Below are 115343 nucleotides of genomic sequence, written 5' to 3' on the forward strand. Positions count from 1 at the left end.
GACGGCGACGTGGGGCGTTCCAGCGCTCTCTGAATCCGACCACACGCGGCCTCGAATGAGCGGGATCTTCATCGTCGAAAAGTAGCCGGCGCTGATCCGTTGGAGAAGCGGTGCTCCGCCGCGTGTGATGTCCTGTCCGGGAACTTCGACCACCGACTGTTGACCCGACTCGGGTGGCATCCCGCTGTTCGAGGCGAGCGCGATCGATTCGACTTGCGTACGAGCGGACGCACCTCCTCCGGAAACCGTCGCGGCGCTTCCTTGGCGAACTGGTCGAAGAGCGGCTGAAGGCGCTGTTCGGCCATGCGTGGAGTGACACCCCGTTTGAGACGGGCCTGGACCGGCCAAGCCCGGGCGCCGACAGATGCAAGGGTCGGATCGAACGTCAGATCAAGAGGTACGAGAATCTCCGGACCAGTGGCAAAGGATTGACGTGGCAGCACCCCAATCACGGTGTAAGACTCGCGGTTCAAGTAGAGCGTCTGCCCCAGTGCCTGAGGCCGCGCGCCGAAGTGTCGCTGCCAGAACCGAAAGGTGAGCACGACGACCCTCCGGGCCTGCTCGCCCGCCGGCCCGTCCGCCTCGCTGAAGACTCGTCCGAGCAGGGGTCTTCGATCAGCGCGGTGTTGTCGAGCGCTGGCGCGCCTGCCGGCGTGCTTCGTCCGGTGGTCCGTCAGGCCATCGCGCGCGTCCGGCCGCGGCCGGTCATCGATCAACGAAGCAACGTTGCTACTCGTCCTCCGATTCCCTCCGTTCCCTCCGTTCCTCCGTGTGAGATCCGTTCCCTCCGTCCCCCTCCGTTAACTCCGCTGGCGCCAGCCTGGCGCTTCCACTCCTTCTCCAGGTCAGCCGCGGTGACGTTGAACACCAGCAGCGCCTGATCGAACGGCGTGCCGTTGCTGACGTACTGCAGGAAGACCGGGAAGTTGGCGCCGAGGCGCTGCGACAGGATCCTGGCGCCCACGTAGCTCTGCGCGTACGCGAGCGCCGCTTCGTCGCCGTCGGAGGTCCTGAACGCGGCGTCGAGGCTGGCGAGCGGAATCAACTCCCCTGCCGCGCGCAGCCGCGCCGTCAGCCACGTCCGGTCGCCGCCCTCCAGCAGCGTCGCCAGGCCTTCGTTCAGCCAGCCCGGCACCCGCGGAAACATCTGCTGCACCAGCGCGTGCACGTACTCGTGCGTGACGATGCGATCGAGCTCGGCGGGGTTCTTCAACGCGCCCAGCACCGGGATCCGGATCCGGCCATCGTAGGCGGCGGCCGCCCACGACGGCGACTTGGTGATGTCGCGGAACTGCTGCCGCGTGTAGAGGATCGCGGTCACCGTATCGGACGGGTACGTGTTCAGCGTGCGGCCGATGCGCGCATAGGCGGCCTCGAGCGTGTTCGAGACCCGCGTCGCGATCGCCTGCTGCTCGGGCCCCTCGAACATGACTGTGAAGCGCGCGGTCGGCCTGGCGGCGAAGGTGTCGTGCAGCGCCGCTTCCTTCTTCCACTCCTCGAGCTGCTGGTAGATCGCCCGGCTGCCGGGCGCGAGCTTGACGACTTTCTCGTACGACTTGATCGCGAGGTCGAGATCGCCCTGGCTGTAGGCGATCTGTCCCAGCATGTAGTGGGCCTGCACGTACTCCGGCTCGATCTGCACGGCCTTCTTCAGGTAGTTGATCGCCTGGTCGGGGCGTCCCGTCAGATGCGCCGCCATGCCGGCGCCGGTGAGCGCGCGCACGTCGTTGGGATCCGCGGCGAGAACGGCGCGGAAGGCGGATGCCGCCTTCTCGCCGTCTCCGCGCTGGATCGCTTCCCATCCCGCCCGGGCGGGATCCGTCTGTGTCACCTGCGGCGCGCCGGCCAGCAGCGCCAGGAGAAGCAAGGATGTCGGCATGCGCGCGAGCCGGGCAAGCGGCGTGCCCGCGGAACGACCGCGGGATGGCTGACGGACGCCGCCGCCGCCGTTACGGAATCGTCGCCGCGGCCCCGGTCTCGTAATCGGCATGGCGGCGCGTGTTATCGTGGGATCGCCTGCCCGCTGGAGGGTCCCATGGTCGTGAAAGCCGCGCTCGCCTGTCTCGTCGCCGTCGCCCCGTTTCTACCGGCGCAGGAAGAGCGCCCGAAAGTGCCGAAGGACTCGGTGATGGTCGTGATCACCGGCTGCATCAAGGGCCGCGTGATCCGCGCCGCCGACGTCCGTCAGACCGACACCACCTCCGGCGTCAACATCCGCAGCACGACATTCAGGCTGGCCGGCAAGAAAGACGTGATGAACGTCGTCAAGGAGCAGGACGGGCAGCGCGCCGAGGTCACCGGCCTGATCAAGAAGTCGGCGCTGATCGAGCCGGGGATGAAGTTCAAGGGCGGACGCGTCGTGATCGGCGGCGGGACGAGCGCCGGCACGACATCCTCGCTGCCGAGCCCGGCCGAGAACGTTCTCGTGCTCGACGCACTCGCCGTGCAGGGCCTCGGCACCAGCTGCGCGTACTGAGCCCCTGGCCTCGCATTCCGGCAGCGGTGCTACACTGCCGCCGCTCAGGAGGGCCCGTGACGTCATGTCTTGCTGTCATGCTGCTGGTCGCGCAAGCCACGAGCTATCAGGCCGCGTCCCCGCCGCCGCGCGACGTCGTCACGCAGAAGGGCACCGCAACGGTCAAAGGGAAGGTCGTGACCGCCGACACCGGAAAGCCGCTCCGCCGCGTGCAGGTGTCGCTGTCCTCGCCTGACCTCACCGAATCCCGATCGATGAGCACGACCGCGCAGGGGCTGTTCGAATTCAAGGACCTGCCCGCGGGCCGGTACAACCTGACCGCGTCGCGCCCCGGTTTTCTTCAGGTGCAATACGGCCAGCGGCGGGTCGGCGAAGCGGGACGGCCGCTGCAGATTGCCGACGGGCAGCAGATCACCGATCTCAGTCTCGCCCTGCCGCGGACCGGATCGATCGCCGGCCGGATCACGGACGAGGTCGGCGAGCCGCTGGCGAACGTGAGCGTGTTTCCAGCCCACTGGCGCTACTTCCGCGGCCGCAAGCGGCTGGTCCGCGCCCCGGGAGGCGCCAGCTTCAATCGCACCGACGAAACCGGCCAGTACCGGATCACCGGACTCGAACCCGGTGACTACTTCGTGATGGCCACGACGCGGGACACGTGGACGGTCGACGAGAACCCGAAGGAGCGCATCGGGTTCAATACGACCTACGCCGCCGGTACGGCGAACCCCGCCGATGCGCAGCCGGTCAAGGTCGTCTCCGGTCAGGAAGCGATCGCGCCCGACTTCGCGATGGTGCCCGGGCGCGTCGCCTCGATCTCCGGCACGGCCAGCGCGTCATCGGGGGCGCCGCTCGCGGGCGAGTCGGTCGAGGTCTCGCAGGAGTTCATGAGCCCTTCGGGCGGCTCGACGTTCGGCATGCCCGGCACCAAGATCGGCGCGGATGGCAGCTTCACCATCAAGTCGCTGGCGCCCGGCGAGTATCGCCTCACCGTGCGCAGGCCGGGCGACAAGGAACGAGGCCTGGAAGGGGCCACCACGATCGTCGCGCTCAGCGGGGAGGACGTGTCCGGCGTGCTGCTCGTCACCGGAGCCGGCGGCACGATCTCGGGTCGAGTGGTCGCCGACAGCGGGGCGCCGCTGCCCGCTCCGGATCAGCGGATGCGCGTCAATACGCGGCCGGTCGACGCCGCCACCACGTTCACCGCGTTCAATGCGGACAACGGGCGCGTCAAGGACGACTGGACGTTTGAAGTCAAGGACGTCATCGGCCGGCATTCGCTGTCGGTCACGTCGCTGCCGGCCGGGTGGGCCGTGCGATCGATCGACTATTTCGGCAAGGACCTGGCGGACACCTCGATCGACGTGGCGAGCGGGCAGCACATCGAAGGTGTGACCATCGTGCTCTCGAAGACGCTGCCGACGATCGCCGGGACGCTGCTCGACCAGGCGAATCGCCCGGCCGACGGATCGGTGCTGATGTTTCCCGAGGACGCGGACAAGTGGGAGGAGAATTCGCGGTTGATCCGGACGGCACGTCCCGACGCGGCCGGCGTGTTCGAATTCCGCCACGTGGTCCCCGGGGAATATCTCGCGGTGCCGCTCGAGTACGTCCGGCCGGGCGACTGGTCGGATCCGGATTTTCTCCGCGGGCTGAAGGAACAGGCGACGCGGGTCCGCGTGGATGCGGCCGGCGTCACCGGATTGTCCCTGGTGCTGAAGCGCCCGCAGCACTGACGTACCACCCGATCGGCCGATCGCCCGATCACCTTCAGCCGCGCTGCATCGAGTTGAGGAAATCTTTTCTCTCCGAGGGGCTTCGCCCCTCGGACTCCCCTGCACGCTCGTTCGCTCGCGGCACCCACTGACGCGTGAGGGCGCCGCTCGGCTCACTCGCGTGGCTCGCGTCGCTGCGCTCCGCTCGCCTAAGCGCGCTGCATCGAGTTGAGGAAATCGGCGTTCGACTTCGCCTTCCCCATCTTGTCGAGCAGCAGTTCCATGCCCTCGGTCGCCGACAGCGGCGACAGCACCTTTCGCAGCACCCAGACGCGATTGAGATCCTCGCGCGGCATCAGCAATTCTTCCTTGCGGGTGCCGCTCTTCTGCAGATCGATCGCCGGGAACACGCGCTTGTCGGACAGCTTGCGATCCAGATGGATCTCCATGTTGCCCGTGCCCTTGAACTCCTCGAAGATCACGTCGTCCATGCGCGAGCCGGTGTCGATCAGCGCGGTGGCGATGATGGTGAGCGAGCCCCCCTCCTCCACCTTGCGCGCCGCGCCGAAGAACCGCTTCGGTTTCTGCAGCGCGTTCGAGTCGAGGCCGCCCGACAGGACCTTGCCCGACGAGGGGATGACGGCGTTGTAGGCGCGCGCGAGCCGGGTGATCGAGTCGAGCAGGATGAGGACGTCCTTCTTGTGCTCGACGAGCCGCTTGGCCTTTTCGATCACCATCTCCGCCACCTGCACGTGGCGCTGTGCCGGCTCGTCGAACGTCGAGGCGATGACCTCGCCGTTCACCGAGCGCTGCATGTCGGTGACTTCTTCCGGCCGCTCGTCGATCAGCAGGACGATGAGGTACACCTCGGGGTGGTTCTTCGCGACCGACTGCGCGATGTTCTGCAGCAGCATCGTCTTGCCGGTGCGCGGCGGCGCGACGATCAGCCCGCGCTGGCCGCGGCCGATCGGCGTCATCAGGTCCATGACGCGGCCCGAGAGGTTGTCGGACGCCGTCTCGAGGGTGAACTTCTCCTGCGGATAGAGCGGCGTCAGGTTCTCGAAGAACAGCTTGTCGCGGACGTGCTCGGGGGCCTCGAAGTTGACCGCCTCGACCTTGATCAGCGCGAAATAGCGCTCACCCTCCTTCGGCGATCGGATCTGCCCCGAGACGGTGTCCCCGGTCTGCAGGTCGAACTTGCGGATCTGCGACGGCGAGACGTAGATGTCGTCGGGACCGGGCAGGTAGTTGTAGTCGGGCGCGCGGAGGAAGCCGAAGCCGTCGGGCAGGACCTCGAGCACGCCTTCCGAGAAGATGAAGCCGCTCTTCTCGGTCTGCGCTTTGAGGATCTGGAAGATCAGATCCTGCTTGCGCATGCCGGTGGCTCCCTGGACGTTGAGGTCCTTGGCGATCTGCGTCAGCTCCTGGATGCTCTTGTCCTTCAGATCCGCGAGATTCAGGCGCTCCTGCCGCGGCGGCGCGGGTGGCGGCGAGGCGGCGGCGGGCGCCGTCTGGGCCCTGGGAGCGGCCGGCGGCGGCGCGGCCGCCGGTGCGGGCGCCGGCGGCGGATCGGCGGCTACCGGATCGGCGGCTCCGGGATCGGCGGCGGGCGGATCGGCCACGGCCGGCGCCTCCGGCGGCGCCGCGGCGGCGGAGGCTTCCGGCGCGGGTCGCGGCCGGGCGCGCCGCGGAGCATCGGCGGCGGAGTCCTTGCGTTTCTGATTCGGCATTGGGTATCGCGTGGAATTGAACGGAACGGTTGGTGGGCGGGACGCAGTATAGACAGTCCCTAGAACATCCGCAACCGCCTTGTGCCCGGGAGGAACGGCGCCGACGCGATCTGGCCGTCGAATGCCGCCCCCCAGCGCCCCGGGATCGCCGTGCCGCACTGCGGACAGCGCCCCTCGGGCGTCAGGTGGTATGCGCGAATCAGATAGCCGTACCGCTCGACCAGCAGCGCGGCGCAGTGGTGGCAGCGGGTGTTCTCCAGGTCGCCGACGCGGCCCGGGATGTTGCCGGCATAGACGTAGCGCAGCCCCGCCTCGCGGGCGATCGCCGCCGCGTTCATCAGCATCTCCGGCGTGGTGTTCTCCGGGTCGCTCATCCGGTAGTCCTTGTGGAACGCGGTGACGTGCCACGGGATGTCGGGGGAAACGGAGGCGATGAACGCCGTCAGCCGGCGCAGTTCGTCGGGATCGTCGTTGAAGCCGGGAATCAGCAGCGTGACAATCTCGAGCCAGATCCCGAGCGCGTGCAGGCGGCGGATCGTGAACAGGATCGGATCGATCCGTCCGCCCAGCTGGCGGTAATGGCGATCGTCGAAGCTCTTGAGATCCACTTTGTAGAGATCGATCCACGGCCGCAGGTAGTTGAGCACCCGCTCCGTGCCGTTGCCGTTCGACACGAAGGCGGTCATCAGCCCGGCGGCGCGCGCCTGCTTGAAGATCGCCACCGCCCACTCGCTGGTGATGAGCGGCTCGTTGTAGGTCGAGACGACCACGCGCGCGCCGAGCCGCTGCGCATCGGCGACGAGCGCCTCGGGCGCCGCGTCGACGGGCGGCGACACCGCACTGGGATCGCGCAGCGCCTGCGACGTGACCCAGTTCTGGCAGTACGAGCAGTGCAGATCGCAGCCGAGCATCCCGAAGCTGTAGGCGAGCGCCCCGGGATGCGCGTGGAAGAACGGCTTCTTCTCGATCGGATCGCACTGCACGCCGCCGACGTACCCCCATGGCACGTGCAGCCGCCCGTCCCGGACGAAGCGCACCTTGCACACCCCGACCGCCCCCTCGGGGATCGGGCACTCGTGCCCGCACGAGTAGCAGCGGATCCGCCCCTTGGTGAGCGGCTCGATCAGCTCGGGGGCCGCTTCCGTAGTGCGCGCCTCGAGAACGTCGGCGAGAGTCGCCATAAAGTATTTCTCTACCGGCTACCGGCTACCGGCTACCGGCTGCCGGTTACCGGCTGCCGGCCGTTTCGACGCCATCCAGACCAGCGCACCCGCCGCCGCCATGGCTCCGGCGCCGGCGAGCACGGCGGGCAGCGGATCGGGCGGCAGCATCACCACGCCGGTCTCGTCGGCGACCGCCGCCTGCCTGGCATAGCGGCCGAACGCCGGCCGCTCCAGCCGATCGAAATTGTCGGCGAGGACCGTCAATTCGTCGCGCAGGTCGCGGCCGCTCGACGGCTGGCCGTGGCCCGACACGATGAGGTCCGGCGCCAGGCGGACCAGCGCGCGGAACGACTCGCGCGCGCGATCCCAGTCCTGAGTGTAATAGGCCGGCGGCCCGTGCAGCTCGCGGCGCTGCGTCAGGACCGCCGCCATCGACTCTTGTTTGGTCGTCGTGAGCGCGTCCGCGGCGAGGAGCGTCCTGTCGAGATCGCGGAAGAGCGAGACGTGGCCCGGCGTGTGGCCGGGGGTGTGAACCCAGCGCCATCCCGGCGCGTCGGGGACGCTGCCGTCGGACGGCAGCTCGTGTACCCGGCCGCCGAGATCGATCGGGCCGCGCGGATACAGCCGCGACAGGAGCGCCATCGCACCGCGGCCGACGAGGGGATCCGGCGGTGGATACGGCGACCGTCCCGTGAGGTACGGCAGTTCCAGCGCATGCGCGAATATCGGTACGTCCCAGTCCGCCAACAGCTCGGCTTCATTCAAGGCGCCAACGTGATCGAAGTGCCCGTGCGTGAGGACGATGGCGGATGGGCGTGTGCCGGGGCCGAACCGCGCCTCGGCGGCCGCGCGGATGGCAGCGCCGTATCCTTGCAGCCCCGCGTCGACCAGGATCCAGCGCGAGCGATCGCCGAGCGCGGCGATGTTGACGAACGCGCAGCGCATGAACGCCACGCCAGGTGCGACCTCGGTGAATCGAGCCATCCTGCGCCTCCTTGGAGCCTGACCGTGTCGGCCCTGACGTGCGAGAATCGATCCATGAAGACCGTCGCCGTGATCGGCGCCTCATCCAATCGCGACAAGTTCGGCAACAAGGCGCTGCGCGCCTTCGCGCAGCGCGGCTATATCGTGATTCCGATCAATCCCGTGGAAACCGAAGTCGAAGGCTACCGCGCGTTTCCCTCCGTGCTCGACGTTCCGGGCGACATCGATCTCGCGACGGTGTACGTGCCGCCGCCGGTCGGCGTTCGCGTCATGGATGACCTGGCGAAGAAGGGGATCGCGGAGGTCTGGCTCAACCCGGGAGCGGACGGGCGCGCGGTGATCGAGAGAGCGCAGTCCCTCGGCTTGAAGACGGTGCGCCAGTGTTCGATCATCGCCATCGGCGAGAGCCCCGCCCACTACTGACCCAGCGCTGCCGAATGCCGGCTCAAACGATCATTCGGCGCGGAGCGCGGCGATCGGATCTACCCTGCCGGCTCGTCGGGCCGGGGCCCATGCGGCGACCATGCCGGCCAGCAGCACGATTGCGCTCGCCGCGGCGAACGACGGCGGATCGAGCGGCACGACGCCGAACAACAGGCTGCCCAGAACGCGGCCGCCCCAGATGGCGAGCGCGATACCGGCGGCGAGGCCGGAGGCGAGCGGCACCGCGGCCTGCCTGAGGACGTGCCGGTTGACGCGCTCACGGGTGGCACCCAGCGCGAGCCTGATGCCGTATTCCCGCGTGCGCTCGGTCACCACCGCGGTCATCACGCCGAAGACGCCGACGATCGACAGCGCGAGCGTGAGCAGCCCGAACGCGCCGACGACAATCGCGTTGAACCGGTACGGCGCCAGCTCGCGATCGAAGTCCTCGTCCAGCGACCCGAGCACGAGGCGTGCGTCCGGCGGCGCGGACAGCGCGCGCCGCAGCGCGCCGCGGGTCGCCGGCGACTCGTCCGCATCAATGACCAGCGAGGCAACCGAGAAGCGCGCGGGGTCGAACGGCACGTACATCGCGGGAATCGCCGCGCGGCGCGCCGATCGCCGTGCGTCACCGACGACTCCGATCACCGTCCGCGCCGGTTGCCGCGGCGCGTGCACCACCCGGCCGAGGCACGCGGTCGCATTGCCGCACATCGTCCGTGCCGCCGTCTCGTTGAGCACGCCAACGGGCGACCCCGTCGCGCTCTCTTCATCGGTGAAGTCGCGGCCGGCGAGCAACGGGATGCCGATTGCCGCGAAATAGCCGGAGGACACGCTGTAGACACCGCCGCCGTCTTCCACTCGCCGATCGGACAGCGGCGCGTCGGGTGCGACGCCGGAGAACGGCGCCGCGAGCGCCGCGCCGGCCGCGCGGACCCCTGGTATCGCCCGGATCTCATTCAGCCGGGCGCGATAGAACGCGGCGCGCGCCGCCGTGTCCGCGCGAAGGGCGCCGCCGCGACGGACGACGTGCGCCGGCAGATCGAAGCTCACGACCATCCGGCGCGTGTCGAAGCCGAGATCCTGCGTCAACAGTGCGAGGAGGCTGCGCGCCACCAGGCCGGCGCCGACGAGCAGCGCCACGCAGATCGCGGCCTGGATCGCGACCAGCAGTCCCCTGCCGCGGCGCGGCGGGTCCCGCTGCAGCCGCGCGAGGCGAAGCCCGTCCCCGCGATCCGCACGCGAGAGGCGGAGCGCCGGCAGCACGCTGAACGCCGCGGCGGCCAGCATGGCGGTGACGATTGCGAAGCCCAGCGCCCGCACGTCGAACGCCGGATCGGCGACGCGCGCCAGCGCTGGTGGAAGTCGATCGGCCAGCACGCGGAAGCCCAGGTAGGCGCCGGCCAGGCCGGCCGCGGTCCCAAGCGCGGCAATGCAGAGTGCTTCGACGAGCAGCAGCCGGATCAACCGCCCGCGAGTGCCGCCGAGCGCGGCGCGGACCGCGAGTTCCCGGCCGCGCGCGGTTCCGCGCGCCAGCATCAGGTTCGCGAGATTGACGCACGCGACGATCAGCACGATCGCGGCCGACGACAGCAGCAGCCACAGCACCGCATCCTGCCGGGCCGCCATCTCCTCGCGCACGGGCACGAGACGCAACGCCGTCTTGCCGGGGACCAGTTCTTCCCCATGGACGCCGCTCAGCTGCGCCTCGGCGGCGGCCGCAGTGACGCCCGTGCGCAGGCGGACCAGCGGTGTAAACGGCGCCATCGTCCCCCCCGCCGGCGCGTCTGGCATCAGCGTCACGCCGTCGGGCGCGTTCACCAGCGGCAGGCGAAGACGCGGCGGCAGCACCCCGACGACGTGAAAGCTCTGATCCGGAAGCGCACTCGCATCCATCGTCCTGACCGCGGCAGGCAGGACGCGACCGACGACCGACGGATCGCCGCCGAAGTGACGCATCCAGGCGCGATGCGACAGCAGCACCGCGCGCGTCCCTGAGTCTTCGGCAGCGAACGAACGCCCGAGCAGCGGCCGGACGGGGGCCAGGCCGAGATAGTCGCGCGAGACCGGCGTCAGCGACAGGAGGTCGAGTCCGCTGCTCCCGCGGATGTAGATGCGGGTGTCGCGCGGCTCGGCGGGCCCGATGCGATCGAAAAGTCCGCTGGCGCGCGCCGCGTCGACGGCCGACACCGGCAGGAATCCGAATGTCTGCCTGGTCTGGATGTCGGCGATGCGCAGGACGAACAAACGATCGGCGTCGGCAAACGGCAGCGGCCGGAAGAGCACCGAGTCGGCGATGCTGAACACCGCGGTGTTGGCGCCGACGCCGAGGGCAACGGTGAGCACGGCCACCGCCGCGTAGCTGCGATGGCGGTTCAGGAGTCGCAGCGCGAAGCGCAGGTCCTGGAGCATGGCATCGGGCTCATTCGGGAAACTTCTTGATCTCCAGCCGGGTGACCTGGACGTTCAGTCCCGGCCCCAGTCGCACGCCGGCGATTCCGTCCGGGCCAACCTTACCACGCGGCATCTGGTGCACTTCCTTGTCGCCGATCAGGAAATGCACGGCGTCCTGCATCGCGCGGATCTCCAGCGTGTTGGTCGGCTTCACGCCCTTCGGCTCCCGCATCGCGGTGGCGACCCGCCAGTCGACGACGACGGTGTCCTTGCCGCCGTTCCTCGAGACGATCTGATACATGCCATCCTGGCGGACGAGGAATGCGGTGTAGCGGCAGGTGTCCTTGTCCAGGTCGGTCCCGGACACGAAGAGGCCGTACGGCTGCGGCGCGGGCAGCGTCTTCTGCTGGGTGAACGCGGCGATCACCGTGTAGTCTTTTTCCGCCTTCACATCCGGTTTGTAGTAAATGCCGCCAGGTCCGCCGGCGAACACGATCGCGTCCTTCTCCATCTGGACCGTGCCGGTGTCCTTCGTGTTCGGGTCGTCCAGCCGTGCCTTCCAGCCGTCCGGGAGGCGGCTCACGGGGTTTGCGGCATCCTTCGGCGGAGCGACGGATTTCGGCGCCTGATCGGCCGACGGCGAGGAGCACGCCAGGGTGCCGGCGGCCACGAGCACTGCGAGGATCGATCTCATGTGTCTCTCCTGGCTGTGCTCCATTGCAACGAGCCGTCCAGCTCTCCGCAACCAGCCCGGCTATTCGGCGCGCAGCGCCAGCATGGGATCCACGCGCGCGGCTCGCCGCGCCGGGATGAGCACGGCAGCTGCGGCGGCGACCACCAGAATCGCCACCGATCCTGCGATCGTCGACGGATCGTCGGGAGCCAGCTCGAAGACGAGGGAGCGCAACACGCCGCGGAGCGCCAGGAGACCACCGAGGCCGGCAAGCGTCGCTGCGGCGAGCACCGCGGCTGTGCGGCCGCCGATGGACGCCAGCAGCCGCCGGCCGTCCGCGCCGAGCGCCACGCGGATGCCCATCTCGCGCGTGCGCCGGCTCACCCCGTAGGCGACGACGCCGTACACGCCCACCGCGCTGAGCAGCAGCGCCGAAACAGAGAACGCCGCGTACAAGAAGGCGTTGAACCGGCGCTCCGCCAGCGAACGCTGCACCAGGTCGTCGAGCGTGCGGATCTGGTCGACGACCGCGGCAGGCTCGAGGGCGTGAATCGCGCTGGTCACCGCGGGCGCGAGCGCCATCGGCTGATCGCCGCGGGCGAGCAGCGTGACGCCGCCATCCCCGCTGAAGGGGAGATAGAAGATCGAGAGCGGCTCCGAATCGAGGCCGCGATCCCGTACGTCAGCGGCGACGCCGATGATGCGGTACCGCCGCGCCGGCGCGCTGCCCGCCGCGGGCCTGGCGAATGACACGACGTCGCGGCCGAGCGGATTGACGTCGGCGAATCGACCGACACGGGTGGAGGCGATCGCGATCGGCTCGTCGCCCGTCATCTCGCGCGGAAAGGCCGTCCCCGCCACCAGCGGAATACCCATGACCCGGAAGTAGTCCGCGGTGACGCGCACTTCCGTCACGTTGTTTCCGCGGGTGTACAGTCTCGTCGACGCCACGCCTTCGACGCTGAGACTGGACTCGTAGTGCCCGCCGGACATCAACACGTTGTTGGTGAGCGCGGCGCCCTGTACGCCCGGCACGCCCTGCACGGCATCCAGTACGTTGCGGTAGAACACCGACCGCTCGGCGACGGCGGTTCGGGAGAGCCTCGCGGGGGGCGTGATCTGAAGCGTCAGCACACGCGGGGTGTCGAGGCCCGGATCGACGCGCAGCACGTTGGCGAAGGAGCGCAGCACCAGTGCACCCGCACCGACCAGCATCACGGCGAGCGTGACCTCGCCGAAGACCAGTGCGTCGTGGGTCCAGCCCGGACGGCCGGTCGCGCCCGCGCCGGCCTTTTTGATCGCGGCGGCGAATTCCGCGCGCGACTGCCTCAGCGCCGGCAGCAGGCCGAAGACCACGCCGACTGCGAGAGATAACAGGATCGCGAACACGGCGATGCGTCCATCCATCTCCGGGAGACGGACCGTGGCGAACCGCGGAGGCAGCCGCGCCAGCAGAAGGCCGAACGCCGCCCTGGCCAGCAGGAACCCGAGCGCACCGCCGACGAGCGAGATCGTCACCGCCTCGACGAGAACGAGCCGCGCCAGCCTGGCGCGGGTCGCTCCGATCGCGGTGCGGATGGCCAGTTCCCGCGCGCGCTCGGCGCCGCGGGCGAGCAGCATGTTGGCGACGTTCACGCAGCCGACCAGCAGCACGGCGATCGCCGCCACGAGCAGCAGCGCCGCCGCACTGCGCGTGCCCTTGCCGACCATGGCCGACGCCAGGGGCAGCATTCGTACGCCGTCGAAGGCCCCGGGCCTCGCGTTCGTCGGCCGGTAGCGCGGACGCACGGCCTGCTGGGCGGCGTCCAGTCGCGCCTGTGCATCCGCCGGCGACACGCCTCGCGCCAGCCTTCCGATGGCGCGATACCCGCGGATGTTGTGATCCACCCGCTGGGCCGCCGGGACGATCAAGGGACGCAGGATGTCGACCCGCTGCGCGTTGGACGAGACCGTCGACACGGGAAAGAGGAAGTCCGCGGGCAGGACGCCGACGATCTCGGCCGGGCTGCCGTCCACATCGACGTGTCTGCCGATGACAGCCGGATCGGCGCCGAAATCGGTGCGCCACATCCCTGATGAGATCAAGACGACTGCCCGGGCTCCCTCGCGGCAGTCATCGGCAGCGAAGGCTCGACCCAGCGCCGGCTGAACCGCGAGCGTCGGAAGGAAGTGCTCGTCGACCGGCGCTGCCAGGAGGCGGCGCGGTTCGGCCCCTCCGCTCAGGACGACGAGCGTGGTGTGGCGAGCGGCGCCCAGGCTGGCGAACACACCGGTGTCGCGCCACGCCAGGTAGTCGCCCACCGCTCCGGACACGCGGCTCGCGGTATCCCCCTTGTTGGCGCCGACGATCTCGTACAACTCGTCCGGCTGGGCGTACGGCAGCGGCCGGTACAACAGGTTATCGGCCACGCTGAACATCGTCGTCGTCAGCGCGACTCCGAGCGCGACGGTCAGGATGGCGACTGCGGCGAACGCGCGCTGCCGCGCGAAGGAACGAAGCACGAAGCGTACGTCCTGCAGCATCGGACCTCCTGCACTTCAGACGCCCGTCAGGCGATCTCGGCTTACTGCTCGTAGGTCGTCGTGGTCTTCCCCTGCAGCCACTTGTCCATCCAGCCGACGATGTGCTGGAGGCGCTCGATGCGGTGCCATGGCTCGCCCGAGCGTGAGAGCTCGTGCGTTTCGCGCGGAAACCGGACCATCACCGTCGGGATGCGGCGGTACTTCAGGGCGCGGAACATCTGCTCGCCGCCCTCGCCCGGCGGCGTGCGATAGTCCAGATCTCCGAGGATCAGCATCAGCGGCGTCGTGACCTTTCCGACGTGCGTAATTGGCGAGCGCGCGTGGAAGTCGTCGGGATCCTCCCATGGCGCCTTGCGGAACCAGGTGGGCTGGAACAGCGTGAAGTCGGCGGTGAACCAGAAGCCGTACCAGTCCGCGATGTCGCGCTGCGACACGGCCGCCCTGAACCGTGGAGTCTGCGTGATGGTCCAGTTGGTCAGCAGCCCGCCGCCGCTGCCGCCGGTGACCCCGAGGCGATTGGCGTCGACGTAGCCGCGCTTCAGCACTTCGTCGACGCCGGCCATCAGATCCTTGTAGTCGTCCCCCGGATAGCGGTGCTGGATCAGGTTGCCGAACTCCTGGCCGTAGGTGGTGCTGCCCCGCGGGTTCGTGAACAGCACGACGTAGCCTTTCGCCGCCATCCACTGGAACTCGTGGGTGTAGACGTTGCCGTAGGCGCTGTGCGGGCCGCCGTGGATCTGCAGGATCAACGGGTACTTGCGCGACGGATCGAAGTCCGGCGGCTTGAGGATCCAGCCCTGGATCCTGCGCCCGTCGAAGCTGGAATACCAGATCTCCTCCGGCTCGCTCTGGGCGATCGACGAGAACAGCGTCTCGTTCACGTGCGTGATCAGTGCGGGCTGCTGCGGCGCCGCCCCGTTCTTGACGATCGCGAGATCGCCGATATTCGTCTGCGTCGAGATCGTCGCGGCGATCGACGCGCCGTCGCGCGAGGCGGTGTAGGCGACGACGTCGTGGGCTCCGGCCGTCACTGGCTCGATCCTGCCGGTGGCGACGGTCACGCGCTGCAGGTTCGAGCTGCCGTGCTCCCCTGCCGTCACGATCACCGTTCCGCCGTCCCGGCTCCAGACGATCGGCTTCGGCTGCTCGCCGCGCGGCGCCGCCTGGTCTCCGCCGATGCCGCCGTTGACGTCGAAGTCGTACGCGGCAGTGAGATTCTTCGGCGCGCCGCTGCCGCCGACGTCGGCGATCCACAGGTCGGGTTGGCTGTACGACCGCACCGGTTCGCCGCGGAAGCTGCCGACGAATGCCACCCTCTTCCCGTCCGGCGAGAGCGCGAACGTGCCGATGCCGCCGTCGATGCTCGCGACCCGCGCGATGTCTCCGCCGGCGGCGGGGACGCGGTAGAGATCGGAATCGGGCAGGTTGTAATACGACTCGGCCACGCGGTCCGAGACGAAATAGATGTGCGCGCCGTCGGGCGACCACTGCGGGCCGCGCTCGTCGAACGCGCCCGTGGTGATCTGCTTCGGCGACGGCTTCTCCCCCGCGGCGCTGAACGCGACCGTCCAGATGTGCGACCGCCGATCGGGATCGGTGTAGGCCGGATTGCCGTTCGCGCGATACACCGCGCTGGACACCACCTTGACGTCGGACTTCCGCTCCGGCTTCGCCGCCGGATCCGGCTTCTTCAGATCGTCGGCGGTGGTGGTGCTCGAGAAGGCAATCGTGCGCCCGTCGGGCGACCACACCGGCGCGCTCGCGCCGCGCGGCAGCGCGGTGAGCGGCCGCGCCTCGCCGCCGTTCATCGGCAGCACGTGGATCTGCGGCATGTCCTTCTCGTCCGGCCGGACGAACGCGAGCCATGTCCCATCCGGCGCCCACCGCGGCGAGGCGTCCCGGGTGCCGCTCGTCAGCCGCGCCGGCGGACTTCCGCCCGCCGCCGGAACGACGTAGATCGCCGACTCGTACTTGTTGTCCTTCTCGTTGACCACGACCTGCACGAAGGCCACGGTTCCGCCGTCGGGGGCGATCTGCGGGTCGGCGATCCAGGTGAACTTGAACAGGTCGTGCTCGGTGATGGGTCGCTTCTGCCGGGCGGGCGCCGTTGCCGAGCCAAGCGCCACGGCCAATGCGACGGCCAGCGCCGTCCGCGTACTGCTAATCATGCCGGGATACTAACAGCGGGGACGGCCAGCCGCACGCCCGACCTGACGGTCGGGCTTACTGGGGGAAGATCTTTCCGGGATTCAGGATACCGTGCGGATCGAAGGCGCGCTTCACGGCCTTCATCGCCTCGATCGTCGCGGCGTCCAGCTCCAGGCTCAGGTACTTGGCCTTGGCGAAGCCGATGCCGTGCTCGCCGCTGATCGAGCCCTCCAGCGCCACCACGCCCTGGAAGAGCGCCCGCTCCGCCTCGTGCGCGCGGCGCATCTCGTCCGCATCGCCCGGCGTGACCATGATGTTGACGTGAATGTTGCCGTCCCCGGCGTGGCCGAAGCACGGGATGCGGAGGCGGTAATCGCGCTTCAGCCGCTCGACCAGTTCGAACAGCTGCGGGATGCGCCCCTTGGGAACCACCACGTCGTGATTGAACTTGATCGGCGTGATCGTCTTCAGCGCCGGCGACAGCTCGCGGCGGACGCGCCAGATCTCCTGCCGCTCCGCTTCGTCGCGGGCACGGAGCACTTCGGTGGCCCCCGCGGCGCGGCAGGCCTGCTCGCACCGCGCCGCTTCCTCGACGACGGACTCCGCCAGTCCGTCGACTTCGAGCAGCAGCAGCGCGCCGGTGCCCGCGGGCGCCAGCGCGCGGACGCCCAGGTAGGCCGCCACCGCTTCGAGCGAATCGCCGTCGATCAGCTCCACCGCCGCGGGAACCACCCGCGCCCTGATGACGTGGTTCACCGCCTGCGTCGCCTCGCCGATCGTGGCGAACGTCGCCCGCAGCGTGGACTGCACCGGCGGCTTCGGCACCAGCCGCAGGACGATCCGGGTGATCACCGCGAGCGTGCCCTCCGATCCGACCAGCAGGTGCGTGAGGTCGTAGCCCACCACGTTCTTCACCACCTTGCCGCCCGTCTCGATGATCGCGCCGCCGGGCAGCACCGCCTGCAGGCCGAGCACGTAGTGCTTGGTCGTGCCGTACTTGAACGCGCGCGGCCCGCCGGCGCATTCGGCGACGTTGCCGCCGATCGCCGAGATGCGCAGCGACGCCGGGTCCGGCGGATAGAACAGGCCGACGCGCTCCACGGCGTCCTGGATCGTGCCGGTCACGGCGTTCGGCTCGACGACGGCGATCAGGTTCTCTTCGTCGATCTCGAGGATGCGGTTCATCCGCTCGAGCGAGAGGACGACACCGCCGTGCAGCGGAACGGCGCCGCCGGTGTATCCGGTGCCGCCGCCGCGCGGGACGATCGGCAGCCGGTGCGCGGAACAGAGCGCGAGGATCGCGGACACGTGGTCGGCGCCGTCAGGAAGGACGACGACGTCGGCCGGGTGGCCGCGCTTCATTCCGTCGGCGCCGTAGGCTTCCAGCGCCGCCGCATCGGTTCGCACGTGCTCGGCGCCGACGATGGCGCGCAGCGCCTCGAGGATGTCAGACGGAAGTGGCACGAGCGCCTGCGCGCGCGGCGAGGAACTCCAGGATGCGCTCGGTTCCCCGCTCGAGCTCCTTCATCGACGTCGCGTAGGAAATGCGCAGGAATCCCGGCGCGTCGAATGCCTCGCCGGGCGTCAGCGCGACGCGCGCCTCGTTCAGCAGCGCGGTCGCCAGTTCGGCGGAGGTGCGGAGGCCGTCGGGCGAGAGAAATTCCGACACGTCCGGGAACAGGTAGAAGGCGCCGGACGGCTTGACCAGCCGGATGCGCGGCTCCACCGAGAGCCACTGGCACAACTGATCGCGCCGGCGGCGGTACTCGTCGAGCATCTGGGTGATGCAGTCCTGCGGTCCGCGCAGCGCGGCTTCCACCGCCTTCTGCGTGATCGAGCAGACGTTGGAGGTCGAATGACTCTGAATCGCGTTGCAGGCGTTGACCAGCGGCTGCGGCCCGACCGCCCAGCCGCAGCGCCAGCCGGTCATCGCGTACACCTTGGACGCCGAACCGCACAGCACCGATCGATCGCGGTTGTGGGCCGCCAGCACGCCGATCAGATTGTGCGGCACCGGTTCGTAGATCAGCTTGTCGTAGCAGAGATCGAGCAGGATCCAGATGCCGCGGGTGTTCGCTTCGCGCGCGATGGCGGTCAGCGACGCTTCGTCGATCAGCGCGCCGGTGGGGTTGGCCGGCGAGTTGATGATGATGCCGCGCGTCCGCGGCGTGATCGCCGCCAGGAACATGTCGGCGGTGAGCCGGAACCCGGTCTCGGGCTGCGACCGCACGATCACCGGCGTGGCCTCCGCCAGCTTGATCTGCTCCACCAGCGTCGGCCAGCCGGGCATGTGGGTGATCACTTCGTCGCCGGGGCCGAACAGCGCCAGCACGCTGTTGAAGAGCGCCTGCTTGCCGCCGGCCGAGCAGATCACCTCGGCCGAGGTGTAGTCCACGCCGTTGTCGGCGCGGTAGCGCTCGACGATCGCGCGCTTCAGATCCTCGGTGCCGGCGTTGGCGGTGTACTTGGTGAAGTTGGCGTCGATGGCGCGGTGCGCCGCCGCCGCGATGTGGGCGGGCGTCGGAAAGTCCGGCTCGCCGGCGCCGAAGTCGATCACGTCGACGCCCTGCGCCTTCAGTTTGATGGCGTCCGCCGCCACCTTCATCGTCGGCGACACGGCGATCCGGCCGCTGCGTGCGGAGAGTTGCATTCGTCAGGCCCTCAGGGTTTCGCGGCCGCGCTTCTTCCGGCGCAGCCGATCTTCGACCAGCGTCGGCACCAGGCCGGTGACGGAGCCGCCCAGGGCGACGACTTCCTTGACCAGCCGCGAGCTCACGTAGCTGTACTTTTCCGCCGGCATCATGAACACGGTCTCGACGTCGGGGTTGAGATGGCGGTTCATCAGCGCCATCTGCATCTCGTATTCGAAGTCCGAGATGGCGCGCAGGCCGCGCACGATCACGCCGGCCCGCTTGCGCCGAGCGTACTCCACCAGCAGCCCGTCGAACGTGTCCACTTCGACATTGGGATACCCGGCGAACACCTCGCGCGCGATCTCGACCCGCTCGGCCACGGTGAAGAGCGGCGCCTTCTCCACGTTCAGCAGGATGCCGACGACGATCCGATCGAAGATCCGCGAGCCGCGCTGGATGATGTCCACGTGGCCGTTGGTGAGCGGATCGAACGAGCCGGGATAGATGGCGAGCTGCTCAGCGTTCATAGAAGGACAACGCGCTGTCGCCGGCGGTCACGGTTCTCGTCCGGCGCAGCCCGGCGTGCGCGTCGGGTGGCGCGTGGCGCGCCGCGTGCTCGACCACGACCCGCGTGTGCGCGGCGGCGAGCGCGGCGGCGCCGTCGAGCGCCTCCCGGGCGGCGCCATGCGCGTACGGCGGATCGAGGATGATCAAATCGAATACCTGGCCGTCGAGTCGCGTCACCGCGTCCGCCAAGCCTGCGCGGATGATAACAGGTTTCCCCGCCGCGCCGATGCCCAACGCCTCGAGATTCGCCGCGATCAACTTCACCGCCCGCGGGTCGCGCTCGACGAACGTGACGCTCGCGGCGCCGCGGCTGAGCGCTTCGATCCCGATCGCGCCGGTGCCGGCGTAGCCGTCCAGCACGCGCGCCCCCGGCAGTGACGGCCCGAGAATATTGAAGAGCGTCTCGCGCAGCCGGTCCGACGTCGGCCGCAGCCCGTCCCAGGCGGGGGACTTGAGCAGGCGTCCGCGATACCGGCCGGCGACAACTCGCACCGGCCAATTCTGCCACGCGCCTGACCCGGTCTCGTCTGCCCGCTGAGACGGGCGGCGCCGCCGCTGAACGGAGTCAGCCGATCCCCACCAGGCCGAATCGCTGCTCCCAACTGGTGTTCACCAGGGCCGTCAGCGCGTCCGCCTGCTCGACGTCGTCCAGCGCGGCGACCGCTTCGCGGCGGGCTTCCTCCATGAGCGCGTGGTCGCGCAGCAGATCGCCGACGCGCAGCGTCGGCAGGCCGGACTGGCGGGTGCCGAAGAAATCACCCGGCCCGCGCAGCTGGAGATCGCGCTCGGCGATCTCGAAGCCGTCGGTGGTCTCCGTCAGCGCCTTGAGGCGCTCGCGCCCCTGGTCGGTGAGGCCGAACTGGTGCAGCAGGATGCAGTACGACTTGTGCGCGCCGCGGCCGACGCGGCCGCGCAGCTGGTGCAGCTGCGAGAGCCCGAACCGTTCGGCGTGCTCGATCACCATCACCGTGGCGTTGGGCACGTCGACGCCGACTTCGACGACCGTCGTCGACACCAGGATGTCGAACTCGCCGCGCACGAACGCGCCCATGACGCGGTCCTTCCCGTCCTGCTTCAGCCGGCCGTGCAGCAGCGCCAGGCGGAAGTCGGGGAACACGTCCTGCTGCAGGTGATCCGCCATCTCGGTCGCCGCCTTCAGATCCACCTTGGCGGACTCTTCCACCAGCGGATAGATGATGTAGGCTTGGCGCCCCTGCTCGATCTGCTGCCGCACGAACGCGTACACGTCGTCGCGCCGCGATTCCGGACGCGCCGTGGTGAGGATCGGCTGCCGCCCCGGCGGCATCTCGCGCATGACCGAGACGTCGAGGTCGCCGTAGGTGGTGAGCGCCAGGGTTCGCGGGATCGGCGTCGCCGTCATGACGAGCACGTCGGGGTGCAGCCCTTTCGCGCGCAGCGTCGCGCGCTGCAGGACGCCGAAGCGGTGCTGCTCGTCGATGATCGCGAGACCCAGCTCGCGGAAGGCGACGTCTTCCTGGACCAGGGCGTGCGTGCCGATCGCCATGTGCATCGATCCGCCGGCCAGCTCGGCGAGCATCTCGCGGCGCCGCCGGGCGGGAGTGGCGCCGGTCAGCAGCGCGAGGCGGAACCGCGACGATTCGAGCAGACGGCGAATGTTGAAGAAATGCTGCTCGGCGAGAATCTCGGTGGGCGCCATGAAGGCGACCTGGAGCGCGTTCTCCATCGCGACGAGCGAGGCCATCAGCGCGACGATGGTCTTGCCCGACCCGACGTCTCCCTGGAGCAGGCGATTCATCGGCTGCGGCCGCTGCATGTCGGCGACGATCTCGCGGATGGCGGTCTTCTGATCGCCGGTCAGCCTGAACGGCAGCACCTGGCGCACGGCGTCGCGCACCTTGTCGGTCACGATCACCGGGCGCGCCTTGCGCTCGCTGTCGGCGCGGCGGCGGCGCAGCACGATCCCGAGCTGGAACAGGAAGAACTCCTCGAAGATCAACCGGCGGTGCGCGGGCGAGCGGAAGGCATTGAGCTCCTGCACCGAGGCGTCGGCCGGCGGAAAGTGCACCTGCTCGAGGGCGTCGCGGCGATCGATGAGCTGCTGACGGCGGCGCACGACCGCGGGCAGCGGATCGGGCAGCGCCGGGGGCAGGGACTGCAGCGCCTGATGCACCAGCGCCCGCTGCATCTTCGCGGTGAGCTGACCGGTCTTCTCATAGATGGGCACGATCCGCCCGGTATGGACGGTCGTCGCCTCGCCGGCGGCGTCCTCCTCCTCGCCGGCGCCGCCGAGGACCTCGTACTGCGGACTCTGCATCTGCAGGCCGTGCGGCGTCAGCTCGAGCTTGCCGAAGAGGATCACGCGCTGATGGGGATGGAAGACGTCCTTGAGGAAGGGCTGATTGAACCAGATCGCGCGAAGGCTGCCGGTGGCATCGCGCACCAGCATCTCGAAGATCCTGAAGCGAGGGCGCCGCGTGGGACGGATGCCGGAACTGAGCACCTCGCCGGACACGGATGCCGCGACACCCGGACGGAGCGACGCGATCGTCTGGAAGTGGCCGCGGTCCTCGTAGCGCGTCGGGAACCGGTACAGCAGATCCTCGACGGTGGACAGGCCGACACGCTTGAGATCCGCGGCGCGGCGCGGACCGACACCTTTCAGAAATTGAAGGGGACCCTGCAGCGGATCCGCGGCATCCGTCATTGAACGATGACCGCAGTCCCCTGACCGATCCGGATCTCCTTGATCCCGGAAGGCAGCGCGAACGGTTCGTCCATGTTGATCCCGTCGGGATCGTCGGGCGTTCGCGAGTAATAGCTGAGGAGCTCCTGCAGCAGCGACTTGGGCACGGTTACGCCGGAGATCTCGGCGGACTCGAGCTGAAAGCGCCCGACGCCGCGGTTCGTCGTCAACGTCCCCGCCGCGGTGATCGGCAGCCGGCCCGTCAGATATGCCAGCGGATCCATCCAGCCGCGCGCCTTCTGCGTGCGGACCGCGTCGAGGTCGACCATGGCGCGGCCGGTGACGCGGCCGTTGCCCACGCCGCGAATGTCCGGTTCGGCGATGCCGACGGGAATCTGCGGGCCCGCGAGGTAGCGGAGATAGGCGTTGACCTCGACGTCGCTGACCTGGATGGAGCGCGCCGCGCCGGACCTGGGCGGCACCAGGGAGTTCTTCTCGATCTGCGCCAGCTTGGCGGCAAAGCGCGTCGCGTCCTGCCTGGAGAGCGGCTGCAGCGGCGGCGCCTCGGCCGCGCCGGCGGCGAGCGCGAGCGTGCAGACGACCGGGAGGAGACGCAACTGAAAGACCTGCATGGGCACCCTCGGGGCGCTGGCAGATCTAGTGTAACTCCTTACCTTCCCGGGCGGCTCTGGCGGCGCGCGCGTTCTGGCGCGCGCGCGTCAGCAGTTCGAGCTTCTGCTGCTCCATCCGTTCCTCGAACACCCGGAACCGCGCCTGCTGGCGCACATCGAGCGTCTCGTCGACCGCGTCGTACGCGCGCTTCAGCTCGGCGGCGGAACGGTCGTCGGCGTCCTTCAGCGCTTTCACGAGCTCGGCGAGGCGGGCCTCGTCCTGGCTGCCCGTCTTTGGATCGAGCAGGCGACGGATGTCGCCGAGCGTCCGGTTCTTCGCCTGCTGCTGGCGGCGCCGGGTTTCCTGCAGCGCCTTGAGCCGCGTCACGAACCGGCCGTACTGCGCCTCCGACAACTGCAGCGCTTCCTGCGCCTGCAGCACCATGAACGCCTCGAACCAGCGTTGAATCTGCGGCGCCGAGATCCGGGCGGGATCCGGCAGGCCGGGCATCGGAGCCGGCGCGGGCGGCTGCTGCGGCGGCGGCTGCTGAGCCGCGGCGCCCGTCGCGCCGAGCGCGATGGTGAGGACGAGCGTGACGACGACAACGACGGTTTGCAAAGTCATGATCAATTGCCCGCGCGTTTCAACTCGGATTCCAACAGCCGCTGGAGCTCGGACAACTCGTCGCGCGTCAACTGCGTCACCGCGCGATCCACCGTTGCCGCCGGCACCGCGATCCCGGCGTCCTGCGCCTCGTCGAAGTGCAGATCCTCGGCGGCGGCGGTGAGGACGGCCCACTCCGCGGCGTGGACCGGATCGGGCGCGTGATCGACCGCGTCGTCCGCCGGTCCGGACGGCGCTGCGGGCGCCGATGCGATCCGCGACGGCTGGCCGTTGCGGGGCGCGCGCGAGAGAAGCACGATCGAGAACACCAGCACGCCGATGGCGAGCGCCGCTGCAATCGGCTGAAACCCGAATCCCCACCCGGACCCGGGAGAAGGCCGCGTCCCGGCGACCGCCTCGCGAACGCGCGCCGACAGGTGATCCCAGAACAAGGGGGAGGGCTCGGGCACCGGCGCCGACCCGGCGAGCCGCAGCGCGTCGCGCACGGCCGCTGCCTGTGCGCGGCACGCCTCGCAGCCCTCCGCGTGCGCGGCGCGGTCGCGAGGCAGCGAGCCGTCTGCCAGGTCCACGAACTCCGACGGGGACAGATGCCTCATGACAGGAGCTTCTTCAAATTGTTCAGCGCGTGAAAGAAGTTCGCCTTCACCGCGCCGACCGAACTGCCCAGGATGCCGGCAATCTGCTCGTGCGGCAGGTCGTGGTAGACGCGCAGGATCAAGGTCGCGCGCTGTTTCTTCGGGAGCCTGGCGATCGCGGCGCGCACCTGGACGGCGCGCTCGCCGCGCAGGACGGCGTCGCTCGGACTCTCCTCGCGTGACACCGTCCGCGGATCGTCGCCGGTGACGAGCGCGTCGACGGGGATGACGCGAGGCGGACGCGCGCTCACCTTGTTGAGCGAGACGTTCACCGCGATGCGATAGAGCCACGTGCCGAGCGACGACTGCCCTTTGAAGGTCCGCAGGCTGCGGTAGGCACGGACGAAGACATCCTGCGCCAGATCGCTCGCGTCCTCGTGATTGCCGGCGAAGCGATAGCACAACTGGTAGACCTGCCGGCGGTGGCGCTCCACGATGACGTCGAACGCCTCGCGATCGCCGGCCAGCGACGCCTGGACCAGGTCGGCGTCGGTCGGGTTCGCCACCCTCACCCTGCAGCCGGGCTCCTCACCCGCATCTCCCCAGGTCCGCGTCAGCATGGGCCGTCACTAGGTTAGACTGCCGCCGGTGACGAAAGTAAAAATGCCGAGCCGTTGACTTTCGCTTTTCCTTTGCATATAGTGCGCGCATGCTGCCATTGACCAAGCGTCAGCGGGAAATCCTCGACTACCTCAACGATTTCATTCAGCAGCACGGTTACGCCCCCAGCCTCGAGGAAATCGGGCGCCGGTTCGGGCTCTCTTCGCTGGCCACCGTGCACAAGCACCTTACCAACCTTCAGGAAAAAGGCTTCATCAAGCGGGCCTGGAACCGCAGCCGATCGGTCGAGCTGGTCTCGTCCCGCCTCGGCGGCCGGGCGGTCGAGCTGCCCCTGCTCGGCTACGTCGCCGCCGGGCATCCGATCGAAGCGGTCGTCGGCAGCGAAACCATCGCCGTCCCCGAAGACCTCGTCGGCAAACGCGACACCTACGTGCTTCGCGTCAAGGGGGACTCGATGATCGACGAGCAGATTCGCGACGGCGACTACGTCATCGTCGAGGATCGGCGCACCGCGGAGAACGGCGAGATGGTGATCGCGCTCGTCAATGGCGCCGACGTCACGCTCAAGAAGCTCTATCGCGAGCAGGGGCACATCCGCCTGCAGCCCGCCAATCCGGCGATGCAGCCGATCATCCTGCAGCCCGATCAGGTGCAGGTGCAGGGCGTGGTGATTGGAGTGATGCGCCGTTACTAATGTTGCTATTGTGGGCGCATGAGCGAACAACGCAAACAGATCAACTTCACCATCGTTCCCGACGACGGTGGTGACTCGCCGCGGACGTACGCGAACTTCTGCGCCATCTCGCACACGCCGTTCGACTTCACCCTGTCGTTCTGCGAGGTGCAGCCGCTGTCGGCGAAAGACATCGAAGCCGCCGAATCCGATCACCTGGTGAAGGCGCCGGTCCGCGCCAAGATCGTGCTCCCGCTGCAGGTCGTCCCCAACCTGATTGCCGCGCTGCAGGAGCACATGCGCGTCTTCTCCGAATCCACCGGCGCCACCTGGGAGGGGAAAGGCCCGATTCACTAGGGTCCTCCGCCCGCCAGTGTTCCTTCACCTGGATCTCGACTCGTTCTTCGTCGCGGTCGAACGCCGCCGGCAGCCGGACCTGGCCGGCCGGCCGGTCGTCATTGGCGGCCATCCGGGCAGCCGCGGGATGGTGGCGGCGGCCTCGCGCGAAGCGCGCAGGTGCGGGATTCGCGCCGGCATGCCGCTGGCCCAGGCGGCGATCCGCTGTCCGGACGGAATCTTCCTCGACGGCGCGTTCGACGCGTGCTTCTCCGCGTCGCTGCAGATCGACGAACTGCTGCGCCGCGAGACGCCGGAGGTCGAGTGGCTGTCGATCGACGAGGCGTTCATCGGGCTGCCGGCGTCGGCGCGGCCGCGGGCGGCCGTCGACGCCGCCGAGCGGCTGCATCGAGACATCGGCGCCCTCGGGTTCGACGCGTCCTGCGGGATTGCGCGATCGAAGCTCGTGGCGAAGATCGCATCGAGTCTGGCGCGGCCGAGCGGCGTCATCCACGTGCTCGACGGCTATGAAGCGCGATTCCTCTCGCCACTCAAGATCGACATGCTGCCGGGGATCACGCCGGCGCTGGTCATGCGCCTGCGCGGTGCGGGCATCCGCCGGCTCGGTCAACTGGCGAAACTGACCGACGCGCAAGTGTCGCTGATTGCCGGCCGCGCCGGCCGCACGCTGGCCCAGCAGGCGGCGGGCATCGACGGCAGCCGCATTCACCGGACCACGCTGCCGCCGCCGCGACTGAACGAGGAGCCTGTCGATCCGCCCACCGCGGATCGCAGCGTGCTCGACGCGGCGCTTCGGCGCGAGTGCGAGCGCGCCGGCCGGGAGCTTCGCTCTCGGGGGGTGTTCGCCGGAACGCTCGCGCTGCGCATCCGCTTCGCTGACGGCCGTCTCGCCTCGCGGACGGTCCGCCTGCCCGAGCCGGCGGCGGCAGACGACGCGCTGGCCGAGGCGGCGGGCGCACTGCTCGCCAGCATGACGTCCCGGGAGCGGCCGGTGCGAGCTGTCGCCGTATCCTGCGCCGGGCTGCTCAGCGCCGGCGCCTCCCCTGCCCTTTTTCCGCTGCGCCGCCAACAGAACCGCTAGACTGCGCGTCTGGCTGGGTGTGGCGGACGGAGCGCAATCCAAACTCATGTTCGGCGAGGCGATGCTGATGTCCTCGGCCGCGGAGACGCCGCGGCCCGATGGTGCCGAGCGTCTCGGCCGCCTCTTCGACGCCCACCACGATCGCCTCTATCGCCTGGCGCGCCGGATGAGCGGCTCGGCGGATGCGGCGCGGGACGCGGTGCAGGACACGTTCCTCCGCGCCGCGCGCGCGCCGCACCTGGTCCCCGACGGCATGCCGCACGAGGAAGCGTGGCTGGTGCGGGTGCTCGTGAACGTCTGCCGCGACGAGTGGCGCAGGCGCGACGTCAGGCGCCGCGCCGCCTTTGAGCTGGCCCCCGCGTGCGAGCGCAGCGCCGAATCGGCGTTGATCGCGCGAACCGCGATCCAGCAGGCGCTGCAGGCGCTGCCGCCGCGGCGGCGCGCAATTCTCGTGATGTACGAGCTCGAGGGGGCGGCCATCCCGGCGATTGCGGCGCTGCTCGGCATCCGCGCCGTCACGGTGCGCTGGCACCTCTCTGTCGGCCGCAGTGAACTGGCGCGCCTGATTGGGAGGAACCATGACTGATATTCGCGATCGGCTGCGCGACGCCGATCCACTGCGGTCCGACCCCCCGCTGCCGGCCGAAGAGATCGCCGCGATGCGCCGGCGGGTGATCGACGCGGCGCGGGATGGGCGCGGCGCGCAGATCGAATGGCGGCGCACGCTGGCGCTCGCCGCGGCGGTGGCGTTGACGGCGGGCGCCGGAATCGATCTGGCCCGGCGCACGCCGCGTGCGGCGAGTCTGCCGGATCCGATCGCGGCCGTGCCTGCGCCGGCCGGCTCGGGGCGCACCCAGCTCCACTTCTCGACGCCGGGCGGAACGCGCATCATCTGGACGCTCGATCCGGCGTTCCACCTCACGGAGAAACGATGACGCTCAGCACTCGATCCATCTTCGCGTGCACGCTGGCCGCGGTCACGGTGATGCCGGCCTCGACAGCGGCGCAGCAGTCGCGCGGCATCGCACGTGCGGGCGGCCCTGCCGCCCTCGGCATCCACGGATTCAGCGTGGTCCTGGTCGTGGGCTCGCTCACCGGAGCGCCCGCGTCGGCCGCGAATGACGGCGTGCCGGACGCGGCGCGAAAGGCGCTGAACGACATGAAGGAGTTCCTGCCCTTCAAGCGGTATCAACTGCTCGATGCCGCGTGGACCTTGTGCTGCGCCTCCCCGCGCGCCGGCGTGTCCGGGCTCGTCCGCGGTCCGGACGAACGCGATTACCGCTACGAAGTGGATCCGCTCGGCGGCAGCGATAGCAGACTCGACGTGCGCTTCACGATCCGCGAGATGAGAACACTCTTGCAGGCGCGCCCGGCGGAGCGGCCGGGCTCGCTCAGCGCCGATCATCCGCGCAACATTGCCGCACGCCGGAACGCCGCGCAGGGCCAGGGCGCGCCAGGCGTGAACGTGATCGACAGCACGTTCTCGATCTCCCTCGGCGAGACCGTCGTCGTCGGCACGTCGCGCCTCCACGGCGATCGCGCGCTCATCGCCATCCTCACGGCCGCCGGGAAACCCGCCGCCCCGCGCGGGCGCTAGGCGATACAATCGGCGGATGCCGAAGGTGGCGGCGGCAAAGCCGCCGAAGAGCGCCGCCGAGACGCGCGCGATCCTGAAGAAGCTGGAAGGCCAGCATCCGGGCGCCGACACCGAGCTGCACTTCCGGAACGCGTACGAGCTGCTCGTCGCCACGATCCTCTCGGCGCAGTGCACCGACGAGCGCGTCAACCAGGTCACGCCGGCGCTGTTCAGGCGCTATCCGGACGCGGCGGCGCTGCACGAGGCGACGACCGCGGAGCTCGAACCGCAGATTCAGTCGACCGGGTTCTTCCGCGCCAAGTCCAAGTCGCTCGCCGGGATGGCGGCGGCGGTCTGCGAGCGGCACGCCGGCGAGATTCCCAAGACCATGGAGGAGCTGACCGCCCTCCCCGGCGTCGGGCGCAAGACGGCGAACGTCGTGCTGGGCCATGCGCTCGGCGTCCCCGGGCTGCCGGTGGATCGCCACGTCCTGCGCGTCGCGAACCGCATCGGCATCGCCCGCGGCGACGATCCCGAGGTCGTCGAGCAGCAGCTCGGCGCCGCGATGCCGCGGGAGAAATGGACGCTGACGTCCGACACGCTGATCCTCCACGGCCGGCGCATCTGCAAGCCGACGCCGCTCTGCGACCGGTGCGCGGTCCGCGACGAGTGCGACTATTACCGCAAGGTGATCCGCAAGACGCTGCGCGCGCCGGCGCCGAGCGCGAAAAAGAGGCCTGGAGCCGCGGGTGCGAAAGCGGCGGGCCCGGGCGTCAGAAAATGACACGGGAGAGATTCACCAAACTGGTCGAGGAGGCGCTCGAAGAGATTCCCCGGCGCTTCCGCAGGGAAATGAAGAACGTCGCGGTCGTCGTCGAAGACGAGCCTTCTCCCGAGCTGCTGGAAGAAATGGGCATCGAGCCAGGCGACACGCTGTTCGGGCTGTACCAGGGAACCCCGCTGACCGAGCGGGGCTGGAGCTTCGGCAACAATCTTCCCGATCGGATCTCGATCTACCAGAAACCGACCGAAGAGGCCTGCGAGACCGAAGACGACATCCGCGACTGCGTCGCGGAGACCGTCATCCACGAGTTCGGCCACTACTTCGGGATGAGCGAGGAGGAGATCGAGGAGATCGAGGACAAGTTCTGGCGCGGCGAATCGATCGAGAACGCGTGAGCCGCCGGCGCTTCGGTCAGCATTTTCTCGCCCCCGCGTGGGCGGACAAGGTCGCCGCGGCGATCGCGCCGCAACCCGATCAGCGATTTCTCGAGATCGGTCCGGGCCCCGGCGTGCTCACGACGCGTCTCGCCGGCCGCGCCGCGCAGGTGACCGCCGTCGAAATCGATCGCCGGCTCGCGCAGGACCTGCGGCGGAACGCGCCGCCCAACCTCGAGATCGTCGAGCAGGACTTTCTCGACTTCGACCTCGCGTCCTTCGCCGGCGGGGGGCCTTTCCGCGTCGCCGGCAACCTGCCCTACAACATCTCGTCCCCGATCCTGTTCAAGCTGCTCGACGCGGCTGCGGCATCGGCCAACCTGCTCGACGCCACCGTGATGCTCCAGCGCGAGGTGGCCGACCGGCTGGCCGCCAGGCCCGGGACGAAGGACTACGGGGTCCTCACGATCTTCATCGCCGCGCAGGCGGACGTGACCCGGCTGCTCACGCTGCCGCCGGGTGCGTTCCGGCCGCCGCCCAGGGTCGATTCCGCGGTCGTGCGGCTCGCGTTCAAGCCGTCGGTCGTGCCGCCGGCCCTCGCCGGCACCTTCGCGCGGATGGTGAGGACGATGTTCATGCAGCGCCGGAAGACGCTGGGAAACGCGCTGCGGCCGTTCGCGGACACGGCGGGCCGTACGCCGTCGTCGGCGCTGGCAGCCGTGGGCATCGATCCGATGCGGCGGCCGGAGACGCTGACGATGGCGGAACTCCTGGCGCTGGCGGGGGTGTTCGGGGGTCCGGGGAGCGATGCGTAAAGTCAAAAGCCTAAAGCGTTTACAAACACCTGTGCTATAGTTTCCCCGCCTGCGCGAAGGGGACGGCGGGGATCCCGCCGGAGCCGTGGCGCAGGTGATTTACTGCCGCCCGTCCCAGCGGACGGCAGCCGGCCACGCTACCTGTTGCGGCGCCCGCCGCGGCGTGCCGAGTACGAACACGCATAACAACCGTCACCCTGAGGCTGGGACTTCATCGCTTTGTCCACTGTTCTGGAACTGATCCCGCTCGGCGGGCTCGGCGAGTTCGGCATGAACATGATGGTCGTCGCATGCGGCGACACGGCGATCCTCGTCGACGCCGGCGTCATGTTTCCCGAGCCCGACCTGCTCGGGGTCGATTTGATCATCCCGGACCTGCGGCAGCTGTCGCGCTACCGCATCCAGGCGCTGGTGCTGACGCACGGGCACGAGGATCACATCGGCGCGGTGCCGCACGTCGTGCAGCACTTCGACGGGCCCATCCTCGGCACGCGATTGACGCTGGCGCTGGTCGAGCCGAAGCTGGAGCAGCAGGGCGAGGCGGTCCGGGCGCGGCTCCGCGAGGTGAAGCCGCGCGACCGCGTGACCGTCGGCAGCTTCACGATCGAGTTCCTGCGCGTCACGCACAGCATGCCGGACTGCGTCGCGGTCGCGATTCACACCCCGGCCGGCGTCGTGCTCCACACCGGCGACTTCAAGATCGACCAGACGCCGCTCGACGCCGAGCACACCGATTTCCAGCGCTTCGCGCAGCTCGGCGCGGAAGGGGTGCTGGTGATGCTCGGCGACAGCACCAACGTCGAGCGCAAGGGGTTCAGCGGATCCGAACGGGACGTCACCGACGGCTTCGAAGAGATCTTCACGAGCGCGCGCGGCCGGATCGTCGTCGCGATGTTCGCGTCGAGCCTCTACCGCATGCAGATCGTCGTCGATCTCGCCGACCAGTTCGACCGCAAAGTCGCGTTCATCGGCCGCGGCGTCGTCGAGAACTCGCAGATCGCGCAGCGGCTCGGTTATCTGAGGGTCCCGCCCGGCGTGCAGATTCGCGACAGCGAGGTCCGCGAGCACCCGCAGCAGGACGTGGTGTGCATCTGCACCGGATCGCAGGGCGAGCCCCAGGCGGCGCTGCCGCGCATCGCCATCGACGACCACCGTCACGCCAAGCTCGACATGGACGACGTGGTGGTGTTCTCGGCGCGGTCGATTCCGGGGAACGAGAAGGCGATCGGCCGCGTCATGAACCACGTCGCCAAGCGGGGGGCCGACATCATCCACGACGGCATCCGGCACATCCACGTCTCCGGCCATGGCAGCGAGGAAGAGCTGAAAATGATGCTCTCCCTGGTCAGACCGAGGTTCTTCGTGCCGATACACGGGGAGTACCGCCAGCTGGCGCGGCACGCCCGGATCGCCAAGATGGTCTCCCCCGGCACCAGGGTGGTGCTCGCCGAGAACGGCGACGTCATCCGTATCGACGACGACGGGGCCCGGGTGGCGGAGAAGGTCGCGGCGGGCCGGATTCTGATCGACGGCACGCGTAGCGGCGAAGTGGGCGACGAGGTCCTGCGCGACCGGCGGCACCTCGCCGGCGACGGCCTGGTGGTGCCGGTCGTGGCGATCAGCCGGCAGTCGGGCACGCTCGAGGAGACGCCGGACGTCATTACCCGCGGATTCGTGCTGGATGCCCGGACCGAAGCGCTCCTCAAGGAAATCCCCGGTCTCGTGGGGTCGGCGATCGAAAGCGCGAGCGTCGAAGAGCGGACCGACCCGGGGTTGATCAAGGAGAAGATTCGCGTGGATCTGCAGCGGTTCTTCCGCAAGCGTTCGGGGCTCCGGCCGTTCGTGCTGCCGGTGGTGATGGAGATCTGAGCATGGGGTCGAGCGCGGTTTCGCGCCGGATGAGCGAATTCCTCGGCGTGGCCCTCTTCGCCGCGTCGCTGCTCTGGCTGATCTCGCTGGCCAGCTACAGCGCGTCGGATCCGGTGTGGTTCTTCAACACCGGGTCATCATTGCCGCCGGAGAACTTCGCCGGCCGCGTCGGGGCGTTCGTCGCGGAGCTGTCGTACCAGCTGCTGGGCTACGCGGCGTTCCTCGGGCCGCTGGTGATGGTGGTGATCGGGTGGCACTACTTCTGGTGCCGCGCGGTGGACGCCGCCTACACCAAGCTGCTCGGCGCGGCGCTGCTGATCGGCTGCCTGTCGTCCTTCCTGTCGCTCGCCTTCGGCACGCTCGCGGTGTCGGGCAAGGAGTTCCGCGCCGGAGGCTTCGTCGGCGATCGGCTCGCGGCGGCGCTGGCCGAATATCTGAATCGCACCGGCTCGATCATCCTCATCCTGACGCTGCTCTTCGCCGCCATCATCCTGTCGACGCAGTTCTCCTTCGGCCGGCTGTTCTCGGTGCTGTCACAGATCGCGCGCGAGCGCTGGACCGCGTTCCGCGCCGCGGCGGAACGCCGCCGCGACGAGCAGGCGCGCGAGAAACAGCGCCAGGAGGTGCTGAAGAAGCACCTGGCCAAGGACCCGAAGGCGGCGAAAGACACGAAAGAGCTGAAGGACACGAGGGACACGAAGGAGCTGCGCACGAAGATTGCGAGGGCGCCGATCACGTCGAGCGATCCCGCCGATGCGCCGGCGGCCGGCCCGGCTGCCCCGCCGGCGCGCTCGAAGACCGCGGCGGTACTCGGCGCGGCCGCGGCCGCATTCAAAGCGGCCTCCTCCAGACCGACGCCGCCGCCGATCAACAAGCCGGCGCCGCCGCCCGCTGCCGCCTCCGTGCGCGAGCGAGAGAAGGAACCGTCGCTGCCGCTGCCCGATCCCGACAAGACGCCGATCGAGCGGAAGAAGGGGGGCTTCACGCTGCCGCCGAACGCGCTGCTCGACGCGCCGAAGACGGAGCGCAAGGTCGACGAGCGCGAGCTGATGGACGGCGCCCGGCTGCTCGAGGAGAAGTGCCGCGAGTTCTCGGTCGAAGGGGCCGTCGTCCAGATCCATCCCGGTCCGGTGGTGACGACCTACGAATTCAAGCCGGACGCGGGGGTGAAGTACAGCAAGATCACCGGGCTCGCCGACGACCTGTGCCTGGCGATGCAGGCCGAATCGGTGATCATCGACCGCATCCCCGGCAAGTCGACGGTCGGCATCCAGATCCCGAACCCGAACCGCGAAGCGATTTCGCTGCGCGAGCTGCTCGAGTCCGATGCCTACAAGCGGTCGCATTCGAAGCTGACGCTCGCCATGGGCAAGACCATCCACGGCGAGCCGTTCGTCAGCGATCTCGCGACGATGCCGCACCTGCTGATCGCCGGCTCCACCGGCGCCGGCAAGTCGGTCAGCGTCAACGCCATGATCACCAGCATCCTGATGCGCGCGACGCCCGACGACGTGCGGTTCATCATGGTCGATCCCAAGCGCCTCGAGCTGGGGATGTACGAAGACATCCCTCACCTGCTCACGCCGGTCGTCATGGATCCCAAGCTGGCGGCCAACGCGCTGCGCTGGGCGGTGCGCGAGATGGAAGAGCGCTACAAGACGCTGGCGGCGTTCGGCGTGCGCAACATCGAGCAGTACAACCGCAACGTCCGGGCGATGCAGGAGGAGAAGCAGGGCGAGCCCCTGCTCGACGACAAAGGGAACGAGATCAAGCCGCTGCCCTTCATCGTCGTGCTGATCGACGAGCTGGCGGACCTGATGATGGTGGCGGGCAACGAGGTCGAGGAATCGATCGCGCGACTGGCGCAGATGGCGCGCGCCATCGGCATTCATCTGGTGCTCGCGACCCAGCGTCCGTCGGTGGACGTCATCACCGGCCTCATCAAGGCCAACCTGCCCGCGCGCATCTCCTTCCGCGTCTCGTCGAAGATCGATTCGCGGACCATTCTCGACGGCAACGGCGCCGAGCAGCTCCTCGGCAAGGGAGACATGCTGTTCCTGCCGCCGGCGTCGTCGCGGTTCGTGCGCCTGCACGGCCCCTACATCTCCGAGCAGGAGAGCGCCCGGCTTGCCGCCTTCCTGCGGAAGCAGGGCCGCCCCACCTACGACACGACGGTCACCGCCGACGAGAAGGGGGCGCAGGAGCACCAGGATTTCGAGAAGGACGAGCTCTACGACGAGGCCGCGCGGATCGTGGTCTCGAGCGGTCAGGCCTCCATCTCGTACCTGCAGCGCCGGCTGCGGATCGGATTCAGCCGCGCCGCGCGGCTGGTCGACATGATGGAGATGGACGGGCTCGTCTCGGCGGCCGCGGGCGGCAAGCCGAGAGAGGTGCTCGTGAAGAAGGACTACTTCGACGAAGTGGATGCGCAGCTTCGATAGGCGGTTCCTATGAAACAACCTTTCCTCACCGCGCTCGTCACCGCCGCCTGCCTGCTGGCGGCGGCGCCCGGCGCCGAGGCGCAGACGGCGCGCGACATGTACAACCGTGCCCTGGCGCAGGAACGTAGCGTCCGCGACGAGGCCGCGAAGCCGACCCTCACTCAGATGCGCCGCGCCATCTCCGCCTACGAAGCGGTGGTCCGCCGGCATCCGTCGAGCGGCTACGCGGACAACGCGCTCTGGCAGGCGGCGAACCTTGCCTCGCTCGCCTTCGAGCGGTTCGGCAGCGAGGCCGACCGCAAGGCGTCCGCGCGTCTGCTCGATCAGCTCGCCCGAGGCTACCCGTCGAGCAGGCTCGCGGCGAGGCAGACGAGACCGGCGGAGGATACGAGGGACGCGGACGACACGAGCCAGCCGAGCGAGGCGAAAGAATCGGCGGCGGCCGTTGCGGCGGCGGCGCAGACGCCGAAAGCCGAGGCCACGGCGGGTCGCGCGCAACTCGCCACCTTGCGCGACATCAAGCGCGAGGTGCTGCCCGACGGCGTCCGGGTCACCGTGGATCTGGACAGCGAGGTGCCCTACTACCAGGAGGAGATCGCCAATCCCCGCCGGCTGTTCTTCGACTTGAAAGGCGTGCGGACCGCGGCCAGCCTGCAGGACGCCTCCCTCAAGTTCGCCGACGACGTGGTGAAGGAAGTCAGGCTCGGACGTCATCCGCGCAACGTCACGCGTCTGGTGGTCGATCTCGACGGCGTGTCGAGCTACAGCGTCTACCCGCTGTACGGACCCTACCGCCTGGTGATCGATTTCCGGCGGGCGGTGAGCGCCGCTCCCGCGCCAGCCCCCGCGGCCGTGGCGGCGCCCGTCGTCGTGCCGCCGCCGGTGCCGGCGCCGAAGGCCGCGGCGCCGCTCGCGGTCCTGCCGGACGTGAAGCAGACGATTCCCGAGGCGCGGCACGCGCCCGAACCGGCGAAACTGCCCTCGTCAACGCCGGCGCCGAAGGCGCTGCCGCCCGCCGCGCCGGCGTCGAACTCGAACGGCAAGTTCTCCCTCTCGCGGCAGCTCGGTCTCAGCGTCGCCCGCATCGTGCTCGACGCCGGCCACGGCGGACACGATCCCGGGGCGCACGGCAACGGCATCACCGAGTCCGAGCTGACGCTCGACGTCGCGCAGCGGCTGCGCAAGCTGCTCGAGGCGCAGCCGGGGATGGAAGTGGTGATGACGCGCGACACCGACGTCTTCATCCCGCTGGAGGAGCGCACCGCGATCGCCAACCGTGAAGGGGCGGACCTCTTCCTGTCGATTCACGCCAACGCGAGCCGCAATTCGCAGGCGCGCGGCATCGAAACCTACTTCCTCAGCTTCGCGTTGAACCCGGAGGCCGAAGCGGTCGCGGCGCGCGAGAACGCGACCTCGGCGCAGACGATGCACAACCTGCCCGACATCGTCAAGGCGATCGCACTGAACAACAAGCTGAAGGAGTCGCGCGATCTCGCCGAGACGGTGCAGAAGTCGATGACGAAGCGGCTGAGCGCCAGGAACCGGTCGCTGCGCGACCTCGGCGTCAAGCAGGCGCCGTTCGTGGTCCTGATCGGCGCGGTGATGCCGAGCGTGCTCGCCGAGATCTCGTTCGTCACCAACCGCCAGGAAGGCGCGCTGCTGAAGACGACCGCCTACCGCCAGCAGATCGCGCAGGCGCTGTTCGACGCGATCCAGAACTACCAGCAGAGCCTCAAGCGGCTGAATTCGATCGCGGGGAAGAAGGCTACAGCACAGTAGTGCGCAGTGCGCGGTGCGCAGTGCGCGGTGCTCTCAGTGCGCAGTGCTTCTGTACGCAGTGCTTCTGTACGCAGTGCTTCTGTACGCAGTGCTTCTGTGTGGGCCGTGATCAGGACGTCGGGGTGACTCGCAGCGTTTCGGCGTCTTTCTCGGCGTCGAGGCCATCCTTTGCCGTCCAGCGCTTGTAGAGAACGAGGCCGCCGCCGAGCAAGAGGCCAAGAAGCAGCGCGGAGACCAACAGGACCCCAACCAGCCCAAGCGAGCCGAGGATGACGTCCGAGATCGTCGTCTCATCGACAGGCTCCTCGATGACGCGCACGATGATCGGATCTTGCTGCTGGAGCATTCCCTGCGATCTTACTTCGACACCGAAGCACTACGCACTAAGCACTGCGCACTAAGCACTGAGCGCACTGCGCACCGCGCACCGCGCACTGCGCACTGTGTTCACCAGCGTTCGTGCGTGAACGGCAGCTCGGCCAGCGTGCGGACGGCGATCCCGATCGGCCCCTTCGGCTGGAACGGCTTGCCTTCGTCGGCCCAGGCGGTGCCGGCGATGTCCATGTGGGCCCACGGCAGCGTGCCGGCGAACTCCTTCAGGAACACCGCCGCGGTGCAGGCGCCGCCGGCGCGGCCGCCGGAATTCAGCATGTCGGCAATCTCACTGCGGATCTGATCGAAGTACTCGTCGTAGAGCGGCATCGGCCAGCACCGATCGCCGGCGCGCTGCGCCACGTCCCGCACCAGGTCGCGCCACGAATCGGGGCGCCCGAACAGGCCCGAGGCCGCCTTGCCGAGGCCGACGACGCAGGCGCCGGTCAGCGTGGCCACGTCGACCAGGTGCGTGGCCCCCTGCTGCTGCGCGTACCACAAGCCGTCGCCCAGGATCAGCCGCCCCTCGGCATCGGTGTTGATCACTTCCACGCTCTTGCCGCTCGCCCCGTGCAGCACGTCCCCGGGCTTCATCGCGCGGCCCCCGGGCATGTTCTCCGTCGCCGGCACGACGCCGACGACGCGGATCGGCGCCTTGAGCAGCGCGATCGCGCGCATCGCGCAGACGACGGCGGCGCCGCCCGCCATGTCGTCCTTCATGCGCTCCATGCCTTCCGCCGGCTTGATCGAGATGCCGCCGGTGTCGAACGTGATCCCCTTGCCCACCAGCCCCAGCACCGGGGATTTCGGCGCGCCCGGGGGATCGTGCCGGAGGACGATGACCCGGGGCGGCTCCACGCTGCCGCGCGCCACGCCGAGCAGCAGCCCCATGCCGAGCCGGTCGATCTCCTTTTCGTCGAGCACGTCCACGCCGAGGCCGACCTCGCGCGCGAGCGCCGCGGCGCGCTCGGCGAAGATCCGCGGCGTCAGCACGTTCGAGGGCTCGTTCGCGAAGGCCCGTGCGAGATTGCTGCACTCGCCGAGAATCCGTCCGCGCTCGATCGCGCGCTCGAGCGCGCGCGCCGTCGTCGCGTCCGGCTGCGGCGCCAGCACGGTCAGCTCGGCCGCGGGCGGACCGAACCGCTCGCCCGTCTTGTATTGATCGACGCTGAATCCCGCGAGGATCAACCCTTCGACGACCGGCTGCACGCCGTCGAGCGGGCCGATCGGTCCGCGGAGCAGGAACGCGACCCGCGGGATCCGCCGTCCGCGCGCGAGCAGCGCCGACGCGGTCGCCAGCTTGCGCAGCCGCTCGGTGTCGAAGTCTCCCGCCTTGCCGGCCCCCGCGATGGCCACCCGCGCGGCTTTTGCCGCCCCGTTGACGATGGGGGTGACGAAGAACTCGTAGAGGCGCCCGCGGATCTCACCCGAAGCGGTGGCGCGCTTCACTTCCCCGCCGGTGCCTTGATCGAGCCAGGTCAGAGCCTCCGCCGGCGACTCACCTTCGAACACCGGGATGACGAGCAGGTCGGTATCGCAGTCGGCCGGCGGACCGGCAATGAGTCGGATCACGGGAGCAACCTGGGTCGACGCCATAAGAGGAGGATTATAATGGCTCTATGAAGTTTCTGGCGCTTCCCCTAATGATCGTGTTCACGATGCCGCTCGCCGACAAATCGCAGCGCCCGAAGCTGTCGGTCAAGGCGAGTCCGTCGATGAGCATGTCGCCGGCGCGGATCGTCGCTTCGGCGGACGTCAACGGCGGCGCGGACGACTTCGAGGAGTTCTACTGCGCGTCGGTCGAATGGGACTGGGGGGACGACACGAAATCCAACAACACCGTCGACTGCGACCCCTACGAGCCCGGGAAGAGCACGATCAAGCGCCGCTTCACCGCGGATCACGTGTACCGCACCGCCGGCGAGTACCGGATTCAGTTCCGGTTGAAGAAGAAGAACAAGTCGGTCGCCTCGGCCAGCACGTCGGTCCGGATTCGCCCCGGGCTCGGGGACATCGGCGGCGACCCGTGGCGCTGACGCTACTGTAGCTTCACGCCGGCCTTCAGTTCGCGTCCCGTCAACTCGCGCGTGCGGGTGTCGGTCGAGACGCTCTGCAGGTACTCGTTCACCGTCAGCACCGCCCGAAACAGCATCTTCCCCATTGCGGCGATGCTGACCGAGCTGTCGTCGTCGCCGAAGACGACGTTGCTCGCCGCGGCGCTCTCCTTTTCGGCGATCGTGCCGAGCGTCGCGAGCGCCCGAATGTAGTACCGCGTCCCGTCCGACAGGGCGTCGGGCCGGCCGAGATCGATCCGCAGCGACAGCGGCTCCTGCCACGCCGGCTGGCGGCTGACCTCTCCATACTGATCGGCCACCTTCACCGCGCGCGTCTGCCGGTCGAGCACCATGCGGAAGACCGACACGGCGGCCGGGTTCGCGAGCTTGTCCCACACCGGACGGTCCTCCCAGAGTTCGAGCTGGAGGCGGAGGTGAATCGCGGCGCCGTCCTCGAGAATCGCCTGGAACTTGGCGGGGAACAGGTCGCGCAGCTCGAGCGCGGCGAACAGGCTGCCGCCCGCCACGCGAATCTCGATGACCTTCGTGTCGAGCGCGAAGGCGGATGCGGCGTGCGCGAGCGTCAGCGCGAGTGCCAGGATGACGGGAAGGCCCCGGCGTCGCATCAGAACGTCGGCGAGAAGCGCAGCAGAATCTGCCGCGACCTGGGAATGGCCGCGGCGCGGAAGCCGATTTCCAGACGAACGCCGCCGGCGCCGATCCCGGCGCCGACGCCGCGCAGCCATCGCGTGGGCGCCGCGTCGCCGGTGACGCGCCCCGCGTCGTAGAAGACGAAGACGCTGGCGCGGTCGCCGGCGTCTTCCCGCACGCCCGGCGAGAGGTCGACGCGGTACTCGGCGTTGATCAGCGCCATTCCCGTCCCGCGCGCCTCCTTGAACCGGTAGCCGTGCACGCTGCCGATGCCGCCGACGGCGAACAGCCGCTCCGCCGGCAGCGTCCCGTTCGAGAAGCCGAACAAGCCGCGCAGAGACAGCGTCGTCCACCGCGACAGCGGCAGATGGCCGCGCGCGTGGAGGATGTGGCGGTCGAAGTCGGCATCGCCGTTCAGGGCGCGTCCGGCGATCTCCGACGTCCAGTCCAGCCGCAGGCCGGGATTCTGCCGGGTGCGCGATCCGTAGAGACTGTCCTTGAGATGGCGCACGTAGGTGGCGCGATTGCCTGCGCCGGTGAGCGCCCGGGTATCGAACGTGTACCCGAGCACCAGCGCGTTGACGCGGCGATCCTCGACGGCGAGCGCGGGACGGAACATCGCGTCGTCGCGGAAGAACGAGTACGACGTCGCGTTGGCGAGCGGCTCGTGCCGATCCCAGCGCACCATCGCGCTGAGCTCGTTGTGCGGCCCGGCGTGGAGCACGCCGAACACCTGGGCGCCGCGGCGGCGGTAGTAATCGCGGAAGCTGTTCTTGAACGCGAGCGACACCAGCGTCTGCTCGAAGGTGCTGATCCGCCACCAGTCGTCCGAGGCGGTGACGTCGTGGATCTCGCCGCCGAGGAACAGCCGCGCCGGTCCGCGCAACACCGGACGCTCGATCCCGGCGGAGTATCCCGGATCGTCGCGGCCGAACTTGTACGACACGTAGCCGTCGACGAACGTGTGATTGAAGTTCCGGTGATCGAACAGCGACGTCGAGAAGCCCACCGCCGGCGAGAAGCCGTCGGCGGGCGAATAGAGATCCTCGCGGCCGCTGCCGAGCGTGCCGTCGGTGTTGGACCGGTTCCAGCGCAGCGGAATCACCAGCACGCTGCGGCCGGCGCGCCGTTCGAGCACGACCTCTGAGACCGTGGATGTGCCCTGCTGCGGCTGGCTGCGGCGCGGCGCGCCGATCGACAGCGCCCCGCGGCTCCCGGCGACGAGCGCCGCGGTGGCGCGGCCGACCACGCGCCGGTTGTAGATGTCACCGGGGCGGATCTCGAGATCGCGGCGGTAGCGTTCCGCGTCGTCTTCGCGGATGCCGCGCAGCTCGACTTCGTCGATGCGCCCTTCGTCGACGGCCAGCGTCAGCCGTCCGGCCTCGAACTCGCCCGTGACGCGGGCCTCGCTGTAGCCGTCCCGCTCGTAGCGCTCCTGCAGGGATTTCGCCACCGTCTGCGCGTCGCCCGGCAGCGGCGCACCCTCGCGCAGCCTCAGCAGCCAGAGCACGTCGTCCCGCTGGTAGACGGTGGCCCCCTCGAGGCGAAGTTCGGTGAGGATGGGGGCGGGCTGGATGGCCGATTGCGCCTGGGGGGCGGCCTGTCCTGCGGCGGAACTCGCGGCAAGGGACAGGACGGCCAGCACCCAGGTCATCACGGCACAGGGACGAGTTCGAGCGGAGTGAAGTTCCCGTCGGCGAACCGGAAGGCGCGCACCGTGCGCGTGCCGTGCGCCAGCGAGATGATGACGTGGAACATCGCCGGATCGGTGAGGCGCGCGCGGTCGGTCTCGGACGGTCCCGACGGACCGTTGGGGTGCGAGTGATAGGCGCCGATGACGTCGAGCCCCGCGGCGCGGGCGCGGCGGATGGCGGCGAAATGATCCGCAGGCTCGACCTGGAATCGCGTGCGGCTCCGCCGCACGTTCCGCGCCGGGGCCGCGTCCTCCACCACCTGCGCGTTGCCGATCAGCAGGCCGCAGCACTCGTTCGGAAGATCGCCGACGGCGTGCGCCACGATGCGGTCGAGCACCTGCTGCCGGATCTTCACGCCGCCTCGACGATCATTGCCGTGCCCATGCCTCCGCCGATGCAGAGAGAGGCGGCGCCGCGGCCGCCGCCCCGCCTGCGCAGCGTGTGCACCAGCGTGGTGAGCACGCGCGCGCCGCTCGCGCCGATGGGATGGCCCAGCGCGATCGCGCCGCCGTGCACGTTCACCTTCGCGGCGTTCAACCCGAGCTCGCGGCTCACGGCCAGCGACTGCGCGGCGAAGGCTTCGTTCAATTCGATCGCGTCGAGAGCGTCGAGCGTCAGCCCGGCGCGATCCACCGCCTTGCGCATCGCCTCCACCGGGCCCATGCCCATGATCAACGGATCGACGCCCGTGGTGCAGTACGCGAGGATGCGCGCCAGCGGCCTGCGGTCGTGCTCCTTCGCCCAGCGCTCGGTCGCGATCACGAGCGCCGCGGCGCCGTCGTTGATGCCGGAGGCATTGCCGGCGGTGACGCTGCCGTCCTTCGTGAATGCCGCCTTCAACGCCGCGAGCTTCTCTGCCGTCGTGCCAGCGCGCGGGTATTCGTCCCGCGCGACGACGACCGGCTCCCCCTTCCTCTGCGGCACCGGAACGGCGACGATTTCGTCGGCGAACACGCCCGACGCGATCGCCCGTTCGGCGCGCGCCTGGCTCTCCGCCGCGAATGCGTCCTGGTCGGCGCGCGAGACCCCGTAGCGCTTCGCCACCTCTTCGGCGGTGATGCCCATGTGGCAGCCGTTGATCGCGCAGGTGAGCCCTTCGTGCAGCATGGAGTCGACGATCTCGGCGTTCCCCATGCGGTAGCCCCAGCGCGCGCCCTTCATCAGGTAGGGCGCGCTGCTCATCGATTCGGTGCCGCCGGCGAGCATCAGATCGATGAAGCCGGCCTTGACCGCCTCGACGGCGTGCACCACCGCCTGCAGGCCGGAGCCGCAGACGCGGTTGACCGTCTCGGCCGGGACCTGCACGGGCACGCCGGCCTTGAGCGCCGCCTGCCGCGCCACGTTCATGCCGGCGCCCGCCTGAAGCACGCATCCCATGATGACGTCGCCGAGACCGGCGGCGTCGATGCGGGCGCGGGCGATCGCTTCGCGAATGACAATGGCCCCCAGCTCGGAGGCGGAGAGATCCTTGAACGCGCCGCCGAACGATCCGATCGGTGTCCGGCAGGCGGAGAGAATGACGGCGTTATCCATTGAGTTCCGGGCGGTTGCGAAAATGTTCGAGCGCGCCGGGGTTCGCCAGCGCCTCCTGGTTCTTGACCGGCCGGCCGTGCACCACGTCGCGCACCGCCAGCTCCACTATCTTTCCACTTTTCGTGCGCGGAATCTCGTCCACCTGGACGATGCGCGCGGGAACGTGGCGCGGCGTCGTGTTCCGGCGCACCTGCCGGCGGATGCGCTCGACGAGCGATTCGTCCAGCGCCGCCCCGTCGCGCAGGCGGACGAACAGCACGATCCGCTCGTCTCCCTGCCACTGCTGGCCGATGACCAGGCTCTCGACGATCTCCGGCAGCTGCTCCACCTGGCGATAGATCTCGGCGGTGCCGATCCGCACGCCGCCCGGGTTCAGGACCGCGTCGGACCGGCCGTGGATGATCACGCCGTCGTGCTCGGTCAGCTCGACGTAGTCCCCGTGGGTCCAGACGCCGGGGAACCGATCGAAATAGGCGGCTCGATACCGGCGGCCGTCCGGATCGTTCCAGAAGCCGATCGGCATCGACGGAAACGGCATGGTACAGACCAGCTCCCCCTTCTCGCCGCGCGGCAGCGCCCGCCCGCGATCGTCGAACACCTCCACCTTCATCCCCAGCGCGCGGCACTGAATCTCCCCTCGCCACACCGGCGCCGTCGGATTGCCGCCGACGAAGCAGCTCACGATGTCGGTTCCGCCGGATATCGACGCCAGATGAAGGTCGCGCTTCACGTGCTCGTAGACGAAATCGAAGCTCTCCGCCGCGAGCGGCGAACCAGTCGAGGTCATCGTCCGCACGGTTGCCAGCGCGTGGGTCCCGCGCGGCCGCAGTCCTGCCTTGGCGACCGCGTCGATGTACTTCGCGGATGTCCCGAACAGCGTCATCCCGGCCTCGTCGGCGAACGTGAACAGCGTCCGGCCGTCGGGGTGGAACGGCGACCCGTCGTAGAGCAGAATCGTCGCGCGCGACGCCAGTACGGTGACCAGCCAGTTCCACATCATCCAGCCGAGCGTCGTGAAATAGAAGACGCGGTCTCCCGGCCGGATATCGCAGTGGAGTTGATGTTCCTTGAGATGCTGAATCAGCGTGCCGCCGGCGCCGTGGACGATGCATTTGGGAACGCCCGTGGTGCCGGAGGAATACAGGATGTAGAGCGGATGATTGAACGGCAGCGGATCGCACACCAGCGCCGCGCCGCGATGCGGCGCCAGGAAGTCGTCCCAGCCCCGCTGTCCGACGACGGCGCGCTCCACTGACGGCAGCTTGCCGAGGATCTCGTCGATCTTCCCGGTTTGATCGAACGTCTTCCCGCCGTACTGATAACCATCGGCGGCGAGCAGCACCCGCGGTTCGATCTGTCCGAAGCGGTCGAGCACGCCCTGCACCCCGAAATCCGGCGAACAGGACGACCACACGGCGCCGACGCACGCCGCGCCGAGCACCGCCACGATCGCTTCAGGAACGTTCGGCAGATAGGCCGCGACGCGATCGCCGGGGCGGATGCCGGCGTGCCGCAGCGCCGCGGCGGCCGCGGCCACCTCCGCGCGCAGCGTCCGCCAGGACATCGTGCGCATGTCGCCGTCCTCGGAGCGGAACACGATGGCATCGCCGTCGCCGTCTTCGCGCAGCACGTTTTCGGTGAAGTTGATCCGCGCGTCGGGGAAGAACGTCGCTCCGGGCATGCGATCGAGGTCGATCGCGATCCGCTCGCCGCGGACGCCGATCACACCGGCGTAATTCCATATGCGCTCCCAGAATTCGCCCGGCCTGGTTATGCTCCATTCGTACAGCTCGGGATACGCGGTGCCCCCGCCGAAGCGCGTCAGGTGGGCGGACTGGATGCGGTCGCGCGAGGGCATCCAGAGCGGAGCGGCGGCCATGGAACAGGTCTATCACAGGAAACGGTCATGAAGACGTCCGGGCCGGGGATCGCTGCCCTCGCGCTGACCGTCATGATCGCCGCCGGCTGCACCGGGAAGGACTCACCGGCGCCGTCCGCGCCGACGCCCGCAGCGCCAGTCGCTCCCGCCAGCCCGCAGTCGTGCTCGTACGCGGTGTCGCCCGTCGAGATGGTGATCCCGCGGGAGCCGTGGACGGCGGAGATCTCCATCGAGACCGCGTCCGGGTGCGCGTGGACGGCAACGTCCACGGCGCCGTGGCTCCGCCTGCGCCAGGCGAGCGGCACCGGAGCGGCAACGCTGGCCTATGACGCCGATTTCAACCCGCAGGCGCAGTATGCGGCGAGCCGCCTCGGCGTGATCGAGATCCGCTGGTCGGCTCCCACGGCCGGACAGAACGTGCGGATCACTCAATGGGGCGACTGCCAGATCACCGCGAGTCCGGCGAAGGATGGCCTGCCGCCGGGCGCAACGTATTCGGGCACGTCCAGCGCCGGTGCGCTGACCGTGAGCGACGCCGGCGGCCGGGTGCACTTATGGGTGCTCAGCGATCCGTTCATGGGCTGCGCCTGGAGCGCCGAGTCCGGCGACACCTGGATCGCCTGGCAGTCGCCGCGGATGCACCAGATCATGCGCGGAGACGGCGATCTGGTGTTCAACGTGCCGGCGAAGAGCGGCGGCGGAACGCGGCAGGCTGTGGTGACGCTGGGCGGCCGCTTCCGGCTGACGGTCGTTCAGTAACTGTAGGTTTCCTGCTTCCAGATCGAGAAGCCGCGCGCGAGGTAGTTGGGCAGCGCGACGGAGTGGTCGAGCGATGACGTGTGCAGCCACACGCGCGTGGCGCCGAGGTCCCAGGCACGTTCGACCGCGCGGGTGAGCAGGAACTTGCCCAGACCGCGCCCCACCGCGTGCGGCAGGAGGCCGAAGTACGCCACTTCGACGGCATCGTCCTCATGCCGCCGCAGCTCGAAGTAGCCGGCGGGCTCCTGGCGTTCGCGCAGCACCCACAGCTCCAGCCGCGGGTCCGCGAGATGCGCGGCGATCTCGTCGTCCGTCCAGCCGAGACGATCGATCCAGTGATACTCGCGGCCGACGTCGGCGTAGAGGCGGCGGTAGAGGTCCGGCGGACACGCGGCCTGGCGTTCGACCGCCACGTCCCCGGCAGGCGGCTCCGCGGCGTTCAGTTGGGACCGATCGCGCATCTCGAGGTACGTCCTGACCGCCCGTCGCGTCACGTGCACCGTCCCCTGCAGTTTCCCCACCAGCCCTGGCGTTCCGCGTTTGCCGCGGATCCCGTCAACTCCCGGCTCCACAAAACGGTGACTGTCACCTTTTCCTGCGTGCCCCGGGCCGAACGAGGACCGTCTCATTCACGCCGGGCGTCGCGTTGTCACCGCCGCTCCCGCGCCCGCCTGATTCCGTCAACGCTGGTACCCGGAAAAACGGGGACTGTCCCCTTTTCTCAGTGGCCGCGGTCCAGGGTATCGCGCCAGCGGCAGGCGGACGTGAACACCTCTTCGACGGCGGTGCCGGTATCGAGCGTATCGCGCATCTCCGTCAGCGTGCCGATCAGCACGTCGAGCGCGGCGCGCAGCACGTCCGGGTTGGTCATCGTGATGTCCCTCCACAGCGCCGGCGAGCTGCCGGCGAGCCGCGTGGTGTCGTGGAGCCCGCGGCCGGCGATCTCGAGGCCCGCGTCCCCCGCCAGCTTGCCGACGACGTGCATCAGGGCGCTCGCGGTCAGCTGCGGCAGGTGGCTGACGGCGCCGACGAAGCGGTCGTGCAGCTCGGGGGTCATGATGTGGGGGACGCCGCCGAGGCCGCCGACGAAGGCCTCGAGCCGCTGCAGCTCCGCCGTGTGGTTCGGGCCGGGCGTGAGAATCCACGGACGGCCTTCGAACAGATCAGCGCGGGCGTGGGCGGCGCCGCTGCGGACGTCGCCGGCCATGGGATGGCCGCCGATGAAGGTCAACGACGGGAACGCATCCGCCGCCGCGGCGATCAGCCGCTTGGTGCTGCAGACGTCCGTGACCACGGCGCCCGGGGACAGATGCGGCGGCAGCGCGGTCAGCGCCTCGATGCTCGCCAGCACCGGCGCGGCCAGGACGACGAGATCGGCGCCGGTGATCCGCGACAGCGAATCCCCTTTGTCGAGCGCGACGATCGCGATCCGCGGCCATCGCTTCGCCGCCGCGCGGGCCACGGACGCGCCAACCAGCCCGAACCCGACGACGGCGACGCGCCCGAACGGACCGTCAATCACTCAGCACCGCGCACTGCGCACTCACACCCCCCATCCGCGCCGCGCCACCGGCTCGAGGCAGATGCTGCGGCCGATCGCCGGCGCGATGATGCGCAGCTCCGCCATCAGGCGATCGAACTGGGCCGGGAACATCGACTGCGCGCCGTCGCTCAGCGCGTGATCGGGGTCGCAGTGGACCTCGATGATCAGCCCGTCGGCGCCGGCCGCGACCGCCGCCCGCGCCATCGGCGCCACCTTGTCGCGCTTGCCAGTCCCGTGGCTCGGGTCCACGATGATCGGCAGGTGGCTCAGCTTCTGCACCACCGGGATCGCCGAGATGTCCAGCGTGTTGCGGGTGTAGCTCTCGAACGTGCGGATGCCGCGCTCGCAGAGCATCACGTTCATGTTGCCGCCGGCGAGGATGTATTCCGCCGAGAGCAGCCACTCCTCGATCGTCGCCGAGATGCCGCGCTTCAGCATCACCGGCTTCTTCGAATGCCCCAGCTCGCGCAGCAGCGTGAAATTCTGCATGTTGCGCGCGCCGACCTGGAGGATGTCGGCATACCGCTCGATCAGTTCGAGCTGGCTGATGTCCATGACCTCGGTGATCAGCTTGAGGTTGTGACGATCGGCGGCCGACTTGAGCAGCCGCAGCCCTTCCTCCCCGAGCCCCTGGAAGCTGTAGGGACTGCTCCGCGGCTTGAACGCGCCCCCGCGAAGCACCTTCGCCCCCGCCCGCTTCACCGCCGCGGCGCTCGCCTCGACCTGCTCTTCGCTCTCGGCGGAGCACGGCCCCGCCATGACGACCACTTCGTCCCCGCCGATCCGCAGATCGTCGATGACGATCACGGTGTTGTCGGGCTTGAAGGCGCGGCTCGCGAGCTTGTACGGCTCGGTGATGCGATGCACCTCCTGCACGCCTTCCAGCACCTCGAGCAGCGCGGTGTCGAACTGACGCGACCCGCCCACCGCGCCGAGCACGGTGCGCAGCGCTCCCGTCGAGCGGTGCACGTCGAACCCCATCTCTATCAGCTTGGCGATCACACCCTGCACCTGGGCATCGGTCGCCCGCTCCCGCATGACTACCACCATATGCCTAGCCTTTTTCCTTGGATTGTATTTCGTCCGCGATCCGTTCCAGGTGCCGCGCCTCGTCGATGATCCGTTCGAACAGCCGCTTGATCGCTTCCTGATCCAGCGGCCCGTGATTGACCGCCTGGACGTTGCGCAGCACCTCGCTCTCCCGCTCCGGCTGGTAGATCGGCACCCCCATCTCGCGTTTCACCCGTCCGATCTCCAGCGCGCACGCCGCCCGTGCGTTCAGCAGCCGGACGAGCGACTCGTCCAGCAGGTCGATCCGCTTGCGCAGATCGTCAATCTCCGGCTTCATGCCTGCCCTTTCAGCCAGCGCACGTACTCTCCGGCCTTTGCCGCCACCGACGCGGACGCGCCGTGCCGCGCGATGACGTCGACCAGCGCGCTCCCGACGACCGCGGCATCCGCCCACTGCCCGACCTGCGCGACCTGCTCCGGGGTCGAGATGCCGAAGCCGAGCGCCAGCGGCAGCGGCGAGTGCGCGCGGATGCGGCGCACCAGCGGCTCGGCGTCCGCCGCGAGCCGATCGCGCACGCCCGTCACGCCCAGCCGCGAAATGACATAGAGGAAGCCGGCCCCCATCGCCGCCGACGCCTTGATCCGCGCCTCGGCGGTCGTCGGGCTCAGCAGGAAGATCGGATCGATCCCGGCGCCGACCAGGCGATCGCGGAACGGGCCCGCCTCTTCGACCGGCAGATCCAGCATCAGCACGCCGTCGACCCCCGCGGTCCCGGCGGCGTCGACGAACGCCTCCTCGCCCATCCGCAGGACCGGATTCGCGTAGGTGAAGAGGACGATCGGCGCCTCGATGCGCCGCCGATGCTGGCCAATCATCAGCAGCGTGCGCTTCAGCGTGGTGCCGCTCGCCAGCGCGCGCTCCGACGCCCGCTGGATCACCGGGCCGTCGGCCAGCGGATCCGAGAACGGGACGCCGACTTCGAGCACGTTCGCGCCGTTGTCGGCGATCGCGACGAGAATCTCGGCGGTTCGCGCCAGGTCCGGATCTCCGGCGGTGACATAGGCCACCAGACCAGGGCCGCCGTTGTCGCGGAGGCGCTCGAACGCTGCCGCAATGGTGGACATCAGCGCCCGCCCTCCAGCACCTTCTGCACGCTGAGCACGTCCTTGTCGCCGCGGCCGGAGAGGTTCACCAGCAGCACGGCGTCGCGCGGCAGTTCGGGCGCGAGCCGGCAGGCGTGCGCGATCGCGTGCGACGATTCCAGCGCCGGCAGGATCCCCTCTTCCCGTCCGAGCCGCTGGAACGCCGCGAGCGCATCGGCATCGTCCACCCAGGTGTATTCGGCGCGCCCCTGGTCGCGCAGCCACGCGTGCTCCGGGCCGACGGACGCATAGTCCAGCCCCGCCGAAATCGAATGCGTCAGCTCGACGTTGCCGTCGGCGTCCTGGAGCACGAAGCTGCGCGTGCCCTGCAGCACCCCGGCGGCGCCGCCGGCGAACCGTGCGGCATGCTGGCCGGGCGCGATCCCGCGGCCGCCGGCCTCGACGCCGACGAGCCGGACGCCCGGGTCGGGAATGAACGCGTCGAAGATGCCCATCGCGTTGCTGCCGCCGCCCACGCAGGCGACGATCGCGTCGGGAAGCCGGCCGAGCTGATCGAGGCACTGCGCGCGCGCCTCGCGCCCGATGATCGATTGGAACTCGCGCACCATCAGCGGATAGGGATGGGGACCGAGCACCGAGCCCAGCAGGTAATAGGTGCCGGTCACGTTGGTGACCCAGTCGCGCATCGCCTCGTTGATCGCGTCCTTCAGCGTCCGCGATCCCGCGTTCACCTCGATCACCTCGGCCCCCAGCAGCCGCATCCGGAACACGTTGAGCGACTGCCGCGCCATGTCCTCCGATCCCATGTAGACGTGGCACTCGAGGCCCAGCAGGGCGCAGACCGTCGCCGTCGCGACGCCGTGCTGCCCCGCACCGGTTTCGGCGACGATGCGGCGCTTGCCCATGCGCTGCGCGAGCAGCGCCTGTCCGAGGGCGTTGTTGATCTTGTGCGCGCCGGTGTGCGCCAGATCCTCGCGCTTGAGGACGATGCGCGCGCCGCCGGCGGACTCGGTGAGCCGCCGGGCTTCGTAGAGCGGGGTCGGGCGGCCGACGTAGTCGCGCAGCAGCCGTCCCAGCTCGTCGCGGAACGCGCCGTCCTCGCGCACCTTGAAATACGCCTCGGTCAGCTCTTCGATCGGCGCGACCAGCGTCTCCGGCACGAACCGTCCCCCGTACGGCCCGTAATAGCCGCGCGCATCGGGATCGCGGCGGCCGAAGATCGGGCCGCCGTGCTGTCCGAGAAGCCCCTGCGTCACCGTTTCAGCTCCGGCCGCTGGCTCATCGTGGCGAAGAGCATCAGCATCTTCTGAATATCCTTCCTGCCCGGCGCCTCCTCGACGCCGGACGAGACGTCGATCGCCCACGGCCGCACCATCGCGAGCGCGTCGTTCACGTTCTCCGGCGTCAGTCCGCCGGACAGGATCGTGAGCCGGCGGCGCGCGATTTCCCGCGCGATGCTCCAGTCGATCGCGGCGCCGGTTCCGCCGCGCTTGATCGGATCGTGCGCGTCCAGCAGCACGGTCACCGACTCGGGCAGCGCCAGCGCGGCATCGATGGCGGACGCATCCTTCACCGGGACCGCCTTGATCACGCGCACGCCGGCGCGGACGCAGTCGTCGGGGGATTCGTCGCCGTGAAACTGCACCGCCGAGAGCTGCAGCTCCGCGGCGAGCCGCTTCGCCTCGGCCACCTGATTCACGAACACGCCGATGACGCTGACCAGCGCCGGGACGACGGCGAGAATCTCCCGCGCCCGCGCCGCATCGACGGCACGCGGACTCGACGGCCAGAACACCAGGCCGAGGGCCGACGCGCCGCAGGACACGGCCGCGAGCGCATCCTGCGGAGTGGTGATGCCGCAGATCTTGACCGGCGGGATCACGGCTTCCCCCGAAGGGCGCGCAGCGCCGCGCCCGGATCCGGTTCCGCGATCAGGCGCTCGCCGACAAGGAACGCGTGGTATCCGGCGCGTGTCAGGCGTGTGATATCCGCCGCATCGCGCAACCCGCTCTCTGCCACCGCCGTCACGTGCGCGGGCAGGCGGAAGGCGAGCGCCTCGTGCAGTTCCGGCTGGACCGCCAGCGTGCGCAGGTTGCGGCTGTTCACGCCGATCACCTCCGCGCCCGCCTCGCTCGCCATCTCGAGCTCGGCCCGATCGTGGATCTCGACGAGCGCCGCCAGCCCCCATTCAGCCGCGTCGGCGAGCCGCTCGCGCAGCGCCGCCGGCGAAAGCGCCCCGGCGATCAGCAGGATCGCGTCCGCGCCGTACGCCGCCGCCTCGGTCACTTGATACCGCTCGACGATGAAGTCCTTGCGCAGCAACGGAGCGCTCACCACCTGCCGGATCGCGGCGAGGTGGTCGAGCGAACCGTCGAAGAACGTCGGCTCGGTCAGCACCGAGATTGCCGCGGCGCCGCCGCCGACGTAGGCGACGGCATGCTCCTCCGGACGGTAGTCCGCGCGCAGGATCCCGCGCGACGGTGAGCGCCGCTTGCACTCGGCGATCACACGGGGCGCGTGGCTGTCGCGCAGCGCTCGCACGAACCTGGCCCCGTTGGGACGGCGTCGCGACGCGTATGCGGCGAGCGTCGCCTCGGGCGTCGCCGCCCGCCGCACCTCGGTCATCCGCCGTGCGGCGGCGACGATGGTGGCGAGCAGATCCGGCGCGGCGGTCGCGGTCTGCGTCACGCCCCGCCTCCCTGCGGCTCGTTCGACACCGCGATCAGCCGTTCGAGCGCCGCGGCGGCGCGGCCGCTGTCGATCGCCTCCGCCGCGACCGCCAGTCCCTCGGGAATGGTCGCCGCCCTGCCGGCAATGAGCAGCGAGGCGGCGGCGTTCAGCAACACGATGTCGCGCGGCGCACCGCGCCGGCCGGACAGCACCGCACGCGCGATCGCGGCGTTGTCCCGCGCATCGCCGCCGCGCAGCTCCGCCGCCGGCGACTTCGAGAGGCCCACGTCCGCCGGATGCAGATAGAACGTGTTGACCGCGCCGTCGCGGCATTCCGACACCTTCGTGTACCCCGTCGTCGAGATCTCGTCCAGCCCGTCGGCGCCGTGCACGACCCACGCCCGTTCGGCGCCGAGCAGCGCCAGCGAGCGCGCCACCAGCTCGGTCAGCTCCGGCCGCGGCACCCCGACCAGCTGCCGCGACGCGCCGGCAGGATTGGTCAGCGGGCCAAGGAGGTTGAACGCCGTCCGCACGCCCAGTTCCTTGCGGGTCGGCGCCGCGTGCCGCATCGACGGATGGAACACCTGCGCGAAGAAGAAGGCAATGCCCGCCTCCTCCAGGCAGCGCTCGACGACGGGTGCGGGGGCGGCGACGTTGACGCCGAGCTCTTCGAACAGGTCGGCGCTGCCGCAGCGGCTCGAGGCGCTGCGGTTGCCGTGCTTGGCGATGCGCACGCCGCAGGCCGCGAGCACCAGCGCCGCGACGGTCGAAACGTTGAACGTGTGCGCGCCGTCGCCGCCGGTGCCGCAGGTGTCGAACACCGGCGCGTAGGTGCGGCTCAGTTTCGTGGCGCGCGCCCTCATCGTCCGCGCCAGGCCCACGATTTCGTCCGGCCGCTCCCCTTTCATCGCCAGGCCGACCAGGAACCCGGCGATCTGCGACGGCTGCGCCCGCCCGTCCATGATCGTTTCCATGGCGGCGGCCGCCTCGTCCGCCGACAGGTCGACGCGGCGCTGCAGCTTGTCGATGAGCGCGGGGAACGTCATCCCCGCGTCTCCAGGAAGTTGCGGAGGATCTTCCGTCCTTCGCCGGTGAGCACCGATTCAGGGTGGAACTGCACGCCGTGCACCGGCCACTCGCGGTGGCGCAGCCCCATGATGATCCCGTCGTCCGTCCGTGCCGAAATCTGCAGGACCGGCGGCGGCGGATCGGCGACGATGAGCGAATGGTAGCGCCCGGCGACGAACGGCTGCGAGACGCCGGCGAAGACGCCGGTGCCGTCGTGCTGCACCGACGAGACCTTGCCGTGCATGAGCACCGGCGCGCGGATCACCTCGCCGCCGAAGGCATAGCCGATTCCCTGATGCCCCAGGCAGACGCCGAGCACCGGCACGCGGCTGCCGAGCACGCGGATGACCTCGACGCTGATGCCGGCGTCCTCGGGACGGCCGGGACCGGGCGAGATGACGATGCGGTCCGGCTGCATCGCTTCGACCTCGCCGAGCGAGATCTGGTTGTTGCGGCGCACGTCCGGCGCATGCCCGAACTCGCCGAGGTACTGGGCGAGGTTATAGGTGAACGAATCGTAATTATCCAGGAGCAGGACCTTCACAGCTCGGTCTCCGCCATCTCGATGGCCTGCAGCAGCGCGCGCGCCTTGTCGCACGTCTCTTCGTATTCCGCCGCAGGGTTCGAGTCGGCGACGATGCCGGCGCCGGCCTGCACGCGGGCGACGCCGTCGCGCAGGCTGATCGTGCGGATGGCGATGCAGAAGTCCAGGTTGCCGGCGAAGTCGATGTAGCCGACCGCTCCCGCGTAGAGATCGCGGCGGGTCGGCTCGAGCTCCGAGAGGATCTCCATCGCGCGGATTTTCGGCGCGCCCGACACCGTTCCCGCCGGGAAGCACGACACGAGGGCGTCGAGGTGGTCGCGGTCGTCCGAGAGCCGCCCTTCGACCGTCGACACCAGGTGCATGACGTGCGAGTAGCGCTCGAGCCCCATGTACTGCGGCACCTTGACGGTGCCGAACTCGCAGACGCGGCCGAGATCGTTGCGGCCGAGATCGACGAGCATCACGTGCTCGGCGCGCTCCTTCTCGTTGCGCTTCAGTTCGTCGGCGAGCCGGAGGTCTTCTTCTTCGTTGCGGCCGCGCGGACGGGTTCCGGCGATCGGATGCGTTTCGACATGCTGCCCTTCCACCCGCACCAGCATCTCCGGCGAGGATCCGACGATGGCGGACTTGCCCATGCGGATGAAATACATGTAAGGGGACGGGTTGACGTGGCGGAGCGCGCGGTAGACCGTCAGCGGTTCGGCTTCGACTCTGGCTTCGAAGCGGTGCGACAGCACCGCCTGGTAGATGTCTCCCGCGGCGATGCGTTCCTTGATGGCGCGCACGCCCGCCTCATAGGTTTCGCGCGTCTGGTTCGACGCCACTGCCGGCGCCTTGCGGCGCCCCGGCTCGGAATGCGAGAGACCTCGCTCGAGCTCCCGCTCGAGGAACTGGATCTTGGCGCAGGCGAACTGATACAGCGCGGCGAGATCCTCGTCGGCGGTGACGCGGGCGTTGGCAATGATCAGGATGCGGTGCTTGACGTGATCGAAGGCCAGCACCGTATCGAACAGCATGAACCCGGCATCGTCGGCCTGATCGTTCCCGTCGCGTGGAGCGGCGGAGCTCGTGCGCCAGGCCGCGCGATCCCATGCCGAGGCGAGCGCCGGCTCGAACGTCACCGACGCGTCGTAGCCGATGAAGCCGACGGCGCCGCCGGTGAACCGCGGCAGCCCTTGCACGAAGGGCGCGCGGAACTCGGCCATCAGGCGGCGCAGCACCGGCACGAACGGCTCGTCCGATTCGGTCGTCACGCCGGAGCGATCGACGATCGTCCGTCCGCCGCGCGCGCGCAGCACGAGGAACGGGTCCTTGCCGAGGAACGAGTAGCGCGCGACCTGCTCCCCGCCTTCCACGCTCTCGAACAGGAACGCGTAGTCGGAGTGCTCGGCAATCTTCAGGAAGGCGGACACCGGCGTCAGCAGATCCGCCATGATCTCCTTGACCACCGGCACGAACGTGCCGCGCCGCGCCAGCTCTTTGAACTCGTCGAACGTCGTCTGTTTCATGCCGCTGATCTCTCGCCACCGACGCCACGGATTACACGGATTACACGGACCACACCGAGCACACGGATCATGTCGAGCGCGCCTTGATTGCGCTCGCCACGGCATCCTCGAACAGGCCCGCGGGCGGGCGCTGGCCGGTCCAGATTTCGAACTGCCGTTCGGCCTGCGCGACGAGCATGGCGAGGCCGCCGATCACGGTGCAGCCGCCCGCGGCCGCGGCGGCCATCAACTCCGTCGGATCGGGGTCGTACACGAGGTCGTAGACCAGCGTGCCGTCGAACGGACCGGTGTACGGCGTACCGGGGACGCCGCGGCTGCCGACCGGCGTCGCGTTGACGAGCACGTCCCACGAGCCGGACGGCGGGGGCCAATCCAAGGACGCGGCGCCGATCGCACCGGCCACCGTGGCGGCGGCCTCGGGACGCCGTGCGGCGATCGCGACGGAGGCGCCTTCCCGACGGAGCGCGAGGCCGACGCCGCGCGCCGCGCCGCCGGCGCCGAGGATCACCGTCCGCAGTCCGCGCAGCGTCGGGACGCGCGCGCGCAGCGGCTCCAGGAAGCCGTCGGCGTCGGTGTTGCTCCCGACCCACTTCGCCTGGCCGGGCCGCGCCGCACCGCCGTCGCGCACGGCGATCGTGTTCACTGCCCCGGCGGCGGCCGCGGCGGGCGCGACGTCGTCGAGCAGCGGCATCACGTCCCGTTTGTAGGGAATGGTCACGCTCGCGCCGCGCAGCCCGATCGCACCGCCGAATTCGCGGAGCCCCTCGAGATCGCGGGTGTCGAGCGGCACGTACGCGGCGTTGAGACCCAGCGCGGCGAATCCGGCGTTGTGCATCGCCGGCGACAGCGATCCCGTCACCGGGCGGCCGATGACCATGTAGACCGCGGCGTCGCGCCGGATCCGGCGGAAGCGGAACTCGTGCTGCAGCCGGGCGGCGGTAATCTGCCCCGGCGCGATCGCCGGACCGGCGTAGGTCCAGCGCGAGCCGAAACGGTCGGCGAGCACACGCGTCGCCAGTCCCGCCGCGCCCATCCCGATCACGATCGACGAGCCGTCGCCGTTGGCCGCGTCCAGCAGGGCGTGAAGCTCTGACGGCCGTTCGGTGGTGACGGCAAGCTTCGCGATCTCGCCGCCTTTGCCGCGCAGTCGCGCCAGGATTCCGCGGACGTCGTGCGGCGTGCCGGAGAAGTCGTGGCGCGACACGATCACGCCGCGGCCGCCGCGCGCCCGAATCAGGGGATCGACGTCGGCATCCCACTCGACGTCGATGAACTCGGCGCCAAGCTCGTGCGCCCGGTGCAGGATTCCGAGCCGCTCGTCCTCGCTGCCGTCGAACATGCCGCCCTCGCGCAGCGGACGGCAGGTCACGATCGCCGGCTTGATCCGTCCCGCGAGGGCGGCGTCCGGATCCGGCCGGAGCATCGCGTCGAGGCGCAGCTCCACCAGATCGGCGTCCGGCTCGGCAGCCTGACGCGCCGCCCGGATGGCGGCGGCATCCCTTCCCACGACGGTCACGCAAATCTGAGCCGTAGATCCTCCTGAACCCGCAGACCCCAAAAAGAAAAGCCCCCTCAATCGCGATGACTGAGGGGGCTTCCGGAACTCGGTGCGTTTCGAACGCGCGCTAGCGCTTCCCCCTCGTCGCGTGGGCGTACCACCACCAATACGACGTAAACGTCGTCCGGCCGGCGGCGAGGAGCGCGTTATTGGTCAGCACGCTGCGGAGAGCCTAACACAGAAGGCAGAGCCAAGTCCGTCCGGGCGGCGTCTAATCGTGCTATAAAGGTTTGCATACCATGAAGATCCGGGTTTTTGTACTGTCCGTCGCGCTGGCCGCGTTCGGGTGGGCGCGAGTGCCGGCAACCACATCCCTCATGCCGATCGAGGAGGTGAAGCCCGGAATGGTGGGCGTCGGCCGCACGATCTTCGAGGGATCCGAGATGCAGGACTTCAAGGTCCACATCCTCGGCGTGCTGAAGAACGTGCAGGCGCCGCAGCGCAACCTGATCCTCGCCCGCCTCGAAGGGGGACCGCTCGCGCAGACCGGCGTCATCGCCGGCATGAGCGGCAGCCCCGTCTACGTCGACGGCCGCCTCGTCGGCGCCGTCTCGTACTCGATCGGCGCGTTTCCGAAAGAACCGATCGCCGGCATCACGCCGATCGGCGAGATGATCGAGGCAACCGCCGACCCGTCGCCGCGCCGCACCGTTCCGGCGCAGGGGCGCATCGAACTGCCGGTCAGTCCCGAGCGGCTCGCGGCGTCGATTCGCGCCGCCTATGCCAACGTCGCCAGCTTCGCCGATCGCCCGGCCGACGTGCAGGTGTTCGGACTGCCGGCCCCGGCGGGCGCGCAGATGGGGGCGCTCCTCCGGCCGATCGCCACGCCGCTGGTGATGAGCGGCATGAACGGCGCGACGTCGGATCTCGTCACGTCCATGTTCCGCGACGCCGGCTTCGCGCCGGTGCTGTCGGGCGGATTCTCGGGCGGGTCCGCGCCTGCGGCCGCCGCCGAACCGCTCCGTCCCGGCGATCCCGTCGGCGTCTCCCTGCTCCGCGGCGACGGCGAGATGGGCGCGACCGGCACCGTCACGCACGTCGACGGCACGCGCGTCTATGCGTTCGGCCATCCGTTCTTCAACTTCGGTCCGACGGCGTTCCCGATGACGCGCGCCACCGTCTACACCTCTCTCCCCAGCCTGATGTCGTCGTTCAAGATCGCGACCCTGGGCGAGGTGATCGGCACGGTGCAGCAGGATCGCGCCACGGCGATCGCCGGCGCGCTCGGCAGCGGCCCGGCGACGGTCCCGCTCACCGTCACGCTCGAATCCAGCCGCGGCACCACGCGCACGTTCAAGTACGAGGCGGCCGTCGACCAGCTCTTCACGCCGCTCCTCACCTACGTCGCGCTGTTCAACACGCTCGGCAGCTACGAGCGGCAGTTCGGCGCCGCCACCGTCATGGTCAAGGGCAAGGCGTCGTTCGACAAGCACGCCGACCTCGCGTACGAGGACATCTTCACCGGCGACCAGCCGATTTCCGCCGCGTCCGCCTACGTCGCGGGTCCGATCACGATGCTGCTTGCGAACGATCTCGAGCCGCTGACGCTGAAGGGCGTGGAGCTGACGATCACCACTGCCGAGGAATCGCGCTCCGCGACGATCGAGCGCGTGTGGCTCGACGACGTGCGGCCGCGCGCCGGCCGGACGGTGCCCCTGAAAGTGCTCACCCGGAACTATCGCGGCGGCGAGCGGATCTCCACGATTCCGATCGAGATCCCGGCGAACGCCTCGGGGCAGCTGACGGTGATGGTCACCGACGGCAAGCAGCTCAATCAGATCGAGCAGCGCGAGCTGCGGCGCAGCCTGCAGCCCCAGAGCGTGGCGCAGATGATCAAGGTCCTCAACTCGACGCACCGCAACAACCGTCTTTACGTGCGGCTGCTCACCGGCACGCCCGGCGCGGTGGTCAACGGCGAAGCGCTGCCCTCGCTCCCCCCGTCCGTGCTCGCCGTTCTCGAAGGGGATCGCAGCGGCGGCAATTTCGCGCCGATCCGCAGCGCCGCGCTCGGCGAATGGGAACTGCCGATGGACTCCGCCATCGTCGGCACGCGCGTGCTGACGATCGATCTCGACAGCCGCAGATAGCCGCCACACAGCATCGCATGCGCAAACCAATCGCAGCCTCGGCGGCCGGGCTCCTGGCCGCGTCCGTACTCCTGTCCGCTTCCGCGCCGACGTTCTGGACCGTCTCAACGCAGGGCGACTTCCTCAAAGGGGACGTCGAGAACCTCTCCATCGACAGCGAAGGGCGCGTCTTTCTCGGTCCCGCCACCACGCAGGTGGCGGAGACGTCCGCGCCGTTCCTCTGGACCCTGCTCACGGCGGCCGACGGCACCCTGTGGGCCGGCAGCGGCAACGAAGGCCAGGTGCTGCGCATCGGCCGCGACGGCCGCACGACGACCTTCTTCGACGCGCAGGAGATGGAAGTGCACGCGCTGGCGCCGGCGCCGAACGGCGGCCTCTACGTCGGAACGTCCCCCGACGGGAAGATCTATCAGGTCGCCGCCGACGGCACGTCCAAGACGTTCTTCGATCCCGACGACAAGTACATCTGGGCGCTCGCCGCGGCCGCGGACGGCTCGCTGTATGCGGCGACGGGTGAGAAGGGGAACATCTATCGCATCGGTCCGGATGGCAAGGGCACGCTGTTCTACAAGACGAATACGACCAACGTGGTCACGCTCGCGATCGACAAGGCGGGCAACCTCCTCGCCGGCACCGAATCCCCGGGCCGGATCTTCCGCATCGATCGCGACGCCAGGGCGTTCGTGCTCGTCGACTCCCCCTTCAAGGAGATCCACGCGGTTCGCGTCGCGGCCGACGGGACGATCTACGCCGCCGCCTTCAGCGGATCGCCGGGCGGCGAAGACCGCGCCGCGCCGTCCGTGACGACGACGCCGGAGCCGCCGCGCGCGCCGGTGCCGACGGTGTCGGCCGAGATCACCGCCATCAGCGTCGTCGACGCGGGGGCCAGCCTCTCGTCCGGCCCGGCGACCGCTTCCTCGCGCTCGCGGAGCGCCAAGGGGGCGATCTATCGCATCAGGACGGACGGATTGTGGGACACGGTGTGGGAGGCCACCGACGACTGGCCGTTCGATCTGCTGGTCGAGACCGACGGTTCGATCCTCGTCGGCACCGGCAAGGAGGGAAAGATCTTCCGCCTCTCTGGCGATCCCGCCCGCGCCACGCTGCTCGCCCGCGCATCGGCGCGCCAGGTCACCGCGCTGGTGCGCGATCAGGGCGGCCGCGTGATCGCGGCGACGAGCAACCCCGGCAAAGTGTTCGCCCTGGCTTCGACCCGCGCCGCGAGCGGCACCTACGAGTCCGACGTCCGGGACGCCGGCACGGTGGCGACCTGGGGCGCGATCCGCTGGCGCGCGACGTCGCGGCCCGGCGAGGTGGAGATCTTCACGCGGTCGGGAAACACCGCTACGCCCGACGAGACCTGGAGTCCGTGGTCGAAGGCCTACACCGTGGCGAACGGAGAGAAGATCACCAGCCCGAACGCGCGGTATCTGCAGTGGAAGGCCACCCTGAAGAGCGGACTCGCCGCGGCCAAGCCGTCTGCCGACGGTGCACGGGCGGAGACCGGCCCTGTGCTCACGTCCGTGACCACCGCTTACCTGCCGAGAAATCTCCGGCCGGCGGTGACGAGCATCACGGTGCATCCCCCCGGCACGGTGTTCCAGCGGCCGTTCTCGACCGGCGAGCTGGAGATCGCCGGGTTCGAAGACAACACGTCGGACGGCCGGAATCCGTCCCAGCCGAACCAGTCCTCGAGCTCGCCCGGCACGACTCCGATGACGCCGGCCCTCGGCCGCCGCGTGTATCAGAAGGGGCTGCAGACCTTCGTGTGGAAGGCGGAAGACGACAACGACGATCGGTTGCAGTACGACGTCTTCTACCGCCGCGAGGGGGATACCACGTGGAAGCCGTTGAAGCGCGGACTGTGGGATCCGCTCACGGTGTGGGATACGACGTCGGTGCCCGACGGCACGTATTACGTGAAGGTCGCCGCCACCGATTCGCCGTCGAACTCGCCCGCCACGGCGCTGGTCGGCGAGTTCGAGAGCGTCAGCTTCGACATCGACAACACGCCGCCGGTGATCGAGATTCAGTCGGCGACGCGCACCAGCGCGGCCCGGGCGACGGTTCGCTTCCTGGTGCGCGACGATCAGTCCGCGGTTCAGCGGGTCGAGTACTCACTCGACGCCAGCCGGTGGCGCGTGGCGTATCCGGTCGACGGGATTCCCGACTCGCGGCGCGAGGAGTTCGAGGTGGGCGTGGACGACGCGGACACGGCGCGCAACATCATCATCCGGGTGACCGACGGGATGAACAACGTGGCTACCGCTGTGGCTGAGATCCGTCGGTAGTCCGCGGAGCCTCGCCGGTCAAGGCTCCGCGCCGCCGCTAGCTGCCGAGGCTGCGCGAACCGGCCGGCGGCTTGACGGTCATGTGTTCGACCAGCCAGACCAGGTTCACGGCGATCGGATCGGTGCCGTAGCGCGCCGGCTCGAGGCGCCCCTGCGAGATGTCGGCGATCAGCTTCTTCACCTGCCGGCGGCCGCGATCGGCGCCGAGCGCTTCCATCCCCGAGATCTTTCCTTCGCGGGTGATCACCGCGGCGAAGGCCAGCATCAGCTCCCCTTCCGTCCCCGACCGCTCGAGCGAGGCCTTGACGATCCCGTCTTCCAGCGGCACGGAGGGAGCCTGGATCATCAGGCCGTCCATGCTGGCCGGGTTCAGGTTCGATCCGGGGATCGCCGAGATCGCCACGATCATCGACCGCAGCGAGTCTTCGCGTTCGGGCGAGGCGAAGTGCAGGAGGCTGAGCACGACGGCGCCGCACAGGATGGTCGCCGCGGTCGACGCCAGCCCGATCCACACCAGGTGCATGTCGTCGAACAATCGGCCGACGCGCGCCGGCCACGCCTCGTTCGCCTCGGCGCGCATCCGGCTGATCACGCCGGGCTGCAGCCCGGTCCAGTCGTCGGCCGGCGCGGGAGCCGCCGCGAGCCGCAGCGCGGACGACACGCTGAAGTAGCCGCGCAGCTCCTCCACGCAGGGGTCGCACGCGTTCAGATGCGCCTGCACCGCAATCCGCGTCTGGATCGGCAGCTCGTCGTCGTGAAACTCGGCGAGGCGTTGCCGCACCGCCGGACAGGTCAGTGTGGTCATACGTCCCTCAATTGGGCGCGCAGCCCCTCGCGGGCGCGCGCGAGCCGCGACTTCACCGTGCCGACGGCAATGCCGAGCGAAAACCCGATCTCTTCGTAGCTCAACCCGTCGATTTCGCGGAGCACGATCGCGGTCTTCTGATCGAACGGCAGCTGGTCGAGCGCGACGCGGATCCGGTCCGCGAGCTGCTTCTGGCCGACCAGGCGATCGGGGCCGTGGTCGGTCGTTTCCGGCAGGTCGCCGTGATCCTGAATGTGCTGGTCGAGCGACACCTGCTGGGCGCGGTGCCGGCGGCGCCACCACCGCTGCCGGTTGCGCGCCTGATTGACGACGATGCGGTACATCCACGTCCGCAGGCTGGAATGGCCGCGGAACGTATGGATGGTGCGGAAGACGCGGAGGAAGACTTCCTGTGAGAGGTCGAGCGCCTCGTTGTGGTCGTTCAGGAGGTTCAGCGAGAGCTGGTAGACCATGCGCTGGTGCTCGCTGACGAGCTCGGCGCAGGCGTCCTCGTCGCGCGCGGCGCACCGCTGAATCAGGGAGGCTTCCCTGCCGCCGACGTCGGTCCAGGTTATTGCCCGAACGGGTTTCACGGACAGCTCTCCGCCCATAGTAGCACTGCCCCCTGCTCCCTTAGATACCGCTGCCGGGGGAATGTTCCATCCCGGGCCACCCTTGCTAACATGGAGGCGTGAAACGGGTTCTGGCCGGCCTGGTCCTGCTCGGACTGAGCGCCGCCGGGGGGTATGGCTACACCCTCAGCGAGCGCGAACGGAACTTCCGCCAGAAGATTACGGACGGCGATTCGGCCGTGGCCCGCGACAACAGCGTCGCCGCCATCGAAGCGTACAGCGGCGCCATCGCGCTCAGGGAAGACGCGATGCTGGGGTATCTGAAGCGCGGGCAGACCTACCGGCGCCGCGGCGAGTTCGACGCCGCCATCCGCGACCTGCGCAAGGCGTCGGAGCTGGATCCGACGGCGACCCTGCCGCTCGAGGAACTCGGGGACGCCTACCTGGGCGACACCCCGCATCGCTACCGCTCGGCCGCGGAGCGGTTCGAGGCCTTCGTCCGCCTGGACAGCCGCGCGCCGCGCGTGCTCTACAAGCTGGCGTTCGCGCGGTACCACGAGCGTCATTTCACCGCCGCCATCGAGGCGCTCCAGCGCGCGCTGGCGATCGACGATCGCCTTCCCGAGGCGCACTACCTGCTGGGATTGTGCTACCGCGACGCGCAGCAGCCGGATGCGGCCCGCAAGGCGCTCGAGAAGGCGATCCAGCTGCAGCCGGCGCTGCTGCACGCCCGCGAGGAGCTTGCGGATCTGTATCGAACGCTTGGCCGCACCAACGATCACCTGACGCAGCTCGAGAGCCTCGCGGCGCTGGATCCGAACCCTTCGCGCGCCGTGGCGCTCGGACTCGCCTACGCGCGCGCCGGCCAGACGGAACGCGCGATCACGACGCTGGGCCAGACGGCGGAACGGCACCCTGAGGATCCCTACGCTTACGTGGCGCTGGGACGGGTCTGGCTCGAGGTGGCGCAGGGGCGCAACGACCGTGTCGCGCTCAGGAAGGCGTTCGGCGCGCTCGAGGGAGCGGTTGGAAACGACGACAGCAGCGAGGCGCTGACGTTGTTCGGCCGCGTGCTGCTCCTGACCGCGGACGAGGAGAAGGAAACGGCGGAGCGCGTGCTCCTCGCCGCGACGCAGCGGGCGCCGGTGGATCCGCTGGCCTTCTACTATCTCGCGGAAGCGGGCGAGCGTCTCGGTCACTTCACGCTGGCGCGGCAGGCCCTGCTCGACTACGAGACGCTGCGAGGGGACACGGATCCGCGGCGGCGCAGCATCCTTGCGGCGCGCCTCGGCGATCTCTCACTGAAAGTGAACGACCCGGCGGCCGCAGCGGTCTACTTCTTCCGCGCCGCCGAGAACGAGGATGCGGCGCTGCTCGCACGCGCCGCGGACGCGCAACTGCGCGCCGGCGACAGGGACGCCGCGCTGGCGACGGCAGCGAAAGTGCTGGAGAAGGATCCGGCCAACGCGCTGGCCCAGTCGATCCTGCGAAGACACCTCCCGGCGAAAGCCGGAAGCCGCCCGCAGTCGAAAACAGACACGGACAGCAGGTAGCTTCCGCCGTCAGGCGGAGGCGTCAGGAGGCGGACTCACAGCCGGCTCTTCGGATCGATCCGATCGCGCAAGCCATCTCCCAGGAAATTGAAGCCCAGCACGAGCGTGGCGATCGCGACGCCGGGAAAGATCGTCAAGTGCGGCGCATCGAACAGATGCGACCGCCCCGCATCCAGCATCGTCCCCCAGCTCGGCGTCGGCGGCTGCACCCCCAGGCCGAGAAAGCTGAGAGACGCCTCGGCGATGATCGCGCCGGCCATCCCGAGGGTCGCCTGCACGATGACGGATGGAAACGCGGTCGGCAGCACGTGGCGCACGACCACCCGCGCCGGGCTCGCGCCGAGGGCGCGCGCCGCCTGCACGTATTCCAGCTCGCGGGCGCGCAGCGCCTGGCCGCGCACCAGACGCGCGTAGCCCACCCACCCGATCACGCACAGCGCGAGGATCACGTTCGTGAGACTTGGTCCGAGCACGGCCACCAGAGCGATCGCCAGCAGGATGCCGGGGAACGCCATCAGGATGTCGATCGCCCGGGAGATCACGTCGTCGACGAGACCGCCGAAGTATCCGGCGACAGACCCGAGCGCCATGCCGATCAGGGACGACACGGTCACGACCGCCAGACCGACGAGCAGCGAGATCCGCGCGCCGGCGACGAGGCGCGCGAGGATGTCGCGCCCGAGCTCGTCGAGCCCGAACGGGTGCCGGCGGCTGGGCGGCTCCAGCCGCTCGGCGAGCGTCTGCGATGCCGGATCGTACGGCGTGAGCGACGGACCGAGCGCCGCCGCGGCGACGGCCAGCAGCACGATGAAGAGACCGACCTTGATCATTCGAACCTGATCCGGGGATCGAGGAAGCCGTAGGTGAGGTCGGTGATCAGGTTCATCGCCACGTAGGTCGCGGCGATGAACAGGATGCAGCCCTGCACCAGAGGATAGTCGCGCGTATTGATCGCCGTGATCAGCAGGCGGCCGATGCCGGGCCAGCCGAAGATCGTCTCCGTGATGATGGTGCCGGTGAGCACCGCGCCGAACTGCAGGCCGATGATGGTGACGACCGGGATCAGGCTGTTGCGGAACGCGTGGCGCAGCACGGCGCGCCCGCGCGACAGTCCGCGCGCCCGCGCCGCCAGCACGTACAGCTCGCGCAGTTCTTCGATGACGGACGATCGCGTCATGCGCGCGAGAATCGCCGCCAGCGCGGTACCGAGCGTCACGGACGGCAGGATCAGGTGCCATGGGGTTCCCGAACCGGAGACCGGCAGCCATCCGAGCTTCACCGCGAACAGAATCGCGAGCAGCGGGCCCAGCCAGAAGCTCGGAATGCTGATGCCGGCGAGCGCCAGCGTCATCGCGGCGTGATCGGGAAAGCGGCCGCGGAACACCGCGGCGACGATGCCCAGCGGGATGGCCACCGCGATCGCCACCGCCATGGCGCACAGCGCAAGAATCGCGGTGTCTCCCAGGCGGCGGCCGATCTCCTGCGTGACCGGCTGCCCGGAGCGGAACGACTTGCCGAGATCGCCGCGGGCCACGCCCGACAGGAACGAGCCGTACTGGGTCAGCAGCGGCCGGTCGAGCCCGAGGCTGGTCCGCAGCCGCGTGACCTCCTCCGCCGACGCGCTCTCGCCGAGCATCGCCTGGGCGGGGTCGCCGGGCACGAGGTGGATCAGCGCGAACACGAGGGTCGCGACCCCGAGAATCACGGGGATGGTCAGGACGAGACGGCGCAGCAGGTAGCGGGACATCGCGCGCTAGGATTCTACGATCCCCAGGCGCTTGATGATCTTCGCCAGCCCCTGCCGCGTCACCCCGAGCTGCGCCGCGGCGCGGCTGCGCCGGCCGCCGGCACGGGCCAGCGCGGCGCGCACGAAGCGGCGCTCGAAGTCGTCGCGTGCGTCTTCGATTCGCGCCGTTTTCACCGTCGCCCCCGCGATGTGCACCGGCAGCAGCGCTGCGGGCAGGCGGCCGCGGCGCGGTCCGTGGACGGCGAGCGCCGCAATCACGTTCTGCAGCTCCCGGACGTTGCCGGGCCAGTCGTAGCGCGCCAGCGCCCCGACCACCTCGGGCCCGAGCGTCGCGCGGGTGCCGACGCGCGCGGCCGCCTCGCGCCAGATCCGCTCCACCAGCCAGGGCACGTCGTCCGGCCGATCGCGCAGCGGCGGGATCACAATCCGGATCACGTCGAGCCTGAAGCGGAGGTCGGCGCGAAATCGCCCCGCGCGCACCTCCGCGTCCAGCGGGCGGTTGGTGGCGGCGACGACCCGGGTATCGATTCGCCGCGCCATGTTCTCGCCGACGCGGCGGATCTCCCCTTCCTGCAGGACGCGCAGGAGCTTGGCTTGCGCGCGTGGCGTGAGCTCCGCGGCCTCGTCGAGAAACAGCGTCCCCTGATCCGCTTCCTCGAAGAGGCCGGGACGCTCCGAGACGGCGCCGGTGAACGCGCCGCGGGCATGGCCGAACAGCTCCGCTTCGAGCAGGTCGTCGGCCAGCGCGGCGCAGTTCACGGCGCACAACTTCCTGGCACGCCTGGCGCTGCGGGCGTGAATCGCCCGCGCGACGAGCTCCTTTCCGCTCCCGCTCTCCCCTTCGATCAGCACCGGATACGGCGCGATGGCGGCGCGGCGGATCGCGTCGCGCACGCGTTCGGCGGAGGGTCCCGGCCCGAGCAGCTCGTCCGGGTAGCTCGCTTCGGGCGCGACCGGCCCCTTGGGAACGATGTGAAGCGTGCGCAGCAGCGGCGCGGCAGCGACGGCCGCGGTTCGCAGGACGTCCCTGACGCGCGGGACCGGCGGCCGGGCGCCCCGGACCCAACGCACCGCGAGCGCGCCGAGAATCGACGCGCCGGCGAGGATTGGCTCCGCCGCCGACGGGGTCGCGCCGTCGTCCAGCAGCGTGCCCGCGCCGTCGAGCACCGCGCGGGTCACGGTCTCTTCGCCGTTCCACGTGCGTCCCGCGCTGGCGACGACGCTGCCCAGTACAGCGGAGCGGATGACCACGGAACAGGCGTCCAGCGAGGAATGCAGGTCGATGGCGATCCCTTGGAGGGCTGCCGGCTCGTCGGGCGCATCGTGAATCACCGTGACGAGCGCGCGGAAGCAGTGAATCAGATCGGTCGAGCGAGGGGCGACGGAGACGATCGCCGCGTCTTCCAGCGTCGCGGCGTGAAGCGCGGCGCGGATGCACGCGCCGGAGAGGACCGGCAGCCGCTTCGCCGCGCGCAGCAGCCGATCGCGCATCGCCGGGTTGCGGACGCCGCACTGTTCCAGACAGGCCAGTACCTCGGCGGCCACGCGCAGCCGGCGCGCCGGTGAGCGCGCGGCACGCGCGAACGCCTCGGCGGCGGCGGCGTGCTCCCGCACGGCGGCCAGCGATCCCATGGCCGCCTGCACCTGCGCCATGGCGAGGTGGGCGGCAGACCCGGCCTCGGCGTCCTCGCCCGCGGCGGCGATGGCGCGGGTCGCGGCCCGCGCGGCGCCGGCGAGATCGCCGTGCAGCCGCGCGATCACCGAGAGAAGGGCGGAATCCGCCTCGCCGAGCGCGTCCTCCGCGGCATCGATGCGGCCGCGCAGCATCAACGCCTCGGCCAGCCACCGCCGCGCGCTCGCCTGTGGCGAACGATCGGCGAGGCAGGCGGTGCGAAAGAGGCCCTCCGCGTCGGCGATGCGCCCCTGCTCGAGCAGCGCGCGGCCGGATCCGATCATCGCGCGCGCCGCGAACGCGCCATCCTTCGCCCAGCCCTGGGCGCGCTGAAATGCGGCGAACGCGTCGGCGGGCCGTCCGCGATCGAGATACAGCTCGCCGAGCGCGCAGCCGGCCCCGGCGGCCTCTGCCTCCGCGCCGCGGGCCGCGAGCGCGCCCGCACAGCGCTCCAGGACTCGCGCCGCGCGCGCGTGCCGTCCGCGGCGCACCAGCGCGTCCGCGGCTTCGACGGCGCGCTGCAGCCGCGCGACCCCGCCGGAGGCCGGGCGCGCCACCGCCGGCGCCACGCGGGGATTCACCGCGTACCCGGGCGCGCTCTCGTGCACCCACGACACCGCGCGCCACTCCGTCCCGCGCCGGTTCGACAATGCCTCGATCAGCGCACCGGGCAGTCCGGCGCGGCCGTCGATCGCGGCGCGCACCTCCGCGGCCGTCGGACCGGATTCCGGATCGAGATAGATCGCACTCGTCAGCTCTCGCGTCATCAAAGGCTCCAGGCCGACCGATCCCGCACCGGCAGGATGGCGGCAGAAACGAATCCACACGTGGCGCCGTGCCCCCGCAGACGACGCCAGCGCGAGCAGCGGCGGCAGCGACGTCTCGCGCGACAGCCAGTCGATCACGCACACGTGCCGTGCCGGCACGAGCAGTTCGTCGAGTGCGCCGAACCGGCTGTCGGCGACCAGATAGCCGGCGAGCCGCGCCGCTCGGGCGATCTGCACGCGTGCCGTCCGCAACCCGGTGCCGACCGATCCGCAGACCGCCAGCTCGGTCACGCCGGGCGGTCCCGTGCTTTCCAGCACCGTCCGCACCGTGTCGAAGGCTCGCCGCGGCTGCAGGCGGACGCCGACCGGCCGGCGGTGTCCGCCGGATGCCGTGTCGATCGCCGGCCGCACGTTGCGCGCCGCCGCCGCGGCATCGAGCTCGATCCCGCACGAGCGCAGGAACCGCACCAGGTGCAGCGCCGACGTGCGCGCGTCGATCCCCGAACAGTGCAGCGCCGGCAGGCTCGCGTGCGCTTCGAACCAGCCGTCTGCGCACGCGCCGTAGTCGACGAGCGGCCGCAGCAGCGGATGGCGCACCGCGAAGAGTCGATCGCAGAGCGCCGCGCGCGTCGCGGTCCGCGCCGCACGCTCGATCGTGAGACAGACGGCCTCGCCGGTCGCGAGATCGACGACGTCATCTTCGGTGGTCAGAAAGCGATCCGCGACCAGAGGCATGGCTGCGTGAATGCGCCGCGGCGTTGCAAGAAGACGACCGCCGGCAATCGTTCGAAGAATCGCGGAATGTGCCGGCGGCGCACGCCGGAGAACGCAGAAACTTCGTATACAATTTCTGGCGGATGCTGCGATTTCTCACTGCCGGTGAATCGCACGGGCGCGCGCTCGTGGTGATTCTCGAAGGACTGCCGGCAGGGCTTCCGATCGACGTCGACGCCCTCGCGCGCGACCTCCGGCGCCGCCAGGGCGGCTACGGACGCGGCCGCCGCATGGCCATCGAATCGGATCGCGCGGAGATCGTGTCCGGCGTCCGCGCCGGCGAGACCATCGGCGGGCCGATCGCGATGACGATCGAGAACCGCGACTGGGTGAACTGGCAGTACACGATGCGGACCACGGCGGAGGCGCCTGTCGACGCCGGCGGTGCGCGCCGCGCGCCGGTGACGCGTCCGCGCCCCGGTCACGCGGATCTCGCCGGCGGCGCCAAGTACGAACGGGACGATCTGCGCGACATCCTCGAGCGCGCCAGCGCCCGCGAGACCGCCGCGCGCGTGGCGGCGGGCGCCCTCGCGCGGCAGCTGCTCGCCTACACCGGCATCCGCCTCACCAGCCACGTGTTCATCATCGGCAGCCACACCCTCGCGGATCGCGGCGCGGTCGATTTCGCCCGCGCCAGCGCGCTGCCCGACGACGCGCCGCTGCGCTGCGTCGATCCGGATCTCGAGCGCCAGATGATCGCCGAGATCGATCGCGCCCGTGAGGCCGGCGATACGATCGGCGGCGCCTTCGAGGTCATCGCCACCGGGGTGCCGGTCGGTCTGGGCAGCTACGTCCAGTGGGACCGCAAACTCGACGGACGCCTCGCGCAGGCGCTGATGTCGATTCCGGCGATCAAGGCGGTGGGCGTCGGCATCGGGCCGGACGCGGCGTCGCGCCCCGGCTCGCGCGTGCACGACGAGATCGTCACCGGCGACCCGTCCCGCCCCACCGGGCTCGGCCGTCCGACCAACAATGCCGGCGGCCTCGAAGGCGGCGTCACCAACGGCGAGGACGTCCGCGTCTCCGCTTACATGAAGCCGATCTCGACGCTGATGAAGCCGCTGCGTTCGGTCGATCTCGCCACCATGACGGAGTCCCCCGCCGCGATCGAGCGCAGCGACGTATGCGCCGTCCCCGCCGCCGCCGTCGTCGGCGAAGCCATGGTGGCGCTCGTGCTCGCCGACGCGCTGCTCGAACGCTTCGGCGGCGACTCCGTGGCCGCGCTGCGGCGCGCCATGACCGCCGCCGACAGCATGCTGCGTGCGCGCTTCGCTCCCGTCGACAGTCAGCCGTGAACGCGACGAGCCGCCGCGGGCGCGCGTAGAAGATGATTCGTCCCATCCTGCGCTACGGGGAGCGGCCGCTGCACACGCCTGCCGCCGAGGTCGTCTCATTCGACGACGACTTCCAGCGTCTCGTCGATGACATGATCGAGACGATGTACGCGGCGCCGGGCATAGGTCTCGCGGCCACGCAGATCGGGGTGTCGCTGCGGGTATTCGTCATCGATCTGTCGCTGGGGCGGTCGAGCGGCGAGCTGATCGTCATGGTTAATCCGGCGTTCGTGACGCGCGAGGGCACGCAGCTCGAGGAAGAAGGCTGCCTCAGCGCGCCCGGGTTCAACGCCACCGTCGTCCGCCCGCAGCGCGTCGTCGTCACCGGCCTGGACCGGTACGGGCAGGAGCAGACGATCGAAGGCAAGGACCTGCTGGCGCGGGCGTTCCAGCACGAGATCGATCACCTCGACGGCATCGTCTTCATCGACCGGCTGCGCGGCATCAAACGCGATCTGATCGTGCGCAAGATCCAGAAGCTGAAGAAGTCGGGCAAGTGGTGAAGCCGCTCCGCATCGTGTTTTTCGGGACGCCGGCGTTCGCGGTGCCCTCGCTCGAGGCGTTGATCGCGTCCCGGCATGCGGTGGTCGCCGTGGTGTCGCAGCCGGATCGTCCGAAGGGGCGCGGCCACCAGCTTCAGCCGACGCCGACGAAAGCCGTCGCCGCCGCGCACGGCATCCCCGTGCTGCAGCCGGCGAAGATCCGCGAGCCGGCCTTTCTCGATCGCGTCCGCGCCGTGGAGGCGGATCTCGGCGTCGTGGTGGCGTTCGGGCGCATCCTGCCGGATGCCCTGCTCGCGATCCCGCCGCTCGGCATGATCAACGTGCATGCGTCCGTGCTGCCGCGCTATCGCGGCGCGGCCCCGATTCAGCGCGCGGTGCTGGCCGGCGATGCGGAGACCGGCGTGACGATCATGCGCGTCGAGCCGGAGCTCGACGCCGGCCCGACGTTCGCGGTCGCAACCGTCCCGATCCCGTCCGACGCGACCAGCGGCGACATGGAGGGCGTGCTCGCGGTGCTCGGCGCAAGGCTGCTCGTCCCCGTCGTCGACGATCTGGCGATGGGGCGGGCCGTGGAGACGCCGCAGGATCACGCGCGCGCGACGCACGCCGCGAAGATCACCAAGGAGGAAGGGACGATCGACTGGACGCAGCCCGCGGCCGTCGTGCACAACCGCGTACGGGGACTCCAGCCCTGGCCCCTCGCTTCTACCCGCCTCGGCTCGGACCGCATCGTCCTGCGCCGCACCCGTCCGCTGTCTCTGTCCCTGTCCCCGGGGGTCAGGTCTGCAAACGGGCAGTTCGGGGGTGCCAGGTCTACAAACGGGCAGTTCGGGGGTCAGGCCCCGGAACTGCCCGATTCCAGACCTGGCACCCCCGAACTGCCCGTTTCCAGACCTGGCACCCCGGAGCGCCCGTTTGCAGACCTGACCCCCGGATCGGCGCCCGGCACCATCGTTCGGGCGGCGGGGGACGAGATCGTCGTCGCCTGCGGCGACGGGACGGCGCTGCAGATCCTCGAGCTCCAGCCCGAAGGACGCCGCACCATGACGGCGCGGGAGTTCCTCGCCGGGCGCGCCGTGTCGGCCGGCGACCGCTTCCACCCGTGATCGCGCCCGCCCGGATCGCGGCGTACGAAACCGTGCTCGCCGTCGCCGCGGGACGCGCGGACCTGCCCGCCGCGCTGGCGCACGCACGCGGCAGGCTCGGCGACGAGCGCGATCGTGCGCTCGCCGGAGAGATCGCCACCGGCACGCTCCGGTGGCAGGGGGCCTTCGATCACGTCATCGCGCAATTCGCCGGACGCCCCGTCGCCAGGCTCGATCCCGAGATCGTCGCCATTCTGCGGACCGGGATGTTTCAGCTCCTGCACCTGGATCGCGTGCCCGCGGCCGCGGTGGTGGACGATGCGGTGAACCTCGCGAGGAAGGCGGGCAAGAAGAGCGCCGCCGGGTTCGTCAACGCGCTGCTCCGGCGCGTGTCGCGGGAACGGGCCCGCCTGCCGATCCCCGAGGCGCCGCCGATCGACGTGCTGTCGGTGTCGCTCTCCCACCCGCGCTGGCTGTCGGCGCGCTGGCTGGAGCGGCACGGCTTCGATGCCGCCGCGCGCTGGGCCCGGTTCGACAACAGTCCGGCGCCGCTGACGCTGCGAGTGAACACGCTGAAAACGACCGCGGAGGCGCTGGTGCGCGATCTGGCTGAGGCGGGCGTCGCCACGGAGCCCGGCCGGTTCGCGCCGAACGCACTGGTCGTCACCGGCGGCAATCCCCTGCTGACGCCGCTCGCGCACGGCGGCGCGTTCGTCGTGCAGGACGAAGCCTCGCAGCTCGTCGGGGAATACGTGGATGCGGCGGGCGGCGAGACGATTCTCGACGCCTGCGCCTCGCCCGGGGGGAAGACGACGCAGATGGCGGCGGCGATGGGCGGACGCGGAACGATCGTCGCGGCCGACGTGCGCGGACGCCGGGTCGATCTGCTGGCGCGAACGGTCGCGCAGTCCGGCGCCCGCAACATCCGCGTGATCCAGGCAGACGCCCGCGCCGTGCCCGCGGGGCCGGCGGCGTTCGATGCGGTGCTGCTGGACGCGCCGTGCTCGGGGCTCGGCATCATCCGCCGCGATCCGGACGTCCGCTGGCGGCGGACCGAGGGGGATCTGGCGGTCTTCGCCGAGCGGCAGCGGGAAATGCTCGACTCGCTCGCGGCGGTCGTCCGTCCGGGCGGCCGCATCGTCTACTCCACGTGCTCGAGCGAGCCGGACGAGAACGCGGCGGTGGTCGGCGGCTTCCTGTCGGCCCATCCGGGATTTCGGCGGGAGGTTCCGCCCCGGTTCGCCGCGAGCCCGGTGCTGGCGGCGCTGCTCGACGGGGAGGGGGCGCTCGAGACCCTGCCGTTCCGGGACGGGCTGGAGGCGTTCTACGCGGTCCGGATGGTCCGGACCACGGGGTGGTAAAGTTAACTGTTTATGGCGATTTCCACGCGGGTCTGGGGGGCCGGTAAACGGCTGCTCGTGGCCGGCGGCCTGTTCCTCACCTACGTGCTGTTCTTCGCCGCCGCCATGCGCCTGGCGATCAAGGCGCGCGACGTGGTGGTGCCGGCGTTGGACGGCAGGACGGTGACCGAGGCGACGGCGATCCTTCAGTCCGCCGGCTTGAACCTGAAGGTCGAGGAGGCCCGGCGGCCCGACCCGAAAGTGCCCGCCGGACAGATCCTGAGCCAGGACCCGCAGCCCGGGGCGTCGACGCGGCGCGAGCGCAGCGTGAAGGTGTGGGTCAGCGGCGGACCGCAGGCCGCCACGGTGCCCGCACTGGTCGGCGAATCGGAACGCACCGCGCAGCTCCGCGCGGCGCAGGACGGGCTGCAGCTGGCGTCGATCGCGGAAATCCGTTCCGGCGACTACACCGCCGGTACGGTCGTCGCGCAGAATCCGGCGCCGAAGCAGCGCACGCCGACGGGCGCGCAAATGGCGCTCCTGATCAACCGCGGCGAACGCGGCGCGACCTACGTCATGCCCGATCTGATCGGCGTGAACGGCGATCGCGCCGCCGACCTGCTGCGCTCCCGCGGCTTTCGGGTGTCGGTCGTCGGCGACCATCCGTATCCGGGCGTGCCCGCCGGCATCGTGCTGCGGCAGAGTCCCCAGGGGGGCTTTCAGATCGGCCCCAGCGATCCGATCTCGCTCGAGGTGAGTCGCTGAGCATGCAGCCCGCCGGTACGCTTCAGATTGCCCCGTCGCTGCTCTCCGCCGATTTCGCGGCGCTCGGCGAGGCCATCGCCGCCGCGGAGCGGGGCGGCGCGGATCTGATCCATGTCGACGTGATGGACGGACACTTCGTGCCGAACATCACCATCGGCCCGCCGGTCGTGAAGTCGCTGAAGCGGGTCTCGCGGCTTCCGCTCGACGTCCACCTGATGATCGAGGAGCCGGACCGGTACATCGACGCGTTCGTGTGCGCGGGCGCGAACAGCGTCACGGTTCACGCCGAGGCGGCGGTCCACCTGCATCGCACGGTTCACTTGATCCGATCCCTCGGAGCCAAGGCGGGCGTGGCGCTGAACCCGGCGACGCCGGTGGGCGCGCTGGAGGAGATTGCCGGCGACGTGGACTACGTCCTCGTGATGACGGTGAATCCGGGGTTCGGCGGCCAGACCTTCATCCCGCGGTCGGAGTCTAAAGTGCGTGCCGTCCGCGAACTGCTGCGCCGCGCCGGGAGCCGCGCGCCGATCGAGGTGGACGGCGGCATCGACGTCCACACCGCGCCGGGGATCGTCGCCGCCGGCGCAGACATCCTGGTGGCAGGCAACGCGATCTTCGGATCCGCGGATCCGGTACGCGCGATTCACGATCTCCGCGCCGCCGCGCGTGCGGCGGTCGGCTCGTGATGCCGGCGTCGGTCTCCACCCTTCGGGTTCGCTACGCCGAAACCGATAAGATGGGGGTTGTCTACTACGCGAACTATCTCGTCTGGTTCGAAGTGGGACGCGCCGATCTGCTGCGATCGCTCGGCTGGACCTACCGCGAGATGGAAACCGAAGGCATCTCCCTGCCGGTGATCGAAGCGCATTGCGAGTATCTGCGCCCGGCGCGGTACGATGACGAGATCGAGGTGAGGACGGAAGGGCGGATGCTGTCACCCGTTCGGATGGAGTTTCGTTACCAGATCGTGAAAGCGGCCGACCAGACCGTCGCCGCCGCCGGACGCACCGTGCACGCCTCGCTCGATCCGTCGGGGCGCCCCTGCCGGCTGCCGGCGCGCGTGCGGGAGGCGTTCGCATGAAGGCGCTGGTCACCGGCGCGGCGGGGTTCATCGGCTCGCATCTCGCTTCCGCCCTGCTCGACGGCGGAGCGACGGTGGTCGGCGTCGACGCCTTCACCGACTACTACGGCCGTGCGCTCAAGGAGCGCAATCTCGACGAGAACCGGCGCCGGTCCGGCTTCCGGTTCGTCGAAGCGGCGCTGCAGGATACCGACCTGGCGGCGCTGCTCGACGGAATGACGCACGTCTTCCACCTCGCCGCCCAGGCCGGCGTGCGCAAGAGCTGGGGGCGCGACTTCCGCACCTATACCGACAACAACGTCGACGCGACGCAGAAGCTGCTCGAGGCGTGCGTCGGCCGCCCGCTCCACCGGTTCGTGCACGCGTCGAGCTCGTCGGTGTACGGCGACCGCGCGCCGATTCCGATGAAGGAAGACGCGCTGCCGCAGCCGGTATCACCTTACGGGGTCACCAAGATGGCGGCCGAGCAGTTGGGCTATCTGTACCACGTGAACTACGGCGTTCCGGCCGTGGCGATGCGCTACTTCACCGTGTACGGGCCGCGGCAGCGCCCCGACATGGCGTTCAACCGCTTCATCCGCGCCGCGCTGGACGGCAAGCCGATCACGCTCTACGGCGACGGTGAACAGACGCGCGACTTCACGTTCGTGGCCGACGCCGTCGCGGCGACGGTCGCGGCCGGCGAGCGCGGCGTGCCGGGAACCGCCTACAACATCGGCGGCGGCGCGCGCGTCTCGATGAACCAGGTGCTGCAGATCATCGAACGCGTGCACGGCCGTGCGCTGACCGTGAACCGCGAACCGGCGCAGAAGGGGGACATGCGCGACACCTACGCCGACACGTCCCTGGCGCGCCGCGACCTGGGATTCGCCCCGACGGTTTCGCTCGAAGAAGGGATCCGGGCCGAGTACGAGTGGCTGGCGAAGTCACCGGCGCTCGCATGACACCCATGACGAAGTTGAGATTCTCCATCGTGATCCTGCTTGCGGCGCTGGCGTCTGCCTGCGCGAGCGGCGGCCCGCGGCAGCCCCCCGCGGGTACGACCGAGCCGGACAAGTTCCTCTTCGAGCGCGGCACCGACAACCTCGGGCGCAAGCGCTGGATCTACGCGCGCGAGTACTTCCGGCAGCTCGTCGACAGCTATCCGACCAGCCGCTATCGCGCCGACGCCAAACTCGGGATCGGCGACTCGTATCTCGGCGAGCGGTCCGCGGAGTCGTACGTGCTCGCGATCAACGAGTATCGCGAGTTCCTGAACTTCTATCCGACCCACGAGCGGGCGCACTACGCCCAGTACCAGCTCGCGATGGCGTACTTCAACCAGATGCGCTCGCCGATGCGGGACCAGACGGAGACGCGCGACGCGATCCGCGAGCTGACGACCTACGTGACCCGCTTCGCCGACAAGCCGCTGATCGGCGAAGCACGGCAGAAGCTCCGCGCCGCGAAGGACCGCCTGGCCGACTGGGACGTCGGCGTCGCCGTCCACTACTACCGCATCAAGTGGTACCCCGGAGTGATCAACCGTCTCCAGCCGCTGTTGAAGGAAGACCCCGAGTACACCCGCCGCGACTCGGTCTTCTGGTACCTCGGGGAGTCGTTCCTCAAGGTCCAGCGCCCGGCCGAGGCGCTGCCCTACTACGAGCGGCTGCTCAAGGAATTCGAGCAGAGCGAGCATCTCGACGACGCGCAGAAGCGGGTGGCGGAGATCAAGGCGGCGCAGCCCGCCATCGCGAAATAGACTTTCCGCCCGGGAGGTTTGGCCTTAGGATACGTGCGGACGCGCCAGCCATTGGAGGGTAGAGATGCCCGTGTCCCGCCGCGGTTTCCTTCGCATCGCCGGGACGGCTGACGCCGCCCTCTTCTCGGGTGCAGTGATCTCGGCACGAGGGCTCGAAGCCCATCTCGCCGAGGCGCAGGCCCAGGGGCAGCGCGCCCGCCCCGTGCTTCCCCCCGGGGTCGACGAAATCCGCATCAGCAGCAACGAGAATCCGCTCGGCCCTGGCAGGGCGGCGCTCGAGGCCATGCTCCGCAAGTTCCCCGAGGCGGGCCGCTACCCTTTCAACAGCACGCCTGCGGACGCGGATCTCGCCGCGGCAATCGCCGCCAGGCACAAAGTCAAGACCGAGAGCATCGTCGTCGGCGCCGGATCGCAGGAGATTCTGAAGAACGCCGTACGCGCGTTCGTCGGTCCCGCGCGCGGCCTCGTGACGGCGCTGCCGACGTTCGAGAACTGCACCAACTACGCGAAGCGCCACAACCTCCCGCTCACCGAAGTGCGCGTCGATTCCGCGCTCCGGCTCGACGTCGAAGGGATGATTGCCGCCGCGCCCAGGGGCGGTCCCGAAGCGGCCGGTCCGGCCGGACTGGTCTTCTTCAACAACCCGAACAACCCGACCGCCACGGTGCACGGCGCCAAGACGGTCGCCGACATGGTTGAACGGATCCGCGCCGCATCGCCCGACACCGTGATCCTCATCGACGAGGCGTACCACGAGTACGTGACCGACCCGTCGTATGCGACGGCGATCCCGCTGGCGCTGTCGACGCCGAACGTGATCGTGGCACGCACCTTCTCGAAGGCGTACGGGATGGCCGGGATGCGCATCGGCTACGCCGTCGGCACCGCCGACACGATCAAGCGGCTCGCCCGCTTCAAGATGCCGTACAACATCAGCGTCTTCGGCGTCGCCGCGGCGATCGCGGCGCTCGGCGACAACCGCCATCTCGAGGACGAGCGCAGGCGCAACACCGCCGTCCGCGCCTTCACGGCGAAGGCGCTGCAGGACATGGGAGCGAAGCCGGCCGACTCGCAGGGGAACTTCCTGTTCGTCGACATCGGCGGTCCGGTGAAGGATTTCCGCGAGGCGTGTGCGAAGGCCGGAGTGATGGTCGGCCGCGACTTCCCGCCCTACGAAAAGAGCCACTGCCGGATTTCGATCGGTACGCTCGACGAGATGAAGAAGGCGGTCGAGGTCTTCCGTGCCGTACTCAAACCGTTGACGACGAGCGCCCAGAAAGACGTGAGGTAAGGGGCCGCCATGCTGACACGACGCCGCTTCGTGCACACTCTCGGGCTCGGCGCCGCCGCCTGCGTCGGTGCGCGCGGGCGGGAGAACGCCATCTGGTCGGCGCTCGAAACCCCGCTCGAAGCGGTCGAGCGCGGCGTGATCTGTCTCTCGAGCAACGAGAACCCGCTCGGTCCCGGTCCCGCGGTCCTCGACGCCATCAAAGCGGCGTTCGGCCCCGCGGGAGCGACGCCGGGGCGCTACTCCGGCAGCGCGCGCGACCTGATCGACGCCCTGGCGACACGCCTCGCCGTGAAGCCGGAGAACATCGTGCTCGGCTGCGGCTCGACGCAGATCCTGCGCTCGTGCACGCACCTGTTCACGGCGAAGGACAAGCCGCTGGTCGGCACCATTCCAACCTACGAGGAGTGCGCCGGCTACGCCGAGATGATGGGACATCCCGTCCGTCCGGTTGCGCTCGACGCCAGCCTCGAGGTCGATCTCGGGACGCTCGCGGCCGCGGCGAAGGGGTCGGGGCTGGTGTTCTACTGCAATCCGAACAACCCCACCGCCACGTACGTCGGCGCCCGTGCGACCCGCGAGTTCCTCGCCCGCGTCAACCGCGAGTCGCCGGACACGACAGTGCTGGTCGACGAGGCCTACTACGACTACGTCACCGATCCGGATCACGCGACGCACATTCCGATCGCGGTGGAGAACCCGCGCGTGATCGTCGCGCGCACGTTCTCGAAGGCCTACGGCATGGCCGGCCTGCGGATCGGCTACGCCGTGGGGCATCCCGAGACGATCAAGCAGATGGCCGAATGGGATGCGGGCTCGGGCACCAGCTCGCTCAACGTCCTCGCGATGCGCGCGGCGATCGCCGCCACGGAGCGCGAGGAGTCCTTCGTCGCCAGCGAACGCGCCCGCAACAAGGACGTGCGCGACTTCACGATGAAGTGGTTCGCCGACCGCGGCATGACGCCCACCCGCTCGCAGGCCAACTTCATGTTCGTCAACATCGGCCGCCCGGTGAAGGAATTCCGCGACGCCTGCGCCAGGCAGGGGGTCAAGGTCGCGCGCGACTTCCCGCCGTTCGAGAAGACGCACTGCCGCATCTCGTTCGGGACGATGGACGAGATGAAGAAGGCTGTCGCGGTGTTCGACCGGATCCTCGGGAAGAAGGCCGCCGCCGCGTAGACCGGGCTCAACGGACGGCGTTCGAGATCCGCACCGCCGCTTCCCGAAGCGCCTCGTCGCCCGCGAGAACGAATCCCTGCGTCGGCAGCGCGAGCTGCTCCAGGCTGCTGCGGCGGGCGTTCACGACGCGAATCCATTCCGCATCGCCGGCCGGCGGAGGAGGCATCTGCGCGGTCCGTACCGTCCCAAGATCCAACGCGATCAGCCGGACGTCGCGGCGCCACGCCTCTCTCAGAAAGTCGCTGGTCTCGTCGACGGCGCCGTCGATCACGTCGAACCCGTTGCCGATGTAGAGCATGATGCACGGGCGCGGGTCGTGCTGCGGCGCAATCGACAGGAGCGCGGCGGCGGCTTTCATGGTGACCTGCGCCCTGTAAGCGAGCTCCCCCGCGGCTTCCGGCATGCGCCGGACGTCGGCGAACCTGATTGCGCTGCCGCTGATGCGTCGGACACCCTGTTCGAGATCGGCCTTGCCGGCGAGCAAGCCGATCGAGAGGCGCGACGGCCCGGTCGTTCGGGCCGCGAAGGCATCCTCCTCCCGGACCAGATCTCTCACCAGCGACGCGAGCCAGGTTCGAACCACGCCGGTCGTTCGGAAGTCGATGTGAAGGTCATCGACGAGGAACAGCCACACCACGCCGGGGCTGCGACCCGCCGTGGCTGCCGCCGGCAGCACGGCGCCGGCCGCCAGACACGCCGCGATGGCGCACGCGGCAATCTTCATCGGCGGTTCTGGCTTCGTACGTATTTCTTCACGGCGCGCGGTCCGACCTCCGCCCCGTAGACGTTCCCGGCGCGGTCCACCGCGACTCCTTCGGCGCCGCTCGTACTGCTGGCACAGGGCGCGTCTGGAGCGGGCCGCTGATCCGGCTTGCAGGTCGGCCAGGGATCCGGAATGAACCAGCGGATCGACCCGTCCTTCGCGCTGCCGATGCGGATGCCGCGCTTCCACTCGCCGTGCGCCGGGTTCACCGACCCGGACTCGGAATCGGCGACATAGATGTTGTCGTCGCGATCGATGGCGATGCCGCTCGGGCGGCTGAACTGCGTCCACTCCGCCAGATAGGTGCCGTCCTGATCGAGGATCTGGATCCGGTTGTTGCTGCGATCGCCGACGAACAGCCGTCCCTTCGAGTCCATCGCCAGCGCGTGCGGCTGATCGAACTCGCCTGGTCCCTTCCCGAACCTGCCGAAGCTCCTGATGAACCTGCCGGTGCGATCGAACTTGAGGATCCGCGCGTTCGATCCCTCCGCCGACGAGTGTCCTTCAGACACGAAGATGTCGCCGTTCGGCGCGACCAGCACGTCGTTGGGCTGATAGAAGTACTCGGCGTCGCGCCCGCCGCCCGCCTTGCCGAGCGTCATCAACAGCTTTCCCTGAGGACTGTACTTGAAGACCTGGTGGCCGATCAGCGTCGCCGGTGCCGGAAGCAGCGGTGAGTCCGCCGGCGCGCCGCGCGCGCGTCTCGGACGGTTGTCCTGCCCGTCGGTGATCCAGACGTTCCCGTCACGATCCACGTGAAACCCGTGCGGGAAGATCATCGTCCCCGCGCCGAAGCTGGCGAGCAGCCTGCCGGACGCGTCGAACTTGAGAATGGGATCGAGCGTCGAGCCGAGGCACGTATTCGCGCCGCAGCGCTCCCCGACCCAGATCGACGTCCCGTCCCGGTCGACGTCCACCGCGCTCGTCGCCCCCCACACACGCCCGTCGGGCAGTGTGAAATGATGCGCGATCGTCTGGTACGGGTTCGGGAGATCGTTGGTCGGCGCCTGCGCGGCGGTCGCCAGCACGGCGGACGCGAGTGCCGCCGCCAGCGTCACGACCAGCCGCTCGCGAGTGTGCCCTACCTGCCTGGCCACACGGTCCCCTGATCCAGCCTGGTCACGGGCGCCAGCCCCTTGTACACGAACTTCTGCAGCCGCCGTCCCTCGTAGGTCTCGACCGTATACATGTTTCCCTTCGAGTCCAGCGCGATGCTGTGGACCCCGAAGAACTGGCCCGGCTGCCGGCCGCCGTCGCCGAACGACGTGAGAATCTCCAGCGAGTCGCGCAGCATGACGTAGACCTTCTCGTTCTTGCCGTCCGCCAGGAACAAGTACTTCTGCTCCGGATCCTTCGAGAATGCGACGTCCCAGACCGAACCGTCGCCGAGGGTGTTGGCCGCGATGAACTTTTCCTTGACGAACGTTCCGTCGGAGCGGAACACCTGAAGCCGATCGTTCGGGCGATCGCAGACGTAGACGAAGCCGTCGTGCGACAGATCCGCGCAGTGCACCGGCGTGCGGAACTGCCTGGCCGGCGGCGCCTTGGGGTCGTAATTGCCCGGATTGGTATCGTCCGGCTTGTTGCCGTACGCTCCCCAGTACCGCTTGAACTTCCCGGTGTCGGCGTCGATCACCACGACGCGCCTGTTGCCGTAGCCGTCGGCGATGTAGGCCTCGTTCGCTCCGGCGTCGACGAAGATCTTCGCCGGCCGCCCGAAGTTCTCCGTGTCGTTGCTGCCCTTGTTCTGCCCCGGCTTGCCAATCTGCATCAGGAACTTGCCGGCTCTGGTGAACTTCACCACGTGCGCGTCGTTGCCTTCGTTGGCGCCGATCCACACGTTGCCTTTGTGGTCCACCGCGATGCCGTGGTTCGACGCCGGCCAGTCGTAGCCCTCGGCGGGACCTCCCCAGTGACCGACCACGTTGCCGGCCGGATCGAACTCGAGAACGGGCGGCGCCTTCACGCAGCACGACGCCGTCGGCGGGTTCTGACTGGCGGCCGCCTCGTTGGCGCCGAGCAGGTTGTCGCGGTGCACGATCCAGACGTGATCCTGGTCGTCGACCGTCACGCCGATGACCTGTCCGAGCACCCAGTTGTTGGGCAGCCGCTTCGGCCACAGCGGATCGACTTCGAACCGGGGCGCCATCGCGGCGCGCTTCGCCTGCGTTTCCGCCGCCCGGGCGGCGGTTCGTTCGGCGAGTCCGAGCGCGGCGAGCGCGGCGGCGAAGGAAAGGCCGATGAGAACGTCCCGCGTCACCGCCCGCCTCCCTTCGGCACGAATTTCTGCACGCGCTTTCCTTCGAGCGTCTCGCCGGTGTAGACGTTGCCCCTCGAGTCGACGGCGACGCTGCCGACGCTGTAGAACGTTCCCGGATAGCGGCCGCCGCCGCCGAAGCTGCCGACCACCTCGAGGGTGTCGCGGCGCAGGATGAAGACCTTCTGATCGTGGCCGTCGGCGACGAACAGGAACCGCTGCTGCGGATCGGCCGACAGCGCCAGATCCCACACCGATCCGGTGCCGCGCGTCTCCCTGGCGACAATGCCCTGCTTCAGCGGCTTGCCGGACCTGTCGAACGCCTGGACGCGATTGTTGCCGCGGTCGCAGACGTACACCGTCCCGTCCCTGGCGATCTCGACGCAGCTGACGGTGCGGAACTCACCGTCACCCGATCCCCCCCACTGCCGCTTGTACGCACCGGTCGCGGCGTCGAACACGACGACGCGACGGTTGACGAAACCGTCCGCGACGTAGACTTCGCTGGCGGCCGCATCGACCGCGATGCCCGCCGGCCGGTTGAGCGCCGTCGTGCTGTCGTTGCCGCCCGGCGCGCCCGCCTTGCCGATCTGGAGCAGGAACTCTCCGGTGCGCGAGAACTTCAGCACGTGAGCGTCGACGGGGCGCGCCGGCGCGTCCGCGGGGCGGTTCTGCGAGGCCGCTGCGCCCGCTGCCGGCGCCGGCGTCGTGGAGCGCCCCGGACGGGCGTTGGCGCTGCCGGGGATCTCCGGCGGACCTGCAGCGGCGATCCACACGTTGCCCCTGGCGTCGACGGTGATTCCTCCCGGCGACACCGGCCAGTCGTAGTTGTCGCCGCGGCCGCCCCAATGACTGACGAGGTTGCCGGCGGCGTCGAATTCCAGCACCGGCGGTGCCGGCACGCAGCACTCGTCCGCCGTCCTGGGGGTGGTCGCCGCGCCGATCTCCGTCCGTGCGGTCATCGAATCGTAGCCGCGATGCACTACCCAGACGTGGTCGCGGGCGTCGACGGCGACGCCCGTCACCGAGCCGAGCAGCCAGTGATTCGGGAGCGGCCTGGGCCAGAGCGGATCCACCTCGTAGGCAGGGCCGGTCGTCTGCAGACCGGCGGCGCGAACTGCGAAGGCCGACACGATGGCGAGCGCCATGACGCCGGAAGGTGCCGATCTGCTCATGTTTCAGCTCTCCGCTGAGTCCGCGACGCGCAGTATACTCCGCGCCGTGCGGTGGACAGACCGGCTTGGCGCGGCCGCGGCCGCGGTCGCGCTTCTCCTCTGCGTGCCGGGCGCGGCGCGGGCGCACGACATTCCGGCGTCGGTCGTGGTGCAGGCGTTCGTGCGGCCGCAGCAGCACACGCTGCGCGTGCTGGTCCGCGTTCCGCTCGCCGCCATGCGCGACGTCGAGTTTCCCCTCACGCCGGACGGGCTGCTCGACATCGCGCGCGGCGATCAGGTCCTGCGCGACGCGGCGATGCTCTGGATTGCGCGCGACCTCGAGGTCTACGAAGAGAACACCCGCCTGGACGTCCCGCGGATCGCCGCCGTGCGCGTCTCGCTGCCGTCCGACCGCTCGTTCGTCACGTATGAACGCGCGCTGGCGCACGTCACCGGACCGCCGCTGCGGCCCGACACGGCGGTGATCTGGAACCAGGCGCTGTTCGACGTGCTGCTCGAGTACGGCGTGCGCTCCGACCGCAGCGCGTTCTCGATCCGCCCGGCGCTGGCGCGGCTCGGCGTCCGCGTCGTCACCGTGCTGCGCTACCAGCCGCCGGCGGGCGCCGAACGCGCCTTCGAGTACGCCGGCGATCCGGGGCTGCTCCGGCTCGATCCGCGCTGGCACCAGGCGGCGTGGCGGTTCGTGCAGCTCGGGTTCGCGCACATTCTCGACGGCACGGATCACCTGCTGTTCCTCTTCTGCCTGGTGATCCCGTTCCGCCGCTTCGGCGCGCTCGTGCTCATCGTCACCGCTTTCACCATCGCGCACTCGATCACGCTCATCGCCGCGGCGTCCGGGCTGGCGCCCGATGCGCTGTGGTTCGCACCGCTGGTCGAGACCGCCATCGCGGGCTCGATCCTCTACATGGCGCTCGAGAACATCGCCGGCGCGACCAACGTGCAGCGCCGGTGGCTGATCGCGTTCGCGTTCGGCCTGGTCCACGGGTTCGGGTTCTCGTTCGCGCTGCGGGAGACGCTGCAGTTCGCCGGCTCGCACCTCCTCACGTCGCTGCTCGCGTTCAACCTGGGCGTCGAGGCCGGCCAGCTCTTCGTGCTCGCGATGCTGGTGCCGGCGCTGCAGCTGCTGTTCCGGTTCGTCGTCGCCGAGCGGGTCGGCACGATCATGCTGTCGGCGCTCGTGGCGCACACCGGCTGGCACTGGACGGCGGAGCGATGGGATCGGCTGCGGCAGTTCGAGGCGCCGGCGCTGTCGATCGCCGGCGTGACCGGCGTGCTGCGGTGGCTGATCCTGATGGTCGCGGCGGCGGCGGTCGTCTGGCTGATCAGGCTGGGGGCGCGCAGGAAACGGACCGCCGCAATGGACTACCGGCCGAACCCGGAACCGGCGCACGAGACACGCGAACCTGTGTAGCGGCACGCTCGAGCGAGGGCGCGCAGGGGACCGCGGGGCGACGCCCCCGGATGATCGAAGGAGTTGGACGATGACCCGAATGGCTGTCCGATCGGCGTCGATGGTGCTCCTGCTCGCGGCCGCCGGCGTCGCGTGGACGGGATTGCGGCTCTCGGGCCAGGCGGCGCGCGGCGCGGCGACGGCCGGACCGGGGTCCTTCGTGGCGTCCACGGCGAAGGGAGACTGGCCCAGCTACACGGGCGACACGCGCGGCTCGCGCTATTCGCCGCTGGCACAGATCACGGCGGAGAACTTCAACGATCTCGAGGTGGCGTGGCGGTTCAAGACCGACAGCCTCGGCACCCGTCCCGAGTACAAGCTGGAAGGGACGCCGCTGGTCGTGAACGGCATCATGTACACCACGGCCGGCACGCGGCGGTCGGTGATCTCGCTGGATGCGGCGACAGGAGAGCTGCTGTGGGTCCATCGCTACCCTGAGGGGACGCGCGGGGCGAACGCGCCGCGCCAGCTCTCCGGCCGCGGACTCGCCTACTGGACCGACGGCCGCGGCGACGAGCGCATCATCTACTTCACGCCGGGCTACCGGATGATTGCGCTGCACGCCAGGACCGGCCAGCCGGTCAGGACGTTCGGCACCGACGGCGTCGTCGATCTCAAGGTCGGCGCGGTGTTCGGCAACCGTCAACCGATCGATCTCGAGACCGGAGAGATCGGCATCCACTCGACGCCGGTGGTGGTGAAGAACGTCGTGCTGGTCGGCTCGTCCATGAAGGAAGGCATGACGGTCACGACCCACAACAACACCAAAGGGCTGGCGCGCGCCTACGACGCGCGGACCGGGAAGCTGCTCTGGACGTTCCACACGATTCCGCGTCCCGGCGAGTTCGGCAGCGAGACCTGGCTGGACAACTCGTGGGCGGTGAACGGCAATGCCGGCATCTGGACGCAGATCAGCGTCGACGAGGAGCTGGGCCTCGTCTACCTCCCGGTCGAGACGCCCACGTCGGACTTCTACGGCGGCAAGCGGCCGGGCAACAACCTGTTCGGCGAGAGCCTGGTCTGCGTCGATCTCGCGACCGGCAGGCGCAGGTGGCATTTCCAGTTCGTGCATCACCCGATCTGGAACGACGACATGTCCTCGGCGCCGCTCATCGCCGACGTCACGGTCGACGGAACGCCGCGCAAGGTCGTCGCCGTGCCGAGCAAGCAGGCGTGGCTGTATGTCTTCGATCGGGTGACCGGCGAGCCGATCTGGCCGATCGAGGAGAAGCCGGTGCCGAAGGGAGACGTTCCCGGGGAGTGGTATGCCCCGACGCAGCCACATCCGCCTGCCGCGCTGATGTACGGCCGCAACACCGTCACCGAAGACGATCTGATCGATTTCACGCCGGAGCTGCGCGCGCAGGCGAAGAAGCAGCTGGAACGCTACAAGTGGCTGCCCGGCGTCGTCTATACGCCGCCGATCGTCGGGAACACCAGCGGGCTGCTCGGCGCGATCAACATCGGCCACATCAACGGCGGCACGAACTGGCCGGGCGGCGGCTACGATCCCGAGCTGCGCACCGTGTTCGTTCACGCCAACACCTCGTCGGTGCAGTCGGGCTCGGTCGCCCCACCGCCCCCGGGATTCTCTGACCTTCCCTATCAGGACGGCGTCGTCGGACAGCCGTTCCGGCTGCGCGAAGCGGCGGGGACGGGGACCTATGCGGACGTCTCGCAGCGCGCGCGCGGCGGGCAGCCGGGCGGCCAGGCCGCGGGCGCGGCGCAGGCGGGCACGGCGACGCCGGCGGCGCCCGCCTCGGGACGCGGCGGTGGCGGCGGCGAGGGCGGCGGCGGGCTGACGGTGCAGGGGCTCTCGATCATCAAGCCGCCCTACAGCGTCCTGGCGGCGATCGATCTGGACAAGGGTGCGGTGAAATGGCGCGTGCCGCACGGTGAAACTCCCGACGTCGTCCGCAATCATCCGCTGCTCAAGGGAATGAACATTCCGCGCACCGGGCAGGGATCGAGTGTCGGACTCGTGATCACGAAGACGCTGGTGGTGCTCGGCGAGTCGCAGTTCACGACGCTGCCGGATCGCCCGCGCGGCGCGATGCTCCGCGCCTACGACAAGGGCACCGGCAAGGAAGTCGGCGCCGTGTTCATGCCGGCGCCGCAGAGCGGCTCGCCGATGACGTACCTGGCGAAGGGAAAGCAGTACATCGTGGTCGCGGTCAGCGGCGGGCCCTACTCCGGCGAGTACCTTGCGTTCGCGCTGCCAGGCGATGCTGCCGGCGCGAAGCAGCAATGACGCGTGCGGCGGCATTTGGACTGCTGCTCTGGGTCGCGGCGCTTGCGCCGGCGCTCTCCGGCCAGCCGGGCACGCGAACCGTCTGGGACGGCGTGTATACGGAGGAACAGGCGAAGCGCGGCGAGGCTCTGTACATGACGCGCTGCGTCCATTGCCACGGAACGACGCTCGGCGGCGCCGTCGACGGCGCCGCGGCGCTCACCGGCGCCACCTTCAACGGCAACTGGAACGGCGTCTCGCTCGACTTGATGCTCGACCGGGTCCGCACGACGATGCCGGTGGACAATCCGGCGACGCTCAGCCGCCAGCAGACGGCGGACCTGCTGGCGTTCGTGTTCAATGCGAACAAGTTCCCGCCCGGCAGGACGGAACTGCCCCGCCAGGCCGAGATGCTCGCGCTGATTCAGTTCAAAGCGACGAGATGAGCGCTCAGTTCTCAGCGGCTGAACGCTGAAACTGTCTACAGCCCTGACTGGGCGAAGCGGCGGTAGTAGTCGATGCCGGAGATCGTGGCGGCGAGCATCGCAATCCACAGCGCGATGATGCCGATCACGTAGAACTGCTGCAGCTGATCCTGGCCGAGGATCAGGGCGAGAATCGCGATCACTTCCGCGACCATCTTGAACTTGCCGAGCGGCGACGCGGCGATCACCATGCCCTTGCCGTGCGCGATGCTGCGGAGCACGGTGACGGCGAACTCGCGGCCGAGGATCACCGCGACCATCCACGCCGGCGCGAGATCGAGCTGCACCAGCGAGATCAGCGCGGCGGTGATGAGCAGCTTGTCGGCCAGCGGGTCCATCAGCTGCCCGAGCGTGGTGATCTGCTTGCGCCGGCGCGCCAGGTAGCCGTCGAGCACGTCGGTGAGGGAGGCGACGCCAAAGATCGCCGCGCCGACCAGCTCCTTCGGGATCCCCAGGATCATCCGCCCCTCGAACTTCGTCAGCAGCACCACCACGAGCAGCGGCACGAGAAAAATCCTGCCGACGGTCAGGGCGTTCGGGAGGTTCATTCTTGGCGCGATTCTATCAAAAGCATAGAATCAAGGATTGACATGAAGGCCATCCTGCTCGCCGGAGGCAAAGGGACGCGGCTGCGCCCGATGACGGTGCACACGCCGAAGCCGATCGTTCCGATCCTGAACCGGCCGTTTCTCTATTACCAGATCGATCAACTGAAACAGATTGCGGAGATCGACGAGGTCATCCTCAGCCTGAACTATCAACCGCGCCGCATCGAGGAGATCTTCGGCGAGGGACAGGGGCTCGGGCTGCGCATCCGCTACGTCGTCGAACCGATGCCGCTCGGCACCGGCGGCGCCATCCGCTATGCCGGCGACTCGCTGACCGAATCGGTCGTCGTGTTCAACGGCGACGTGCTGACCCAGGTGGATCTCGCGGCGGTCCTGCGGCTGCACCGCGAGCGCAAAGCCAAGGCGACGATCGTGCTGACGCCGGTCGACAACCCGCGCGCCTACGGACTGGTCGAGACCGATCGGGACGGCAACATCCGCCGCTTCCTGGAGAAGCCGGGGGAAGACGAGATCACCTGCAATACGATCAACGCCGGCATCTACGTTCTCGAGCCGGACACCTTCGACCGCATCCCGAAAGACACTGCGTGGTCGATCGAGCGCAGCTTCTTCCCGTCCCTGATCGAGCGCGGCGAGACCTTCGTCGCCTACGTCTACGACGGCTACTGGATCGACATCGGCACGCCGGCGAAGTACCTGCAGGTGCACCGCGACATCATGGACGGCCGCTACTCCGCTCCACCGTTCAGCGGCGGCCCGGCCGCCTGGATCTCACCGGAGGCCCGTGTCGACGAGCAGGCGCACGTGGAAGGTCCGTGCTTCATCGACGAGGGAGCGGTCATCAAGGCGGGCGCGAAGATTCTGCCCTACGCCGTGATCGGCAAGCAGACGCATGTCGACGAAGGGGCCACGGTGGACGGATCGATCGTCTGGCCGAACGGCTGGATCGGCCCCGACGCGGTGGTGCGCGGCTCGATCCTCGGCCGCAACTGCCACGTCGGCCGCAGCGCGGTCATCGAATCCCCCTCCGTGCTCGGAGACAAAACGGTGATCACCGACTTCAGCAGGATCTGATCCACAGCGCACACGACCGAACCTCGAACCTCGAACCTCGGATCTCGAACATATGACCATCAACCCAGCGATCTTCAAGGCCTACGACGTCCGCGGCCTCTATCCCCAGGAAGTCAACGAGGATGCGGCGCGGCGGATCGGCCGCGGCTTCGTCGCCTATCTCGACGCGACCCGCATCGCCGTCTCGCGCGACATGCGCCTGTCCTCCCCTTCGATGGCCGCCGCTTTCATCGAAGGGGCCCTCGAGCAGGGAGCCGACGTCGTCGACTACGGACTGATGGGCACGGACATGCTCTACTACGCCGTCGCCCGCGATGGACACGACGGGGGCGTGCAGATCACCGCCTCGCACAACCCGAAGGAATACAACGGCATCAAGATGGTGCGGAAGGAGGCGTTCCCCCTGTCGGGCGAGTCGGGGATCAACGACATCCGCGACATGATCGCGCAGAACCGGCTGCCCGCGCCGGCAGCGAAGCGCGGGACGCTGTCGCAGTCGAACGTCGTCGACGACTACGTGAAGCACGTGCTGTCGTTCATCGACGTGTCGATCGTCAAGCCGTTCAACGTGGTGCTCGACGCCGGCAGCGGGATCGCCGGCATGGTCGCGCCGCTGCTCTTCAGGCACATCCCGACGCGCAAGCTGACCACGCTCTGCTTCGACGTCGACGGCACCTTCCCGAACCACGAAGCCAACCCGCTGATCGAGGAAAACCGCCGCGACATCACCGAGCGGGTGATCGCGGAGCAGGCCGACATCGGGATCGCCTGGGACGGCGATGCCGACCGCTGCTTCTTCCTCGACGGCGACGGCGAGTTCGTCGCCGGCGACTTCGTCACCGCGCTGCTCGCCGAGGCGTTCCTGATCAAGCATCCGGGGGCAAAGATCGTCTACGACGTCCGCGCCAGCTACGCCGTCAAGGACACCGCCGCGAAGTACGGGAGCGAGGCGTTGATGAACCGCGTCGGGCACGCCTTCTTCAAACGCCGCATGCGCGAAGACAACGCCATCTTCGGCGGCGAGGTCACCGGGCACTACTATTTCCGCGACAACTTCTACGCCGACAACGGCTTCATTCCGGCGCTGCTGATTCTCGAGCTGATGTCGCGCAAGGGGCAGACGCTGCGCGAGCTGCTGGCGCCGCTGCGCGAGAAGTACTTCATCTCGGGCGAGATCAACACCAAGGTCGCGGACATGCGGAAGGCGGCGGCGAAGATCGACGGCCTGGCGGCCAAGTACAGCGCCGGCAAGGTCTATTCGCTCGACGGCGTGTCGGCCGAGTTCCCCGACTGGCACTTCAACGTGCGCGGGTCGAACACCGAGCCGATGCTCCGGCTCAATCTCGAGGCGACGACGCAGAAGCTGATGGAGGAAAAGCGCGACGAGGTGCTCGCGTTCATCCGGTCGTGACTCAGGGGGGCCGCGAGCCGGCCCCGTCTCTCGAACCGGACAGTCGGGAGCGCCGGTGGGGTGACGCCTGCCGGCCTCGGCCGACAGGTCCTTGAGAGCAGCGCGCGACGCTGCTAAAATCGGAACAGACGCGGGCTTAGCATAGTGGTAATGTCCTGGCTTCCCAAGCCAGTTAGACGGGTTCGATCCCCGTAGCCCGCTCCAACTTTCACGCTCCCGTGATCACGCGGAAGTTGTCCTGCCGACCCGTGACAACGGCCGAGCCGCCTCAATCCCGCACGATGCGATACTGAAAGACCCGGTTGTTTGCGTCGAACCGCACGACAAGCCACTCGGAATCGATGCTGATGAACCCGCGCTCGGGGCCGAGCCAGTAAACCAGGTCCCAGTCGGAGAAGTAGTCCGTTTTCGGCGGCTCGCCCAGCATGGCGACCACCTCAGGCCGGGTCTTGCCCGACAACATCCGGCGCGCCACGATGCGGTCAGCCATGGCCAGCCGTATGCCTTCCTCCATTTGTGTCTGGTCGTTCCACGCAACCGGGTCGAATGGTCGACCAGACGGCCAGAGCACCCACGTCACAGCGGCCACCGCAACCACGGTGAGGGTCACGATGATTATTCGGCGTCGTGTAGCCAGCGTGCCGGTGTCTCCTCAGCGCATGTGTCCCGCGTGTCTCGTTGCTGACGGATCGGCGGCTCAGCGATCGACCCTGATCGCGACCAGCGTTTTCTTCTGCTCCGATCCGGACGCCCGCGTCAGCTCGACGACGTAATCGCCGGCGCCGAGCGGGGCCAGCGTGATGTCAGCGGTGAGCCAGCGCTGTCCGGCGGCATCGGTGCGCTCGCTCACGCCGACCGGCACCACCGTCCTGGCGCCGTTGCGGTCCAGCAGCACCCCGCTCCAGACCGGATCGCCGGCCGCCGCTTCCATCTCGAGGCGCACCCGTGAGCTGCGGGGGAAGACGCGGCCGTTCGCGGGCGTCAGCACGTTGCCCGTCATCGGACCGCGATGGAAGATCATCGGTTCCCCTTCGCCGCGCCTGGTCGCCCGCCCCTGGGCCCGCGCGTCGATCTCGATGGCGCCAAGCGCCTTCGTCAGCGCCGCTTTCGTATCGGGGACCGGCCCGCTGGCCGAGGCGCGGGCGGCGTCGACTTCCTCCTTCGTCGCGGCGCGGTACCCGTTGCGCGAGCGGACCTCGATCCCCGGCCGCCTGGAGCGCACCTTGATGCTGCGGAACTTGCCGTCCAGTCTGCTGTTGGTCGAGTAGTAGCCGAGCAGATAGTAGGACGTCAGATCGGCGGCGACGCGCCGAAGCTGCATGCGCAGGTCGTTGCTGTTCAGCAGCGCCAGTCCGTCGGTGTTGAGCGCGAGCGTGTGCAGCGATTCCTGCCGCCGCACCAGCTGCGCGTGATCGGCGATCGGGCCGAGCGGCTTGCGCGGCCCCATCGGCGTGTCGAATGCCGGCAGTCCGCGGGGATCGATGGGATAGAAGCTGACGTTGCTGCGGTTGGCGTCGCCGAACAGGTTCCGGAACATCAACTCGTTGTCCACCATCGCGAGCTCGGCGCGCTCCTTCTCGCACTCCGTGCGATCGCTCGGCTGGAAGCCGCCGTTGTTGACCCGCGTGGTCAGGCCGCCGGCGGGACCGACGCCGACCGGCGGCGGACCTCCGGGAATCGGGTCCGCCTGGTTGCCCTGGCTGTCGGTGCGCAGGAGCGTCATCGACGGATCGGGCCGGAACAGTTTCCAGCCGTCGGTGACCGTGATCACCGCAGTCCGCCCTTCGCGGATCGCGCCCATGTGGCGGATGAGATCCTGGAGGCTGTCGAGCACCAGCCGCTCCCGGCGCCGATCGATCATCTTCTGCGCCAGATACGAGGGGTACGGCTCATTTTCCTTGGTCGGCGGGTAACACTGCGCGTACAGCTCCTCCCGCTCGTCCAGCAGGATCGACTCCCGTCTGCCCCACGTCCAGTTCCGGCGCAAGCCCTCCTCGATCACCTGCGTGCGGCGGCCGAACGTGATCTGCGACGGGCTCATGGTCGGCGTCATGATGCCGACGAGATCGTCCGCGCTCATGATGCGCGTCATCAGCTCGATCAGCGGCTCCTTGATCCTGAACGCCCCCTCGTAGCCGACGTGCTCGGTATCCAGATAGAGGACGAACACGCGCCGGCGCGGATCGGCGGCCAGCTGGTTCGCCTGCTGCACCGACGACGGCTCGACCAGCGTGTCGGTCGGTCCCGCGGGGGTGACGACGATGTGCTCGAAGCTGTCGATCTTCTGCGGGGCGTTGTCCTCGAGGACCTCGAAGTCCTCGGCCTTCAGGTCCTGCACGGGCGCGCCGTCCTTCGTCGCATAGACGTCGACCCGGACCAGGTTCGTCTCCGTGCGGAATCGAGGAGGCTGTGGCGGCGCCGGGGCTTGTTGCTGCCGGGTGAGGACCGCGTCCCCGGCCAGAAGAACCAGACCGGCGGCGGCGACGGCGACGGATCGCGCGAATGGAGACACGGCGTACCTCGCGTGCGGACGAAGGGCTGGCGTCGGGGAGTGTACTACACGCCGACGTGAGCCGCATCGAAACATGCCAGCCGGTCCTGCGGGGCGGGCACGATCGTCAACGATCCGTCATGCGCCGGTCTGGCGCCGGATTTGTAACTGCCAGCCCGTTCAACCAGACCGGAGGCGGACGATGCGGAAAGCCGACGAGTGGACGATCGAACGGTGGAGAACCGAACCGCGGCTGAGCGGCCTCGAGTTCCCCGACCCCACCATCGATCAGGCGCCCCCGCTTTGGAAGGATCTCACGCTCGCCTCCGTCGTCGCCGTTCTGTTGTGGGCAGCGGCGGCGGTGGTGTTCAGGTAGCCGAGTCGTCGGCGACGTCGTTCCAGCCCTGGACGCGGAGCCGTTCGCGGTAGGCCCGCGCCCAGTTCATCGCCATCCATTCTTCCTGGAACATCTCCGTGACCACGATGTCGCGGCCGTGGACGACCTGTACCTCGACCGGCATGCCGGCGGCGAACAGGACACATCGCACATCCGTCGTACGGCGCTTCATGCACCAGACGACGCGCGCACCAGGCTGCACGGCGTAGTCAGACACCAACACCTGCTCAGTTAGCGGGGAACGGGCGCAGTGTACGCTGCTGCGGTGGATTTTTTCAAGCTGGGCTGTGATGTCGCCGTGGTCGGCGCCGGGGCGGCCGGACTCGCGGCGGGCATCTTCACCCGGCGGGACTCCCCCCGGCTGAGCGTCGCGGTGCTGGACGGCTCACCGCGGCCGGGGGCGAAAATCCTGGTCAGCGGCGGCACGCGCTGCAACGTCACGAACAGCGTCGTCACCGACGGGGACTTCTGGGGCGGGAAGCGCACCATCGTCCGGCGCGTGCTGAACGCCCTGCCGGTGGCCGACACCGTGCGCTTCTTCGAGGAGATCGGCGTTCCGCTGCACGAGGAGCCGGGTGGGAAGCTCTTCCCGGATTCCAACCGCGCGCGGGACGTGCTCGACGCGCTGCTGCGCGAGCTGGCGCGCCGCGGCGGCCGGCTCCAGCCGGCGGCGCGCGTGTCGGCGGTTCGCAAGGCCAATGGCGGGTTCGAGCTGCAGACCTCCGCCGGCCCGCTCAACGCGCGGGTCGTCGTGCTGGCCACCGGGGGCCGGTCGCTGCCGAAGACCGGCAGCGACGGCGCCGGCTACGAGCTGGCGCGGACCCTCGGGCACTCGCTCGTCGCACAGACGCCGGCGCTCGTGCCGCTGGTGCTCGAGCCGCACGGCATCCACGCTGCCCTGTCCGGCACCGCGGTCGACGTCGAACTCTCCGTCTGGGTCGACGGCGCGATCGCCACGCGCTTGTCGGGGGCGCTGCTCTTCACCCACTTCGGGGTCAGCGGTCCCGTCGTCCTGAACGCGTCGCGGCACTGGGCTCGCGCGCGCGTGGAGCAGCGCGACGCGCGGGTGACCGTCAACTTCCGCTCCGGCTCCCCCTTCGATGCGGTCGACCGCGAATGGATCGACGCGGCGCGCGACCGTCCACACGCCACGCTGCGCGGCTTCCTCTCGTCGCACCTGCCGGAGAAGCTCGCCGGCGCGATGCTCGGCGTGCTCGGCCTCCCGGCCGACGGCCAGCTGTCGTCGCTCACCCGCGACGATCGCCGGCGCCTGGTCCACGCGCTCGTCGCATGGCCCCTCCCGGTCATCGACACACGCGGCTACAACTACGCGGAGGTCACCGCCGGCGGCGTGCGCCTCGACGAGATCCACCCGCAGACGATGGAGTCCCGCGTCTGTCCCGGACTGTTTCTGGTGGGTGAGATCCTGGACGTGGACGGCCGGATTGGCGGGTTCAATTTCCAGTGGGCGTGGTCGTCGGCGCGCGCCGCGGCACGCGGAATTCGATTGTCCGAAGCCGGGACGCCGCTGACCGGCGCCGAACGGCCGTGATCCCCGGATCCGCGCGGATCGTCCCGTTTTCCGCGGGTTTGGTCCCTGGCGGCGCGGCACCGCGGTTGCTCGAGCGCCCCTCATGATCCAGGACTTCCGGCTTGCCGCCCGCACGCTCTTCCGCTCGCCCGGCTTCACGCTGACGGCCGCGTCGACGCTGGCGCTCGGCATCGGCGTGACGTCGCTGATGTTCGGCGTCGTCAACGCCGTGCTGCTGCGTCCGCTGCCGTATCCCGAACAGGACCGGCTGATGCTGGTGTTCAACGTGAGCACGAACGCCCCGGAGATGAACACGATCCGGGCGACGCCGCTCGACTTCGAAGACTACCGCGCGCGCGCCCGCACGTTCGAGGCGATGGCGGGCCACATCGGCACCGGGTTCACGTTCAGCGGCAGCGGGGACCCGGAACTGGTGATCGGACAAGTGGTCACGCCGGACTTCTTCAAGGTGCTCGGCGTCGCGCCCGCGGCGGGCCGCACGTTTGCCGCGGACGAGTTCACGCCCGGCAAGGAAAACGTCGTCGTCCTTTCGCACGGCTTGTGGCGCCGCCGGTTCGGCGGGCAGCCGTCGGCGATCGGCTCGACGGTCACGATCAACGGCAAGCCGTGGACGATCGCCGGCGTGATGCCGGCGGGGTTCGAGTACCCGTCTCCGCGCTACGCCCTGTGGGTGCCGCTCCCCTCGCCGCGGACGGCGGACATGCCTCCGCTGAACCGCGCCTCGCACTACATGCAGATCGTCGGGCGGCTGAAGCCGGGCGTGTCGCACGAACAGGCGAACGCGGAGATCGCGTCGATTGCCTCGGCGCTGGCGGCGCAGTACCCGGACACGAACGCGGCCATGGCCGCACGTGCCGTGTCGCTCGACGACTTCACCGTCCGCGACGTCAAGATGCCGCTGTACGTGCTGCTCGGGGCGGTGGGCCTCGTCGTGCTGATCGCGTGCGCGAACGTGACGAATCTGCTCCTCGCCCGCGCCACGGCGCGCCACCGCGAGGTGGCGATACGCCAGGCGCTGGGCGCCGCGCGCTGGCCGCTCGTGCGTCAGTTCCTCGCCGAGACCGCCGTGTTGTATGCGCTCGGCGCCGGCGGCGCGCTCGCGCTCGCGAGTTGGGGAATCTCGGCGCTCGTCGCGCTCGGACCCGCCGACATCCCGCGCATCTCCGAGGCGGTGCTGGACGGCCGGGTGCTTGCGGCGACGCTGGCGTTGTCGTTCGCGACCGCGCTGATGTTCGGTCTCGCCCCCGCGCTGCAGGGGGCCGCGGGCGATCCGGCGGACGCGCTGCGGGCCGGGGGCCGCAGCGTGAGCGCCGGGCGGGGGCGTCAGCGGTTCCGCGTCGTGCTTGTCGTCGGCGAGGTGGCGCTCTCGGTAGTGCTGCTGATCGGCGCCGGCGTGACGCTCCACAGCCTGGTCCGCCTCACCTCGGTCGACCATGGGTTCGACGCTGACGGGCAGCTCACGTTCTCGGCGGTGCTGTCGCCGCGCCGCTATGCGGACGCGAGTGCGATGACCGCCGCCGCCGATCGGCTTCTCGACGGGGTTGCGGCGATTCCCGGAGTCGCCACCGCCGGCGCCACCACTGCGCTGCCGCTCAGCGGGCAGAACATCGAGAATGGATTCTCGGTCGACGGCTATACGCCGCGTACGGCAGACGACGACCCGGTGGCCGGCATGCGGGGCGTCACCGGCGACTACTTCGCGGCACTGGGCGCACGGCTGACGGCGGGGCGGACATTCACCGCCGCGGACCGCACCGGATCGCAGCCGGTCGCGGTGGTGAACGAGGGATTCGCCCGGCGGTATCTCGGCGGCCGCAATGCCATCGGGGCCCGCGTGCGCGAGAACGGGCTGCGCGAATGGCGCACCGTCGTGGGCGTGATCGCCGATATCAAACATGCCGGCCCGGCCGCCGAGGCGCGCCCCGAGGTCAGCATCCCCTACGCACAGCTCGAGCCGGGGTTCATGACGACCTGGTCGCGCGGGCTGTACTTCGTGGTCAAAGGACAGGCCCAGGCAACCGCGCTCGTGCCGCAGATCCGCCGCGCGTTCGCGGCCGTCGATCCCGGCATGTCGCTCAACGACGTGCAGTTGATGTCGGAGCTGGCATCCGAGGCGGTCTCGGAGCCGCGCTTCCGGACCATTCTGCTCGGCACGTTCGCGGCGCTCGCCATCACGCTGGCGAGCATCGGCGTCTTCGGCGTGCTCGCCTACTTCGTCGCGCAGCGGACGCGCGAAATCGGCATCCGCGTCGCGCTCGGGGCAAGCTCCCGCGACATCCTGCGGATGATCGTGGGCCGCGGGCTGGCGATCGCCGGCATCGGCCTGGCGATCGGACTTGCCGGCGCGATTCCGCTCACGCGCGCGATCCAGTCGCTGCTGTTCGAGGTGACGCCCCTGGACCCGGCGACGATCGCGCTGGTCGTGCTCGGTCTCGCCCTGGTCGCCGGCCTCGCCAGTTACCTTCCGGCGCGCCGCGCCCTGCGCATCGAGCCCATGACGGCGCTGAATCTCGAATAGGCGCAGCTCGGCGGGGTCCCTCGTCCCGGGACGAGCGTCAGGACGGCTTCCGCGCGACGACGAACACCGACCGGGCGTCTGTCGCGGCCGACACGATCTCGAAGCCGGCGGCTTTCAGCTCGGCCGCCAGCGTTTCGGCACTGATGCCGTGGTGGCCGTCCTCGCCGCGCTTCCCGGGGGCCGCTTCGCCGCCGGGCGGCGGCGTGAAATCGATGATCGCGAGCCTGCCGCCCGGCTTCAGCGAATCCCGAAGGCTGGCGTTCATCGCCGGCGGATCGCCGAAGTGGTGATACACGTTGCGCATGAAGATCGCGTCGCAGCACTGCGCCGGGAAGTTCGTCTGCGTCGGGTGCCCCTCGAGCACGGTCACCTGCTGGAGGCCGGCCTTCGCGGCGGCCTGTTCGATCGTCTTGACGCGATCCTTGTTGACCTCGTTGCTGAACACCCTCCCCGAGTCCCCGACCGCTTTCGCCATGGCGACGGTCAGCTCGCCATCGCCGGCGCCAATCTCGCCGACGACGCTGCCGGGACGGATGTCGAGGGCCCGAACGAGGCGCTCGGCGTCGGTGGCATTCTGCGCCGGGCTCTGAGCCGACGCGGCGACGGCGGCGATTGCCGCCGCGAGCAGAACGATCGGAAAGCGTTTCCACGGCGTCATGCGGCATTGGACGTCGCCGCGCGCGTCCCGGTTTGTGGTTCGCCGCGCGCGGAGGCGGTAAAGTTGTTCGGGTGAAGCGGCTCGCCCTCATCGGCGTCGCGCTGGTGCTGCTCGTCGTGACCGGCTGCGCGCAGAATCCCCGTTCGTCCTCGCCGGGACGCGATCCGTCCCTCGTGGATCTCAACGCCGCGACCGCGGCGCAACTGCAGCGCCTGCCCGGCATCACGGCGGTCTACGCGAGGCGGATCATCGCCAACCGGCCGTACAAGGTGAAGCACGAACTCGAGACGCGCAAGATCCTGCCGCCGTCCGTCTATGCGCGGATCCGCGATCGCGTCATCGCCATCGAGCGGATCCCGGATCTGTAAGCCGGTTACAGATTCCGCGCTCGTGTAAATTCGTCGTGTAAGTTCGTTCGACCGCGAGCAGGAACGCTGCAGGTGTGCGCCTTCTCCGCACATTCGCCGGCCGCGCGCGATCCCCCTGTCCGTCAATGCGTTGCGCACCACGCGGGTAGCCAGTGCCCGGCGGCGCGGTCTTTGGACCACTCTCCGGCGTGGAAGCAACCAGCATCGTCCCGACGCCAGTCGATGTACCTGCGCGGTTGTCTCAGGCGCAGAAGCGCGAACTGCTCGGCCAGTCCGTGGCCGCCGTCATCACGACGGCGCTGATCGCCGCCCCCCTCATCCTCCCCCCGTCCGGCAGCGCACCCGTCTCGTCCGAGGCGCCGCTGCCGGCGCAATCCTACGCGGAGATGGTCCCGTCCGTCGTGGTGGCGGACGGGACGCTTTCCTCGCCCGTCGTCGAACCGCGCCGCCGGGCGGCGCGGCCGCGAGTGGAGCGCAGCGGCACCATGGCGGCGGCGATCGCGCCGAGCCGGGGTGACGTGAGAAAGACGCTGCCTCGCAAGCTCACGGGTTGGCTCACCGGGGATGGCAGCGTCACCGTGCGGCCGTTCCCCACCGTCGTCGCGATTCAGTAGAGGCGGGATCAGAGCGAGCGCAGGAACGCCCGCAGCGCCGCGCGGTCGGCGTCCGACAGACGCTCGAACCCGCGGCGCGCGAGCTCCGCTTCGCCGCCGTGGCGGCGGATCGCGTCTTCCGGCGTGGCCGCGGACCCGTCGTGCAGCAGCGGCCGGCGCAGGCGCAGCCCCCACAGCGCCGGCGTGCGGATTTCGTCCGACGCCGCGACACCCTGGCGAATGCCGTCGCCGGTCCCGATGTCGTGCAGCAGCAGATCGGAGAAGAGCGGCACGACCTTGCGGTGAAAGACCGGATTCGCGCTGGGGCCGGTCTGCAACGCCGGCACGTGGCAGGCGGCGCAGCCGATCGCGGTGAACACCTGCTCGCCGGCGCGGACCTCGTCGTCCACGCCGCCGCGCGCCACCGGCGCGAGCAGCCGCATGAAGCTCGCGAAGTTGTCGATGCCGCGCCGCCGCGTCAGCGGATCGCGGATGTCCTCGGGGTCGGGAAAGCGATCGCACAGCCGCATCTGCGCCGCGGAGACGCCGTAGGCGACTTCGGCGGGGAACAGATCGTTGGTGATGCCCATCTCGTTGCGATAGGCATCCGCGCCGAACGCGAGGAGCGTGGCGTGCTGTGCCTTCCACCCGAACCGTCCGACGCGGCGCTCGCCGCTGGCGACGTCGGTGACGAGCGCGGCGCGTCCGCTGACGCCGTCGCGATCGCGATCGGCCGGATCTTCGAGCGCGCGCAGCGTCTCGTCGGGAATCGCTTCCACGAGTCCGGCGCCGAAGAGCGGGATCGGCACGCGGCGCGCGAACACGTTCGCCTCGACCGGCACCATCGGCTGACAGCCGTGGCCCGGAACGGAGAACAGGTGGAACAACGTCTCGCCCGAGGCGTCGAGCGTCTCGAACTCCCCTTGCGCGTTCCGCCGGCCGGCGCGGATCTCGGCGATGAGGCCGCCGCCGCCGATGGCGGGCACGTTGTGGCAGACGGCGCAGCTGGTGCCGTTGAACGCCGGGCCGAGCCCTTCTTCCGCGGCTTCCACTTCCGTGAAGTCGTCGAGGCCCAGACGGAACTCCTCGAATTCGACCGCGGTGATGCCCGCCAGCGGGGCCCCCGGCCCGCCCGATGGCGATTGCGCGGCGGCGATCGCGGCGGCAAGGACGAGCGCCGCGACGGCGATGGCGCCGAGCGGGCGCGTCATTCGGCGATCAGGGTGCCGCGCATGAACGCGTGCCCTGCTCCACACACCTTCGAGCACTCGAAGACATAGCGCCCCGGTTTCGGCGGCACGAAGGTCACGGTGGCGGTCCCCTTGCCGCGCTTGGGGATCGTCACGTTGATGTCGGTGCCGAGAATCCGGAAGCCGTGGTCGGTGTCTTCGCTGCGCAGATGGAACTCCACCGGCGTCTCGGCTTTGACGCGGAACTGCGACGGGGAGAAGCTGAACCGCTCGGCGTCGATCTCGATCACCTGCGGCGGGTCCTGCGGCGCCGCGCCGGCGCCGGCGCGCGCCGATACGGCAAGCGAGGACACCATCAGGAGCAGAACGCCATGCAGAAATACGCGGGGCATCAGAACCACCATCCCAGGCCGATGTTCAGCGAATCGGGCGCCTTGAGCACGGCGCTGCGGTTGCGCACGATCGAGTAGTCGAGCTTCACGGCGACGTCCGGATCCGGCCAGTAGGTGAAGCCGGTCACGATGGCGTCGCGGTCGAGACTCTTGAGCGGCAGATAGCCGGCCGGCATGCGGAACTGGGTGTCGAAATTCTCGTAGCGCGCGAACAGGCCGATGTCGCCGAACGACGCGCCGGAGACGACCCGATATCCCGCTTCACCGTAGAAGCCGCGCAGCCGGCGCGCGATGTTCGGATCGATCCCGATCGCGCGGCCGAGCGCATCGTTCAGCTCGGCGGCATGGTCGATGCCGACGTGCGCGAACTGGCCGCGCAGCTCGAGGCGATCGCGCGAGTAGCGCACGTCCGCCTCGGTGACGGTGACCGGCACTTCGAACCGCGGACGGAACGCGAATCCCGAGCGGCCGCTCCAGACGCTGGCACCGGCGGTGAGCCCCCGGACGCCGGCGTACTCGAGGCGGCCGGTGAGCGCCGGACGGCCGATGTTGGTCTCGGCCCCCTTCTGCAGTCCGCCGCGAATCCCTTCGTCCGCGCTGAACCGGCTGGCGTCGAGCGGCGAGGTGACGAATGCGCGATAGCGCCAGCCGCGTCCGACTTCGCCGTGCACCCCGGCACCCACCTCGAACCAGGTCGTCGGCACGATGACGGTATCGACGAACGGCCGCTCGACGCCGTAGTAGATCGGCGGCTCGTGGCGCTCGTTGATGATCCCCACCGGCATCAGCATCATCCCGGCGCGGACGTTCAGCGCCCGCGACAGCATGAAATCGACGTACGCCTGTTCGAGCTCCAGCTCGCCGGCGTCCTCCAGCCCCTCGACGATGGCGTGTTCCAGCTCGAGCTCGCCGACGAACCGGATGCGGTCGCTGAAGCGGTGCGTCACCAGCAGCACGAAGCGATGGAAGTCGAGCTGCCCGTCGCGCAGCTCCGGCTTGTTGAAATGGAATTCCATGTAGCCGGAGAGCGCCGTCGCCCGCTCCGCGGGCGGCGGGGCCGGCGGCGTCTGCGCCGCGGCCGGCGCTGCGGCGATCGAACCGAGAAGCAGGAGGACGCGGGCTGTGTGTGTCAGAGGATTCAGAATGTAGCTGAGACTACATCCTGGCGCGCCGCGTGTCAAATGGCCGGGCTGGCGGCGGCGTGCGGTATGCTGAGCGGCGATGAAACGGACATCGGGTGCGGTCCGCACCGCGGAACTGCAGGCCCGCGCCCTGCGGCAGACGCGGCGCAAGCACTCACGCGAAACGGCGGAAGACTACGTCGAAGCGATCGCCGAACTGACCGCCAGCACCGGCGAAGCCCGCGCCGTGGATCTCGCGCGCCGGCTCGGCGTCTCGCACGTCACGGTCATCCGCACGGTGGCGCGGCTGCAGCGCGACGGCTACACCTCGAGCCAGCCGTATCGCGCGATCTTCCTCACCGCCCGCGGCGCGCGGCTCGCCCGCCAGTCGCGCGAGCGGCACGAGCTGGTCGTCGACTTCCTGCGCTCGCTCGGCATCCCCGAGGCGGTCGTGCAAGAGGATGCGGAGGGGATCGAGCACCACGTCAGCGCGCAGACCCTCGCCGCGTTCCGCCGTCACCTGCAGCGGTCAGGCCGGTCGTAGCACCATCCACGCGCCGAGCGCGAGCAGCAGCAGCGCGACCACGATCCTGAACACCCGCTCCGGAATCCGCGGCAGCAGCCGCATGCCCGCCACCGTGCCGAGCAGCACGCCGGCGGTCGCGAGGCCGATGAGCCAGGCCATCGACACCAGCCGCGGCCATTCACCCGCCAGGTACACCGGCAGCCGCGCGGCGTCCACGATCAGGCCGACGGCGGTCGCGGTCGCGACGAATGCGCGCTTGTCCGTCTCGAACGCCAGCAGCGCAGCCGAACGGATGCCCCCCTGGTTTCCCACCATGCCGCCCAGCAGACCCGACAGCGCGCCGACGAACCACGCCGTGCGCCGGCCGAGCCGCACGCGCGACATGAATCCGGTGAGCTCGGAGCAGCCGACGAACAGCAGCAGGCCGCCGAAGACGATGGCGAGCGCCCGGCTGGACGCCCACGCATGCAGCAGCGCCCCGGCCAGGCCGCCGGCGGCGCTCGTCGCGCCGAACCACACGAAGATCCGCCGATCGAGGCGGCTCCGCAGCAGCCAGAAGCGCAGCGCGGTGCCCGCGACGTGAGGGATCGCCACCGCCGCCACCGCCAGCTTGGCGTCCACCCGGAGCGCCAGCAGCGGCGTCAGCACGCTGCCGATGCCGAACCCGGCGAGCGCGGCGATCATCCCGGCGAGCAGCGCTCCCGCCGATACCGCCAGCTCGTACCACATCAGGGATTCACGCCGGGGGTCACAACGACACGCGCCGCAGGCGCAGCGCGTTGCCGATCACCGACACGGAGCTGAACGTCATGGCGGCGCTCGCGATCATCGGGCTGAGGAGGAGCCCGAACACGGGATACAGCACGCCGGCCGCGACCGGCACGCCGATCACGTTGTAGACGAAGGCGAAGAACAGGTTCTGCCGGATGTTCGTCATCGTCGCGCGGCTGAGGCGCCGGGCGCGGACGATGCCGGCCAGGTCTCCTTTGACGAGCGTGACGCCCGCGCTTTCGATCGCGACGTCCGTGCCGGTGCCCATCGCGATGCCCACGTCAGCCTGGGCGAGCGCCGGCGCGTCGTTGATGCCGTCGCCCGCCATCGCGATGCGGCCGCCGCCGCGCTGCAGCTCGCGCACCACCTCCGCTTTGCGCGCCGGCAGGACGTCCGCTTCGACGCGGTCGATGTTCACGGCGCGCGCGACGTGGTCCGCCGTCGCCCGGCTGTCTCCGGTGAGCATCACCACCCGGATGCCGTCCTCGTGCAGCGCCTTGATCGCGTCCGCCGCCCCCTTCTTGATCGGATCCGCCACCGCCAGCACGCCCGCCGCCGCGCCGTCGATGGTGACGAACATCGCCGTCTGTCCCTGCGTGCGCAGCTGCTCCGCCTGCTGCGCGAAGCCGCCGGGGTCGATGCGCCTGGTCTCGAGGTGGGTGAGATTGCCGACCGAGACGTCCCGGCCGGCGACATGCCCCGCGACCCCCTGACCGGTCGTCGACTGGAACCCGGCGACCTTTTCGAACGCCAGTCCGCGTTCCTGCGCCGCGGCCGCGATTGCCGTGGCGAGCGGGTGCTCGCTCACGTGCTCCACGCTCGCGGCAAGCCGCAGCAGCTCGTTCGCATCGACGCCCGGCGCCGGAATCACGTTCACCAGCCGCGGGCGTCCTTCAGTCAGCGTCCCGGTCTTGTCGACGACGAGGGTCGTCACCTTCTCGAGGACCTCGAGCGCTTCCGCGTCGCGGAACAGCACGCCCGCTTCCGCTCCTCGGCCCGTGCCGACCATGATCGACATCGGCGTCGCCAGCCCGAGCGCGCACGGGCAGGCGATGATCAGGACCGCCACCGCGTTGACCAGCGCATGCGCCAGTCGCGGATCCGGTCCCCACGTCGACCACACGACGAACGTGACGAGCGCCACGCCGATGACGATCGGCACGAACCACGCCGACACCGTGTCGGCCAGCCGTTGGATCGGCGCGCGCGACCGCTGCGCCTCTCCGACCATGCGGACGATCTGGGCGAGCAGCGTGTCCGCGCCGACGCGGCGCGCCTCCATCACCACGCTGCCGGTGCCGTTCACCGTCCCGCCGGTGACGGGGGATCCGGCGATCTTCTCCACCGGGATTGGCTCGCCGGTCACCATCGACTCGTCCACGGTGGTGTGGCCGTCGACGACGACGCCGTCCACGGGGATCCGCTCGCCGGGCCGGACGCGCAGCCGATCGCCCGGATGCACGTGCTCGAGCGGAATGTCGGCCTCGGCGCCGTCCGCGCCGATCCGGCGCGCCGTCTTCGGCGCGAGCCCCAGCAGGTTGCGGATCGCGGCGCCGGTGCGGCCTCGCGCGCGCAGTTCGAGCACCTGTCCGAGCAGCACGAGGACGACGATGACCGCGGCGGGTTCGAAGTAGACCGCCACCTGCCCGTGCATCCGAGACGCCTCGGGGAACACCCCCGGCGCGATCGTTCCGACGACGCTGTAGACGAACGCCGCGCCGACGCCGAGCGCGATCAGCGTGAACATGTTCAGGTGACGGCTGACGATCGAGGCCCAGCCGCGCTCGAAGAACGGCAGGCCGCCCCAGAGCACGACCGGCGCGGCGAATGCCATCTCGATCCAGTTCCTCCAGCCGTGCGGGAGCAGCGTCTGCAGCGGATCTCCGGGCAGCAGCTCCGACACCATGAACGCCAGAATCGGCAGGGTCAGCGCAAACGAGATGCGGAGCCGCCGCGTCATGTCGTCCAGCTCGGGGTTCCCCTCGTCGACCGAAGCGTCGACGGGCTCCAGCGCCATGCCGCAGATCGGACACGACCCCGGTCCGATCTGGCGGATCTCGGGGTGCATGGGACAGGTGTATTCCGTCTGCGCGGCGGGAGCCCCGTGCGCCGGCCCGGCGTGCGCCGCGGGCTGAGGCGGCGCCGCCGGCGGCCCGGCTGGCGCAGCCGGATGCTTGCGGTGCAGCGTCACCGGCGCGGCCATCGCCGCAGGCGGGCGCCCGGGCCCCAGATAGAGGTCCGGATTGGCGTCGAACCTGGCTTGACAGCCTTTCGAACAGAAATAGTAGGTCTTGCCCGCGTGCAGGCTCGATCCCGCGGCCTTCGCGGGATCGACCACCATGCCGCAGACGACGTCGCGCTCCATGTGCGTCTCCATTCTCCGCTTCTCTGCCAGGGAAACGCAGCAGCGGTCAGTTCATTACATGCGCGCGGCAGGTGCAATCGACGCAGCCGTGCTCGGCACAGGTGCCGCAGGACTGCGTCACCCGCTTGCGGAGCGCCTCGCGGGCGCGAAAGACGCGCACGCCGGCATTGCTGGCGGTCAGCCGACGGGTCTCGGCGAAGGTCTTGACCGGCAGCCCCTCGACGTCGACGCTGCGCAGCACGTCGGCGTATTCGGGCTTCAGCGTCGCGGCGAGCCGCGTCACGCACGCGCAGATCTCCGCGGCCATGTCCGGCGCCGGCTCGTGCCGGGTCTCCAACTCCCTGGCAAAGGCCTCCATCGCCCGGCCGGCGGCCCCGCGCCGCCGGTGATAGTCGATCGCGGCGTTGCGCAAGGTTCGATAGAACCACGGCACGATCGCTTCGTCCTGCAGCGTCTCGACGCGCTCGAGATTGCGCGTGAACGCCTCCTGGAGAATGTCTTCGGCGGCGCCGCGATCGCCCACCTTGCGCTCGAGGTACCGCAGGAACGCGCGATGATTCTCGAGCAGCGTCTGCAGCGCGGCGGGCGGGTCGGCAGCGTCCTCTGGCATCCGATCAGTATAGGGCGCGCGACGGGCTATACTCGAACGGTGCGGGATCGTTGGCACCGGTTGACGGCGGCGGCGCTCGTGTTCCTGTTCGCGATGTGCGCGGGCGCGGATGTGTTGTGCGCGGCGCCGTGCCGCACCGCCGCCCAGCCGGTCGGCGACACCTCGTCCGCACCCGCCGCTCACTGCCAGTCGATGCCCTCACCTGCCGACGCGGTGCGATTCACCCCGGCGAACTCCTGCACGGGCGAACATGGCGTGCTGGCGCCGGCAGAGGTCACGTCGCGCCGCGCCGTCGCCGACACCCCGGCCGCGCTGCCGCTGCCGTCGTCACTCTGGCCGCACCTCGGGCACTCCCTGTTCGACGGGACGGCGGCCCGCGCGCCGCATCCCGGCTCATCCGGTCCGCGTCCTCCGCTCCGCATCTGATCGTCCCGCTCGCCTGACCTCGCGCTCCGGGTGCGCGCGCCTGTAATGCGCCCGCCGGCGGTGCGTGATCCATTCAGCCGTTGAGAGGGAGACATGCGGGAACACGAGATTTCGAGAAGAACGTTCGTCACGGGGCTCGCCGCCGGCGGCGCGCTCGCGGCCGCAGGCGTGTGGCAGCCGCGGCTGTCGGCGCAGACCGGCGCCGCGCGCGAGTTGTCCGGCAGCACGTTCGACCTGCGCATCGGAGAGACTCCGGTGGATTTCACCGGCCGGGGGCGGATCGCCTATACCGTCAACGGATCGCTGCCCGCGCCGACGCTGCGGTGGCGCGAAGGGGACACCGTCACGCTGCGCGTGCACAACGCGCTCGCGCACGAGGACACGTCGATTCACTGGCACGGCATCCTGCTGCCCGCCAGCATGGACGGCGTTCCAGGACTGAGCTTCGCGGGAATCCGTCCAGGTGAGACCTTCACCTACCGGTTCACGGTGAAGCAGCACGGCACCTACTGGTACCACAGCCACTCCGGCTTCGATGAGCAGCGCGGTCTGTATGGGGCGTTGATCATCGACCCGGCGTCGCCCGGGCGCCGCTCCTGCGACCGCGAGCACGTGGTGCTGCTCTCCGACTGGACCGACGCGGATCCGCGGACCGTTCTCGCTAAGTTGAAGAAGCAGTCCGACTACTTCAATCGCAACCAGCGCACGGTCGGCGACTTCGTGCGCGACGTGCGCCGGCAGGGGCTCGGGGCGGCGCTCGCGGACAGGCGCATGTGGAACCAGATGCGGATGAAGTCCACGGATCTCGCCGACGTGACCGGCAGCACCTACACGTATCTGATGAACGGCGCGGCGCCGAACGCCAACTGGACCGGACTCGTCGCGCGCGGCGAGCGGGTGCTGCTGCGGTTCATCAACGGATCGGCGCAGACCTACTTCGACGTGCGCATTCCCGGCCTCAAGTTGACCGTCGTCGCGGCCGACGGCCAGCCGGTGCGGCCCGTCGAAGTGGACGAGTTCCGCATCGCCACGGCCGAGACCTACGACGTCATCGTCGAACCTTCGGATCAGGACGCGTACACGATCTTCGCGCAGTCGCTGGATCGGAGCGGCTTCGCCGCCGGCACGCTCGCCGTCCGCGCCGGACTCCGTGCGGCGGTTCCCCCGCTCGATGCCCGGCAGGAATTGACGATGGCGGACATGGGACACGGCGCCGCCGCGCCCGCTGCTGCGGATCCACACGCCGGGCACCACATGCCGCAGCCGGACCCTCATGCCGGGCACGCGATGCCGGCGGCGGAGGCGGCCGTTCAGCAGCACCCGCCCACCGAGCGCGGCAATCCGCTGGTCGACATGCAGGCGATGCATCCGGTGCCGCGGCTGGACGATCCGGGCGTCGGCCTTCGCGGCAACGGCCGGCGCGTGCTCACCTACGCCGACCTGCAGAGCGCGTTCGATGACCCGGACGGCCGGGAGCCGGTGCGGACGATCGAGATGCACCTCACCGGGCACATGGAGAAGTTCACCTGGTCGATCGACGGCGTGGAGTTCGCCGATGCGCACCCGGTCCATCTGAAGTACGGCGAGCGCGTCCGAATCGTGCTGGTGAACGACACGATGATGTCGCACCCCATTCACCTTCATGGCATGTGGAGCGACCTCGAGGACGAGCAGGGGGCCTTCAAAGTGCGCAAGCACACCATCGACATGCCACCCGGCACGAGGCGCAGCTATCGCGTCCGCGCCGACGCGCTCGGCCGGTGGGCGTTCCATTGTCATCTGCTCTACCACATGGAGTCGGGAATGTTTCGTGAAGTGCGGGTGGAAGAATGAGCCGGCGCGCTCTGGTTCCGCTCTCGATCGCGGTGCTGTGCGGCGCACTCGCCGCGACTGCCTCCGCGCAGCAGCCGCTCCCGAAGGAGCCGATCCCGCCGGTGACGGAGGCCGACCGCGAGGCCGCCTTTCCACAAGGGCTCGACGGGCACGCGGTCCACGATCGCCGCATCAACTACTTCGTGCTGTTCGATCAGCTCGAGTGGCAGAGCGGATCGGGCCGCGGACTGAACCTCGACAACACCACGTGGATCGGCGGCGACATCGATCGCGTCTGGCTGCGCGGCGAGATGGACGCCGACGAGGGGCGCGTCGATCACGCGTCAGTGCACGCGCTCTGGGGTCACAGCATCTCGCGATGGTGGGATGTGGTCGCCGGCGTGCGTCAGGACTTTCGCCCCGGCGATCCGCGGACCATGGCCGCCGTCGGCATCCAGGGACTCGCGCCCTACTGGTTCGACGTGCAGGCGACCGCGTACGTGGGAGGCGGAGGACGCACCTCGGTCCGCCTCGAAGCCGAGTACGACATGCTGCTGACCAATCGCCTCATCGCGCAGCCGCTCGTCGAGATCGAGCTCCATGGCAAGACGGATCCGGCGCGGCAGATCGGTGCCGGCCTGAGCACGATCGAAACAGGCGTGCGCGTGCGCTACGAATTCCGGCGGGAGCTCGCGCCGTACATCGGCGTGACGTGGTCGAGAAAGACGTTCGGCACCGCCGATTTTGCGCGAGCCGTCGGCGAGGATCCGAGCCGCGTCCGCATGACCGTGGGCCTGAGGACCTGGTTCTAGGCGCTCACTGGCCGCCGCGCAGCAGCTGCGTGAGCTCGGGGATCGTCCACGGACGCGCGCGTCCGGCAGTGTCGCGGCGCGTGCGCGCGACGTCGGCCGGCGCAATCGGCGCCGCGGTGTGGCCCCATTCGCGCCGGATGTAGGTCAGCACGGCAGCGATCTCCTCATTGCTCAGCACGCTGCCGAGCGGCGGCATGAGCGCGACCGCCCCTTCCTTGCCGTGCAGCACGATGCGCGCGGGGATCGTCGGGTTGGCGGCCAGCGCGAACTCGGATCCGATGAGCGGCGGCGCCAGTTTTTCGAGGCCGCGGCCGTCCGCCTGATGACACGGCTGGCACAGGTTCTGGTACGTCGCCCGGCCGGCGTCGAACCGGGCCTGCTGCTCGGCCGTCAGCGGGGTGACGGGCGGCCCGGCAGACGGCTTTCCCGGCCATTCGAGCCGGGCGAGGACGTCCGCGGCGCGCGAGGCGAGCTCACCGGACTTCGCCGCGGCGACTGCGGCCAGCGCCGGTTCGCGCGTGAGCTTCACCGGCGGACGGGCGGCGCCCCGCCCGCGGCCCCGTCCGGCCTGGAGCCCGGCGGATCGCGCCGCCAGCTCGTTGTCTGCCTCGGTCGCCTGGTTCGGAAACGCGGCCGCGCCGCCCGGACCCGCGCGGCCGCCCGGGCAGGTCGGACACGGCGCGTCTGGAGGCGGCGTCCCCCGGCCGCGCCCCCGGCCGGCTCCGCCGGGCGCCGCGGCGCCGAGCAGCGCCACTTCCGCCCCGCGCAGCAGCGCCGAGCGTTGCCACATCGGGCGGGCGCCGTCGGCAATCGCATCGAACACGCGCTGCAAGGCCGCATCGTCGCCGGCCGCGACCAGCGTCGCGGTCAGCATCGTCATGGCAGCCGCGCGCTGCGGCGTCTCGTCGCCGGCCCGCAGCAGCATCTCGAGGACGGCGAACTCGCTGCCGCGCAGGCCGCTGAGCGCCGCATCCATCGCCACCGGATCCAGCGCGTGCCGCTCCAGCAACGAGGCGATCGCGGGTTCCTTCGCGCCGCGCGGCAGCTCCCCCGCCGACGCCGCCAACTGCTGCCGGACGCCCCAGTCAGGGTCGGACATCAGCGCGAGCGCCGCGCCCTGCATCGCCGCGTCTGCCTGCCGGAGCCAGCGTTCGGACAATCGGAGCGCCGACACGCGGACGTCGCGCGACGGATGCGCGAGCGCCTGCGTCACGAGCCCGGCGTCGAGGCTGTCGAGGCCGTCGAGCGTCCACAGTGCGTGCAGGCGCGTGCGCGGTGCCGGCGCCTCGGCCGCGAGCTTCTTCAGCGGCTCGACGGCAGCGCTGTCGGCGCGCTGCACGAGCAGTTGCTGGGCCGTGTCCCGCCACCAGCCGTTGGGGTGCGACAGCGTGTCGATCAGCGACGCCGTGGTCGCGCGGCTCAGCGAGGGGCTCGGTCCGCGGCGCGTGCTCTCGTGCACGACGCGCCAGATGCGGCCGTGCCTCAACGGCTGTTCCAGCGCGCGAGACAGAATCTGATCGCGCAGGTACTCGGTGATGTAGGCGCGGTGCTGGACGACCCCGCGATACATGTCGACCACGTAGAGCGTGCCGTCGGGTGCGGACGAGAGAAACACCGGCCTGAACCGCTCGTCGGTGGACGCCAGGAACTCCGATCGCTCGTAGGCCTTCCGCCCCCGCAGCGTCGTCCCGTCGTCGCTGACCACGACACGGCTGACGACGTTGCCGGCGGGCTCGGCGAGGAAGACGTTTCCGTACAGCTCCGCCGGCAGCCGGTCCCCCCGATAGACGGTGGGCGCGCAGACGGCGGTGAAGTGCGCGAGTGTCCCGTCCGGTCGCAGAATGCCGGCCTGGTACCCGCGATTCACGCCGGGAGTGGGGCGCGCGGGCCATACCTCGTTCAGGTCGGTGTTCGGCGCGCCGAGGAACTCGTAGCTGCCGCGGGTGCGCGTCAGCGCCGTGCTGCGGGCGTAATAAGGCGTCGGCACGAGATCCACGTGCAGCGCCGACTCGTTCGAGTTCCTGAAGATGCGCCCGGCATCGTCCTGCGAGGCGCCCCACTGCCCCCGGGCGATCGTCCGGCGGACTTCGAACGTGCCGTTCCTGAACCGCAGGTAGGTATCGACTTCCGACGTGTGAATCCAGTTGTCGAGCGCCCACAGCAGCGTGTTCGCGTTGTGCTCGACGTTGGCCTCGCGGCGGCCGTAGGCCGCGGTCACCGGCTCCTTCGTGTCCGCCTTGCCGTCGCCGTTGGTGTCGCGCATGTACCAGAGGTTCGGCGGCTCGGCGACGAGCACCCCTTTGTCGAGCACCTTCAGCGCGCGCGGCAGGACGAGTCCCTCGGCGAAGACCGTGCGCTTGTCCATGCGGCCGTCGCGATTGGCGTCTTCGAGCATCACCACGCGCCCGCTCGGGTCGTGCTCGCTGGTCGCGCGGATGTCCGTCATGTAGCCGAGCATCTCGATCGCCCAGAGCCGTCCGTCGGCGTCCCAGTCGATCACCACCGGATCCTGGATGAGCGGCTCGCTGGCGACGAGCTCGAGGCGATAGCCCGCCGGCAGCTTCATCGTGTCGAGCTCGTCGGCGGGCGACAACACCGGGGCCTCGCGGGTCGCCGCGCGCTGCAGGTCGGCGCCTGCCGCGAGCAGCAGAACGATGCCGATTGTCCAAAGCCTCATCTCTGCGCCATCATAATTCGGTACACTATTCAGTACACTCTTCCGATGACCAGTCCGACGCCAGAGGTGCCGGCGGGCGCCGAGGCGCTCGGCGAGATCGAAACCCGGGCGCGCGAGATCGCGCGGCGCCGCACCTTCGCCATCATTTCCCATCCCGACGCGGGCAAGACGACGCTGACGGAAAAGCTGCTGCTGTACGCGGGCGCGATCGAGCTGGCGGGGGCGGTGCGGGGGCGGAAGTCGCAGCGCCACGCGGTGTCGGACTTCATGGAGATGGAACAGCAGCGCGGGATCTCGATCAGCGCCGCGGCCCTCGAATTCGAGCTCGACGGCCATCACGTGACGCTGCTGGACACGCCGGGCCACCAGGATTTCAGCGAAGACACCTACCGCACGCTCCTGGCCGTCGACAGCGTCGTGATGGTGCTGGACGCCGCCAAGGGGATCGAGCCGCAGACGCGGAAGCTGTTCGAGGTCTGCCGCCAGCGCGGACTCCCGGTCCTCACGTTCATCAACAAGCTGGACCAGCCGTCGCTCGATCCGTTCGAGCTCCTCGATCAGATCGAACGCGTGCTGGGGATTGCGGCGGCGCCGATGAACTGGCCGCTGGGGGACGGCGTCGATTTCGCCGGTGTGTACGACCTGGAGAAGAACACCGTTCTCCTCTACGAGCGCGGCGCGCGCGGACAGCGCACCGAGCCGGTCACGGTCGAGGATCCGACCGACGCGGCGCTGGGGGAGATGATCGGCGCCGAACGGCAGCGCCACCTGATCGACGCGGTCGAGATGATCTCCGGCGCCGGAACGCGCTTCGATCTGGAGGCGTACCGGGCCGAGCGGCAGACGCCGGTGTTCTTCGGCAGCGCGTTGAATGACTTCGGCGTCGAGCCGTTCCTCCGCGCGCTGCTGGCGCTCGCCCCCAGCCCGGCGCCGCGGCCGGCCGAGCACGGGACCGTCCACCCGGCGGACCCCGACTTCTCGGGGTTCGTGTTCAAGATGCAGGCGAACATGAATCCGCGCCACCGCGATCGCGTCGCCTTCGTCCGCGTCTGTTCGGGGCGTCTGTCGAAGGACATGGCCGCGGTGAACGAGCGGCAGGGCACGACGATCCGGCTGTCGCGCGTCTACCGGTTCTTCGGACGCGATCGTGAGACGGTGCCGGAGGCATATCCGGGGGACGTCATCGGCCTGGTCAATCCCGGGCGGCTGGCGATCGGGGACACGATCTACTCCGGCCGGCGGGTGAAGTTCCCGCCCATTCCGCAGTTCCCCGCCGAACGGTTCGCCTACCTGCGTCCGGCGGACGTCCGGCACAAGCGGTTCGACGAGGCCGTGCAGCAGCTCGAGGAGGAAGGGCTGATGCAGGTCTTCACGCCGCAGACCGGGCTTCGCCACCCGATCGTCGGGGTGGTCGGTGCGCTCCAGTTCGACGTCATCGAGGCGCGGCTGCAGTCGGAGTACGGCATCAAGGCGGTTCTCGAGCCGCTGCCCCACGTCACGGCCCGCTGGCCGCTGCCGCAGTCGGAAAGCGCCAGGCCGCTGTCGCTGACCACCTCGGGCGCGCTGCCGCTGAAGGATCGGCTCGACCGCGACGTCATCCTGTTCGAGTCGGTCTGGGAGCTGCGCTACGTGTCGGAGGCAAACCCCGACTACAAGTTCGTGGACACGCTGTAGGGGCCGAGGGGCTCCGGGAACGCGCGCGAGGGTTCCTGCATCCAATAGTCAGGACCATGTCAGCCCCAGCAGATGCCCTGCTCGCCTCCCGCACGGCGGACGGCGACGAGGAAGCGTTCGAAGCGCTGATGCGGCGCTTCAATCAGAAGCTCTTCCGCGTCGCCCGCTCGATCCTGAAGAACGACGCGGATGCCGAAGACGTCCTGCAGGAGGCGTATCTGCAGGCCTACCGCCGCATGAGCGATTTCCGCGGCGACGCCCAGCTCGGCACGTGGCTCACGCGCATCGTCATCAACCAGGCGCTCATGCGGCTGCGCGCAGACAAGCGGGATCGCGTCGTGGTCTCGTTCAGCGGCAGCGGGGACGACGAGCGGGACCTCGGGGCCGAGATCGCGGACGAGAAGGCGGAGTCGCCGACCGACGCGGCGCTCCGCGGAGAGATCCGCCGGCTGCTCGAACATCATATCGACGCGCTGCCGATGCCGATGCGCACCGTGCTCGTCATGCGCGACGTCGAGGAGATGTCCGTGCAGGAGACGGCCGACTGCCTGGGCATTCCGCCGGCCACGGTGCGGACGCGGCTGTTTCGCGCCAGAGCGATGCTGCGCGACATGCTGGCGCGCGACACCGATGCCGCAACCCTCGGCCTGTTCGGCTTCGACGGGGTGCGCTGCGACCGCATCGTCGCCGGCGTGCTGGCGCGCATCCGCGCGGCAGGCTGAACGCCCCGGGGGGAACATCCGCGCTCCGCCCTGCATCGAATGAGCAGGAAAAGGAGCCCGAATGAAGACAGCACTCATCGCGGCCGGCGCTTTCTGCCTCTGCGCCGCCGCCGCATCCGCACAAACGATCAACGACGCGCAGATCGCGTCGATCGTCGTTACCGCCAACCAGGTCGACGTCGACGCCGGCAGGCTCGCCGCGGCCACCACGCAGAACGCCGAAGTGAAGAAGTTCGCGCAACTGATGGTCACCGACCATAGCGGCGTCAACCGGCAGGCGGTGGATCTGGCGGCGAAGCTGAAGGTGACGCCGCAGGACAACGACACGAGCAGGAGCCTCAAGGCCGGCGGCGAGAAGAACGTGGCGCACCTGAAGACGCTCAAAGGGGCGGCGTTCGACAAGGCCTACGTCGATCACGAGGTCACGTATCACCAGTCCGTGCTCGACGCCCTGGACAAGACGCTGATCCCCAACGCCGCCAATGCGGAGCTGAAGGCGCTGCTCGTCAAGGTGCGGCCGGCCTTCGTGGCGCATCTCGAGCACGCGAAGCACCTGCAGGGATCCCTGGGGAAGCCATGACCGCGCGAGCCCTGGCGCTGCCGATCCTCGCAATGGCCTTCGCCGCGTGGATCGGCGGCGCCGCGCTCGACGCCCAGCGCGGCCCGGCGCGGAAACGAGGGACGCACACGGTCACCATCGACGGTGCGCAGTTCAGTCCGGCGACGCTGACCGTGAAAGCCGGTGACACCGTCGTGTGGGTGAACAAGGACATCCTCGCGCACACCGCGACGGCGGCGAAGGGAGCCTTCGATTCGAACGTGATTCAGCCGGGGAAGTCGTGGCGCTTCGTGGCGAAGGCGAAGGGACGGTTTCCCTATACCTGCGCGTTCCACCCGATGAACGGCACGCTGATCGTCCGTTAGCCTCCGAAATAGCCGGCGCGCGCCTTCACCGTGATGGCCGGGCGCCGGACTTTCACGTCGATCCGCCGCCACTGCGGATCGTCGGCGGCCTCGATCCCCAGCAGATACTGGTGACGCAGATCGGCGACGAGCGCCGCCGCGGCCATCACCGTCTGGCCGACCGAGCTCGCAAACGCGAACTGGCCGCCCGTCCACGCCGCCAGGTCGCGCAGGTCGGCGGCATCGGCTTCGCGGGCGGCGGCGCGGTGAGCCGCCTCGAACTGCTCGGACGGCGGAACCGTGGCGACGACATAGACGGGCACGTCGATCGACGCGGCGATGCCGGACACTTCACCCGCCGACAGGCGGCTGCTCGTATCGGCGCCATCGGTCAGCACGACGATGGCTTTGCTCGATCCGGCGCGCCCGGCCAGCCGCCTCGCGGTCGCGGCCGTGGCGTCGTAGAGGGACGTCGATCCGAACGGCTCGAACTCGTCGAGGCCGTCGGCCAGGCTCTTGATGTCGCGCGTGAAGCCGCGGCGCTCGT

At 69.7% G+C, this 115343-nt stretch carries 106 protein-coding genes and 1 tRNA gene (1 of these 107 running past the window's edge); 50 read left to right on the plus strand and 57 right to left on the minus strand.

What is annotated here, in order from left to right; translation table 11 throughout:
* Positions 1-712: 712 nt before the first annotated feature.
* Positions 713-1879 carry a tetratricopeptide repeat protein gene (locus VFK57_24355; protein HET7698873.1) on the minus strand — a complete coding sequence of 389 codons (1167 nt, stop codon included), beginning with the start codon at positions 1877-1879 and terminating at the stop codon, positions 713-715.
* Positions 1880-2035: 156 nt separating this feature from the next.
* Here VFK57_24355 and VFK57_24360 point away from each other — a divergent pair, with 156 nt between their 5' ends.
* Positions 2036-2476, plus strand: coding sequence for a hypothetical protein (locus tag VFK57_24360; protein ID HET7698874.1), 441 nt, complete (start codon positions 2036-2038; stop codon positions 2474-2476).
* A 56-nt stretch (positions 2477-2532) separates the two neighbouring features.
* Positions 2533-4209, plus strand: coding sequence for a carboxypeptidase-like regulatory domain-containing protein (locus tag VFK57_24365; GenBank protein ID HET7698875.1), 1677 nt, complete (start codon positions 2533-2535; stop codon positions 4207-4209).
* A gap of 188 nt (positions 4210-4397) precedes the next feature.
* Here the strand turns inward: VFK57_24365 and rho are convergent, their stop codons facing one another.
* The 3 genes from rho to VFK57_24380 form a co-directional block, all read right to left on the minus strand.
* Positions 4398-5648, minus strand: coding sequence for a transcription termination factor Rho (gene rho, locus VFK57_24370; GenBank protein ID HET7698876.1), 1251 nt, complete (start codon positions 5646-5648; stop codon positions 4398-4400).
* A gap of 329 nt (positions 5649-5977) precedes the next feature.
* Positions 5978-7099: an AmmeMemoRadiSam system radical SAM enzyme gene (gene amrS, locus VFK57_24375; protein HET7698877.1), complete on the minus strand. Its 1122-nt coding sequence runs from the start codon at positions 7097-7099 to the stop codon at positions 5978-5980.
* A gap of 18 nt (positions 7100-7117) precedes the next feature.
* The gene (locus tag VFK57_24380) at positions 7118-8065 is read right to left on the minus strand and encodes an MBL fold metallo-hydrolase (GenBank protein ID HET7698878.1); all 948 of its coding nucleotides are present in this window, start codon (positions 8063-8065) and stop codon (positions 7118-7120) included.
* Positions 8066-8119: 54 nt separating this feature from the next.
* On the opposite strand from VFK57_24380, the gene VFK57_24385 reads away from it, so the two are divergent.
* On the plus strand, positions 8120-8488 hold the full coding sequence (locus tag VFK57_24385) for a CoA-binding protein (GenBank protein ID HET7698879.1): 369 nt from the start codon (positions 8120-8122) through the stop codon (positions 8486-8488).
* 30 nt (positions 8489-8518) lie between these two features.
* Here VFK57_24385 and VFK57_24390 read toward each other — a convergent pair whose 3' ends face one another.
* From VFK57_24390 to VFK57_24445, 12 genes are all read right to left on the minus strand, one after another.
* Positions 8519-10900, minus strand: coding sequence for an FtsX-like permease family protein (locus VFK57_24390; GenBank protein ID HET7698880.1), 2382 nt, complete (start codon positions 10898-10900; stop codon positions 8519-8521).
* A 10-nt stretch (positions 10901-10910) separates the two neighbouring features.
* Positions 10911-11576, minus strand: coding sequence for a hypothetical protein (locus VFK57_24395; GenBank protein ID HET7698881.1), 666 nt, complete (start codon positions 11574-11576; stop codon positions 10911-10913).
* A 60-nt stretch (positions 11577-11636) separates the two neighbouring features.
* On the minus strand, positions 11637-14078 hold the full coding sequence (locus VFK57_24400) for an ADOP family duplicated permease (GenBank protein ID HET7698882.1): 2442 nt from the start codon (positions 14076-14078) through the stop codon (positions 11637-11639).
* A gap of 41 nt (positions 14079-14119) precedes the next feature.
* Positions 14120-16246 (minus strand): S9 family peptidase, encoded by a 2127-nt coding sequence (locus VFK57_24405; protein HET7698883.1) that lies wholly within the window; start codon positions 16244-16246, stop codon positions 14120-14122.
* A gap of 55 nt (positions 16247-16301) precedes the next feature.
* Positions 16302-17690, minus strand: a complete 1389-nt coding sequence (locus tag VFK57_24410) for an FAD-linked oxidase C-terminal domain-containing protein (protein HET7698884.1) — start codon at positions 17688-17690, stop codon at positions 16302-16304.
* On the minus strand, positions 17674-18876 hold the full coding sequence (locus VFK57_24415; GenBank protein HET7698885.1) for a pyridoxal phosphate-dependent aminotransferase: 1203 nt from the start codon (positions 18874-18876) through the stop codon (positions 17674-17676). The genes VFK57_24410 and VFK57_24415 overlap by 17 nt, the downstream gene beginning before the upstream one ends.
* 3 nt (positions 18877-18879) lie before the next feature.
* Positions 18880-19386, minus strand: a complete 507-nt coding sequence (gene coaD, locus VFK57_24420) for a pantetheine-phosphate adenylyltransferase (protein HET7698886.1) — start codon at positions 19384-19386, stop codon at positions 18880-18882.
* Positions 19376-19918 (minus strand): 16S rRNA (guanine(966)-N(2))-methyltransferase RsmD, encoded by a 543-nt coding sequence (gene rsmD, locus VFK57_24425; GenBank protein HET7698887.1) that lies wholly within the window; start codon positions 19916-19918, stop codon positions 19376-19378. Before rsmD ends, coaD begins: the two co-directional genes overlap by 11 nt.
* 73 nt (positions 19919-19991) lie before the next feature.
* A complete protein-coding gene (recG, locus tag VFK57_24430; GenBank protein ID HET7698888.1) occupies positions 19992-22748 on the minus strand; it encodes an ATP-dependent DNA helicase RecG in 2757 nt (918 codons plus the stop codon).
* On the minus strand, positions 22749-23327 hold the full coding sequence (locus VFK57_24435; GenBank protein ID HET7698889.1) for a hypothetical protein: 579 nt from the start codon (positions 23325-23327) through the stop codon (positions 22749-22751).
* A 2-nt stretch (positions 23328-23329) separates the two neighbouring features.
* Positions 23330-23923 carry a hypothetical protein gene (locus VFK57_24440; GenBank protein ID HET7698890.1) on the minus strand — a complete coding sequence of 198 codons (594 nt, stop codon included), beginning with the start codon at positions 23921-23923 and terminating at the stop codon, positions 23330-23332.
* On the minus strand, positions 23920-24522 hold the full coding sequence (locus VFK57_24445; GenBank protein HET7698891.1) for a sigma-70 family RNA polymerase sigma factor: 603 nt from the start codon (positions 24520-24522) through the stop codon (positions 23920-23922). The genes VFK57_24440 and VFK57_24445 overlap by 4 nt, the downstream gene beginning before the upstream one ends.
* 89 nt (positions 24523-24611) lie before the next feature.
* Here VFK57_24445 and lexA point away from each other — a divergent pair, with 89 nt between their 5' ends.
* The 12 genes from lexA to VFK57_24505 all read left to right on the plus strand — a co-directional run bounded on the left by lexA (position 24612) and on the right by VFK57_24505 (position 36272).
* Complete coding sequence (lexA, locus tag VFK57_24450; GenBank protein HET7698892.1) at positions 24612-25217, plus strand: transcriptional repressor LexA; 606 nt, start codon at positions 24612-24614, stop codon at positions 25215-25217.
* Positions 25218-25235: 18 nt separating this feature from the next.
* Positions 25236-25553, plus strand: a complete 318-nt coding sequence (locus tag VFK57_24455; protein ID HET7698893.1) for a DUF3467 domain-containing protein — start codon at positions 25236-25238, stop codon at positions 25551-25553.
* Between the two features lie 16 nt (positions 25554-25569).
* The gene (locus VFK57_24460; protein HET7698894.1) at positions 25570-26634 is read left to right on the plus strand and encodes a DNA polymerase IV; all 1065 of its coding nucleotides are present in this window, start codon (positions 25570-25572) and stop codon (positions 26632-26634) included.
* A 46-nt stretch (positions 26635-26680) separates the two neighbouring features.
* Positions 26681-27220 carry an RNA polymerase sigma factor gene (locus tag VFK57_24465; protein ID HET7698895.1) on the plus strand — a complete coding sequence of 180 codons (540 nt, stop codon included), beginning with the start codon at positions 26681-26683 and terminating at the stop codon, positions 27218-27220.
* The gene (locus VFK57_24470) at positions 27213-27569 is read left to right on the plus strand and encodes a hypothetical protein (protein HET7698896.1); all 357 of its coding nucleotides are present in this window, start codon (positions 27213-27215) and stop codon (positions 27567-27569) included. Before VFK57_24465 ends, VFK57_24470 begins: the two co-directional genes overlap by 8 nt.
* Positions 27566-28231 (plus strand): hypothetical protein, encoded by a 666-nt coding sequence (locus tag VFK57_24475; GenBank protein ID HET7698897.1) that lies wholly within the window; start codon positions 27566-27568, stop codon positions 28229-28231. Before VFK57_24470 ends, VFK57_24475 begins: the two co-directional genes overlap by 4 nt.
* A 16-nt stretch (positions 28232-28247) precedes the next feature.
* The gene (gene nth, locus VFK57_24480; protein ID HET7698898.1) at positions 28248-28994 is read left to right on the plus strand and encodes an endonuclease III; all 747 of its coding nucleotides are present in this window, start codon (positions 28248-28250) and stop codon (positions 28992-28994) included.
* Positions 28991-29389, plus strand: coding sequence for a metallopeptidase family protein (locus tag VFK57_24485; GenBank protein ID HET7698899.1), 399 nt, complete (start codon positions 28991-28993; stop codon positions 29387-29389). The genes nth and VFK57_24485 overlap by 4 nt, the downstream gene beginning before the upstream one ends.
* On the plus strand, positions 29386-30183 hold the full coding sequence (gene rsmA, locus VFK57_24490) for a 16S rRNA (adenine(1518)-N(6)/adenine(1519)-N(6))-dimethyltransferase RsmA (protein HET7698900.1): 798 nt from the start codon (positions 29386-29388) through the stop codon (positions 30181-30183). The genes VFK57_24485 and rsmA overlap by 4 nt, the downstream gene beginning before the upstream one ends.
* Before the next feature lie 219 nt (positions 30184-30402).
* A complete protein-coding gene (locus VFK57_24495) occupies positions 30403-32052 on the plus strand; it encodes a ribonuclease J (protein HET7698901.1) in 1650 nt (549 codons plus the stop codon).
* Between the two features lie 2 nt (positions 32053-32054).
* Positions 32055-34493, plus strand: coding sequence for a DNA translocase FtsK 4TM domain-containing protein (locus VFK57_24500; protein ID HET7698902.1), 2439 nt, complete (start codon positions 32055-32057; stop codon positions 34491-34493).
* 9 nt (positions 34494-34502) lie between these two features.
* A complete protein-coding gene (locus VFK57_24505; protein HET7698903.1) occupies positions 34503-36272 on the plus strand; it encodes an N-acetylmuramoyl-L-alanine amidase in 1770 nt (589 codons plus the stop codon).
* A 109-nt stretch (positions 36273-36381) separates the two neighbouring features.
* Here the strand turns inward: VFK57_24505 and VFK57_24510 are convergent, their stop codons facing one another.
* Positions 36382-36618 (minus strand): hypothetical protein, encoded by a 237-nt coding sequence (locus tag VFK57_24510; GenBank protein HET7698904.1) that lies wholly within the window; start codon positions 36616-36618, stop codon positions 36382-36384.
* A gap of 101 nt (positions 36619-36719) precedes the next feature.
* Positions 36720-38216 carry a leucyl aminopeptidase gene (locus VFK57_24515; protein HET7698905.1) on the minus strand — a complete coding sequence of 499 codons (1497 nt, stop codon included), beginning with the start codon at positions 38214-38216 and terminating at the stop codon, positions 36720-36722.
* A 47-nt stretch (positions 38217-38263) separates the two neighbouring features.
* On the opposite strand from VFK57_24515, the gene VFK57_24520 reads away from it, so the two are divergent.
* Positions 38264-38680, plus strand: a complete 417-nt coding sequence (locus VFK57_24520; protein ID HET7698906.1) for a hypothetical protein — start codon at positions 38264-38266, stop codon at positions 38678-38680.
* A 2-nt stretch (positions 38681-38682) separates the two neighbouring features.
* Here VFK57_24520 and VFK57_24525 read toward each other — a convergent pair whose 3' ends face one another.
* From VFK57_24525 to VFK57_24545, 5 genes are read right to left on the minus strand one after another with little or no spacing between them, the layout of a single operon-like run.
* Complete coding sequence (locus tag VFK57_24525; protein HET7698907.1) at positions 38683-39324, minus strand: hypothetical protein; 642 nt, start codon at positions 39322-39324, stop codon at positions 38683-38685.
* A complete protein-coding gene (locus VFK57_24530) occupies positions 39324-41003 on the minus strand; it encodes a BamA/TamA family outer membrane protein (GenBank protein HET7698908.1) in 1680 nt (559 codons plus the stop codon). The genes VFK57_24525 and VFK57_24530 overlap by 1 nt, the downstream gene beginning before the upstream one ends.
* On the minus strand, positions 41003-41398 hold the full coding sequence (locus VFK57_24535; protein ID HET7698909.1) for a M67 family metallopeptidase: 396 nt from the start codon (positions 41396-41398) through the stop codon (positions 41003-41005). Before VFK57_24535 ends, VFK57_24530 begins: the two co-directional genes overlap by 1 nt.
* Positions 41395-42576, minus strand: a complete 1182-nt coding sequence (locus tag VFK57_24540) for an acetyl-CoA C-acetyltransferase (GenBank protein HET7698910.1) — start codon at positions 42574-42576, stop codon at positions 41395-41397. The genes VFK57_24535 and VFK57_24540 overlap by 4 nt, the downstream gene beginning before the upstream one ends.
* Positions 42569-44455, minus strand: a complete 1887-nt coding sequence (locus VFK57_24545; GenBank protein HET7698911.1) for an acetoacetate--CoA ligase — start codon at positions 44453-44455, stop codon at positions 42569-42571. The genes VFK57_24540 and VFK57_24545 overlap by 8 nt, the downstream gene beginning before the upstream one ends.
* Positions 44456-44482: 27 nt before the next feature.
* Here VFK57_24545 and VFK57_24550 point away from each other — a divergent pair, with 27 nt between their 5' ends.
* The gene (locus VFK57_24550) at positions 44483-45214 is read left to right on the plus strand and encodes a BACON domain-containing protein (GenBank protein HET7698912.1); all 732 of its coding nucleotides are present in this window, start codon (positions 44483-44485) and stop codon (positions 45212-45214) included.
* Here the strand turns inward: VFK57_24550 and VFK57_24555 are convergent.
* The 12 genes from VFK57_24555 to VFK57_24610 form a co-directional block, all read right to left on the minus strand.
* A complete protein-coding gene (locus VFK57_24555) occupies positions 45208-45735 on the minus strand; it encodes a GNAT family N-acetyltransferase (GenBank protein ID HET7698913.1) in 528 nt (175 codons plus the stop codon). The two genes, VFK57_24550 and VFK57_24555, sit on opposite strands and share 7 nt — an antisense overlap.
* A gap of 200 nt (positions 45736-45935) precedes the next feature.
* Positions 45936-46736, minus strand: a complete 801-nt coding sequence (locus VFK57_24560) for a prephenate dehydrogenase/arogenate dehydrogenase family protein (protein HET7698914.1) — start codon at positions 46734-46736, stop codon at positions 45936-45938.
* Positions 46737-46757: 21 nt separating this feature from the next.
* Positions 46758-47795: a 3-deoxy-7-phosphoheptulonate synthase gene (gene aroF, locus VFK57_24565; GenBank protein ID HET7698915.1), complete on the minus strand. Its 1038-nt coding sequence runs from the start codon at positions 47793-47795 to the stop codon at positions 46758-46760.
* 16 nt (positions 47796-47811) lie between these two features.
* Entirely contained in the window at positions 47812-48105 is a 294-nt protein-coding gene (pheA, locus tag VFK57_24570) for a chorismate mutase (GenBank protein HET7698916.1), read from the minus strand.
* Positions 48102-48893, minus strand: a complete 792-nt coding sequence (gene trpA, locus VFK57_24575) for a tryptophan synthase subunit alpha (protein HET7698917.1) — start codon at positions 48891-48893, stop codon at positions 48102-48104. Before trpA ends, pheA begins: the two co-directional genes overlap by 4 nt.
* Positions 48893-50128, minus strand: a complete 1236-nt coding sequence (trpB, locus tag VFK57_24580; GenBank protein ID HET7698918.1) for a tryptophan synthase subunit beta — start codon at positions 50126-50128, stop codon at positions 48893-48895. The genes trpA and trpB overlap by 1 nt, the downstream gene beginning before the upstream one ends.
* Positions 50125-50754 (minus strand): phosphoribosylanthranilate isomerase, encoded by a 630-nt coding sequence (locus VFK57_24585; protein ID HET7698919.1) that lies wholly within the window; start codon positions 50752-50754, stop codon positions 50125-50127. The genes trpB and VFK57_24585 overlap by 4 nt, the downstream gene beginning before the upstream one ends.
* Positions 50751-51560: an indole-3-glycerol phosphate synthase TrpC gene (gene trpC, locus VFK57_24590; protein ID HET7698920.1), complete on the minus strand. Its 810-nt coding sequence runs from the start codon at positions 51558-51560 to the stop codon at positions 50751-50753. The genes VFK57_24585 and trpC overlap by 4 nt, the downstream gene beginning before the upstream one ends.
* Positions 51557-52588, minus strand: a complete 1032-nt coding sequence (gene trpD / locus VFK57_24595) for an anthranilate phosphoribosyltransferase (protein HET7698921.1) — start codon at positions 52586-52588, stop codon at positions 51557-51559. The genes trpC and trpD overlap by 4 nt, the downstream gene beginning before the upstream one ends.
* A complete protein-coding gene (locus VFK57_24600) occupies positions 52585-53154 on the minus strand; it encodes an aminodeoxychorismate/anthranilate synthase component II (GenBank protein HET7698922.1) in 570 nt (189 codons plus the stop codon). Before VFK57_24600 ends, trpD begins: the two co-directional genes overlap by 4 nt.
* Positions 53151-54662 carry an anthranilate synthase component I gene (gene trpE, locus VFK57_24605; protein ID HET7698923.1) on the minus strand — a complete coding sequence of 504 codons (1512 nt, stop codon included), beginning with the start codon at positions 54660-54662 and terminating at the stop codon, positions 53151-53153. Before trpE ends, VFK57_24600 begins: the two co-directional genes overlap by 4 nt.
* A gap of 67 nt (positions 54663-54729) precedes the next feature.
* Positions 54730-56178, minus strand: coding sequence for a type I 3-dehydroquinate dehydratase (locus VFK57_24610; protein ID HET7698924.1), 1449 nt, complete (start codon positions 56176-56178; stop codon positions 54730-54732).
* Between the two features lie 281 nt (positions 56179-56459).
* Here VFK57_24610 and VFK57_24615 point away from each other — a divergent pair, with 281 nt between their 5' ends.
* Together VFK57_24615 and VFK57_24620 are read left to right on the plus strand one after the other, a co-directional pair.
* On the plus strand, positions 56460-58307 hold the full coding sequence (locus VFK57_24615) for a SpoIVB peptidase S55 domain-containing protein (GenBank protein HET7698925.1): 1848 nt from the start codon (positions 56460-56462) through the stop codon (positions 58305-58307).
* 17 nt (positions 58308-58324) lie between these two features.
* The gene (locus VFK57_24620) at positions 58325-60598 is read left to right on the plus strand and encodes a hypothetical protein (GenBank protein HET7698926.1); all 2274 of its coding nucleotides are present in this window, start codon (positions 58325-58327) and stop codon (positions 60596-60598) included.
* A gap of 37 nt (positions 60599-60635) precedes the next feature.
* Here VFK57_24620 and VFK57_24625 read toward each other — a convergent pair whose 3' ends face one another.
* Both VFK57_24625 and VFK57_24630 read right to left on the minus strand, forming a co-directional pair.
* Positions 60636-61403, minus strand: coding sequence for a zf-HC2 domain-containing protein (locus VFK57_24625; protein ID HET7698927.1), 768 nt, complete (start codon positions 61401-61403; stop codon positions 60636-60638).
* Positions 61400-61996 carry a sigma-70 family RNA polymerase sigma factor gene (locus tag VFK57_24630; GenBank protein ID HET7698928.1) on the minus strand — a complete coding sequence of 199 codons (597 nt, stop codon included), beginning with the start codon at positions 61994-61996 and terminating at the stop codon, positions 61400-61402. The genes VFK57_24625 and VFK57_24630 overlap by 4 nt, the downstream gene beginning before the upstream one ends.
* A 98-nt stretch (positions 61997-62094) precedes the next feature.
* Here VFK57_24630 and VFK57_24635 point away from each other — a divergent pair, with 98 nt between their 5' ends.
* Entirely contained in the window at positions 62095-63528 is a 1434-nt protein-coding gene (locus tag VFK57_24635; protein ID HET7698929.1) for a tetratricopeptide repeat protein, read from the plus strand.
* A gap of 35 nt (positions 63529-63563) precedes the next feature.
* Here VFK57_24635 and VFK57_24640 read toward each other — a convergent pair whose 3' ends face one another.
* From VFK57_24640 to VFK57_24650, 3 genes are read right to left on the minus strand one after another with little or no spacing between them, the layout of a single operon-like run.
* Positions 63564-64358 (minus strand): ABC transporter permease, encoded by a 795-nt coding sequence (locus VFK57_24640; GenBank protein HET7698930.1) that lies wholly within the window; start codon positions 64356-64358, stop codon positions 63564-63566.
* Entirely contained in the window at positions 64355-65275 is a 921-nt protein-coding gene (gene nikB, locus VFK57_24645; GenBank protein HET7698931.1) for a nickel ABC transporter permease, read from the minus strand. The genes VFK57_24640 and nikB overlap by 4 nt, the downstream gene beginning before the upstream one ends.
* Before the next feature lie 6 nt (positions 65276-65281).
* Positions 65282-68449, minus strand: a complete 3168-nt coding sequence (locus VFK57_24650) for a sigma 54-interacting transcriptional regulator (GenBank protein HET7698932.1) — start codon at positions 68447-68449, stop codon at positions 65282-65284.
* 122 nt (positions 68450-68571) lie between these two features.
* Between VFK57_24650 and aroC the strand changes: the two genes are divergently transcribed.
* The 11 genes from aroC (at position 68572) to VFK57_24705 (ending at position 78804) form a co-directional block, all read left to right on the plus strand.
* Positions 68572-69783 (plus strand): chorismate synthase, encoded by a 1212-nt coding sequence (gene aroC, locus VFK57_24655; protein ID HET7698933.1) that lies wholly within the window; start codon positions 68572-68574, stop codon positions 69781-69783.
* A 32-nt stretch (positions 69784-69815) separates the two neighbouring features.
* On the plus strand, positions 69816-70325 hold the full coding sequence (def, locus tag VFK57_24660) for a peptide deformylase (protein HET7698934.1): 510 nt from the start codon (positions 69816-69818) through the stop codon (positions 70323-70325).
* Positions 70322-71431, plus strand: coding sequence for a methionyl-tRNA formyltransferase (gene fmt, locus VFK57_24665; GenBank protein ID HET7698935.1), 1110 nt, complete (start codon positions 70322-70324; stop codon positions 71429-71431). Before def ends, fmt begins: the two co-directional genes overlap by 4 nt.
* Positions 71428-72771, plus strand: a complete 1344-nt coding sequence (gene rsmB, locus VFK57_24670) for a 16S rRNA (cytosine(967)-C(5))-methyltransferase RsmB (protein ID HET7698936.1) — start codon at positions 71428-71430, stop codon at positions 72769-72771. The genes fmt and rsmB overlap by 4 nt, the downstream gene beginning before the upstream one ends.
* Before the next feature lie 12 nt (positions 72772-72783).
* Positions 72784-73515, plus strand: a complete 732-nt coding sequence (locus tag VFK57_24675; GenBank protein HET7698937.1) for a PASTA domain-containing protein — start codon at positions 72784-72786, stop codon at positions 73513-73515.
* Between the two features lie 2 nt (positions 73516-73517).
* Positions 73518-74201, plus strand: a complete 684-nt coding sequence (rpe, locus tag VFK57_24680; protein ID HET7698938.1) for a ribulose-phosphate 3-epimerase — start codon at positions 73518-73520, stop codon at positions 74199-74201.
* Positions 74201-74596, plus strand: coding sequence for a thioesterase family protein (locus VFK57_24685; GenBank protein ID HET7698939.1), 396 nt, complete (start codon positions 74201-74203; stop codon positions 74594-74596). The genes rpe and VFK57_24685 overlap by 1 nt, the downstream gene beginning before the upstream one ends.
* The gene (locus VFK57_24690; GenBank protein ID HET7698940.1) at positions 74593-75540 is read left to right on the plus strand and encodes an NAD-dependent epimerase/dehydratase family protein; all 948 of its coding nucleotides are present in this window, start codon (positions 74593-74595) and stop codon (positions 75538-75540) included. Before VFK57_24685 ends, VFK57_24690 begins: the two co-directional genes overlap by 4 nt.
* A gap of 5 nt (positions 75541-75545) precedes the next feature.
* Positions 75546-76337 (plus strand): outer membrane protein assembly factor BamD, encoded by a 792-nt coding sequence (gene bamD / locus VFK57_24695; protein ID HET7698941.1) that lies wholly within the window; start codon positions 75546-75548, stop codon positions 76335-76337.
* Positions 76338-76401: 64 nt separating this feature from the next.
* On the plus strand, positions 76402-77628 hold the full coding sequence (locus VFK57_24700; GenBank protein ID HET7698942.1) for a histidinol-phosphate transaminase: 1227 nt from the start codon (positions 76402-76404) through the stop codon (positions 77626-77628).
* Positions 77629-77637: 9 nt separating this feature from the next.
* Positions 77638-78804 (plus strand): aminotransferase class I/II-fold pyridoxal phosphate-dependent enzyme, encoded by a 1167-nt coding sequence (locus VFK57_24705; protein ID HET7698943.1) that lies wholly within the window; start codon positions 77638-77640, stop codon positions 78802-78804.
* Positions 78805-78811: 7 nt separating this feature from the next.
* On the opposite strand, the gene VFK57_24710 is transcribed toward VFK57_24705, so the two are convergent.
* Genes VFK57_24710 through VFK57_24725 form a run of 4 tightly spaced genes read right to left on the minus strand, consistent with a single transcriptional unit; the run spans position 78812 to position 82999 of the window.
* Positions 78812-79528, minus strand: coding sequence for a hypothetical protein (locus VFK57_24710; protein HET7698944.1), 717 nt, complete (start codon positions 79526-79528; stop codon positions 78812-78814).
* The gene (locus VFK57_24715) at positions 79525-80664 is read right to left on the minus strand and encodes a peptidyl-alpha-hydroxyglycine alpha-amidating lyase family protein (protein HET7698945.1); all 1140 of its coding nucleotides are present in this window, start codon (positions 80662-80664) and stop codon (positions 79525-79527) included. Before VFK57_24715 ends, VFK57_24710 begins: the two co-directional genes overlap by 4 nt.
* On the minus strand, positions 80649-81827 hold the full coding sequence (locus VFK57_24720) for a hypothetical protein (GenBank protein HET7698946.1): 1179 nt from the start codon (positions 81825-81827) through the stop codon (positions 80649-80651). Before VFK57_24720 ends, VFK57_24715 begins: the two co-directional genes overlap by 16 nt.
* Positions 81824-82999, minus strand: coding sequence for a hypothetical protein (locus VFK57_24725; GenBank protein ID HET7698947.1), 1176 nt, complete (start codon positions 82997-82999; stop codon positions 81824-81826). Before VFK57_24725 ends, VFK57_24720 begins: the two co-directional genes overlap by 4 nt.
* A 46-nt stretch (positions 83000-83045) precedes the next feature.
* Here VFK57_24725 and VFK57_24730 point away from each other — a divergent pair, with 46 nt between their 5' ends.
* The 3 genes from VFK57_24730 (at position 83046) to VFK57_24740 (ending at position 87125) form a co-directional block, all read left to right on the plus strand.
* Positions 83046-84410: a HupE/UreJ family protein gene (locus VFK57_24730; GenBank protein HET7698948.1), complete on the plus strand. Its 1365-nt coding sequence runs from the start codon at positions 83046-83048 to the stop codon at positions 84408-84410.
* Positions 84411-84480: 70 nt separating this feature from the next.
* Positions 84481-86700 carry a PQQ-binding-like beta-propeller repeat protein gene (locus VFK57_24735; GenBank protein HET7698949.1) on the plus strand — a complete coding sequence of 740 codons (2220 nt, stop codon included), beginning with the start codon at positions 84481-84483 and terminating at the stop codon, positions 86698-86700.
* Positions 86697-87125, plus strand: coding sequence for a cytochrome c (locus VFK57_24740; protein HET7698950.1), 429 nt, complete (start codon positions 86697-86699; stop codon positions 87123-87125). Before VFK57_24735 ends, VFK57_24740 begins: the two co-directional genes overlap by 4 nt.
* Positions 87126-87160: 35 nt before the next feature.
* On the opposite strand, the gene pgsA is transcribed toward VFK57_24740, so the two are convergent.
* Positions 87161-87712 (minus strand): CDP-diacylglycerol--glycerol-3-phosphate 3-phosphatidyltransferase, encoded by a 552-nt coding sequence (pgsA, locus tag VFK57_24745; protein HET7698951.1) that lies wholly within the window; start codon positions 87710-87712, stop codon positions 87161-87163.
* 42 nt (positions 87713-87754) lie between these two features.
* Here pgsA and VFK57_24750 point away from each other — a divergent pair, with 42 nt between their 5' ends.
* The 3 genes from VFK57_24750 (at position 87755) to VFK57_24760 (ending at position 90422) form a co-directional block, all read left to right on the plus strand.
* Positions 87755-88807, plus strand: coding sequence for an NDP-sugar synthase (locus tag VFK57_24750; GenBank protein HET7698952.1), 1053 nt, complete (start codon positions 87755-87757; stop codon positions 88805-88807).
* Positions 88808-88859: 52 nt separating this feature from the next.
* Positions 88860-90218, plus strand: coding sequence for a phosphomannomutase/phosphoglucomutase (locus VFK57_24755; GenBank protein ID HET7698953.1), 1359 nt, complete (start codon positions 88860-88862; stop codon positions 90216-90218).
* Positions 90219-90348: 130 nt separating this feature from the next.
* Positions 90349-90422: transfer RNA gene (locus VFK57_24760), tRNA-Gly, on the plus strand.
* 64 nt (positions 90423-90486) lie between these two features.
* On the opposite strand, the gene VFK57_24765 is transcribed toward VFK57_24760, so the two are convergent.
* Positions 90487-90828, minus strand: a complete 342-nt coding sequence (locus VFK57_24765) for a hypothetical protein (protein ID HET7698954.1) — start codon at positions 90826-90828, stop codon at positions 90487-90489.
* 87 nt (positions 90829-90915) lie between these two features.
* Complete coding sequence (locus VFK57_24770; protein HET7698955.1) at positions 90916-92730, minus strand: VWA domain-containing protein; 1815 nt, start codon at positions 92728-92730, stop codon at positions 90916-90918.
* Between the two features lie 181 nt (positions 92731-92911).
* On the opposite strand from VFK57_24770, the gene VFK57_24775 reads away from it, so the two are divergent.
* Complete coding sequence (locus VFK57_24775) at positions 92912-93085, plus strand: hypothetical protein (protein ID HET7698956.1); 174 nt, start codon at positions 92912-92914, stop codon at positions 93083-93085.
* Here the strand turns inward: VFK57_24775 and VFK57_24780 are convergent.
* On the minus strand, positions 93078-93323 hold the full coding sequence (locus VFK57_24780; protein HET7698957.1) for a hypothetical protein: 246 nt from the start codon (positions 93321-93323) through the stop codon (positions 93078-93080). The genes VFK57_24775 and VFK57_24780 overlap by 8 nt on opposite strands.
* A gap of 48 nt (positions 93324-93371) precedes the next feature.
* Between VFK57_24780 and VFK57_24785 the strand changes: the two genes are divergently transcribed.
* Together VFK57_24785 and VFK57_24790 are read left to right on the plus strand one after the other, a co-directional pair.
* A complete protein-coding gene (locus tag VFK57_24785) occupies positions 93372-94658 on the plus strand; it encodes an aminoacetone oxidase family FAD-binding enzyme (GenBank protein HET7698958.1) in 1287 nt (428 codons plus the stop codon).
* Positions 94659-94740: 82 nt separating this feature from the next.
* The gene (locus tag VFK57_24790) at positions 94741-97176 is read left to right on the plus strand and encodes an ABC transporter permease (protein HET7698959.1); all 2436 of its coding nucleotides are present in this window, start codon (positions 94741-94743) and stop codon (positions 97174-97176) included.
* 37 nt (positions 97177-97213) lie between these two features.
* Here VFK57_24790 and VFK57_24795 read toward each other — a convergent pair whose 3' ends face one another.
* Positions 97214-97834, minus strand: a complete 621-nt coding sequence (locus tag VFK57_24795) for a methyltransferase domain-containing protein (protein HET7698960.1) — start codon at positions 97832-97834, stop codon at positions 97214-97216.
* Between the two features lie 71 nt (positions 97835-97905).
* On the opposite strand from VFK57_24795, the gene VFK57_24800 reads away from it, so the two are divergent.
* Together VFK57_24800 and VFK57_24805 are read left to right on the plus strand one after the other, a co-directional pair.
* Positions 97906-98202, plus strand: coding sequence for a helix-hairpin-helix domain-containing protein (locus VFK57_24800; GenBank protein HET7698961.1), 297 nt, complete (start codon positions 97906-97908; stop codon positions 98200-98202).
* Positions 98203-98438: 236 nt separating this feature from the next.
* On the plus strand, positions 98439-98816 hold the full coding sequence (locus VFK57_24805) for a hypothetical protein (GenBank protein ID HET7698962.1): 378 nt from the start codon (positions 98439-98441) through the stop codon (positions 98814-98816).
* Positions 98817-98824: 8 nt separating this feature from the next.
* Here VFK57_24805 and VFK57_24810 read toward each other — a convergent pair whose 3' ends face one another.
* The 3 genes from VFK57_24810 to VFK57_24820 are packed head-to-tail and all read right to left on the minus strand — an operon-like array spanning position 98825 to position 101393.
* The gene (locus VFK57_24810; GenBank protein ID HET7698963.1) at positions 98825-100006 is read right to left on the minus strand and encodes a di-heme oxidoredictase family protein; all 1182 of its coding nucleotides are present in this window, start codon (positions 100004-100006) and stop codon (positions 98825-98827) included.
* The gene (locus VFK57_24815; GenBank protein HET7698964.1) at positions 100003-100377 is read right to left on the minus strand and encodes a cupredoxin domain-containing protein; all 375 of its coding nucleotides are present in this window, start codon (positions 100375-100377) and stop codon (positions 100003-100005) included. The genes VFK57_24810 and VFK57_24815 overlap by 4 nt, the downstream gene beginning before the upstream one ends.
* A complete protein-coding gene (locus tag VFK57_24820; protein ID HET7698965.1) occupies positions 100377-101393 on the minus strand; it encodes a hypothetical protein in 1017 nt (338 codons plus the stop codon). The genes VFK57_24815 and VFK57_24820 overlap by 1 nt, the downstream gene beginning before the upstream one ends.
* A gap of 205 nt (positions 101394-101598) precedes the next feature.
* Here VFK57_24820 and mntR point away from each other — a divergent pair, with 205 nt between their 5' ends.
* Positions 101599-102042 carry a manganese-binding transcriptional regulator MntR gene (gene mntR, locus VFK57_24825; protein HET7698966.1) on the plus strand — a complete coding sequence of 148 codons (444 nt, stop codon included), beginning with the start codon at positions 101599-101601 and terminating at the stop codon, positions 102040-102042.
* Here the strand turns inward: mntR and VFK57_24830 are convergent.
* From VFK57_24830 to VFK57_24840, 3 genes are read right to left on the minus strand one after another with little or no spacing between them, the layout of a single operon-like run.
* Positions 102028-102753, minus strand: a complete 726-nt coding sequence (locus tag VFK57_24830) for a sulfite exporter TauE/SafE family protein (GenBank protein HET7698967.1) — start codon at positions 102751-102753, stop codon at positions 102028-102030. The genes mntR and VFK57_24830 overlap by 15 nt on opposite strands.
* 19 nt (positions 102754-102772) lie before the next feature.
* Complete coding sequence (locus VFK57_24835; GenBank protein ID HET7698968.1) at positions 102773-105172, minus strand: heavy metal translocating P-type ATPase; 2400 nt, start codon at positions 105170-105172, stop codon at positions 102773-102775.
* 34 nt (positions 105173-105206) lie between these two features.
* Entirely contained in the window at positions 105207-105770 is a 564-nt protein-coding gene (locus VFK57_24840) for a sigma-70 family RNA polymerase sigma factor (GenBank protein HET7698969.1), read from the minus strand.
* A 39-nt stretch (positions 105771-105809) separates the two neighbouring features.
* On the opposite strand from VFK57_24840, the gene VFK57_24845 reads away from it, so the two are divergent.
* The 3 genes from VFK57_24845 (at position 105810) to VFK57_24855 (ending at position 108820) form a co-directional block, all read left to right on the plus strand.
* On the plus strand, positions 105810-106196 hold the full coding sequence (locus VFK57_24845; protein ID HET7698970.1) for a hypothetical protein: 387 nt from the start codon (positions 105810-105812) through the stop codon (positions 106194-106196).
* A gap of 93 nt (positions 106197-106289) precedes the next feature.
* Positions 106290-108029 carry a copper resistance system multicopper oxidase gene (locus VFK57_24850; GenBank protein HET7698971.1) on the plus strand — a complete coding sequence of 580 codons (1740 nt, stop codon included), beginning with the start codon at positions 106290-106292 and terminating at the stop codon, positions 108027-108029.
* The gene (locus VFK57_24855; GenBank protein HET7698972.1) at positions 108026-108820 is read left to right on the plus strand and encodes a copper resistance protein B; all 795 of its coding nucleotides are present in this window, start codon (positions 108026-108028) and stop codon (positions 108818-108820) included. The genes VFK57_24850 and VFK57_24855 overlap by 4 nt, the downstream gene beginning before the upstream one ends.
* Positions 108821-108824: 4 nt before the next feature.
* On the opposite strand, the gene VFK57_24860 is transcribed toward VFK57_24855, so the two are convergent.
* Positions 108825-111497: a c-type cytochrome gene (locus VFK57_24860; GenBank protein ID HET7698973.1), complete on the minus strand. Its 2673-nt coding sequence runs from the start codon at positions 111495-111497 to the stop codon at positions 108825-108827.
* 45 nt (positions 111498-111542) lie between these two features.
* Between VFK57_24860 and VFK57_24865 the strand changes: the two genes are divergently transcribed.
* The 4 genes from VFK57_24865 to VFK57_24880 all read left to right on the plus strand — a co-directional run bounded on the left by VFK57_24865 (position 111543) and on the right by VFK57_24880 (position 114817).
* Entirely contained in the window at positions 111543-113171 is a 1629-nt protein-coding gene (locus tag VFK57_24865) for a peptide chain release factor 3 (GenBank protein ID HET7698974.1), read from the plus strand.
* A 56-nt stretch (positions 113172-113227) separates the two neighbouring features.
* Entirely contained in the window at positions 113228-113893 is a 666-nt protein-coding gene (locus VFK57_24870) for an RNA polymerase sigma factor (GenBank protein ID HET7698975.1), read from the plus strand.
* A gap of 61 nt (positions 113894-113954) precedes the next feature.
* A complete protein-coding gene (locus VFK57_24875; protein ID HET7698976.1) occupies positions 113955-114473 on the plus strand; it encodes a DUF4142 domain-containing protein in 519 nt (172 codons plus the stop codon).
* Positions 114470-114817: a cupredoxin family copper-binding protein gene (locus VFK57_24880; GenBank protein ID HET7698977.1), complete on the plus strand. Its 348-nt coding sequence runs from the start codon at positions 114470-114472 to the stop codon at positions 114815-114817. Before VFK57_24875 ends, VFK57_24880 begins: the two co-directional genes overlap by 4 nt.
* Here VFK57_24880 and VFK57_24885 read toward each other — a convergent pair.
* A protein-coding gene (locus tag VFK57_24885; protein ID HET7698978.1) for a VWA domain-containing protein crosses the window boundary here: on the minus strand, positions 114814-115343 show its 3' portion. Its footprint extends 403 nt past the window's final position; only the last 530 of its 933 coding nucleotides appear in the window; its start codon lies off the right edge, out of view — the gene reads right to left on this strand; its stop codon occupies positions 114814-114816. The genes VFK57_24880 and VFK57_24885 overlap by 4 nt on opposite strands.

It is taken from the genome of Vicinamibacterales bacterium, from assembly GCA_035699745.1.
GTDB lineage: Bacteria > Acidobacteriota > Vicinamibacteria > Vicinamibacterales > 2-12-FULL-66-21 > JAICSD01.

Bases quoted from the DNA above. Each gene is read 5' to 3' on its own strand.
- VFK57_24550 (HET7698912.1), top strand. From the start codon at position 44,483: ATGAAGACGTCCGGGCCGGGGATCGCTGCCCTCGCGCTGACCGTCATG.
- pheA (HET7698916.1), bottom strand. From the start codon at position 48,105: ATGAAGCCGGAGATTGACGATCTGCGCAAGCGGATCGACCTGCTGGAC.
- VFK57_24445 (HET7698891.1), bottom strand. From the start codon at position 24,522: ATGCTGACGCGGACCTGGGGAGATGCGGGTGAGGAGCCCGGCTGCAGG.
- VFK57_24400 (HET7698882.1), bottom strand. From the start codon at position 14,078: ATGCTGCAGGACGTACGCTTCGTGCTTCGTTCCTTCGCGCGGCAGCGC.
- VFK57_24530 (HET7698908.1), bottom strand. From the start codon at position 41,003: ATGACCTGGGTGCTGGCCGTCCTGTCCCTTGCCGCGAGTTCCGCCGCA.
- aroC (HET7698933.1), top strand. From the start codon at position 68,572: ATGCTGCGATTTCTCACTGCCGGTGAATCGCACGGGCGCGCGCTCGTG.
- bamD (HET7698941.1), top strand. From the start codon at position 75,546: ATGACGAAGTTGAGATTCTCCATCGTGATCCTGCTTGCGGCGCTGGCG.
- VFK57_24465 (HET7698895.1), top strand. From the start codon at position 26,681: ATGTTCGGCGAGGCGATGCTGATGTCCTCGGCCGCGGAGACGCCGCGG.
- VFK57_24455 (HET7698893.1), top strand. From the start codon at position 25,236: ATGAGCGAACAACGCAAACAGATCAACTTCACCATCGTTCCCGACGAC.
- VFK57_24725 (HET7698947.1), bottom strand. From the start codon at position 82,999: ATGAGCAGATCGGCACCTTCCGGCGTCATGGCGCTCGCCATCGTGTCG.
- VFK57_24650 (HET7698932.1), bottom strand. From the start codon at position 68,449: ATGCCTCTGGTCGCGGATCGCTTTCTGACCACCGAAGATGACGTCGTC.
- VFK57_24850 (HET7698971.1), top strand. From the start codon at position 106,290: ATGCGGGAACACGAGATTTCGAGAAGAACGTTCGTCACGGGGCTCGCC.
- VFK57_24875 (HET7698976.1), top strand. From the start codon at position 113,955: ATGAAGACAGCACTCATCGCGGCCGGCGCTTTCTGCCTCTGCGCCGCC.
- VFK57_24545 (HET7698911.1), bottom strand. From the start codon at position 44,455: ATGGCCGCCGCTCCGCTCTGGATGCCCTCGCGCGACCGCATCCAGTCC.
- VFK57_24855 (HET7698972.1), top strand. From the start codon at position 108,026: ATGAGCCGGCGCGCTCTGGTTCCGCTCTCGATCGCGGTGCTGTGCGGC.
- VFK57_24505 (HET7698903.1), top strand. From the start codon at position 34,503: ATGAAACAACCTTTCCTCACCGCGCTCGTCACCGCCGCCTGCCTGCTG.
- trpD (HET7698921.1), bottom strand. From the start codon at position 52,588: ATGACGTTCCCCGCGCTCATCGACAAGCTGCAGCGCCGCGTCGACCTG.
- VFK57_24830 (HET7698967.1), bottom strand. From the start codon at position 102,753: ATGTGGTACGAGCTGGCGGTATCGGCGGGAGCGCTGCTCGCCGGGATG.
- VFK57_24485 (HET7698899.1), top strand. From the start codon at position 28,991: ATGACACGGGAGAGATTCACCAAACTGGTCGAGGAGGCGCTCGAAGAG.
- VFK57_24865 (HET7698974.1), top strand. From the start codon at position 111,543: ATGACCAGTCCGACGCCAGAGGTGCCGGCGGGCGCCGAGGCGCTCGGC.
- VFK57_24690 (HET7698940.1), top strand. From the start codon at position 74,593: ATGAAGGCGCTGGTCACCGGCGCGGCGGGGTTCATCGGCTCGCATCTC.
- VFK57_24355 (HET7698873.1), bottom strand. From the start codon at position 1,879: ATGCCGACATCCTTGCTTCTCCTGGCGCTGCTGGCCGGCGCGCCGCAG.
- aroF (HET7698915.1), bottom strand. From the start codon at position 47,795: ATGCGGGAGCGGGCGACCGATGCCCAGGTGCAGGGTGTGATCGCCAAG.
- VFK57_24705 (HET7698943.1), top strand. From the start codon at position 77,638: ATGCTGACACGACGCCGCTTCGTGCACACTCTCGGGCTCGGCGCCGCC.
- VFK57_24775 (HET7698956.1), top strand. From the start codon at position 92,912: ATGCGGAAAGCCGACGAGTGGACGATCGAACGGTGGAGAACCGAACCG.
- VFK57_24385 (HET7698879.1), top strand. From the start codon at position 8,120: ATGAAGACCGTCGCCGTGATCGGCGCCTCATCCAATCGCGACAAGTTC.
- VFK57_24840 (HET7698969.1), bottom strand. From the start codon at position 105,770: ATGCCAGAGGACGCTGCCGACCCGCCCGCCGCGCTGCAGACGCTGCTC.
- VFK57_24470 (HET7698896.1), top strand. From the start codon at position 27,213: ATGACTGATATTCGCGATCGGCTGCGCGACGCCGATCCACTGCGGTCC.
- VFK57_24790 (HET7698959.1), top strand. From the start codon at position 94,741: ATGATCCAGGACTTCCGGCTTGCCGCCCGCACGCTCTTCCGCTCGCCC.
- VFK57_24870 (HET7698975.1), top strand. From the start codon at position 113,228: ATGTCAGCCCCAGCAGATGCCCTGCTCGCCTCCCGCACGGCGGACGGC.
- VFK57_24540 (HET7698910.1), bottom strand. From the start codon at position 42,576: ATGGATAACGCCGTCATTCTCTCCGCCTGCCGGACACCGATCGGATCG.
- def (HET7698934.1), top strand. From the start codon at position 69,816: ATGATTCGTCCCATCCTGCGCTACGGGGAGCGGCCGCTGCACACGCCT.
- VFK57_24510 (HET7698904.1), bottom strand. From the start codon at position 36,618: ATGCTCCAGCAGCAAGATCCGATCATCGTGCGCGTCATCGAGGAGCCT.
- VFK57_24380 (HET7698878.1), bottom strand. From the start codon at position 8,065: ATGGCTCGATTCACCGAGGTCGCACCTGGCGTGGCGTTCATGCGCTGC.
- VFK57_24710 (HET7698944.1), bottom strand. From the start codon at position 79,528: ATGAAGATTGCCGCGTGCGCCATCGCGGCGTGTCTGGCGGCCGGCGCC.
- VFK57_24700 (HET7698942.1), top strand. From the start codon at position 76,402: ATGCCCGTGTCCCGCCGCGGTTTCCTTCGCATCGCCGGGACGGCTGAC.
- VFK57_24685 (HET7698939.1), top strand. From the start codon at position 74,201: ATGCCGGCGTCGGTCTCCACCCTTCGGGTTCGCTACGCCGAAACCGAT.
- amrS (HET7698877.1), bottom strand. From the start codon at position 7,099: ATGGCGACTCTCGCCGACGTTCTCGAGGCGCGCACTACGGAAGCGGCC.
- VFK57_24815 (HET7698964.1), bottom strand. From the start codon at position 100,377: ATGCCCCGCGTATTTCTGCATGGCGTTCTGCTCCTGATGGTGTCCTCG.
- VFK57_24440 (HET7698890.1), bottom strand. From the start codon at position 23,923: ATGAGGCATCTGTCCCCGTCGGAGTTCGTGGACCTGGCAGACGGCTCG.
- VFK57_24360 (HET7698874.1), top strand. From the start codon at position 2,036: ATGGTCGTGAAAGCCGCGCTCGCCTGTCTCGTCGCCGTCGCCCCGTTT.
- rpe (HET7698938.1), top strand. From the start codon at position 73,518: ATGCAGCCCGCCGGTACGCTTCAGATTGCCCCGTCGCTGCTCTCCGCC.
- mntR (HET7698966.1), top strand. From the start codon at position 101,599: ATGAAACGGACATCGGGTGCGGTCCGCACCGCGGAACTGCAGGCCCGC.
- VFK57_24475 (HET7698897.1), top strand. From the start codon at position 27,566: ATGACGCTCAGCACTCGATCCATCTTCGCGTGCACGCTGGCCGCGGTC.
- VFK57_24520 (HET7698906.1), top strand. From the start codon at position 38,264: ATGAAGTTTCTGGCGCTTCCCCTAATGATCGTGTTCACGATGCCGCTC.
- VFK57_24820 (HET7698965.1), bottom strand. From the start codon at position 101,393: ATGGAATTCCATTTCAACAAGCCGGAGCTGCGCGACGGGCAGCTCGAC.
- VFK57_24750 (HET7698952.1), top strand. From the start codon at position 87,755: ATGAAGGCCATCCTGCTCGCCGGAGGCAAAGGGACGCGGCTGCGCCCG.
- VFK57_24395 (HET7698881.1), bottom strand. From the start codon at position 11,576: ATGAGATCGATCCTCGCAGTGCTCGTGGCCGCCGGCACCCTGGCGTGC.
- VFK57_24615 (HET7698925.1), top strand. From the start codon at position 56,460: ATGAAGATCCGGGTTTTTGTACTGTCCGTCGCGCTGGCCGCGTTCGGG.
- VFK57_24640 (HET7698930.1), bottom strand. From the start codon at position 64,358: ATGATCAAGGTCGGTCTCTTCATCGTGCTGCTGGCCGTCGCCGCGGCG.
- trpA (HET7698917.1), bottom strand. From the start codon at position 48,893: ATGTCCACCATTGCGGCAGCGTTCGAGCGCCTCCGCGACAACGGCGGC.
- VFK57_24735 (HET7698949.1), top strand. From the start codon at position 84,481: ATGACCCGAATGGCTGTCCGATCGGCGTCGATGGTGCTCCTGCTCGCG.
- VFK57_24435 (HET7698889.1), bottom strand. From the start codon at position 23,327: ATGACTTTGCAAACCGTCGTTGTCGTCGTCACGCTCGTCCTCACCATC.
- coaD (HET7698886.1), bottom strand. From the start codon at position 19,386: ATGAACGCTGAGCAGCTCGCCATCTATCCCGGCTCGTTCGATCCGCTC.
- pgsA (HET7698951.1), bottom strand. From the start codon at position 87,712: ATGAACCTCCCGAACGCCCTGACCGTCGGCAGGATTTTTCTCGTGCCG.
- trpE (HET7698923.1), bottom strand. From the start codon at position 54,662: ATGAAACAGACGACGTTCGACGAGTTCAAAGAGCTGGCGCGGCGCGGC.
- VFK57_24755 (HET7698953.1), top strand. From the start codon at position 88,860: ATGACCATCAACCCAGCGATCTTCAAGGCCTACGACGTCCGCGGCCTC.
- VFK57_24675 (HET7698937.1), top strand. From the start codon at position 72,784: ATGGCGATTTCCACGCGGGTCTGGGGGGCCGGTAAACGGCTGCTCGTG.
- VFK57_24810 (HET7698963.1), bottom strand. From the start codon at position 100,006: ATGACGCGCCCGCTCGGCGCCATCGCCGTCGCGGCGCTCGTCCTTGCC.
- nikB (HET7698931.1), bottom strand. From the start codon at position 65,275: ATGTCCCGCTACCTGCTGCGCCGTCTCGTCCTGACCATCCCCGTGATT.
- VFK57_24500 (HET7698902.1), top strand. From the start codon at position 32,055: ATGGGGTCGAGCGCGGTTTCGCGCCGGATGAGCGAATTCCTCGGCGTG.
- VFK57_24390 (HET7698880.1), bottom strand. From the start codon at position 10,900: ATGCTCCAGGACCTGCGCTTCGCGCTGCGACTCCTGAACCGCCATCGC.
- lexA (HET7698892.1), top strand. From the start codon at position 24,612: ATGCTGCCATTGACCAAGCGTCAGCGGGAAATCCTCGACTACCTCAAC.
- VFK57_24405 (HET7698883.1), bottom strand. From the start codon at position 16,246: ATGATTAGCAGTACGCGGACGGCGCTGGCCGTCGCATTGGCCGTGGCG.
- VFK57_24880 (HET7698977.1), top strand. From the start codon at position 114,470: ATGACCGCGCGAGCCCTGGCGCTGCCGATCCTCGCAATGGCCTTCGCC.
- VFK57_24795 (HET7698960.1), bottom strand. From the start codon at position 97,834: ATGACGCCGTGGAAACGCTTTCCGATCGTTCTGCTCGCGGCGGCAATC.
- VFK57_24835 (HET7698968.1), bottom strand. From the start codon at position 105,172: ATGGAGACGCACATGGAGCGCGACGTCGTCTGCGGCATGGTGGTCGAT.
- VFK57_24620 (HET7698926.1), top strand. From the start codon at position 58,325: ATGCGCAAACCAATCGCAGCCTCGGCGGCCGGGCTCCTGGCCGCGTCC.
- VFK57_24525 (HET7698907.1), bottom strand. From the start codon at position 39,324: ATGCGACGCCGGGGCCTTCCCGTCATCCTGGCACTCGCGCTGACGCTC.
- VFK57_24415 (HET7698885.1), bottom strand. From the start codon at position 18,876: ATGCAACTCTCCGCACGCAGCGGCCGGATCGCCGTGTCGCCGACGATG.
- nth (HET7698898.1), top strand. From the start codon at position 28,248: ATGCCGAAGGTGGCGGCGGCAAAGCCGCCGAAGAGCGCCGCCGAGACG.
- VFK57_24625 (HET7698927.1), bottom strand. From the start codon at position 61,403: ATGACCACACTGACCTGTCCGGCGGTGCGGCAACGCCTCGCCGAGTTT.
- VFK57_24860 (HET7698973.1), bottom strand. From the start codon at position 111,497: ATGAGGCTTTGGACAATCGGCATCGTTCTGCTGCTCGCGGCAGGCGCC.
- VFK57_24740 (HET7698950.1), top strand. From the start codon at position 86,697: ATGACGCGTGCGGCGGCATTTGGACTGCTGCTCTGGGTCGCGGCGCTT.